Here is a 114,058-nt window from a genome sequence, read left to right as displayed (position 1 = left end):
AGATTCCGGGGGTCTCTCGCGAGCCCGACTCCACTCGGAGCCGCTCGCTGCCGTCTCGCATCGGCTCCTCGCGTCCTGGCACCGAAGCCAGCGGTACGGGGTGTCGCTCGACGAGGTTGCTCCGGTCTTCTCGGGAACCTACGACGACGAGTCCCTGTTCTACCGATGCGGCCGCGAGGTGCTCAACGGTTTGCGCGACACGTTGGCGAACGAACCGGTGTCGATGATGCTCACCGACGCCGACGGTCTCGTGTTGGACCGAGTCAGCGCCGATCGCGATCTGCTGGCCGCGCTCGACCGTGTGCATCTGGCGCCCGGCTTCTCGTATGCGGAGGACCAGGCCGGTACCAACGGCCTGGCGCTGGCGCTGGCGGATCAGGTGCCCGCAGTGGTGAGGGCGGACGAACACTACTCGCTCTCGCTCGCCGGCTACACGTGCGCGGCTGCGCCGGTCCTCGATCCCCTCACCGGCAGGGTGGAGGGCTGCGTCAATCTGACCACCTGGTCGGAGTCGTCGTCGGATCTGCTTCTGGCCCTTGCGCAGTCGGCGGCAGGCAACACCTCGGCGATGATGCTCGCGCGGGCACAGGGTCAGCATCCACGGCCTGCTCCGCGTGGTGAGGTGTTCCGGGTCGAGACCGCTCACAGCGGGCCGAGATCGGGCATACTCGACGACCTTTCAACTGGCTGGCGTAGTGCACTGGGGTCTGCGGAAGCTGCTCTGGCCGAACATGGTTCGGTTCTCATGGTCGGTGAGCCGGGATCGGGCCGGGCCACCGTGCTCGCTCGCGCACTGCGCGCGGCACGCCCGCGCGGCCGCATCCTCAGCGCCGGAGCACCAGCAGCCCGCGACGTCGACGCCTGGCTCGACCTCTGGACGCCCGAGCTGCCGAAACCCGATACGGCAGTGATCATCCGCGATGTCGACAGGCTTCCCGCGCGTGCAGCCGACGCCCTCGCCGAACTGATCCGCCGCGCCGGCCACGGCGTACCCGTCACCGTCACGGCGTCGAATTACGACGACGTGGCCCCGGCACTCGCGGGACTGCTGCGCACCGTGGTCGAGGTACCGCCGCTGCGAAACAGGCCCGACGACATCGCCCCGCTCGCCCTCCATCTGGCCGGTCGAGTACGCGGCCGCCAGGTCACGCTCACCCCCGCTGCCGAGCGAGCGCTGCGCGAACATCCATGGCCGGGCAACGTCGGTGAGCTGGCCACGGTGATGCACAAGGCAGCCGTCCGCGCCGACGTCATCGGAGTCCACCATCTACCGCCGGAGGTGCTCTCGCGCACCACTCATCGGCTCACCCGCATCGAGACGTTCGAGCGCGACGAGATGATCCGCGTGCTCTCTCGCCCCGGCATCACCATGAACGACGCGGTCGAGGAACTCGGGATGAGTCGAGCGACCATCTATCGCAAACGCGACCGATACGGCATCACGCTTCGTTCTTGATCGCCTACCCTCGACCTCATGGCCAGTAGCTCTCCGTCGATCGAGTTACCGGTCGGTGACCGCATCGTCCGCATCTCCAACCCCGAGCGTGTGTACTTCCCCGAAAGCGGAGCCACCAAGCTGGATTTGGTGAACTACTACCTGAGCGTGGGCGACGGCATCGTGCGGGCGCTTCGGGAGCGCCCGTGCATGATGCATCGCTTTCCCAAGGGACTGGCCGGTGACAAGGTGCACCAGAAGCGGGTGCCGAACGGCGCGCCGCCGTGGCTCGAGACCGTGCAGGTGACGTTTCCCCGCTACAACCGCACCGCGGACGAGCTGTGCGTGACCGAACTGGCGCACGTGGCCTGGGCGGTGCAGATGTCGACCGTGGAGTTCCATCCGTGGAACAGCCGCCGCGCCGACGTCGAGATGCCCGACGAGTGGCGCATCGACCTCGATCCGATGCCCGACTGTTCCTTCGACCGGGTCCGACGTGTCGCCGGGGTCGTTCAGGAGGTGCTGGGAGATCTGGGGGCCGTCGGCTGGCCCAAGACCTCCGGTGGGCACGGTCTGCACATCTACGTTCGGATCGACCCGGCTCATGGATTCAAGGACTTGCGAAGGGCTGCACTGGCTTTCGCGCGTGAGGTCGAGCGCCGCGCACCCGAGGACGTGACGACGACGTGGTGGCGCAAGGACCGCGACCCGTCGAAACTGTTCGTCGACTACAACCAGAACGCCCGCGATCACACCATCGCCAGCGCGTATTCGGTGCGCGGGAATCAGCAGGCGACGGTGTCGACGCCGATTTCGTGGGACGAGGTTGCCGACGTCGATCCGCGCGAGTTCACGATGTTCACGGTGCCGGCCAGATTCGCCGAGTTGGGGGACCTGCACGCGGGCATCGACGATGCGGTGTTCGCGATCGACGAGCTACTCGAATGGGCGGAGCGCGACGAGCACGAGGGTTTGACGGAGCCCGAGGAGTAGCCGAACTCGAAGTTGTGGACGGAAATCGGCGGAAATCCGTCCATAACTTCGAGTTCGGCGAGGCAGGAGCAGCTAGTCGGTACCGGACTCGATGGCGGCGTGGTCGAGTGCCGAGGAGTCCACGGAGCCGTCGGGGCCGCTGGCGGCGATGGCGTCGGCTCCGCCTGCGGGCAGTTCGCCGATCAGTTCGCCCCAGGCCGTGAGCTGGTTCTGCGCGGCGTACTGCTCGAGCTTGCTGCGTGAATCGGCGATGTCGAGGTTGCGCATCGTGAGCTGACCGATGCGGTCGCCGGGGAAGAACGCCTGGCCCTGGCTGCGTTCCATGGACAGCTTCTCGGGGTGGTAGCTGAAGTTGCTGCCCTGGGTGTCGACGATCGTGAAGTCCTGGCCGCGGCGCAGTCGCAGTGTCACGCTGCCGCTGACGACGTTGCCGACCCACCGCTGCAGGCCCTCGCGCAGCATCAGTGCCTGCGGATCGAACCAGCGTCCCTCGTACAGCAGACGGCCGAGTCGACGGCCTTCGTTGTGGTACGAGGCGACGGTGTCCTCGTTGTGGATGGCGTTGACGAGGCGCTCGTAGGTGATGTGCAGAAGTGCCATTCCGGGAGCCTCGTAGATGCCGCGGCTCTTGGCTTCGATGATGCGGTTCTCGATCTGATCGCTCATGCCGAGGCCGTGGCGCCCACCGATCGCGTTGGCTTCCATGACGAGGTCGACGGGGCTGTCGAAGCTCTTGCCGTTGATCCGGACCGGTCGACCCCTCTCGAACTCGACGGTGACCTCCTCGGGCGCGATGTCCACCTCGGGGTCCCAGAACCGAACGCCCATGATGGGGCTGACGATCTCGAGTGACGTGTCGAGGTATTCGAGCTTCTTCGCCTCGTGGGTGGCGCCCCAGATGTTGGCGTCGGTGGAGTAGGCCTTCTCTGCCGAGTCACGGTAGGGGAGCGTGCGCTGGGTGAGCCACTGCGACATCTCGTGCCGACCGCCGAGCTCGGCGACGAACGCCTCGTCGAGCCAGGGCTTGTAGATCCGCAGCTGCGGGTTGGCGAGCAGGCCGTAACGGTAGAACCGCTCGATGTCGTTGCCCTTGTACGTCGATCCGTCGCCCCAGATCGAGACGCCGTCCTCGGCCATCGCGCGCACCAGCATGGTTCCGGTGACTGCGCGGCCGAGCGGGGTGGTGTTGAAGTACGTCTGCAGTGACGAGCGAATGTGGAACGCGCCGCAGGTCAGTGCCGCCAAACCCTCCTCGACGAGCGGCTCACGGCAGTCGATGAGCCGCGCCTGCTCGGCCCCGTAGGCCAGGCCGCGCTCGGGCACATCGGACAGGTCCGGCTCGTCGTACTGGCCGATGTCGGCCGTGTACGCGTAGGGGATCGCCCCGTGCTCGCGCATCCACGCGACAGCCACCGAGGTGTCGAGACCGCCGGAGAATGCAATGCCGATTCGTTCGCCGACCGGGAGAGAGTTCAATACCTTCGTCACGGCAAGCAGCCTAGTAGTACTACCGATCGGCCCGATCGGCGAGCGACTCCACGGCACCCCGGACGGCATCGAGATGCGCGGTCATGGCGCGGGCTGCGGCGTCGTACTCGCCCGATCGGATGCCGTCGACGATGGCGTCGTGTTCGACGTTGGACTGTTGCTGCCGATGTGCGACGAGGTTGAGGGTCTCCGATTGCCGCGTCAGGGCATCCCGGATGTCGACGATGATCGCCTCGAACACGCGATTCTTGCTCGCCCGCGCGATCGCGGTGTGGAACTGCGCGTCCAGCAGAACCCAGGCCTCGTGGTCGTCCTCCGAACGCATTTCGTCCGCCAGGCCGGCGAGCACCGCCAACTCTTCGTCGGTGCGTCGCTCTGCGGCCCAGCCGGCGGCGGGAATCTCCACGTGCGGGCGGGCCTCCATGAGTTCGCGGGCCGCGTAGTTGCCGATGTCGAGGTCGTTGCCGACGCGGTCGCGAATCACGAACGTGCCGAGACCGGTCTTGGTCTCGGTGAGGCCGAGGGCATGGCAGGAGCGCAGTGCCTCGCGGATAACGGAGCGGCTGACGCTGTGCCGAGCGGCAAGGGCCGCCTCGGACGGCAACTTCTGGCCGACGGGGAGCTCGCCCGACGCGATGGCCGCGCGCAGGTCTGCGAACACCGCCTCGGCCGCGCTCATCCGGGCATTCGTGGGCGCACTGACTGCCCAGCTGTCCGACAGGTTCATGACGTGATCCTAGCGTGGGGTTGACCGATGAGGTGTTCTGCGCCACACTTTACCTGTCAGACAGCCGGACAGCTGGACACCCTCACCTAGGAGCGCACCGTGGCCGATACCCGCATCGAGAAGGATCTTCTCGGGGAACGCGAAATCCCGAACAGCGTGTATTGGGGAATCCACACCCTGCGCGCCCTCGAGAACTTCCCCATCACCGGGCGTCCGATCTCCACCAATGCGCACCTCGTTCGCGGTCTCGCGGCAGTGAAGTGGGCCGCCGCGTCGGCCAATCAGGATCTCGGAATTCTCGACGCCACCCGCGGGGAAGCGATCCGTACGGCGTGTCAGGAAATTCTCGACGGTCAGTGGCACGAGGAGTTCGTCGTCGACGTCATCCAGGGTGGCGCGGGCACCTCGACCAACATGAACGCCAACGAGGTCATCGCCAACCGCGCCCTGGAAATTCTCGGGCACCCGCACGGCGACTACAGCATGCTGCACCCCAACGAGCACGTGAACGCGTCGCAGTCCACCAACGACGTGTACCCGACGTCGGTCAACATCGCGACCGTCTTCGCCGTCCACGAGCTGATCGCCTCGATGAAGGTGTTGCGAGACTCGTTCGGCCGCAAGGCAACCGAGTTCGCCACCGTCGTCAAGATGGGCCGCACGCAGCTGCAGGATGCAGTGCCGATGACCCTCGGCCAGGAGTTCGGTACCTACGCGGTCATGATCGACGAGGACTGCTCGCGACTCGAGGAAGCGGCACTGCTGGTGCACGAGATCAACCTCGGAGCCACCGCCATCGGCACCGGACTGAACGCTCCCGCCGGATACACCGAATCGGCCGTCGCACATCTGCGGACCATCACCGGCCTGCCTCTGGTGACCGCGACGGATCTGATCGAGGCAACGCAGGACGTCGGTCAGTTCGTGCACCTGTCCGGCGTTCTCAAGCGCGTCGCGGTGAAGCTGTCGAAGATCTGCAACGACCTCCGGCTGTTGTCCTCCGGGCCGCGGGCGGGCTTCAACGAGATCAATCTGCCTCCGATGCAGGCGGGTTCGTCGATCATGCCCGGCAAGGTCAACCCCGTCATCCCCGAGGTACTCAACCAGGTTGCCTACGAGGTGATCGGTCACGACGTCACCATCACCATGGCGGCAGAGGCGGGACAGTTGCAGCTCAACGCATTCGAGCCGATCATCGTCAAGTCCCTGTCCGACGGTATGGCGCACCTGAGCGCCGCATGCCGAACCGTCGCGCATCGGTGTGTCGACGGCATCACCGCCAACGTCGACCTGCTGCGTGAGCGCGTGGAGAACTCCATCGGCCTGATCACCGCGCTGAGCCCGTATCTCGGATACGTGGAATCGACCGCTATTGCGCAGGAGGCGTTGGTCAGTGGTCGAAACGTGGTCGACCTCGTTCTCGAGAAGGGTCTGTTGGCCCGGGACGAACTGGATCGACTCCTGAGCCCCGAGCACCTCGCGAATCTGCGGGTGGCTCCCACCGAGCATTCCGTTGCTCCCGAGACGTCGACGAGGTAACGCGATGAGTACAGAGAACCGGAGTGTCGACACCGCCAAGGCCTTCAGTGAAGAAGACCTGGGCTACCGAAAAGAGCTGGCCCCTCGCCAGATCCAGATGATCGCCATCGGCGGCGCGATCGGCACCGGACTGTTCATGGGCGCGGGCGGGCGACTGCGCGACGCCGGACCTGCCCTGGTTCTGGTGTACGCGCTGTGCGGATTCTTCGCCTTCCTGATTCTGCGCGCACTGGGTGAGCTGGTGATGCACCGCCCGTCGTCGGGATCCTTCGTCTCGTATTCGCGCGAGTTCTTCGGCGAGAAAGTCGCTTTCGCGGCCGGCTGGCTGTACTGGATGAACTGGGCGATGACAGCGGTGGTCGACGTGACGGCCGTGGCGCTCTACATGAACTTCTTCAAGAAATACTGGGCTCCGCTCGGCAACGTCGATCAATGGGTCTTCGCGCTCGCAGGCCTGGTGCTCGTGCTCGGGCTGAACCTGGTGTCGGTCAAGGTGTTCGGTGAGCTGGAGTTCTGGTTCGCGCTCATCAAAGTCGTCGCACTGGTGACTTTCTTGGCCATCGGCACCTATTACGTCATCTTCGGCACTCCCATCGACGGACAGGAACCGGGTCTGAGCGTGCTCACCGACAACGGCGGGCTGATTCCCAACGGACTGCTGCCTGCCATCGTGGTGATCCAGGGAGTGGTGTTCGCCTACGCCTCGATCGAGCTGGTCGGCACGGCGGCCGGTGAGACGCAGAATCCCGAGAAGGTGATACCGAAGGCGATCAACACCGTCATCATCCGTATCGTCGTGTTCTACGTCGGCTCGGTGCTGCTGCTGTCACTGCTGTTGCCGTACACCGCCTATCGGGCCGGTGAGAGTCCGTTCGTGACGTTCTTCGGAGCGATCGACGTCGACGGCGCGGACGCGATCATGAACCTCGTCGTCCTCACCGCAGCGTTGTCCTCCCTCAATGCCGGGCTGTACTCGACCGGACGCATCCTGCATTCGATGGCGGTCGCCGGCTCGGCCCCCTCGTTCGCCGCGCGGATGAACAAGTCGGGCGTGCCGTACGGCGGCATCGCACTGACGTCGGTGGTGACGCTTCTCGGCGTCGTGCTCAACGCCGTGGTTCCGGCGCAGGCCTTCGAGATCGTGCTGAACCTTGCCGCTCTGGGCATCATCAGCGCCTGGGCCGTCATCGTGGCGTGTCAGTTGAAGTTCTGGTCACTGTCGAGAACCGGTGCGGTCACCCGACCTGCGTTCAAGCTCTTCGGTGCCCCGTACACCGGATACGCAACGCTAGGCTTCCTGGCGTGTGTACTCGTGCTGATGGCCTTCGACAAACCGGTCGGTACCTGGACGGTGGCGTCGATCCTGCTCATCGCGCCGATGCTCGTCGGAGGATGGTTTCTGTGCCGCAAGCGAATTCGAGAGGTGGCGGCGCGCAGTGACTGAGGAGTGGAGCCTGCAGGAACGACCGGAGAGCGCCGAGCATGTCGCCTTGTTGACCACAGGCGGCACGATTGCCAGCAGTCGCGACGAGCACGGTGTCTCTCGTCCGGTCGCCGGCATCGGGGTCGATGTCGACGGTGTTCGGGTGCACGAGGTGATGTCGAAGGACAGCTCGGCGTTGGACTTCGCCGATCTCGACACCATTCGCACTGCGGTCGCGGACGCGCTGGCCGAGGACGGATGCGCCGGAGTGGTGGTGTTGCACGGCACCGACACGATGGAGGAGTCGGCGCTCTATGTCGATCTGTTCCACGACGACGAACGTCCGGTGGTCTTCACCGGTGCGCAGCGCACGGCCGATCATCCAGATCCGGACGGCCCGAGCAACATCGCCGCGGCGGTGGCGGCCGCGCAGTCCGAGCCCGGTGTTCTGATCGCGTTCGGCGGTCGTTTGCTGCCGGCGCGCGGCGCGATCAAGAAGCACACCACCGAACTCGATGCCTTTCGGTCGGCGGCGCTGCCTCGGCCGAAACCCCTGCAGTGGAAGCCCATTGCCGGGATTCGCGTCGACATCGTCGCCCTCTATCCCGGGGCCGACGGACTGCAGATCGACACGTGCCGCGAGGCCGGGGCGTCGGGCATCGTGCTCGAGGCGACGGGTTCGGGCAACACCAACGCCCGCGTCGTGCATGCGGTGAAGGAGGCAGTGGCCGCCGGGGTGCACGTGGTGGTCACGACGCGGGTTCCGTTCGGCGAGACCTCGCCGACGTACGGCGGCGGTGGGGGTGGCCACGATCTTCTCGATGCTGGTGCGGTGTTCTCCCGCGAACTGCGGGCGGGGCAGGCGCGGATCCAGTTGGCGGCGCTGATTGCCACCGGAGCGAGTGACGTGGTTGTCCACAATTCCTTCGCGTGAGCGGAAACCTGCCCGCGGAACCGAAAAGTGGACACTCAGCGCACCACAGCCGAGCTACAGCTCCGACTCGCCCCAACTCGCGACGTGTAGTTCGTCCCCGACGGTCACCGTGCCGTCCTGCACCACCGAGAACTTCGAACCGAAAGCGACGCCCTTCTGCCGACCGCGGCGGTAGTCGCCGAGCGTGCGCAGCGGTTCCGGACCGGTGCGCACACCGGTGGACTGCTCGACCGTGGTGACGGCGCAGCGGATGGCGAGTTTGGTGTAGGCCAATCGCGCCCCGCCGATGGTCACGTCCCGCACCTCGTCTTCCCGGTGCGGGGAGTCCCAGCCGTCGACGACGATGTTGGGGCGGAAGCGATCCATCGGCAGCGGGACGTCGAGGCGGGAATTGAGCCCGGCCAAGGTGGCGGTCGAGAGGATGTGCACCGCAGAGCTGTCGGCGAATTGTGCTGATCCTGGCCGGATTCCGTCGGTGACGCGGTCGAGGTCGCGCGGTGCGGCGACGAGGCGTGACGGTTCTCCGATGACGTCGGTGAGCCAGTCGGCGACGTCGTCGCCCTGATCGATCCCGCGCATCGGGCTGCGGAACATCGTGATGTCTCGCGCCGCGGAATCGCGGTCCACCGACACGGTCACCGAGCCGGACGTGTCGTGCTCGAGCGTCAACGTTCCGTCGCCCACCGAACAGCGGACGACCGCGAGCACGGGGTCGGTGCGTTGACTGCGGAATGCGCCGTCCGCATCGACGATCATGAACGATCGATCGTGTTCGAGGCCGGTGGCACTCACCTGGGCGGCATCGAGCACGGCACCGGCACATCCTTTGACGGGGTAGGTCACCAGAGACGACACGCGCACCCGTCGAGGATACTGGGATCCATGACTCGTGCTCTGTTGGTAGTGGATGTGCAGAACGACTTCACCGAAGGCGGCGCGCTTGCGGTGACCGGCGGCGCGGAGGTCGCGCGCAGGATCAGCGCGTACCTCGCGCGCCACGGGGACGAGTACGACCTCGTGGTCTCCTCGCGAGATTGGCACGACGCCGAGGGCGACAACGGCGGGCACTTCGCCACCGACGCCGCCCCGGACTTCGTCACCACGTGGCCGGTGCACTGCGTCGCGGGCACCGTCGGAGCCGAGTATCACCCCGATTACGCGACCGGTTCGGTGGACGTCCACGTCTACAAGGGGCAGGGCAAACCGTCGTACTCGGCATTCGAAGGTGTCACCGACGACGGGACGTCCCTCGCCGAGATACTCACCGCCAACGAGGTCACCGACATCGACGTCGTCGGGCTTGCGACCGACTACTGCGTTCTGGCTTCGGCGAAAGACGCTGTGGCCGAGAAGCTCGACGTCCGTGTTCTCACCGACCTCGTCGCGGGAGTTGCGCCGGAGTCGTCGGCCGCTGCCCTCGACGATCTGCGGGCGTCCGGCGCCGTGGTGGTCTAACTGTCGATCGTCGTGGTGATGGATGTGACCGACGGTGCCGCCGGGGTGCTGCCGAATCCGAAGGTCACCGGGGGAGTGACCGGGGTCAGTGATCCGAGATCCTCGCCCTGCCACGAGGCCTGCACGTCGGTGACGCGGTGTTGGTGCCTGGCACCGTAGTACTCACGTCGGCCCCCGCCCGCGCTGCCGCGGGTGCGGACTCCGCGCAGTATCACTCGGGCGATGGGATCGCTGATCGCGCAGAACCACGGTGCTGTCGACACCGCGTCGGGGACGAGGCTCAGTGCGCGGCCGAGCACGGTGGGTCCGGCAACGCGGATTCTCACGGACAGGTCACCCGCTGTCACCGACCGCCAACCATCCTGCTGAGCGGTGAATGTCACCGGTACGAGTTCGGTGGCGTCGAAGGTGTATGTGGCGGTGACGAATTCCCGAACGTCCTCGTCGGGCGCGACGAGCAGGCGTCTGCCGTCCGCGAATTGGATCATGACGTCGGTGAATTCGCCCAGCGGCGATCGCGTCCAATGCCCGACGACGATGCGCACGCCGGACGTTGTGCCTACCCCGTAGATCTCACCGTGAAACCGTGATCTGGTCATCATGCACTCTCACTCGTCGGCACTGTGCGCGCCCAAACTGTGCGGTGCATAGTGGAGGTCATGGCGTCCTCGCAACCCACTGTATTCGTCCTTTTCGGCGCAACCGGAGACCTCGCGAAGCGAATGGTCCTGCCGTCGTTCTACCAACTCCATCTCGAGGGCCTGCTCCCGGAGAAATGGGTCCTGATCGGCAACGGCCGTAAGGACACCTCCGACGACGAGTTCCGCGATCACGTACGCAGCGTTCTCGACGAATTCGCCGAGAACGTGGCCGAGGACGATTGGACGACGTTCTCCGAGCGAATCCGCTTCGCGGGCAACGGCTTCACCGTCGACGATCCCGGTAAGTTGCCCGAGGTCGTCGCGGACGCGAAGAAAGACGTCGGCGACGACGCCCAGCTGGTGCACTACATCGCTCTGCCGCCGAGCACCTTCGTCGACTACACGAAGGCCTTGGGAGCACACGATCTGGCCGACGGCTCCCGGGTGGTCTACGAAAAGCCCTTCGGTACCTCGCAGAGCAACTTCGAGGAACTCGACAAGGCCGTGCACGAGGTGGTCGAGGAAAACCAGGTCTATCGCATCGATCACTTCCTCGGCAAGGAGGCGACGCAGAACCTCCATGTGCTGCGGTTCGCGAACGGCATGATCAGCGGAATCTGGAACTCCGAACACGTCGCGCAGGTACAGATCGACGTCCCCGAGACGCTCGACATCGACGACCGCGCCGAGTTCTACGACGCCACCGGTGCCGTGTTGGACATGCTCGTCACCCATCTGTTCCAGGTTGCCGCGGAGGTCGCGATGGAGCCGCCCGCATCGCTGAAGGCCGAGGATCTGCAATCGGCGCGTGAGACCGTGATCGGGCAGTTCCGGCCGCTGGACACCGGCGAGGTGGTTCTCGGTCAGTACGACGGCTACCGCGATGTCGAGGGCGTCGCCGACGATTCGAAGGTCGACACGTTCGTCGCGGCGAAGTTGTGGGTCGACACCGACCGGTGGCGCGGAGTCCCGTTTCTGCTCCGCACCGGAAAGATGTTGGGCGTGAGCCAGCAGCGCGTGTCGTTGGTGTTCGGTAAACCGGCCGACAGTCCGCTCACCGAACTGCCCGAGGACGGCACTGTGCTCTCGTTCGACCTCTCGGGTGACGGCAGCATCGACATCGCCATGACGGTCAAGGAACCGGGCCCGGATTTCGATCTGTCGGTGGGGCATCTGGCGCTGCCGCTGAAGTCGGTGCCCGACGCCGAGCCGCTGAGCCCGTACGCGCGCTTGATCCTCGATGTGCTCAGTGGAGACCGGTCGTTGTTCACCAGGCCGGACGGTCTGGCGCACGTCTGGGACGTCGCCGCCCCGTTGCTGAGCAACCCGCCCGAGGTGAAGAGCTACGCGCCCGGATCGATGGGACCCGCCGAGGCCGACGAGCTCGCCGGACCGTGCGGCTGGTTGATCACCGGGCAGGAGTAGTTCGCGCGCAACCGCGCGGAAGTTTTTTCCGGCAACAAACGGGGAGCGAGACTTTTTCGGGCAAACGGCGGATCGGACAGAACGGGCGCGTTATATTTCTGCCGCCCGGTCCAATCTTCAACCAGGCCTCGTCGTTTCTCCGAAAGGTGCTCACCCCATGCTTCTCGATCTCATCACCGGTCTGCTCGGCGGCGGCACCGAAGGCGGCGGCCTCGGCGGAATCATCACCGACGGCATCGCTGCAGGCATCTCCGACGCGATCACCGAGCTCTTCACCGGAAGCGCCGAAGGACTCTCCAGCGTCGCCGAGTAGTCGGTCGCGGGGCCCCGGACCTGTTGTCGAGGTCCGGGGCTTCGTCGCGTTCGGGCTTCATCGGAGCGGCATCAACATCAACGCCGCGAGGTAGATCAGCACGACGGTGCCGCCGGTCAGGACTGCGCCGGCAACGGTCGCGAGTCGGACGATGTTGACGTCCCAGCCGAAATATTCGGCAATTCCGCCGCATACACCTCCCATCATCTTCTGCGAACTCGACCTGGTGAACTCTCTGGGGGAACCGCTCTCGAATGTCATGCTGAAAAGTCTGCATCAGCAACACCTTTCGGCGCATCGGGGATTTCACCCATATCGACCCCGACAAACGAACGGTCCGAAATCGGCGCTCGAACAAGATCGTCGACTTTTCCGGGCAGACCCCTGGACCTACCGCTGTGACGGCCGATACGGTCGCACGAGATCGGCGAGTTCACGAGCAGGCACTACCCGGTCCGTCCCCCTTGCGGACCGGGTGGTGCCTGCGGTGAAACCGGATGCATCGGGTGTTCACCGAACCGACATGGATCGGTCACCGATGAGCACTAACTTTCGGCCCATGACCGACAACGATCTCCGCAACGGCACGGCTGCGCGCACCAACCTGAGCGACCTGCTCGACATCACGACAGCCGTGGATCTTGCCGACACGTCGGGCTTCACCGTCGACGACTCCGATGACGACGATCCGGTACTGCTGACCGTCCCCGACGGCCACGTCGTCGACACCTGGCGCGAGAACTACCCGTACGACGAGCGTATGACGCGTGCCGAGTACGAACTGGAGAAGCGTCTTCTGCAGATCGAACTCCTCAAGTTGCAGATGTGGACCAAGGAGACCGGGCGACGGCACGTCATCATCTTCGAGGGCCGAGATGCCGCCGGTAAGGGCGGCACGATCAAGCGATTCATGGAACACCTCAACCCGCGCGGTGCCAGCGTGGTCGCGCTGGAGAAGCCGTCGGCTCGTGAGTCGACCGAGTGGTACTTTCAGCGCTACATCGCACATCTGCCCGCGGCCGGGGAGATCGTCATGTTCGACAGGTCCTGGTACAACCGGGCGGGCGTCGAGCGGGTCATGGGGTTCTGCACCGACGAGCAGCACGCTCAGTTCGTTCGGCAGGCACCGCTGTTCGAGCAGATGCTCGTCGACGAGGGCATCAGCTTGACCAAGTTCTGGTTCTCGGTGTCGCAGCACGAGCAGCGCACCCGCTTCGCCATCCGGCAGGTCGACCCGGTGCGGCAATGGAAGCTCTCGCCCATGGACCTTGCCTCGCTGGACAAGTGGGATGCCTACACCGCGGCGAAGGAGGAGAACTTCCGTGCCACCGACACCGATGTCGCGCCGTGGACGGTCGTCAAGAGCAACGACAAGAAGCGGGCTCGCATCAACGCCATGCGCTTCGTGCTCAACAAATTCGACTACGCGAACAAGGATTCCGAAATAGTCGGTGAAACAGACCCTCTGCTCGTGGGGCGCGCGAAAGACGTGATCGGCGAGTAGTTTTGCCGCGTAATATGGTGCAATCTCCGGTAAGTCGTTGCGGTAGTGGATCTTCGATGTCTCGAGTTGGTACCGGGCTATGCACCGTCATCGTCGGTGCGGTAGGAACGAACGAGGTCGTATTGCCTACGGCTGTCCTTGCACACGAGTAACAGGAGTTCTCATGGGTTCAGCAGCGCAGTTCATCTCCGACATCGCCACCGGCGTCTACGACGGCATCGTCGACGCGATCGTCGATCAGATCGTCGGCGTGCTGACGTCGGGTAGCGCGGCGTAGTTCGTCCGTGTCGACCGTGGCCGTGACCGTTCGTCGGGGGCGGCCACGGTCGGTACCGTCACCGTTTTGTGACACCGCACCAAGATTTTCGACTTTTACTGTTGTTTCCGTGTACAAACCGAGACCGACTGCGGTACAAATCTTCTTGCAGAGATCATCGCGTGACATCCGTCACAGGCGATCTGCACACCCCCCTCGAAGAAGGAGTATTTCGCATGTCCGCTGAACTCGGTGACCTCCTCGCAATTTTCCTCCAGCTCTTCTCGGGAATCAGCTCCTCCTCGGACTGACCGACCGCCGCGCCGTTGGGCCTGCGGCCCAACGGCTGCACGGATCTCTACGTCCGATGAACTCGTGACGGTTCGCGATGCTGTCCAGGCATCGAATCCCCCTCTCTCGAAGGAGTTTTCATGGAGTTGCTCGCAATCCTGCTGCAGTTGCTCGCTCTCGGTAGCTCGGAAGGTAGCGGCTCGGCCGTCGAAATCCCCGGCCTGCCCTCCTGACTCATGACTTCCTGATTCACGGCTTCGAGCCGGGTCCGCATCGTCGGGCCCGGCTCTTGTCGTTCGACGTGCATTCGTTGGAGATGTCATTCGTTCGACCGAAAAGATCTGCACCACTCGATGATTGGCCGGCGATCCGGTGAACACGAGCCCTGGGGGGATGCATGGTTGCACCCGTCATAGGGTGAGCCGATGCAGACGGTTCCGATTCAGATGCCCGACGGTTCGACCGTGCCGGTGTCACTGTTCCCCGGTGAGGGCCGTGACGATGCACCCGTGATCGTCGTTCTTCCCGGCCTCGGCATTCCCGGTGGCTACTACCGGCTGTTCGCCGAGGCTCTCGTCGCGCGCGGTTTCCATGCTGCGATCGGCGATCTCCGGGGTCAGGGGGACAGCGTGCCGAAGCCGAGTTCGGCGAGTCGCTACGGCTACCAGGAACTGGTTTCGATCGACTTCCCGGCGATATTCGAGGTGGTTCGCGAGCAGTTCCCGGAAGCGACGCCGTTCCTGCTCGGCCACAGCATGGGCGGCCAGCTCGGTGCGATGTACGCCGCCCGCATCAGGGGCAGGCTCGGCGGACTGATCCTGGTGGCGTCGGGTTCGCCCTACCACCGCGGATTCGGCACCACCCGCGGCGTCCCGCTGTACGTGGGTGCCGCAGCGATGGCGATCACCAGCAGCATCGCCGGGTTCTGGCCGGGAGATCGGATCGGTATCGGCGGGTTCGGCCGTCAGTCGAGGGTTCTGATCGACGACTGGTCCCGGTTCGCGCGGACCGGGACGATCGAACCGGCGGGAGCGGACATGGACTACGAGGAACGGATGGGCCGTCTGACGCTTCCGGTGCTCGCAGTCACCATCGAAGGCGACGACCTCGCACCCCGTGGCTCGATGGACAATCTCGTACGCAAGCTTGCCCGTGCCGAAGTCACCTCGGTGCACGTCGACGAGCCACTCGGACACAACGGGTGGATCCGTAGCCCCACGGCGGTCGCCGACCTCGTGGCGGAGTGGATGCATCGCTGACGGGTTCGGATCCGAACTGGGTAATCCACAGGTTTTCGTACGTTTGCACATGCTTCTGGTTCGTTTTGGTGTACAAAGTCTTTGAACCAACAATTGTGTGAACGACGATAGCGAGCACGACTATGAGCGGCCTGGGGGATTCTGTTCGTCGAATCGGTGGTGGGGAGCAGTTTCTCCGATCGAGGGCGCTACGCAGAGTGGTCGTCGTATGCGTGGTGGCCTGCGCCGCGGCGGTGGCGCACCCGCTCGCCTCCGCGACCCCGGCCGAGGAGACGTCCGGTCCGACGGAGTCGTACGTGGTGCGCACCGAGGTGACCGACGACGCCGCCATGACGGCATTCGTTCACTCGGCCGCGATGGACCGGACGATCCCACTGAAGATTCTGCGATCTCCCGATCGGCCGGCTCCGAGCCCCACGCTGTATCTGCTCAACGGCGCGGGCGGCGGACTCGACGGAATGGACTGGTACACCCAGACCGATGTCGTGTCGTTCTTCGCCGACAAGAACGTCAATGTGGTGACCCCGGTCGGAGGGGCCTACTCCTACTACACCGACTGGCAGCAGGACGATCCGAGGCTCGGGCGCAACAAGTGGGAGACCTTCCTGACCGCCGAACTCCCACCGCTCGTGGACGATCTGCTCGATACCAACGGCCGCAACGCAATTGCAGGTATCTCGATGGCCGCGACCTCGGTCCTGAACCTGGCCGCTCACCACCAGGGGCTCTACCGTGCCGTCGGTTCCTACAGTGGATGCGCGTCGACCACCGACGCGTTGGGCCGGGCATACGTCAAGACGGTCGTGTCCATGGCGCTCGGCGCGAACGTCACGAACATGTGGGGGCCGGACGATCATCAGGACTGGGTACGCAACGATGCGGTGATCAATGCCGAAAAGTTGCGTGGCACAGCGCTGTACATCTCGAACGGCAGCGGGCTGGCGGGGGCATCGGACACCCTCGACGGTACGAACCTCAACGGAACCGGCTTCGTGTTGCTCAACCAGATGGTCGTGGGCGGTGTCATCGAGGTGGCGACCGGTGACTGCACTCGCAGGTTGAAGACGGCCCTCGAGCAGCTCGACATTCCGGCCCATTTCGAGTTGCGTGACCGCGGGACTCACTCGTGGGGTTACTGGCAGGACGACCTGCACGATTCCTGGCCGATGTTCGAGGACGCTCTCGCTGCCTGACCGTCAGCTACGAGCGAGGTGTCGCCACAGAAACTCGTAGGTCAACGCGGTCTTGAACGCCAACTGCGCGTTGTCCGACGCCCCGCCGTGCCCACCTTCGATGTTCTCGTAGTAGCTGACGTCGTGGCCGAGTTCGGCCAATCGAGCCGCCATCTTGCGTGCATGTCCGGGATGGACGCGATCGTCGCGGGTCGACGTGGCGATCAGAATCGGCGGATACCGACGTTCGGATGCGGCGACGACGTTCTGGTAGGGGGAGTACTGCGAGATGAACTCCCACTCGTCCGCGTCGTCGGGGTTGCCGTACTCGGCCACCCAGGACGCCCCCGCGAGCAACAGGTGGTACCGCTTCATGTCCAGCAGCGGGACCTGACATACCAACGCGCCGAACAGTTCCGGGTACTTCGTCACCATGATGCCCATCAACAGACCGCCGTTGCTCCCGCCTTGCGCGGCCAACTGCTCGGTGGTGGTGATGCCGCGGGTGACGAGGTCGCGCGCGACGGCGGCGAAGTCCTCGTGCACCAGATGGCGTCCGGCGCGCAGGACCTGGGTGTGCCAGGACGGCCCGTACTCTCCGCCGCCGCGGATGTTCGCGACGACGTAGGTGCCGCCACGTTCGAGCCACGCCCGTCCGGTCGCACCGCTGTAGCCGGGCGTCATCGAGATCTCGAAGCCGCCGTAACCGTAGAGCAGTGTCGGTCCGGGACCGGAATCGGCGCGTCGGACGACGAAGTAGGGGATGTCGGTACCGTCGTCGGACCGTGCGAAGAACTGTTCCACCGTCAGGCCGTCGGCGTCGAAGAACGCCGGAGCCTGCTTGAGAACTTCGAGTTCACCGCCCACGGTGCCCACCAGTAATGTCGCCGGAGTGAGATAGCCGGACGAGGAGAGGAAGAACTCGTCACCGTTCTCCTCGGCGTCGGTTCCGATGATCTCGGTGGAGGTCAGATCCGACAACCCGTCGATCGTGCCGGTTGCCCACTCCTTCTCGCCGGGGGTGAGGACGTGCAACTGCGTCCGTACGTCCTGCAAGGTCACCAGCAGCAGGTGATTCTCGGTCCAGGCGTACTGGTGCAGGGAGGTGTGCGCATCGGGAGCGAAGAGAACGGTGAGAGCGATCGTGCCGGAGACGAACTCGTCGAAATCCGCAGCGAGCAGTGCGCCGGCCGGATAGGTTTCGTCGCCCACCGTCCACGGCGTCATCGTGCGAACCAGCAACCAGTTCTCGTGCACCGAGGTCGACGCGTCGGTGGGCGTCGGGATCCGGGTCAACGTGGACCCGTCGAGCACGTAGGTCTCGGAGTTGTAGAAGTCGGTGGCGCGCTGGACGAAGTCGCGTTCGAAGCCGGGGGTGCGATCGTGCCAGGCGGAGATCGAGATGTCCTGTGCCGCACCCTCGTACACGGTCTCGGCCTCGTCGACCGAGGTACCGCGATGCCACCGCTTCGTGATGCGCGGATAGCCCGACTCGGTGAGCGAGCCCGGTCCGAAATCCGTTCCGACGAAGACGGTGTCAGCGTCGATCCACCCGATGTCCGTCTTTGCCTCGGGTAGGGCGAATCCGCCGTTCTCCGGGGCGCGGAAGGTGCGGGAGTCCAGATCGAACTCGCGGACCACCGTTGCATCGGCGCCGCCGCGAGAGAGCGTCACCAGAGCCAGCCGTTGATCGGGGCGCAGCACCTGAGCGCCACCCCACACCCAGTTCTCGTCCTCGCTCGCGGCCAGCGCATCGAGATCGAGCAGCACGTCCCACGCCGGATTCTCGGTTCGGTACTCGTCCATCGTGGTTCGACGCCACAGGCCGCGGACGTGTTCGGCGTCGCGCCAGAAGTTGTACAGAAATCGTCCGCGCCGACGGGCGTACGGAATGCGCGCGTCGGTGTCGAGAATTTCTCGGATGCTCGCCTCGGTGGCCTCGAACGCCGTCCCGCTCAGCGCCTCGACCGTCACCTCGTTCTTCTCGCGCACCCACGCGAGCGCAGCGTCGCCGGTGACGTCTTCGAGCCAGAGGTACGGGTCGTCCGAGATTGCCATTCCACAGTTCTAGCAGCACTCGGGCCGTCGGGGTGGTCGGCGCTCGCGTGGCTACCGGCTGGTAACGAAGACCAGGTCGAGACAGCGTCGGACGGCACGACTACGCTGGGGACTCGTGACCTCACACTATGACGTCGTTGTCCTCGGAGCCGGTCCCGGTGGGTACGTCGCTGCTATCCGCGCGGCACAACTCGGACTCAGCACTGCCATCATCGAGAAGAAGTACTGGGGCGGTGTGTGCCTGAATGTCGGCTGCATCCCCTCGAAGGCCCTTCTCCGTAACGCCGAGCTGGCGCACCTCTTCACCAAAGAGGCCAAGCTGTTCGGCATCTCGGGTGAAGCCTCCTTCGACTTCGGCGCAGCCTTCGATCGGAGCCGCAAGGTTGCCGACGGCCGCGTCAAGGGCATCCACTTCCTGATGAAGAAGAACAAGATCCCCGAGTACGACGGCAAGGGCACGTTCACCGATGCCAACACCATCGAGGTCGAGCTGACAAAGGGTGGTACCGAGACGATCACGTTCGACAACGCGATCATCGCGACGGGCAGCACCACCAAGCTGCTTCCCGGCACGGAACTGAGCGAGAACGTCGTCACGTACGAAGAGCAGATCATGACGAAGGATCTGCCGGGTTCGATCCTCATCGTCGGTGCCGGCGCGATCGGCATGGAGTTCGGCTACGTCCTCAAGAACTACGGAGTCGACGTCACCATCGTCGAGTTCCTCGATCGCGCGCTCCCCAACGAGGACAAGGACGTCTCGAAGGAAATCGAGAAGCAGTACAAGAAGCTCGGCGTCAAGGTCATCACCGGCGCAGGCGTGCAGAGCATCGACGACGACGGCTCCAAGGTCACCGTCGCGATCAAGCACAACAAGTCCGGCGAGAGCGAGACCTTCACCGTCGACAAGGTGATGCAGTCCGTCGGCTTCGCGCCTCGCGTCGAAGGATTCGGCCTGGAGAAGACCGGCGTCGAGCTCACCGATCGCGGTGCCATCGGCATCACGAACACGATGCAGACCAACGTGCCGCACATCTACGCCATCGGCGACGTCACCGCCAAGCTGCAGCTCGCCCACGTGGCCGAGGCCCAGGCCGTCGTGGCTGCCGAAACCATCGGCGGCGCAGAGACATTGCCGATCGACGACTACCGCATGATGCCGCGTGCGACGTTCTGCCAGCCGCAGGTCGCCAGCTTCGGTCTCACCGAGGACCAGGCCCGCGAGGAGGCTCAGGCCCGCGGGTCCGACATCAAGGTCGCGAACTTCCCGTTCGCCGCCAACGGCAAGGCACACGGACTGGGCGACGCCACCGGCTTCGTCAAGCTCATCGCCGACACCGAGCACGGCGAACTGCTCGGCGGACACCTCATCGGACCGGACGTTTCCGAGCTGCTGCCGGAGCTGACCCTCGCCCAGAAATGGGACCTCACGGTCAACGAACTGGCACGCAACGTGCACACGCACCCGACGCTGTCGGAGGCACTGCAGGAGGCCATCCACGGCCTCGCGGGGCACATGATCAACTTCTGATCCCAGCCGAACGACGACGAGGGCGGCGACCACTTCGGTGGTCGCCGCCCTCGTCGTTCTTGGGTCCTGCTCCGGCGCTACGACTTTCGCCAGTGATCGAAGCGTCCCTTGATGTCCGACGCCACGTCGCCGATTCCGTTGCCGACGGCGTCGACGGCTCCGGTGAAGCCACTTCCGATGTCTCGCACCGTCTTGATCAGCGGGTCCTCGGAGGTGTCGAAGTTGTTCTTGTACGTGCGCGCTGCGTTACGGAACTCCTCCGAGACCTTGGCCTCGTGGTCGGTGGACCTGCGTGGGTAGTCGCCGCGAAGTACGGCCGCGTACTCGCCGTCGTCGACCCACTTCTTCAACTCTGCGGCGCGGAGCACCGAGAACGGGTGCGAGAGGAGTTCGAGATTGAGCAGCTTGAGTACGCCGTCGCGCAGATCTCCGCTGGCCTCGTACTCGGCGGCCTGAGCGAGGAAGGCATCGACGTCGATTTCGCTGATGCGTGCGCCGCCGGCCAGCTTCAATTGCACGCGGATCGCGGTGTGCACGTCCTGTCCGCACAGCAAACCTGCTCTGTCACCGGATAGTTCGGACTTTCGCTGCCATTCCATCAATCCTGCGATGACCGCGCGTAGGGCCCAGCCGCCCACCGGAACCCAGCCGACCGTGCCGGCGAGCCGCATCAGATGCATGAGCACGGTGCGATACACCGCGTGCCCGGACAGCGCGTGGCCCAGCTCGTGACCGACGACGAAACGCTGCTCCTCGTAGGTCATGATGTCGAGCATGCCCGTGGTCAGCACGATGAACGGGCGGTCCATTCCGATGGTGAACGCGTTGACCATCGGTGACTGCACGACGAACAACTCGGGTGTCTCCTCGGCACCGAGAATGTTCACGCAGTCGGTGCGCAGGTCGTTGAGGTCCTTGAACTGGCGCTCGTCGACGCGTACCGCTGTGGCGAGGTACATCAGGCGATGCTGCCGTTCGCGTAGCAGCCCGGACAGCGTGCGCAGAACGGTGTCGAAACCTTTGAGGGTGCGCAGGGTGACCAGCGCAGCTCGATCCGACGGGTGTTCCCACGTGCGAGAAGAGATGTCGGGGAATTCGATGCGGGTGCGATCCGGAGCGCTTGTCAATCTTTTCTCCCAGCGTCGATGAGAATCCAAAGTATCAGTAAAGCGGGGCGAGCGGTCCGTACTGGAGGCGCGCGACGCCCGTACGACGCTGCGCGCACCCGAGCGCTCGGTCGCAACGGAACCTCAGGCAGCCCGGCCGAAGTCTGTGATTTCTCATAGGTCGGTAAGTGAGGAAAACGTCACTTGGTCGACTGCCGGCTGGTACTTTTCGTTTTCGGCGCGGGGGAGTCGCCATGAACACGAGTGTGGGGGGTGGGGAATTGTCGTCGCCGGTATCGACGCTCGCACGCGTCAGCGACGGGGTTTCCGGTGGATTCAGGACGTTCGGCCAGACGTTGGAGCTGGGCGTGCTGGCCTTCGTTCACCTCGTACGTGACATCGCCACGTTGCGGCATCCGTGGCGTGACACCGTCGACCAGGCCTGGTTCGTCGTCACCGTCACGGTCGTCCCCGCGGTACTGGTGTCGATTCCGTTCGGCGTCATCGTCTCCGTGCAGGTCGGCAGTCTCACCGATCAGATCGGCGCGACGTCCATCGCAGGTGCTGCAGGTGGTCTCGGGGTGATCCGCCAAGGGGCACCGATCGTCGCGGCTCTGTTGTTGGGCGGTGCCGCAGGGTCGGCGGTCGCAGCCGATCTGGGGGCGCGCACCATTCGCGACGAGATCGATGCTTTGTCGACGATGGGAATCGACCCGGTGCGCAGGCTCGTCGCGCCACGGCTGGCAGCCATCCTCCTGGTGGCACCGTTTCTGTGCATTCTGATCATCTTCATGGGTCTGGCCGCCGGCTACGCGATCAACGTCGGTTTCCAGAGTGGCACGCCCGGCAGTTACATCAGCTCGTTCGCGAGCTTCGCCTCGGTTGCGGACCTCGTCGTCGCCCTGGTGAAGACCGAGATATTCGGGGTCATCGTCATCGTTGTTGCGTGCCACCGCGGTTTGTCCGCCTCGCACGGTCCTCGCGGGGTGGCCAACGCGGTCAATGCGTCCGTGGTGCTCGGTGTGGTGTCGGCGTTCGCGGTCAACGTCGTGATCACCCAGCTGGTCGCCATGTTCATGCCGCAGAGATTGGGCTGACGTGGCCACTCCTTCTCGATACACAGTGCACGGCACCGCTCATCTGACCCGCGGTGCCAGATATCTCGGACGTAAGCCGTTCGAGGTACTCGAGATGCTGGGCCATCAGCTGACGTTCTGCGTCAAGGTGCTCGTGGCGATACCTCACACGGTTCGTGCCTACCGACGTCAGATGCTGCTGATCCTCAGTGACATCACCTGGGGCAGTGGACGACTGATCGTCGGTGGCGGAACGGTGTCGGTTCTCGTCGTCCTGGGTGTCGCGGTGGGTGCATCCGTGGGAATCGAAGGGTTCAATTCACTGGGCATGGTGGGGATGGAGCCGCTGACGGGCTTCATCTCCGCGTACGCCAGCACTCGTGAGCTCGCCCCGATGATCGCGGCCATCGGGTTCGCGACGCAAGCAGGATGTCGGATGACGGCCGAGATCGGCGCAATGCGGATCTCCGAGGAGATCGACGCCCTCGAAGCTCAGGGAATCCAGTCGATGCCGTTCGTGGTGACCACCCGGGTGATCGCGGGAATCGTCACGATCGTGCCGCTCTATCTCCTGACGCTGATCCTGAGCTACCTGTCGTGCGCGTTCGTGGTCCGGGTCGTCGGTGGACAGTCCTCCGGCACCTACGACCACTACTTCAGTGCCTTTCTGCAACCGATCGACGTGCTGTTCTCCCTGCTCAAGGCTGCTGTGTTCGTCGTGACGATCATTCTGATCCACGGCTACCAGGGGTACTACGCCTCGGGCGGTCCGGAAGGTGTGGGGCGAGCGTCGGGCCGCGCCATCAGAGCCAGCCTCGTCGCGGTGGTGGTGCTGGACATGATCATGACCTTGGTTCTGTGGGGATTCGACTCGGGGATAAGGATTTCGGGGTAGAGATGGCAGTGTTCGATGATCTGACCGGTCGATCGGCCGGTCCTGCAACCCTTCGCATGCGCGGACTGGCGGTTGCTGTCGCCGCTGCCGTTCTCGCCTGCGGCCTCACCGCGTACGCGCGGGGTACCTTCGAGTCGCCCTTCGAACTCACGCTGGACGCGGCGTCGGTCGGCGACGGTCTCACCCCCGGCTCGGAGGTGAAGTTCCGGGGCCTGTCGATCGGCACGGTGGACCACATCGAGACCGTCGGCTTCGGCCATCAGAGGCTGGAACTGGAGATCGACCCGAGCCAGGCGGGCGAGCTGACCGACACCATGCAGGCCCAGTTCTCCTCGTCCAACGTATTCGGTTCCACTGCAATCGAATTGGTATCCGACGGTACCGGCAATCCACTCGCCTCGAATTCGACCCTGGCAGTGTCGAGCGAACTGCGCGGTGCAACGGTGACCGGAGTGTTCCGGCGAGTCGCCGAACTGACCGAGGTGCTCGACTCCGAACAAGTGCAGAACCTTCTCGATCTCATCGCGAACACGTCCGTCGAGGTGAGTCGAAACCTGAAGCCGTACTTCGATACTGCGCAAATGATGGCGAACAATCAGATCGATCCGCTCGCCTGGAAGCTGCACCGAGGGGCGGAACTCGGTGACGGTATCGCCAACTTGATTCCACCTCTTCTCGATCTGGTGGTGGGAGTGGTGGACAAGAGTGCGTACGTCGAAGCGCCCGCCGACAGGGCCAGGACCATCGCGGCCAACGACGGTCTGAGCGATCAGCTGATGGTTCCGGTGGGCGACCTGCTGAAGAAGAACAATCCGAACCTGACTCCGCTTCTGTCGACCGTGCTCGATCTGCTGGTGCCGATCACGGCATCGATCGGCACGTTCGCGCCCAGCTACAACAGGGTCCCGCAGGTGATCGACGGCATTTCCGATGCATTCCCCATCGTCGACGGCAAGCCTCAACTCCAGCTCGACCTGATAGTTCGGACCATGCCCAATCTGGCCGGAGCCGTTGCCGCGCACGAGGAGGCGAACGGGTGAAGAAGGTAACCGGACCTGTGCTCAAATTGCTCGTCTTCTTCACGGTGACCGCGGTGTGCGCCGTGATCATCGTGGCTGCACTCCGTACCCCGGTCGGTGGTCCGCTGTCGTCGTACGGCGCGGAGTTCGACGACGTATCGGGTCTGTACGTGGGCGACGATGTGCGCATGTCCGGGGTACAGATCGGCAAGGTCTCCTCGGTCGACCTCGACGGAGGCATTGCGCGCGTCGGATTCGAAATCGAGGACAGGCGACCGATTTTCGCGAACACTCAGGCAGCTGTCCGCTACCAGAACCTTCTCGGCCAGCGTTACGTCGAGTTGATCCAGAAGGATGCGGCTACCGGTGCTCCCCTGGCGTCGGGTGAGACGATCCCGGTGGATCGCACGATCCCGTCGTTCGATATTTCCACGCTGTTCAACGGATTCAAACCGATCTTCGACACGCTCGACACCGCACAGCTCAATCAGTTCACCGAGAACATTCTGCGCATGGTGCAGGGCGACGGGTCCGGCCTGGGTCCGGTGCTCCGCGACGTGGACCGCATCACCCAGTTCGCGGTTCAACGGGAGTCGATCATCGGCCTGCTCATCGACAATCTCGGCCAGATCTCGGATTCGATCGGCGGCCAGTCCTCCTCCGTAGCCGACCTGCTCGAACAACTACACGGTCTCGTGTCCAAGCTCAGTACACAGATGGACGGGGTCTTGGCCTCGTTGGATCAGGCGAACTACGGGCTCACACCGTTGGTCGGTTTGATGGAGGGACTGGAAAGCGCGTACGACAACAGTTATGCGCCGGTCGACGGAGCGCTGCGGCGAATGCTTCCGCAGACGGAACAGGTGACCGAGATGCTCGCCCTTGCCCCCGCATTGTTGACCGGCCTCAACGCGAGTATTCCCGCGCCGGGTGCCAAGACCTACACGTGTAGTCAGGGCCAACAAGATATCCCGGGGATCGGGCAGATCGTGCTCGGCGGACAGAATTTGGTGGTGTGTCGATGAAACGCGTGCTGCGCCGGGGCGTTCGTGACGAGCAGTCGGAGAACAAGACACATTTCTTCTGGGGTGCAGTCGGTGTCGCCTTCTCCTTGGTACTCCTCCTCGTCGCGGCCGTTCTGTACACGGTTCCGTTCGGCGATCGCACCTACACCGCCGAGTTCGGCTCGGCCGCAGGGGTGAAGCCCGGTGACGAAATCAGGATCGCCGGAATTCCCGTCGGCTCCGTGCGCTCGGTCGAGCTCGCGGGCGATCACGTCGATGTCGAATTCAGTGTTCGATCGGACGTTTTCGTGGGGGACGCATCGACGCTGACGGTCAAGTTGCTCACGCCGATCGGCGGTCATTACGTGATGCTCAGCTCTCATGGCGACGGCGCGCTCGACTCGGCACCGATTCCGTCGGAGCGGGTCGCGCTTCCGTACGAGCTGTCCGACGCGATCCAGCAGGCAACTCCGTTGGTCCGCGATATCGACGGACCGACGTTGCGACAGACCGTGGCAGAACTGGACCGGGCAGTGAGTACGCAGCCGCAGTCGACCCGTGCCATCGTGGACAATCTGTCTTCGCTCACCGACGTCATCGCGACCCGCTCCGAACAGCTCGAACGTGGGCTCGTGGTGTCGGACGAGTACGTCGGCGCGTTGGCAGCCGATCGAGTGATGCTCGTGGAGCTGGTTCACGAACTCGGCACCTTGACAAAGGGATTCGGAGACAAGCGCGCAGAAGTGGTCAATGCCTTCGACCTGCTCGGGCGGATGTTCAAGCTCTTCCATCGGCCTGTGGTCGCATTCGAGAAGGGGCTAGAGCCGTCGATCGTCCAGCTCGAGGAGATCACACAGAAGCTCTTCGCGCAGTTGGGTGATTTCGACGGGGCGATCACGACCATGAAGCAGAGTACGGACGGTCTCGCCGCACTGATCGGGGGCGGTCAAGGTCCGGTGATCGATCAGTCGCAGGACACGGTCGTCGGTGTCGGTGTCTGCATTCCGCTGCCGGGGAAGGCGTGCTGATGAGGCGCAGAATCGTGAAGGTCGCTGTGGCAGCGGCTGTGGTGATCACTCTCGTCGGTTCCGTCGCGTCGGCGACCGCCGTCATCGATTCCGGGGCGAGCAGCTCGTCGGTGTGCGCCGAGTTCACCGATACGGTCGGGTTGTACGAGGGCAATTCGGTCATGATGTTGGGTGTGGTCGTCGGGACGGTGACGCACATCGAGAACACCGACGCCTCCGTGATGGTCACGATGGATGTCGACGACAGCCTCGTGTTGCCTGCGGAAGTCGGTGCCGTGACACTGTCCAGTTCGATCGTCACCGACCGGCACGTGGAATTCACCGAGCCCTACACCGGCGGCGCCGAATTCGATCGCGCGCAGTGCATTCCGTTGGAGCGCACCAGAACTCCGTTGGGAATCAGCGATACTCTCGATGCCGTATCGGGCCTCACTGCTGATCTGCTGGGCCCGGCCGACGCCGACGGCAAGCACGACGAAGTCCTGGGTGACACACTTCGTTCGGTCGACGGTTCGCTCCGTGGGTCCGGTGCCCAGCTGAACGAGAGCCTCCAGCAGTTGGCCCAGCTGGTCGGCGATCCGGCCGACCGAGACACCACCGTGCGACGCCTGATCGACAATCTCGACGGCCTGATCGACACGTTCGTGGTGAGCTGGCCCGAGGTGGCGAAGCTACTCGACAACCTGAAGCGGGGAATGATCACGCTGTCGGAGTTCACCCAGTCGTTCGGGACCACGGTCGCTTTGACCACCGAATTCATGCCGCCACTCGCGCGCAACGTCGCGAAGTACGACGACAAGGTCTACGCATTTCTCGACCAGGCGGCCCCTGTGGTCGACGTCCTGCTCGGGCGAGTGGGCGATATCAAGGACATTCTCGAGCAGGTGCCGACCGTAGGGCAGAACCTGATGACGATGTACGACAACGATTCCAAGAGCGGGCGCCTGATCTATCACCCGCCACAGTTCGAGATCGACACCAACTCGCCGAACGAGGTCTGCGCTCTGCTCAACAAGTACCGCCCGACGTGTTCGGCCGATCAGCAACGAGGCGATGTCATCGACGTGGGATTGGTGCAGCTGGTACTCGGTTCGGCGGGATGGCGATGAGGCGCGCGGTGATCGGGCTGTGCTGTGTCGCAGCCCTGTCGGCGTGCAGCGTCGACCCAGCGGAGCTGCCGATTCCGGGAAGTTATGTGTCGGGTGACAAATACACTCTGCGAATCGAGTTCGCGAGTGTCCTGAATCTGCCGGAGAAGGCCAAGGTCATCGTCGAGGGTGTCGATGCGGGCGTTCTCGACCGAGTAGACCTCGTCGGTTCGACCGCTGTCGCGACCGTCGATCTGTCGGCCGATGTTCAGCTGCCGACCGATACCGTCGCCGAGCTTCGACAGTCGTCGATCCTGGGCGAGATCTACATCTCGCTGCAACCGCCGTCCGACGTGAACGCGAGTGCGGGTTCGAGTTCGAGCGGGCCTTATCTTCGCGACGGTGACGTTATTCCCATGGAGCGGACGGTACCGGCAGACAACGTCGAGGACGTGCTGCGAGGATTGTCGAACATCGTGACCGGCGGTCACTATGTGGAACTGCAGGAGGCGGTGAACAACGTCAATGCGGCCATTCCTCCGGACCCTGCCCAGGTCGACAAGATCAATTCCGCCGCTCGGGCTGCGCTGACCGACATCGGCGACAACACCGGCGAGATCGATCGGATACTCGCGGCGGCGGAGAGTGTGTCGAATACCGTTGTGACGCAACGTGACGGCGTCGAGCGTGTTCTCGAGCTGGGCCCGAGACGATCGGACGGGTTGTCCGAGGTCCTGTTCAGCGTCGTACACATGATCTTCATGCTGGGATACATGTCGCAGAACGTCGGTGACGTTCTCGCCGGCCCGTATCCGGAACTCAGAGGTGCCATCGACATCATCGCGCCTGCATTGATCACGATCTCGAACGCAGACACCACGGTGCCCATGAACATGGAGAAAGCGAACACCCTCTTGCGCGAGCGCCTCATCCCGTACTTCGAGTCCACTCCGAACATTGCGGTGCGGTCGGTGTCGACCGATCAGGGGGCCGGCGCATTGGCCGACGACATGATCGGGATCCTGCGCGGCATCGGTATCGTCCGATGAAGCGGGGAACACTCGTCTCCCTCGTGGCACTGACGGCCATGACCGTTGCGAGCATCGGGTACCTGGTCGTTGGCGTGCTCGACGTGAACCCGACCAGAACGATCGATCGTGTCGTGGTGCACATGGAATCCTCCGGCGGGCTGATGGATACCTCGCAGGTCACCTCGAGAGGCATCAAGGTGGGCCGGGTCGAGTCCATCGCGGTGGTGCCGGGCGGCCTCGACGTCACACTCGCGCTCGACGCCGCGAACCGTATACCGACCGACTCCGAGGTCGTGGTGGCGAACCTGTCCGCAGCAGGCGAGCAGTTCCTCGACCTTCGGCCTCGAAGCGTCGGAGGGCCGTATCTCACGGACGGAGATGTCCTCGGCAGCGATCACGTACGCCCGTCGGTCACCGTCAGCGAGGCCCTCAGCCTGGGTGATTCGCTCGCCTCGCAACTCGATACGAATGCCTTGAGGGGTTTGACCGATACCGCGTCGGCAGCCGTCGAAGGCCGTGGTTCGGATATCGATCGTCTCGTGGAGGCATTCCGATTCCTCGCAGCGACGTTGCGGGACAAGAGCGGAGAGATTCGTCGCCTGTACGACAATGCGCAACAAGGTGGGCGCCTCGCCTACGGATACGGTCCGGTGATGACCGACGCGGCACCGTGGGTCGGCGCGACGGGTTCGGGTGTGGCAAACCTGCTCGAGGGCTTCAACGACTACTCGTACGTCGGCGCGGACGTCTGGGACGATCCGCTCGGCAAGATCGGGCCGAAGATCGATCAGTACCTCACACCGCTGTCGCCCGACCTCGCACTGATAGCGACACTGCTCAAGCCGTACACCGCACCGATCAAGCCGATGCGGATCGACGCAGGCTCGATCGTCGACGTGATGCAGACCGTCTTCCCTCCCGGCGGGCCGGCGAGGCTTTCCGTAGAAATTCCGAATTGATTGGAGTGACCCCCTCATGGTCGAAGTAGAAGAATCCCGGACCGAGGAAGCACCGGTGTCCGCCGAGACCCCCCGACGTCGCCGCATTCGGTGGTCCGTGGTCGCTGCCGCGGTACCGGGCATCGCGCTCGCGGCGGTGTTCGGAGTGCTGTGGCATTCCGCAGCAGGCGATCTGGCCGACGAGCGTGCGCACGATCAGGATCGACAGATGGCGTTGAACACCGCCACCGACTACACGGCGCGGTCGCTGACCTACGACTACCGCAACCTCGACGCGTTCTTCGACGGCGTCGACCAGGGCGCATCGCAGTCCCTGCAGGATCGCTACAGCGGAGTTCGTGAGGCCCTCACTGCCATCATGAACGAGTCCCAGGTGGTCGCCAACGGCGAGGTACTCTCTGCCGCAATCGATTCCGAGTCCGGAGGCGAGTACAAAGTGGCGGTGTTCGCGCAGCAGACCACGCAGAACGTGCAGCAACCGGACCCCGGCAAGGTGCCCAACCTCCTGCTCGTGACGGTCACCGAGCAGGACGGTCAGTGGATCGTCAGCGACTACGGCCCCAAGACCTGACCCGGGGTCAGGAAGCGTTCGTGGCGCTGACGAACTGGGCGAGCCCGCGCACCTCCTGTTCGATTTCGGTCATCCCACATGCCTCGAAGATCGACGTGAACTGCTCCTTCTCGAACATGCGGACCCCGATACGCCCCGACGCTGCACCCACCACCGACCGCACCGGAGCGGTCTCACGGCCGTAGCTCGTCATGATCGCGATTCGACCACCCGGCCGGAGCACCCGGACGAGTTCGTCGACCACGGTCAGCGGGTTCGGGATCAGGTACAGGGCGGCGAAGCAGCACACGGCGTCGAAGGTGTTGTCGGCGAACGGTAGTGACTGCGCATCACCGCGCATGTACGCGGCGTGGGGCCCGCGGTTGTCTCGAACGGCGCGGCGAATCATCTGCCCCGAGATGTCGAATCCGATGGCGATGCCGTCTCCGCTCAGGTGCTCCGACAGGTTCCTGGTGAAGTTTCCCGGTCCCGATGCCACGTCCAGCACCGTCATGTCGCCGGTCAGTCGCAGGTCCGAGGCGGCCTTGGCACGTTCGGCGGACATGGACAGGCCACCGACCCCCATCATGGCGATACCGGCGGGCCGCCAGAGCTTTTCGTAGATCGAGGCAACCAGGCGATTGTTCATCGCCTTGCTCGCGGTGGTCGGTGACGGCGCAGGCGTACCGCCGAGCAGTTCCACGTAGCCCTCGGTCGTGTCCGCGCTCGCGCGGAATTCGGGTTCGAGCAGTGCCGCAGCTCGGCCGAGCGCTCGGTCTTCGGCAGAGGGTGTGATTGCAGTGGGTGTGATTGCGGTCGGTGTGTCGTCCGGATCGTCATCCGGTTCGAGCGGGTAGGGCGGATTTCCCTTGCCCTGCAGCCGGTATCGACCCCAGAAGTCCACGTCGCCCACCGTGACGGACGCAGTGCCGCTGTCGGTGCTCAGCAGGCCCTTGCGGCTACTGGCCGCGGCCTCCATGAACTCCTGCAGTTCTTCGTGTGGGCGGACGCGTCCGTACCAACGGAATATGCCGTCGATGGGTTGGGAATGTCCGCGCAGATCGATTTCGACGTCGAATTCGGCCGGAGGAGCTTCGAAGGCAAGAGTCGCCGGGCCGCGGTAATCGGGCTTACCGGATAGGTCACTCACAGGTCAGTTCCTCCTCGTCGCGAACGAACGCGACGTGCATGGGTTGATCGGATTCGATACGAACTCCGAGGAGTGCGCACGCGGACTCGACGAGTCCGCGCACGATGGCGGCCAGATGGGCGGTGAATTGGTCGATCGTCATGGCGGGTTCGTGATCGTCGGAGCTGCCGAGCCACCAGTCCGTCGCGGTCGCCACCGCGCCGAACGTCGAATAGGAAACCATCTCGACGGTCGAATCGTCCACTGCTGGTTCCTGTATGGCGTTGGCCAACAATTGCGCAACGGTGTTCGATGCGGCACGAGCCGAATCCAGGGCCGGGTCGCCCGCAGAGCCGCCCGTGGTCCGACGGTCGCCGGTCCGAGCCAAGAAGTGGCCGTGCACGAGAAACCGAAACAGATTGGGGTGTTCGGTGACCACTGCCGCGTAACCGGCAATGCCGTGATCGATCAGATCGGCGACCGAATCCTCGAAGAGGTTGACGGTGCTCATGATTCGATCCCACAGCATGTCCTGGACGTGCTGGACTATCGCCGCATGCAGATCGGATCGGTCGGCGAAATGCCGATACAGCTTGGGCTTGGCCGTGCCGGCGGCTTTCGCGATATCGCCCATGCTCACGTTGGGACCGTGTACGTCGATCGCGATCAGCGCAGCGGCGACCAAGTCTCGTCGCACCTGAAGTCGGTGCTCGCGCCACCGTTCGGTGCGTGCATCGATCTTCTTGCAATGGGACGAGGGTCGACCATCTTCGGGGTTGACACGTCCGGTGACTCGAACCACACTGAATACATTACCTACTACCGCCGGTACTGGCTACCGCGAGTTCGGTTCGAGAAGTCGCGGGGGCGTCATCGATCGCGAGGGGGATCGGTTGTGAAGCGTGCAATTGTCGATGAACGGGGGAGTGGCGTGGGGGCGTCGGGACGCACGGTGCTGGCCACCGAAGACTTGGCCGCCACTCGGGCCCGGACGGTCGGGCCTCGTGACAAGACGGCCCGTCGTCTGCTGAAGTCGACAGCCAACAAGTTCTACGACGGCGAGGTCGACATCGATTGGGATGCGCCGATGGTCGACGGTATGCGCTGGATGCCCGAGCACCGAATCTCGCTGTACCGAACCAAGTTGTGGGACAAACTGACCGAAGAACAGCGTCGCGAACTGGGACGGCACGAGATCGTCAGCATTCTGTCGTTCGGGATCTACGCCGAGGGCATTCTCAGTGCGAACCTGCTCCGGGTGTTCGGCAAGGGCACGTTCTCCGATCATTCGATGTACTCGATAGCCGAGGTCGGCGAGGAATCACGGCACTCGATCATGTTCGGCAAGCTCATCGAGAAGACCGGCTTGAAGCCGTACACGATGCCCAAAGCGGGTCTGCTGGTCTCGAAGATCGCGCAGTTCCTTCCGCTCGGTCCTGCCTCCTACGGCGGGACGCTCCTCATCGAGGAGGTTCTCGATCGTGCGCAGCGAGAGGCGCAGAACGATCCGGAGATGCAGCCTCACCTGCGCCAGATGATGCGAATCCACGTAATCGAGGAATCTCGGCACATCACGTACGCCCGCGAGGAAATGGTGCGGTCGATGCAGGCGACGAACCGGATCAATCGCGCGATCCATCGGGTGATCCTGGCGACCGTTGCCAACTTCACGTACATCGCACTGATCAATCCCCGGGTGTACCGATCGGTCGGAATCAATCCGATTCGTGGGATCGTGACCGCGATGGCGAGTCCCACCTACAAGACCAACATGCAGTTCTTCTCCGAACCGATGATCCGTTTCTTCGCCGAGGCCGGCATGTGCGAGGGCGTGGTGACCAGTCGCCTGTGGAAGATGACCCGTGCCATGCCGGACGATCTGGCATGACCGCACGCTCATCCGCTGTACAGTACGATCCGCATGTCGACATAGATTGGGAATCGTCCTGGGGCAGCGATGAATTCGCGCTTCCCCTCGAATCCGTGACCCTGTACGGAACACGCCGGTGGGAGAGGCTGTCCGACGAGAGTCGTCGCACCCTTGCTCTACACGAGGCAGTGAGCAGATGGAGCACCGTCGCGTACCTGACCGCGATGTTGACCGGGAATCAGCTCAGGCGCGTAGCGGAGGACGGTCTCAACACCGAGGCATGTCGCAATGCTCTCGAGGAGGTGGCCGGAAGTTCGCGCACCACGATCACCTTCGGGCGACTCGTTCGTGCCACGGCTCTCCCACCGTACAGGCCCCCGAGGGGAACGACGACGGCCGTCAAACTGCTGGGATTCCTGCCTCTGGGTGCGGCGTCGCATGCGTCGATCCTGCTGGTCGAAGAGACCTTCGCGCGGTCGATGCAGGGCGCGGTGACCGACCCGGGTATCGAAACCCATGTTCGCCAGGCCGTGAAATTGCATCGACTCGAGAGTGTCGGCCGTTTCGCTTCCGCTCGATCGGAAGTGCTTGCGGCCCAGCAGGGATCGAATAGAATCGTCCGTGCGTACAACCGATTTCTGCTGGCTATTCTTGCGAACGCGATTCTCCGTCTCGGTGTCTCGTTCGAGGTGTACCGAGCCGTCGGGATGAGTCCGCTTCGTGGTGCGCTCGCGTCCCGTCACCGGCGGGCCGCGCTCAGACGGCGGGATGCCGCCAGTGCCGTCGCGTTCTTCGAGTCGGCCGGGTTGCTCGAGGGGACGATCACCGCTGTGTTGTGGAGGATGACCGGCGTCGTGCCCTCGGAGGATCGGCGATGACGGTCCATCACACCGGGGTTCTGGTCATCGGCAGTGGCTTCTCCGGGTTGGGGATGGCGATCTCGCTCCGCACCCGCGGTCGCGACGACTTCCTCGTTCTGGAGAAGGCACAGTCCGTCGGGGGCACCTGGCGAGACAACACCTATCCGGGTTGCGCGTGCGACGTCCCCTCGCACATGTATTCGTACTCGTTCGAGCCCAACCCCGAGTGGTCGCAGATGTGGTCTGCCCAACCGGAGATCCTGAGCTATCTACAACAGCTCTCGGTCAAGTATCGCCTGGACGACAACATTCGATTCGGTGTCGAGTGCGACGGTGGCTTCTGGGACGAGAACGAGCACCGATGGCACATCACGACGACGAACGGTGACGAATACGTCGCTCAGTTCATCGTCTCCGGCATCGGAGCGCTGCACGTTCCCAACACTCCGGAGCTGCCGGGCATCGAGTCGTTCACGGGCACGGCCTTTCACTCGGCGCGGTGGGATCACGAGGTGGATCTGACCGACAAGAAAGTGGCGGTCATCGGAACCGGTGCGAGCGCAGTGCAGTTCGTCCCGCAGATCGCAGAGACCGTCGGCGAACTGCACCTGTATCAACGATCTCCCGCGTGGGTACTCCCGAGGCGGAATTTCGACATCCCGACCGGTCTCCGACGGCTCTTTCGTCGATCGGCGCTGGCGCGCAAGGTGTTCCGAAATTCGATCTACTGGTCTGCGGAGTCTCTCGCGATAGGCCTCAACGGGCATTCCAATCTCCTGCGTCCGGTCGAGGCAGCTGCACGCAGGTTCATCGAGCGAGAGGTATCGGATCCGGAGCTGCGCAAGAAATTGACCCCGAACTATCGCATCGGGTGCAAGCGATTGCTCGGATCCAACACGTATTACCGGGCGTTGACTCGGCCCGACACGGACGTGATCACCGACTCGATCGCGGAGGTACGCGAACGGTCGATCGTCGCCGCAGACGGGACCGAACGCGAGGTGGACGTCATCATCTACGCCACCGGTTTCCATGTCACCGACGGGTTCGACGGTCTGAACGTGGCCGGTATCGGTGGCCGGAAGCTGGTGCAGCACTGGCAAGAACACGGAATCGAGACTCATCTGGGAATCGTGGCCGCGGGATACCCCAACGCATTCTTCCTGCTCGGTCCCAACACCGGGCTCGGGCACAACTCCGTGGTGTTCATGATCGAACAACAGATCCGGTACGCCCTCTCGGTGATGGACTTCGTCCGGTCCAGTGCCGCCGACGCGGTGACGGTTCGGCAGCAGACACAGGATCGCTTCAACGCCGAGATCCAGGCGAAGCTGAACAAGGGCGTATGGAGCACGGGCGGCTGCACCAGTTGGTACCTCGATTCGCACGGTGCCAACCGGACGGTGTGGCCCGGATTCACCTGGCAGTACTGGCTTCGCACAAGGAAATTCGATCCGGCACAGTACGAATTCCTGCTCCCGACCGGAGCAGGAACCGACAGCGAGAATGTGGAAGAAGTGCGTATATGAAGAATTTCGAGAACAAGGTCGCCGTCGTGTCCGGTGCCGGTTCGGGGATCGGTCGCGCCCTCGCGCTCGATCTGGCGGAGCGTGGAGCGCAGCTTGCGCTGTCCGATATCGACGGCGAAGGACTCGGCGAAACCCTCGTTCTGTGCGAGAAGGTCGGAGCCCGCACGGTGACGTACGAGCTGGACGTGTCGGACCGGTCCGCCGTCCACACGCACGCGGATGCAGTGCTGAGCGAATTCGGACGCGTCAATTTCGTCGCCAACAATGCCGGCGTCGCGTTGGGTGCCGATGTGGTCGACATGACCTGGGACGATTTCGAGTGGGTCATGAACATCGACTTCTGGGGAGTTGCCAACGGTACCAAGGCTTTTCTGCCTGCCCTGATCGAGTCGGGTGAGGGTCACCTCGTCAACGTCTCCAGCGTGTTCGGCCTGATGGGCATTCCAGGTCAGAGTGCCTACAATTCCGCGAAATTTGCCGTTCGGGGATTCACCGAGGCATTGCGTCAGGAAATGAAGATCGCTCGACACCCCGTCGGAGTGACGTGCGTGCATCCGGGCGGCATCAAGACCAACATCGTGGCCAACGCCCGCGGAATGGACGACCTCGGCACACCCGACGAAGCCTCGCGTCGATTCCAACAGATCGCGCTGACCACACCGACGAGGGCCGCCAAGGTGATCCTCGCGGGAGTGGAGAAGAACAAGCCGCGAGTTCTGATCGGCCCCGACGCCCGCGTTTTCGATCTGATTCCGCGACTCGTCGGTCCGCGGTATCAAGACATTCTGGCCCCGCTCGGTCGGCTCGGCCGGTCGGCGGGAAACAAGCGCGCCGGGGTGACGAAGTAGCTGCGCAGCGTCAGCGGTTCTGCTCGCCCCGCCACCGCAACTCGGCAACACCGAGTTCGGTGACCGGGGCGTCGCCGTAGATCCATTCGCGAGCGATTCCGTGCCAGTTGGCCGTCGCCTCGAGCTGCCCCAGAACGCCGAATGTCATGAAATCGGCTCGACGGGAGAACAGGTGCTCGGCAGGAAGGTTCTGCCGCTTCATTCCGGTGAACTGTCCACCGCGTGGGTCGATCGCGAGCATCAGCCCACTCGACGCCAACGACGGTGTCACCGTCATGACCCGATCGACGAGATTCCATTCCGACGCCGCGAAGACGTACTCCAGGCATTCGTCCGCGGTGACGCCGGCGGTGGCGTCGACGATACCCCGGGCGATCATCGCGGCGAGCAGGTCCTCGCCGCGTTCTTCCGACGCCATCCTCAGACAGTCGAGCTCGAACTCGACGTGCTCTCGTCGCATGCGGTTGAAGAGGCCGAAGTCGATGAACCCGACGCGACCGTCGTTGCCGAGCAACATGTTTCCCGGATGCGGATCACCGCAGAATTCGTCGTACCGATAGAGCGAACCGATGTAGAAGCGGTAGACGATCTCGCCGATGCGATCGCGTTCGGCGGCGGGTAGTGACCGAATTCGATCGAACGCGATGCCGTCGAAGAACTCGGTGACGAGAACTCGGCGGGTACACATGCCCTCGATCGCGTCGGGCACAGCGAGAAACGGGTGGTTGCGGAATCGATCGGCCAGGATCGATTGGGTGCGCGCCTCTTCCAGGTAGTCGAGTTCGCGTTCGAAATTCAGACGCAATTCCTCGACGAGCTCCGGCTCGGCCACCGCGGGAAGAGCGCTGCGCCAGAACTTCAGAAACAGTGCGAGGTTCTTCATGTCGGCGCGCACCGCGTCGTCGACTCCTGGGTACTGGACCTTGACGGCGACGACTCGGCCGTCGTGCAGGCGAGCACGGTAGACCTGGCCGATCGAGGCGGCGGCGATCGGATCTCGGTCGAATTCGGCGAAGAGGTTGGCGACGGTGTCGCCCAGATCCGTTTCGACGACGGCGCGCATCGCATCGAAGTCGACTTCCGGGGCTCGGTCGCGAAGTGCGGCGAGCTTGTCCTGGAACCGTTGTCGATGGTGCTCGGGGACCAGGGCGGGATCGAGTACCGAGAACATCTGGCCCAGCTTCATCGCTGCGCCCTTCATACTGCCGAGCACGGTCACCAGCTGATCGGCTGCCTGCATCGAGGCTTTCTCCGAGATCCGATCGCGCACCGCCTCGGACCGTCCGACCATCGACATGCGGGCTCCCGCGGTGCGGACCGCCTGGCCGGCCGCTGCGCGTCCCAGCGCGGCACCCCGTGCGGTACGCGAGGTGGGGATCGGGCGGTCGGCGGACACCTTCTACCGTTCGGTGTAGTCGCGTTCGACGCGCAGGGTCGCGAGAGTGGTTGCCAGCCCGTCGTATTGGGTGACCAGCAGGACGAATTCGATGAGCCTGCGCTCGTCGAACTGGGTGGCGAGTTCGTTCCAGGTCGCGTCGGAGAGGATCTTCGTGGCGACCAGTTCGTCGACTGCGGTCAGAATGGTCCGATACCGCGTCGACAGGCCTGGTGCGTCGGGTCCGGTCTTGATCAGCTCGAGCAGATCGCGGTCGATGCCCGCCCGCTTGCCCAGCCGGATGTGATGGTCCATCTCGTAGGCGGACTCTCGTAGGTGAGCCACGCGCAGGATCACCATCTCGGTTTCCTTGCGGGAGATCTTGCCGCCCGGCATCAGGTGCCCGCTGTAGAACAGCCAGGCCCGATAGAGTCCGCCGGTGCGCCCGAGGGTGGTGAACAGATGAGGATTGGGCACCCCCGCACCTTTGGCGATCACCTTGCAGATGACCCAGTTGACGGGCCCGAGGGTTCTGGCGGTACCGGACGGAATGCGTGGTGTGGTCACAGCCACACCGTACCCACTGGACGGCCGGGCGTCACCGGGTCGACAAAGGATAGGCTAGCCTCTTTGTGATTCCAGACAATGCAGCCACGGAGGACCCTTGACCAAGTCTCACAACCGCATCATGACCCTCGCTCTGGCCGTCGCCCTCGGTGCGGCTGCGACGGCGTGTTCGTCCACCGAGGCCACCTCCGACGCCGACGGCGGCGCGACGCGCTCGGTCGAGACCGTCCGGGGAACGGTCGAGGTTCCCGAGAACCCGCTGCGCATCGTCACGCTCGAGCCGGTCGAACTCGACACCACCGTCGCCCTCGGCGTCGTACCCGTCGGGACCGCGGTGCTCAGCGAGGCGAGCGGCGTGCCGTCGTACCTCGGTACCGAAGCCGCGAACATCGCCACCGTCGGCACCGTTGCCGAACCGACCATCGAGGACATCGCGGCTCTGCAACCGGATCTCATCCTGGGCACGGAGACTCGGCATGCCGAGTACTACGACCAACTCGCCGCCGTGGCGCCGACGGTGTTCATGGCCTCCCAATCCGATCCGTGGCGCGACAACGTCCGGTTCGTCGGACGCACTCTCGGCAAGGAGGACACTGCGGAGCAACTGCTCGCCGCGTACGACGATCGGTGTGCCGAGATCGCCGAGAAACACGACACCGCTGGGAAAACGGCACAGTTGATCCGCCCCCGCGCGGGCGAACTGACCCTCTACGGGCCGACGTCGTTCGCCGGGAGCACGCTCGAGTGCGCAGGCTTCACCACCCCGCCGAGGCCGGAATGGGCCGACGAGATCTCGGTCGACCTCTCGCCCGAGCTGGCAGCTCAGGCGGCCGCGGATCTGATCGTCGTCACCGCCTCGGACCCGTCGGACCCCGCAGCGATACCGGAGTCGATCACCGCCAACGCGGCCGTACTGCCGAATCCACACGCGGTGGACCTGTCGTACTGGATCACCGGCGTCGGACCCAAGGGCGGACAGACCGTGCTCGACGACATCGATCGGATTCTCTCGGAGAATTGATCCGAGTCACATCCGGACTGCACCCGCCAGCGCCGCAGCTTGCTCGGCCCGCTCGACCACCAGGTCGCGTGAGGAATCGATATGTGCCAGTAGCAGTTCCAGTGCCGAGTCCAAGGTCCCGGCGAGGACACGTTCGACGATGTCGATGTGTTGATCGATCGCCGAGACGACGGCTGCGGCGGTGAGTCCGCCGAGTATCCGAACCGGACGCACCTTGGCATTCACGGTGCACAGTGCCTCGGTCAGAGCAGGGTTGCCCGAGGCAGCCAACAAGGTGACGTGGAAGTTCTCGTCGAGCGAGACCAGATCGTCGGTGGTGTCGGGTGGGTCGGCCCGCAAACCGATCCAGGTGTCCAACAGGTGCGACAACGACGACCGATCGACCGGGTGCGACATCGATCGGGTGATGCCCCGGGCTTCGAGAGTCGACCGGAGCTCGTAGAGATCGGGGAGATCGCCGATCCGGGGGCGATAGGCGTGCAGGCCGGCCTCGTCGCGGGTGACGAGGCCGTCGGCCTGCAGCCGCGCCAGCGCCTCGCGCACCGGTGTGCGTGAGACACCGTACAGCTCGGCGAGACGCTCCTCGCCGAGCCGTTCGGTGGAGCTGATGGCACCGGAGATCAGATCCCGGCGCAGTGACGAATAGACCTTCTCGCGAAGGTCCTTGCGCGGCACGATGGGTCCGGTCAGATCGCCATGGCTGCGCGGACGTCCGCCTCGGACTCGCTCCCGCCCACGCCGGTGGACGTGATGCGGCCGGCCTCGAGGATGTAGTAGTTCTGCGCCGACTCGAGGGCGAAGCCGATGTGCTGCTCCACCAACAACACTCCCAATCCTCCGCGTCGAGTGAGTTCGATGACGGTGCGTTCGATCTCGGCGACGACCGACGGCTGAATGCCCTCGGTCGGCTCGTCCAGAATCAACATCCGCGGTTCGGTGATCAGTGCTCGTGCGATCGCGAGCTGTTGGCGCTGACCACCCGATAGCAATCCCGCTCTGCGACCGAGCAACTCCTTCAACGCCGGAAACAGATCGAGTGCCTCGTCGACGAGTGCCTTGCCACGCTTGCGACCGTCGGCGACGACCTGCAGATTCTCGGCCGTCGTCAACTGGCCGAAAGACTGCTGACCCTGCGGCACATACGCGAGTCCGCGGGCGACACGGGCGCTGGGACGCAACGCGCTCACGTCCTCGCCGTCGAACATGACCTTGCCGGAGTTGACCTTGAGCAACCCCACCGCAGCCCGCAGCAGAGTGGTCTTGCCTGCGCCGTTGTGTCCCATGACCGCGGCGACACCGTCGGCCGGAACCGTCAGCGACGCACCGTGAATCACTTCGCTGCGTCCGTAGCCGGTACGCACATCCACCAGTTCAAGCATGGTCGGCTCCTTCCTCTGCGATCTGGTCGAGTTCCTCGCCCGCCGCTGCGGTGCCGAGATAGACCTCTTGGACTTTCGGATCTGCCTGTACCTCGGCCACCGTGCCCTCGGCCAGAACACGTCCGGCAGCCAACACCGTCACCGAGGTGGCGAACATACGCATGAAGTCCATGTCGTGCTCGACGACGACGACGGTCCGCTCACCACCGATGCGCTGCAGCAGTTGGCCGGTTTCCTCGCGCTCCTCGTGACTCATGCCTGCGACCGGCTCGTCGAGCAGGAGCACGTCGGCGTTCTGCACCAACAGCATTCCGATCTCGAGCCACTGCTTCTGCCCGTGCGCGAGAATTCCCGCAGGCTTGTCGCGCTCGGCCGTCAGGCCGGTGGTCTCGAGGGCCTCCTCGATCTGGGGGAGTACCGATCCTCGACGACGCAGCATCGTCAGCACGGACCGACCGGAACCCGCGGCGATATCCAGGTTCTGCAATACCGTCAGATTCTCGAAGATGCTGGCGGTCTGGAAGGTTCGGCCGATGCCGAGGCGGGCGATCTGATGCACCTTCTTGCCGAGCAGTTCGACCCCGGACTTGGTGACCGAGCCGGTGGCCGGGACGAGGCCGGTGATGGCATCGATCAGCGTGGTCTTGCCTGCACCGTTGGGCCCGATGAGGAAGCGCAGATCGCCCTGCATCAGCGTCAGGTCGACGTTGGTGTTGGCTTTGAAACCGTCGAAACTGACTGTCAGATCTCGTACTTCGAGATACTGACTCGACATGCCGGCGTTGCCGCCGAACGTGGGTTGCGGACCTTCGACATGAATCATCGCGTCAGTTCCTTCTCTGGCTCTTCGCTCGGTTCGGGAACCGGTTCGGATTCCTGCTTTCGTTTGCGCAGCGCGAACAGTCCCGCGATACCGGCGGGGAAGAACCCGACAACCACCACGAACAGCAGACCCTGCGCGTACGTCCAGCCCGACGGGAACTGCTCGGACAGTGTGGTCTGAGCCCAGGCGACGCCGAGCGCGCCGAGGACCGGGCCGAGCAGGGTGGTGCGACCGCCGATCGCCACACCGATGAGGAACGCGATGGACGGGACGATGCCGACGTCGTTGGGGGAGATGATGCCGACGATCGGAACGAACAGTGCGCCTGCGAGACCCGCGAAGAACGCCGCGGCCACGTAGGCCACGATCTTGACGTTGGCGGGGTCGTATCCGAGGAACCGCACGCGCTCCTCCTGATCCCGCACCGCGACCAGCAGTTCGCCGTAGCGCGAGTACATGAGCTGGCGGGTGATGGCGACGACCACGAGCAGTACGCCTGCGGCGATGAAGAACAGCATCTGCTTGTTCGCGGGGTCGTTGAGATTGAACCCGAAGAACGTGCGGAACCTGTTGAGGCCGTTGGAGCCGCCCGTGGTCTGCTGACCGATGAGCAGAATCGCGAACGCGGCGGCGAGTGCCTGGCTGAGGATCGCGAAGTACGCGCCCTTGACCCGACGCTTGAACACGCCGAGACCGAGTACCAGTGCCACCAGGGCCGGCAGGAACAGGATGCCCAGGATCGTGGTGATCGGTGAGGTGAACGGCACCCAGTACGACGGCAGTTCACGGATGCCTGCGATCGACATGAAGTCCGGTACGTCGTCGCCGCGGAGATCGGCGTCCGAGATCTTCAGATGCATGGCCATGATGTAGGCCCCGATGCCGAAGAAGACGCCCTGACCGAGAGTGAGCATTCCGCCTCGGCCCCAGGCCAATCCGATACCGACGGCCACGATCGCGTAGCAGATGAACTTGCCCAGCAGGTTCAGCCGGAAGTCGCTGAGAACGGCCGGAGCGACGGCGAACAGCAGGATCGCGGCGAGCGCGAATCCCAGTAGGGCACCGCGCTTGGCGATGAACTCGCTCATACCAGGCTCCTTGTCTTGACGGCGAACAAGCCTTGCGGGCGGGCCTGCAGGAAGATCACGATGAGCACGAACACGATGACCTTGGCGATCGAGGCCGTGGTGCTGTACTCGATGAACGAGTTGAGAATCCCGAGGGCGAAGGCCGCGATGACCGCACCCTTGATCTGGCCGAGTCCGCCGACCACTACCACCAGGAAGGCGTCGATCAGATAGCTCTGTCCCACAGTGGAACTGGTGGAACCGATCAGGGTGAGCGCGACGCCCGCGACACCGGCGAGACCGGAACCGAGGAAGAACGTCGAGATATCCGTCCTACGGCTCGAGATACCCGAGGTCTCCGCGAGATCACGGTTCTGCACCACCGCACGGATGCGTCGACCCATTGCGGTCTTCTTCAGTGCCACCGACAGTGCGAGAACGGCGACGATCGCGAGCACGAGGATGAAGATTCTGGTCTTGGGAACCACGGCACCGAAAATGTCGACGCCGCCGCTGAGCCATCCCGGGGAGACGACGTTGACCGCGGGTGCTCCGAAGATGTCGCGAGCGAGCTGCTGCAGGATGAGCCCGACGCCGAACGTGACGAGCAGGGTGTCGAGTGGTCGGTGGTACATGCGCTGAATCAGCGTGACCTCCAACAAGACTCCCATTGCACCGCCGACGAGGAAGCCGACGATCAGAGAGATGAACAGTGATGCACCGCCGGTGGAGACGATCTGCTGCACCACGTAGGCCGTGTACGAGCCGGCCATGATGAACTCGCCGTGCGCCATGTTGATGACGCCCATCTGACCGAATGTCAGTGAGAGCCCGAGGGCGGCGAGGAGAAGAATGGATCCGATCGACAGGCCGGTGAACAACTGTCCGATCACGACGTCCATAGGGGAGCTCCTTCGGAGCATGTGAGTGGAACTTCGTAGCAGGCTACGAAGTTCCACTCACATGGGTGGTGGTCAGTTGAGGTCGGCGGCCCAGTCGTAGGTCTCCAGGAACGGGTCGGGTGCGATCGCTTCGGGGGATTCCCACACCGTGTAGATCAGTCCGTCGGGGCGGATCTCACCGATGCGAGCGGTCTTGGAGATGTGGTGGTTGTCCCCGTCGATGACGACCTCGCCCTCGGGAGCGGCGAAGCTGACGCCGTCGGCCGCAGCCTGAATGTCGGCCACGGCAAAGGAATCGGCCTTCTCGACGGTGTTCTTCCACAGGTAGACCGAGGTGTACGCGGCTTCCATGGGGTCCGAGGTCGGCTTGTCGGCACCGTACTTCGCCTTGTAGTCGGCGACGAACTTGTTGTTCTCCGGGGTGTCGACGGTCTGGTAGTAGTTCCAGGCGGTCAGCTGACCCTCGATGTTGGCCGCACCGATACCGGCGACTTCCTCTTCGGCGATGGAGACCGAGATGACCGGCATGTCAGCAGCTTTGAGGCCGGCGTTGGTGTACTCGCGGAAGAACGCGACGTTCGAATCGCCGTTGAGGGTGTTGAACACCGCATCGGCGTCGGCGGAGCGCACCTTGTTGACGATGGTGGAGAAATCCGTCGAACCGAGCGGGGTGTAGTCCTCACCCTTGATCGCGATACCGTTCGCGGCAGCGTATGCCTTGATCTCGCGGTTGGCGGTCTGCGGGAAGACGTAGTCGCTGCCCACCAGGTAGAGGGACTTGACGCCCTTCTCCTTCAGGTAGTCCAGCGCCGGAATGATCTGCTGGTTGGTGGTGGCACCGGTGTAGAAGATGTTCTTCGACGCCTCGAGTCCCTCGTACTGCACCGGGTAGTAGAGGAGAGCGTCGTTGTCCTCGAACACGGGCAGCATGGCCTTACGGCTCGACGAGGTCCAGCCGCCGAATACCGCTGCGACACAGTCGCTGCTGATCAGCTTCTCCGCCTTCTCGGCGAACACCGTCGGCTCGGATGCGCCGTCCTCGGCGACGATCTCGATCTGCTTGCCGTTGACTCCGCCGGCCGCGTTGATCTGTTCGACGGCCAGTGCGATCGAATCGCGAACGGTCACTTCGCTGATAGCCATGGTGCCGGACAGGGAGTTGAGCGAGCCGACCTTGATGGTGTCACCGGAGGTGTCGACACACGAGGTGGCAGAACCGCCGCCGCCGTCGGCAGAGGTGGTGTCGCTGGCCTTGCTCCCGCATGCGGTGGCGACCAGGCTCAATGCAGCCAGCGCTGCGGGAACGACCATGACGCGCTTGACGGACATGCGCTTCGAGACAGCAGGCATCTACGGCCCTTTCGGAAGTTTTGTATACGGAGTTGTATTCGCGATTGCGAACAGTAAAGGCCGCGTATTGCGTTGGTATTTTCTGCGGTGACGAGTCTGTTTCCCGCGTTACGCAGACGTAAATGCCTTCAAATGACAAGCAGGCTTGACAAAAAATGATAAGCAGAGTTGACTTTCATGTATGTCCGGAACGAACAACGTTCGTGCACATCGCAAACAGGCACGCATCACCCAAGCCGAACTCGGCAGCATCTGCGGCGTGAGCCGTCAGAGCATCGTCTCCGTTGAAGGCGGCGACTATGCGCCGAGCGTCTACCTGGCGCTGCGATTGGCCCGCGCACTCGATACGACAGTGGAGACACTGTTCGGAGACGAAGGAGAGGAAGAATCATGAGCGCATTCGTCAGAGCCGCTCGATTCGTCGGCGACCTCGATGACGAGTTCTACACCGACGAACTCCAACGCGACGCCTGGAACGAGGCCTCGGCCGTCGGATTCCAGTCGCTGCTGTGGATCGGACTCGTCGCCGCGGCGATCCTGCCCTACGCGGCGGGAGTCACCGGGGCGTGGATTGCGATCGGGATCATCGTCGCGCTCCTCACTGTCGCCTTCGTGGTCATCGGGTATGCCCGGGCTCGGGGGGTCGACATGTACACGGTGCAGAAGCTTCGGCGGCCGCGGATGGCGATCGTCGGCGTTCTGTATCTCGTGGGCTTCGGTGGTGTGCTGGTGCGATTGCTCGTTCAGGGCGGTGACGTCGGTGTGTCGACCTGGATCGGCGTGGCCGCCGGAGCGGCTCTGGGAGCAACGGCCGCTGCGCTCGGTGTCAAAGGGCACCAGCGTCGGAAGCACAACGCCGAGCTCGCCGCCGAGAAGGCCGAACTGCTCGGCTTCGAGGAAACGGACAGACCTCACTAGCCGGACGGCGCGTACGCGGATTACAGGGTGCAAAGATACGTAAAGATATCGGTTCGATCAGTCCGCTCGCAGATCCGCGGTCCGGGGGGTATGTTCTGACCGGTGACATCGAGATTCCCTGGATGTGCGCGGCTGTGGGTGGGCTGGTCGGAGGCGGGTTCGTAACGCGGACGGTTCGGCCCTCGATGTAAAGAGAGGCTCGGGGCGAGGCCGATGACGGCGTGTGAAACCAATCCGTCTTCAACCGCGCCACGAACTACCGTTGAGACCACGTCGGGCGTTCACCTCAGGGTGGAGTACACAAACAGGGAAGTCGAGGCCGTGCGCAGAGACAAGAGTTACCTCAGACTCGTCGGATCGAGCACGCCGGAGCCCACCATCGAGGTTGTCGGCGGACCGAAGGCCATCACCGTTCACGTCGAGAACGTTCTGCCGGGTCAGATGTGCGAAGTTCTTCACAACGGGATGCTGTCGCTGAGCCAGCGCGTGATCGTGGGCGAGAACGCCACCGGCATCACCATCACCACGTTCAACCTCAAGCAGGGTGAATACAACGTCTCCCTGCGTCTCGACGGACGCCTGGATTGCGTGACCGAAGCGCACACCGTCACCGTCGGCGAGCAGCTCGAGGTTCGTCGCAGCTCGTAGGACCCGACTGTCAGCCGAGATTCCTCGCCGAAGGCTGGTGTTGGGTGATGCAGTGGATCCCACCGCCTCGCTCGAACAGTGGCCTCGCGTCCACGGTCACCACGTCCCGGCCCGGGTACGCCTCGCGCAGGATCGCTGCCGCGTCGGCGTCGGACGGGTCGTCGTAACTGCAGGCGATCACGCCGCCGTTGACCACCAGATGATTGATGTAGCTGTAGTCGACGAAGCCGTCGGCATCACGCAGTGTCCGCGGAGCAGGCACCTCCACGATGTTCCAATCCTCACCCGAGCCGTCGTGGGTGGCACGCAAGGCGTCGACGATCAGTGAACTGACCTCGTAGTCGGGGTGAGCCCTGTCGTGTTGCCGATGCACCAGCACCGTTCCCGGCGACGGGACGGCCGCGACGATGTCGACATGCCCGCGAGTACCGAAACGCATGGAATCGCGCGTCAGTCCGCGCGGCAGCCAGATGACGTGCCGCGCACCGATGGTTCGTGCGAGTTCCGCTTCGACGTCGGCTTTCGACAGTCCGGGGTTGCGGCCCGGATCGAGTTGCACGGTTTCGGTCACCAGCACCGTGCCCGCGCCGTCGACCGCGATGCCGCCGCCCTCGTTGACCATCGGCGACGTGATTCGCTGTACTGCAGCCTGATTCGCCACGAACTCGCCGATACGGCTGTCCTTGTCCCACTGCGCCCAGTCCTGTGCACCCCAGCCGTTGAAGACCCAGTCGACGGCGGCCACCGAACCGTCCTGTGCATGAACGAATGTCGGACCGATATCGCGCATCCAGGCGTCGTTCAACGGTGCTTCGACGATGTCGATATCACGCGAGAGGTACGTCGATGCGACCGCGCGTTCGGCCGGATCGACGACGACGGTCACCGGCTCGAATTCGGCAACAGCGTGGGCGACGGCAGCCCATGTGGAGCGGGCCTCGTGCTTGGCCTCCGGATCGTCGCCGAGTGAGTATCCCTCGCAGGGGAACGCCATCCACACCTTGTCCTGCGGCGCGGTCTCCGACGGCATCGTGAACGTCGTTGCGGCGGTGTTCATTTGATCACCGGTGTCGCGGCGTGTCCGTCACCGTACGGTGCGTCGGCGTTCACCGGCTCGGTGAGGCGGCCGTACGTGTCGGGTCTGCGTGTCAGGAGGAAGGGGAACAGCTCCAACCATTCTCGACGCTGATCGAGGTCGAGATCCGCGACGAGGACGGCCGATTCGTCGCGGGGTGCCTGAACCAGGATGCGGCCGTAGGGATCGGAGATGAACGACGAACCGTAGAAGGTGATCTCGCCTTCGTCGCCGCAGCGGTTGGGTACCACCATGAACAGGCCGTTCGAGATGCCGTGGCCGACGATGACGTGTTGCCACAGCGGTTGGGTGTCGAAGGCCGGGAACGAGGGCTCGGACCCGATGGCCGTCGGATACGCGAGAATCTCCGCGCCGCCGAGTGCGTAACTGCGCGCGACCTCGGGGAACCACTCGTCCCAGCAGGTGGGCAGGCCCACTCTGGCACCGCCGAGTTCCGCCGGGGAGTACACGGGATACGGGTCCTCGGCCGGGCCGGCCCGGAAGTAGGTGTCCTCGTAGTACCCGGCCGAGATGGGGATGTGCAGCTTTCTGGTTCGCGCCAGCAGTTCGCCCGTCGGGGAGACCATGATGGCGGAATTGAAGCCCAATCCGTCCGCTGCTTCGGACTTCTCGTACAGCGAAGCATGGACCACGATGCCGTTCGCGGCTGCGGCCTCGGCAGCGAGTGTGAACGTGGGTCCGGTCAGCAGATCCTCGGCTTCTTTGCCCGGGTCGGCTCCGGCGCGGGTGTCGGCAGGGTAGCGCAGCAGGGTGATCTCGGGCAGGAAGACGACCTTCGCCCCGAGGTTCGCGGCGGCGGAGATGGCCTCGAGCAATTCGGCTTTCAACGCCGCGGCATCGGGGTTCCAGCGATGCTGAACCAACCCCACGCGGAGCGGTGCCCGATCGGTCGGGGTGGTGCGGGTCAGGGCCTCGGGCGCGGTGAGTGCGGTGATCGTCAGCATGGGACCTCCGATAAAACGAATGTGATTCGTTAAGTATTGTCGACTGCGATCGGAACCGCAAGAGGAAGAAGGGTGCGCACCGTGGGGAGACCGTCCGTGTCACTGTTGGACACCGCACGAATCACCACTGCAGCCCTCGCGCTGGTGGCCGATACCGGTGGCTTCACCATCCCGCTCCTCGCCAAGAAACTCGGCGTCAGCCCGTCGTCGCTGTACAACCATGTGTCGGGACGCGAAGAGATAGTCGAGTTGTTGCGCGAACGCGCGATGTCCGAGGTCGCGCTACCGGGACACGGGCTCGATTGGCGTGAAACCGTCGCGCAGATCGCCCGCGCGTACCGCGACAGCTACGCCCGCTATCCACGTCTGATTCCGTTGCTCACCGAGCATGCCGTCAACAGTGCTCACGCCTTCGGCATGTACAACGCGCTGGCAGATGCCCTCACAGCGGCGGAATTCGGACCCGCCGACGTGCTGAACATCATCACTGTTCTCGACAGCTTCGTCCTCGGCTCGGCACTCGACCTGGCGGCACCGGAGGCCCCGTGGCGACCGAGTGTCGAAGTCGGTCACGCACTGCGCGCAGCCCTCGACACCGCGTCCTCCAAGTCCTCCCGCTCCGACGAGGCCTTCGAGTACGGACTCCGCGCGCTGCTGGCCGGATTCGATCCGGCGCCCGCGAACATGCTCGACGGCTGATCGCCGGAAGCGACATCGTGGCCCCGGGCATCGGTGAAGTCCAGGTGGGTCGTCAGTCCTCGACGATCAGTGACGGAGTGTCGCGGCGGAGAATGTTGCCCTTGAAGAATTCCGGCTTGCGCAGCGCCACCACCGCCATGATGACGAGGCCGAGAACGATGATGCCGACGCCGATGAGGAACACCATGCCGATACCGAACAGTGATGAGCCGCTGCCGAATTCGGGGTCCCAGGCGTCGACCGAGGTCTGCACGAACACCACTGCCATCCCGACGCCACCGAGTAGCGGGGCCAGGAACTTGAAGAAGACGTTTCGGGTGCTGGTGAACAGTTCCTCGCGGAAATACCAGACGCAGGCGAATGCGGTGATGCCGTAGTAGAAGCAGATCATCAGGCCCAGAGCAGCGATGGTATCGGTGAGAACGTTGTCGCTCACCACCCGCATCACGGCATAGAACCCGGCCGACGCCCCGCCTGCGACGAGTGTCGCGAAGCCCGGGGTGCTGAATCTCGGTGTGATGGAGGCGAACCGCTTGGGTAGTGCCTGGTAGTGGCCCATCGCGAGCAGAGTACGGGCCGGTGAGATGAACGTGGCCTGCAGCGAACTGGCGGAGCTGCTCAACACGGCCAGGGACAGTAGGATCGCGAAGGGGCCCATCACCGGCCCGGCGAGGGCGGCGAACACGTTGTCGGTGGTGTCGGGATTCTGCAGTCCGTTTCCGGTGTCGCCGGTGCCGGCGAACAGCAGGGTTGCCACTGCCGTGAGCAAGTAGAGCACGATGATGAAGAACACCGTGACCAGCGCTGCGCGGCCGGGAATCTTTGCGCTGCCCGAGGTTTCCTCGTTGACCGTCAGGCAGACGTCCCAGCCCCAGTACATGAAGATCGACAGCGACAGGCCGGCCGTGAACGCCGAGAAGCTCGGGATGCCGAACGGGTCGAACCAGTCCAGGCTGAACGAGATGTCCTCGGCCCCATCGCCGGAACCGACCTTGACGAACGCGGCAACGATGAACCACGCCATCACCAGCAGCTGGAAGCCGAGCATCGTGTACTGAACGCGCTTGGTCTCCTGCATGCCGCGATAGCAGAGCCACGCCGCCAACGCCATGAACACCAGGCACGTGACGATGTTGACGAGCTTGTTGCCGGTCAGGTCGGCCAAGGAGTCGTTGCTGGTGACCTGGGCGAGAAAGAGATAGAAGAAGTCGACGGCCACTCCGGCCAGGTTCGAGAGCACGATGATGGTGGCCGCGATCAGGCCCCAGCCACCCATCCATCCGACGTACGGGCCGAAGGCCTTCGACGCCCACGTGAACGACGTGCCGCTGTCGGGCTCCGCCGCGTTGAGCTCTCGGTAGCCCAAGGCCACCAGCAACATCGGGATGAAGCCGACGATGAAGATCGCGGGCAGATGTACTCCGACTTCGGTGACGGTCGGCCCGAGCGACGCAGTGAGTGCATACGCGGGTGCGATGGTCGAGATGCCCAGCACCACACTGGCGAGCAACCCGAGCTGGCCGGCGGACAGGCCCTTGGACTCGACGTCGACTACCTTGTGCTCATTCATCGTCGGCCTCTCTCGGAACAACGATCATCGGAACGGGAACGACCCGAAGCATCTTGGCGGCAACCGATCCCAGGAAGAGCCGGTGAGGCTGGGCGAGTCGAGACGACCCCACCATCAACACGTCGCCGTCGTGCCAGTCGAGCGACGAGGCGGCCTTCTCGATGCCGGAGCCCTCCGCCACCGTCAACTGCACGTCCGACCCTGCGGGCAGTTCCGCTTGCACGGTCCGCAGCACCTCCTCGGCCTTGGCGAGACCGTCCGGACCCCGTGCCGATTGCTCTTCTGCGGACACGAGGGAGAGCAGCCGCAGCGGCAACTCGGCGGTGACGGACAGGTCGGTGGCTGCCCGCACGAGTTCGGCTGCCCCCGGCCGATTTCCGATGGCACAGGTGATTTCCCGGATGCGCTGCGGCGGCGAGTGCCGATACCCCCGCGGAGCCAGCGCGAGCGGCACATGCGACACATGCAGAAGATCGCTGGTGACGGTACCGATCGAATGGCGTCCGAGCAGACCGTCACCGGCCGCACCGACCACGATCATGTAGGCCTCACACTCGTCCACACAGTCGAGCAGGCCCTGCGCGAAGGACTCGTCGAACAACAGGTGTGCGCGTGCCTGTACGTCCTCGGGTACCAGGGTGAGTGCCTCGTCGAGCCAGCCGGTGGCCCGATCGATCAGGATGTCGTCGTATCCGGCCTCCACCGGCGCTTTGGACGGCACCGGCCGCTCCTGGGGCAAGACCAGGCAGATGTCCAGCGATGCCTGCAGCGAACGCGCGAGCGTTGCCCCCAGAGCGATTCCGTCTGCTCCACTCGGTGTTGCCTGGTACCCCACGATCAGACGCATGGGCGGACCTTCCCTGAGGTTGGGCGAGCTAATGGCAGGTGCTACCGGGATCGGTGTGGCACGACTTCGGTTCCGACGGTGTGACGTCGAGCGATGGATTTCGATCGAAGAACCCGAACGGCTTGAGCCAGAACGAGACCGTGTCCGCGGGCATCACCGGCCAGTCCTCCGGTCGCGTGATGTGGTGGATGCCGAAGGTGTACCAGACGACGACGTCGGTGTTCTCGATGCTGCGATCCTTCTCGGTCCACTCCGGTAGCCCGTGGTCGATGCCGCTCTGGTTCACGAACTCGCCGCTGGGCCAACGCTCGTCGGGTGAGTTGGGGGTGACCCAGACGGTGTGGCCGATCACCTGGGCTCGCTGGAAGATCGGCGATGCGGGATCGAACATCGACGGGATGGCCGCTCCCGGAACCAACTTGTAGGCGGGCCGGGTGCCGAGGCCGTTGGTGACGTTGTCGTTGACGACTTTCCACGCCTTCTGGGTGTTCCAGTCGTAATCCTGCTTGCCTTCGGACTCGGTGGTCAGCGGAGTGTTGACCTGAGTCAGCGCGAGACCGTAAGGGTTGTCCGGTCCCATCGGAACACGTTGGGTTTCACTGGAATACACGGTGTTCTCGGTGCCGTCGATGTCCAGATCCAGCCGGGCGACCAGGAAGTGCTGGTGGTAGGGCGCATACGTGCGGTTGTCGACCAGCGTTCCGGACGGATGGGTGCCGCCCTCGTCGAAGTGGGTGACGACCATGATGCCCGTCGCGCGGACCTCGCACTCGATGTTGCCGTCCTGATAGAACCGCCAGTAGACGAGGTATTCGTAGTTGGCAACCGTTGCATGGAAGCTGACCGTGAGCCGACGCATCCGTCGCACCTCGGCTCCGGCGTCGTGATCGACGTGCTTCCACAGCACGGCGTTGTCTTCCTCGTGAATGCAGATCGCGTTGGTGATCGTGTACGGCTCACCCTTGCTGTTGTGCAGCACTGCATCGAGGTACCGGATCTCGCCGAGGCAATCGCAGCCGAGCTCGAGCGAGGTGGTCATGAAGCCCAGGCCCCATTCGCCGATGTCGAACGCGGTGCGTCGGTAGTGGTCCTCGGTGTGATCGCGATACGGAACGACCATCTCCGCGAACGACATTCGATTGGCAACGGACCGCACGTTCCCGTTGTCGTTGTAGCTGACGGCGTGCAGAGTCATGCCCTCGCGATAGTTGAACCCCACGCGAAGCGACCAGTTCTGCCACGTCAGCTTGTTGCCGTCGAGCTCGAACGACGGCCCGTCGGTCTGAGTGATCTCGAGGGGCTTCAGGGGTGGGCGGGTGCTCGCGTTCCTGATTCGCTCCGGGATGTGGCGGGGCACGTACTCACCCATGATCTCCGGTCGCTCGACGCGATACGTGTCCTCGATCTCGAGCAGTTCCATCGTGTTCACGTCGATGACGCAGTGGAAACCGCCGACCGGCCCGGCATAGGGATTGGCACCCTCCGAGGCCTTGACCCACGTGTCGGACCAGCCCAGGCGTCGACCCTTGTACTTCTCGGGCGTCACTGCCTCGCCGTAGGTCCAGGTGTCCATGAACACCAGATCCAGATCGGTGATACCGCGATCGGCAAGGGCGGCAATCACATCGGGGTGGGCACGCAGGGCCGCGTCGGCCTCCTCCCACTCGTCGACGGTGAAGTTGGGCTGCACATCCGGAATGTGCGTCCACGATTCGGTGGTGCGATCGTCGAGTGACACCACGGCCTTGAACGTCGTGTTCTCGTTGCGGTTCAACACCACCGAGACTGCTCGACGCGCAGGCACGGTACCGTCCGCGTCGAATGCGGCGATCTCGGACTTGGCCGGTTCGATCATCTCGATCGAGGCGTAGCGCCAGCCGTCGCCGACTCCGTGGTCGCGACCGAGAACCTCGGCTACGGTGGCGAATTCGTCGCTGGACAGGGGATCGAGGGGGTGAAAGGTCATCGAAGAGTCTCCGTCGAGCTCATGACGTGCTTGATGCGGGTGTAGTCCTCGACCCCGTAGGCCGAGAGATCCTTGCCGTAGCCGGAGTACTTGAATCCTCCGTGCGGCATTTCGGCCACCAACGGGATGTGGCAGTTGACCCATACGGCTCCGAAGTCCAGAGCTGCCGAGATGCGCAGTGTGCGTGCGTGATCGGAAGTCCAGACGCTCGATGCGAGACCGAAGTCGACGTCGTTGGCCAGCGCGATCGCCTCCGCCTCGTCGCCGAATTTCTGCACCGTGAGCACCGGGCCGAAGGTCTCCTCCTGCACGATGGGATCGGACTGCTGCACGCCGGTGATGATGGTCGGCTCGAAGAAGAAGCCCGTATCGCCGATGCGCTTGCCACCGGTGACGATGGTGGCGTGTTCGCCGATACCCGCGACCTTGGCGCTCACCTGACCGAAGTGGTTGACGTTGTTCAGTGGCCCGAGGAAGGTATCGGGGTCGTCGGGCAGGCCGACTTTCAGCGTCTTCGCCTTGGCGACAAGGGCATCGACGAGTCCGTCGTGCGCCGACTCGTGGACCAGGACGCGGGTGACAGCGGTGCAGTCCTGGCCGGCGTTGAAGAACGCGGCCTCGGCGATACCGTCGGCGGCTTTGGCGATGTCGACGTCGTCGAACACGATTGCCGGTGCCTTGCCGCCGAGTTCGAGGTGCGCCCGCTTGAGTTGCTTGGCGGCGGCCACGGCAACAGCGATGCCGGCGCGAACGGATCCGGTGATCGAGACCAGGCCGGGAGTCTTGTGTTCCACGATCGCCGCACCGGTGCCGCCGTTCCCGAGCACGACGTTGAACACCCCGTCGGGCACGATGCCCTTCGAGAGCTTCGCGAGCACCAGCGTGCTCTCGGGGGTGGTGTCACTCGGCTTGAGCACGATGGTGTTTCCCGCGGCCAGCGCGGGACCGATCTTCCAGATCGCCATCATGAACGGGTAGTTCCATGGGGTCACCTGCCCGACGACGCCGATCGGTTCGCGGCGCACGTACGAGGTGAAGCCGTCCATGTACTCGCCCGCAGATTTGCCCTCGAGCATCCGTGCCGCGCCTGCGAAGAATCGGATCTGATCGGCACCGACAGTGACTTCCTCGGCCGCGATGGTGGCCTTGGGCTGACCGGTGTTGCGGCTCTGCGCCTCGACGATCTCGTCGCTGTGCGCTTCGATGGCGTCGGCGAGCTTCAACAGCACCTTCTGCCGTTCGGTCGGCGTCGTCTTGCCCCAGGTCTCGAATGCTCTGGCAGCGGCCGACATCGCGGCATCGACATCGGCGGCGTCGGAGATGGGGGAGTGGGCGACGATCGACTCGTCCACCGGATTCACCACATCGAGCATCTCGGTGCCCGACGGCGTCACGAACGCCCCGTCGATGTAGTTCTGCAGGACAGGCACCGTCATCACTGAACCCCTAGCGTCGACTGTTTCGGTTCTGCAAAGCCTGCACCTACGGACGAGACTTCGCCACCCGACAAGATGTCCAACTCCCCCGCATCGATCAGGACCGAATGTCGGTCCAACTCGAGCCCGCAGGAGCTGCTCACCGGCTAGCCTGTGGCGGTGGCAGACACAGAGGTGGGGTATCGACAGATCGCCGACGACACCTGGGCATTCATGCGACCGCCCGGCAGCTGGGGGCAGACCAACACCGGACTGATCGTGGCACCGGGTTCGGCGTCGATGCTGATCGACACCGTGTGGGATGTGAACTGGGCGCAGCGAGTCGTCGCCGACACCGCCGAACTGGTCGCCGACGCACCGATCACCGAGGTACTCAACACCCACTCCGACGGCGATCACTGGTGGGGAAACGACACCGTCCCTGCCACCGCCCGCATCACCACCAGTACCGCGTCGCTGCACGCGATGAAAGAGGAAACACCGCCGAAAGGGGTGGACGCGTTCGCATCTGTCGGCGCGAAGATCGGTTGGGTGCCGGGGCCGGTCGGGGCAATAGGCTCCTACATGGACCGAGTTCGCGGCGACGCCACCTTCCCCACGAGTCTGCCGAGACTGCCCGACCACACCTTCGACACCACCGAGACCATCGACGTGGCGGGGCGGCCGGTCCACCTGCGGTACCTGGGCCCGGCACACACCGAAGGCGACCTCATCGCCCATCTCCCCGACGTCGGAGTCGTGTTCGCCGGCGACCTGCTCTTCATCGACGCCACCCCGGTGCTCTGGCACGGACCTCTGCAGAACTGGATCGACGCGCTCGAACACCTTCTCGACCTCGATGCCGACGTCTACGTTCCCGGCCACGGACCCCTGTGCGGCACCGACGAGATCCGGGCGCTCCACAACTATTGGACCTGGGTATCCGAGGCCGGACGCAGCTGCTTCGACGCCGGGCTCGGTCCAACCGAAGCCGCCCTCAACCTGCTGAAATCTCCTGAATTCGGGCAGTACTCACACTGGGACTCACCGGAACGACTCATCCTGAGCATGAGCACCCTGTACCGCCTGTGGCGAGGTGAGAAGCCCGCCCCACCCACACTCACGCGTCGAGCACGCGCGTTCGCCGACGCGGGACGCTACCTCCGGCAGCATCGGCACCGAAAGCCCTAGCCTTCGAATCACGGCGAGCGCAACTGTGGCGCGTCGGCGTCGTTCGGAGGAGCGTGGGACACGTGACCTCCCTTTCGGCCTCGTGGGTTCAGCAGCGCTACCGCGATCCTGCTCTGACGGCATTGGCGTACACGAACGAGACGATCGACGTTCTGCTGTCGCATCACTCGGTGCGGACGTTCACAGACGATCCGATCGACACCGAGACGATCGAGACCATCGTCGCCGCAGCCCAATCCGCGCCGACGTCATCGAACCTGCAGGCCTGGAGCGTGATCGCGGTACGAGACCCGGCGCGCAAGAAGCGCCTGGCGGCGCTGGCCGGCAACCAGGCGTTCATCGCCGAGGCTGCGGTGTTCCTGGTGTTCGTGGCCGATCTCGGGCGGGCCCGACGGCTCGCCGCAGCGCACGACGCCGAACTCGGCGGTGCCGACTACTTCGACAGTACGATTCTCGGTGCCATCGATGCAGCGCTGGCCGCGCAGAACGCCGTCGTCGCTGCGGAGTCGCTGGGATGGGGGACGGTGTATGTCGGGGCGGTGCGCAACGCACCCGACGAGATTGCTGCCGAGCTGGCATTGGCCGAACAATCGGTTCCGGTGGTGGGCTTGGCGCTGGGCCGAGCGGGCGAGGATACGGCCGGGGTGAAGCCGCGATTGCCCATCTCCTCGGTGCTCCATCATGAAAACTACGACGCCGTGGTGGCCGACGCTGCGGTGCCTGTCTACGAGCAACGATTATCGGAATACTATGTGACACAGGGGCGTACGTCATCGTGGATCTCGTCGGTACTGTCGCGCCTGCGCAGCGGTGAGGCGATCGGTTCGCGTGTGACGCTCAGGCAATCGTTCGAGTCCCTCGGCTGGAAGTCCCGGTAGAACTATGCGCTTTCAGGTTCTCGACATCGTCTTCAACCCGCCGCACCCGGTCACCGGTGCAGTCGTGCACCCGGCCGACCGATTCGACCGGTTGATCGAACTCGCCGTTCTTGCAGAAGAACTGGGCATCGATTCGTTCTCTGTCGGAGAACGGCACGCGGGAGACGTGCTCTCGTCCGCTCCCACGGTGCTTCTCGGCGCGCTCGCGCAGGCGACACATCGCATTCTGTTGTCCACCGGCGTCACCGTCCTGTCGGTGTTGGACCCGATTCGCGTCGCCGAAGACCTCGGCACCGTCGATCAACTGAGTCGAGGCCGCCTCGAAGTCGTCATCGGCAAAGGCAACGAAGTACTGCAGTACCCACTGTTCGGACTCGACATCGCGCGCCAGTACGAGTACCTCACCGAGAACTACGAACTGCTCCGCAGGCTGATCCGTGAGGAGCACGTGGATTGGACCGGGCGCCACCGACATCCGTTGTCCGACGCCACCACACTGCCCAGGCCCTTCGACGGGCCGTTTCGAATCTGGCACGGTTCGGCCACGTCGATCGAGGCGGTCGATCTGGCGGCCGAGTGGGGAGACCCCATCGTGACAGCCAACGCACTGCAGCCGAGGGAGAACTACAAGGAACTCATCGACCGCTACCGCGAGCAGTATCGCAATCACGGTCATGACCCGGACAGGGCGTACGTGGGTTCTGGCTCCGGGGGGTTGTTCCTCGGTACGACGACCGAGGCTGCCGTTGCCGAGTATCGGCCGATCTACGAGGGCATCGTCGCGCAGCAGGACAAGCGCAAACACGATCCGGCGGCCAAGGGCAAGGTGACGAGCTTTCGGACCATCGACGACGCGGTAGCGCGGGGGCCCGCACTGGTGGGCTCGTCCGAACGCGTCGCGGCGAAGATACTCGACTACCACGACGCGTACGGCCATGATCTGCAATCGGTTTCGATCAACCACGTATTGGACTTCGAGCGTCAGAAGGACACGTTACGACAGTTCGCCGAAGAGGTGATTCCATTGGTGCGGGCCGAGGTGACGACCACACTGTGGACGACCGAGGACAAAGATCGTGCCAGGGGATTCACGGCGAGCTGACCTGTGCCGTCAATGCCGCGGCGTGGGTGAACAACGTGGTCGGATCCGCTCGGTCCGCAGGGGGTTCGAGTACGACGGTGGTGGCACCGGCATCGATCCAGCGTTGCAGGTTGCTCAGCGCGACATCGGAATCGGTCACGGCGGCAATGTAGACGACGATCTCGTGGTCCGGCCCACCATCGATGTGCTCGATGGCCGTTCGCACCTGATCCGGTGACGTCTCGCTCGTGAGGATGGTTCCCACACCGGTGCGTCCGCTCAGGGCCAGAGTCTTCGGCCCCGTCGCACCGACGAGCAGCGGCGGCGGTTGCAGCGGAGGCCAATTCAGCTGCACGTTGTCGAGCGAGACGTACCGGCCCTGGACGGTGACGCTCTCGCCCGCCAACAGTGCGGTGAGCGCTGTCATCTGTTCGGTCAGCAATGTCAGAGGCGACTGCACTCGCGCCCCGATCTGCCCCATCCACGATTGAACTCCGTGTCCGAGCCCCACGCGGAGCCGCCCCGGATGGACACGGGCCACGGTAGCGATCTCCATGGCTGTGGCTGCCACGTTCCGCATCGGAGTCGGTAGCACCCCGATGCCGACGCTCACGTGTTCGGTGTTCGCGAGAACCAGTGCAGCAGCCGACAATCCACCGGAGTAGAAGCAGTCCTCCCACAACCACACCTCGTCGACGCCTGCGCGGTCGGCCGCACATGCCGCGTCGACGAGATCCTCCGGCGCAAGTTCGGGTCGCAGTACAACGCCGATACGAGTCATTCCAGTCTTCCTTTCTTCTCAGCGAACGAGATACGGCGACACCGAACTTCGGTGCTCGTCGATGTCGAGGTCCTTACCCAGTGGCGGAAACGCGCGTTGCGGGCAGTTGGAACGCTCGCACACCCGGCAGCCCGCTCCGATCGGTGTCGCCGCCGCCGAGCCCTGTACGTCCAGACCGTCGGCGTACACCAGCCGACCGGCGTGGCGCAGTTCGCATCCGAGGCCGATGGCGAAGGTCTTGCCGGGCTGTCCGTATCGCGCGGCACGTCGCTCCACGGTGCGTGCGATCCACAGGTAACTGCGGCCGTCGGGCATCTCGGCGATCTGCGTCATGATCTTGCCCGGATAGGCGAAGGTCTCGTACACATTCCACAGTGGGCACGTGCCACCACTGGACGAGAAGTGAAAGCCTGTGGCGGACTGGCGCTTCGACATGTTCCCGGCGCGATCGACGCGCACGAACGAGAACGGAACACCCCGCAGCTCGGGTCTCTGCAAGGTGGACAGGCGATGGCAGATGGTCTCGTAGCTGACCGAGAAGAAGGCCGAGAGCCGCTCGATGTCGTACCGGAAATCCTCGGCGACGTCGTGGAACTGGTGGTACGGCAACACCGTCGCGGCCGCGAAGTAGTTCGCGAAACCGAGCACCGCCAACTTCTTCGACGACTCACTGGTGAAGTTGCCCTCGTCGGCCATCTTCTTCAGCAGATCCCCGCATTCGAGATAGGCGAGTTCGGCGGCGTACCTGAACACCTTCTGCCCGCCGGACAGATGCGGTGAGATCTCCAGCACTCGCGTCTGCGGATCGAACCGATGCAGCACGTTCTCGCCGAGGTCGATGCGATTGACGATCTGCACGTCGTGAACCGTCCGCAGCCGCTTGGCGATCTCGCCACCGACGTCGGCGCGATGGAACCGGATTCTCGAGGTCAGAGCCTCTGCCGCAGTGTCCAATTCGTGCAGATAATTCTGCCGCTGATAGAAGTAGTCACGCACTTCCTCGTGCGGCTTGCTGATCGAACCACTGCCACTGCCGTCGGAGAACCGCTCCTCGGTAGCGGCCAACAGCTGAGCCGTCGTATTGCGGTATCGGCGGTGCATGTTGACCATCGCCCGCGCCAACTGCGGGTGAGAGCTGACCATCTGCGCGATCTCGTGGGCATCGGCATCGATCCCCATATCCTGATCGAGCGCCACTTCGCGGAGTTCGGCAACCAGCCTGGTGTCGTCCTCGGAGGAGAAGAACGACGTGTCGACGCCGAACACCTCGGAGATCCGCAGCAACACCGGCACCGTCAGTGGACGCACGTCGTGCTCGATCTGGTTGAGATAACTGGCGGAGATCCCGAGCTTCTGCGCCAGTGACACCTGGCTCATGCTGCGTTCGCTGCGGAGCTGCCGAAGCCGCACGCCGACGAAGGTTTTCGACATATCGCCAGGCTACGCCTGCGAAGAATCGGGTTAACACCGTTCGCAATCGGCTACTGGGTCACAATTCGACAGCCAACGGGAACATTAGCCGAAGTACGGGCGTATACCGGTGTACGAGCTATTCACCACGCACCACGAGGAGCGGTCATGTCCAATCGTCAACGCACATCGGAAATCGTCAGGGACGTCGTCGTCTTCGTCACCGGAGCCGTGCTCGTCGCATCGACCGTCTGGCTTCCCGTCCAGGGAGACCAGGAAGTCACCGGTGCCATCCTCGTGCTCGGCATCCTTGCGGCGTCGTCTGCACTCTGGGCCATCGGATCCTCGTCGAGACAGAGTCATTGGACCCACGTCGGCCTCGGGTTGCTGCTTGCTGTCTCGCCCGCGCTGATGGTGTTCCCGTCCGGATTGCTCGCCGCCGACCTGTTCGCGATCGTCGGAGGACTCGTCATCGCCGCGATGGGCGGCCTCGGCGTGCTGGCCTCGCGTCGGACGCCGATCACGTCGCAGGTGATTGCACGCAGCGACGACCGAACCGGCGTTCGCATCTGATCTCGGCAACCGGTGCTCCACTCCCGGGGCCGCGTGCGAAAAATGTCGTACGCGGCCCCGGGAGTGGAGCATTTTCTGCTCTGTGGGTTCATCGCGGCGCCTGATGCAATGGGTGCTCCACTCGGCGCGGTGGATCCGGTAAATCCCTCGTGCGGACCGGCGAGTGGAGCATTGTGTGCTCTCATCGCCGCGATTCCCGACGCCGCCTGACAACCGACGCGATTTCGGCAGCCACCACATCCGGCGCGGCAAGCACATCGAACGCCGAGTAGCGCAGCACCAACCAGCCACCCAGTACCAGGGCGTTCTGTCTACGTCGATCCTTGCTGAACACCTCTGCTGCACTGTGGAATTCGCGTCCGTCCACCTCGATGATCGTTCGGCTGCGACGGTCGACGAGGTCGCAGACGAACGAGCCGACTGTCGCATTCATCTCCAGATACAGGCCGATCCGATGCAATGCCCGGCCGAGGGCCCGCTCCGGTTCCGAGGCGAACCTCGTCACTGCCAACCGGACCTGACGGGCCAACTCTGCGTTGCCGCGTCGACCCGGGAATCGCTCGAGTAGGCAGATGAGCGACGCAGGGTCGAGTCCGAACTTCAGACGCTCGTCGATCAGCAACTCGGCCTCTTCGCGAGGGAGTACCGCCAGGCAATCGAGCATCGTCTGCGCAGGAGTGGTGCAAGGCAGTGACTCGACCTCGTCGACGAGCCGGGAATCGAGTGCGCGACGGTGCAGTCGGAGCCATGGCGGTGGTCGCAACCGGGCCGAGCGGGGGACGGTTGCATCGAGAGTGGACGGCTCGGTCGTCCAGCCGCGTAGGTATGCGGCCGAACGGTGACTGAGTACGGCATCGGGTCGCCACAGGGCGATGGCCCGACACCGATCCATCGTCGACGGCTCCCCGCGCATATGGACCGTCGGCAGAACGCGGGTGAAGCGTCGCGAGACGGTGCTGGGATGGAGTCCGGAGGAGACGAGCTGTCGGAATGTGGCGGGGCCGGGAGTGGAGCCTGCGGAATGACCGGGTTGGGCGGGAGTGGAGTCTGCGGAATGACCGGGTTGGGCGGGAGTGGAGTCGGCTGTCATGGGTGCAGCGTCGGCGATGGCGTGGGTGGTCTTCGATGCTCGACCTGGGGAAATCGAAAGCCCTGTGGACAGGTGCCAGCCTGTGGATGAGTGCAACTTCTGCTCCACTCGGTGGCGTCGGTCGGGGGATCCCCGCGAAAGTGGTGTCGAGGGGAGCAACCCGTGCCATGCTCACATCGTGGGATGAGGCAGCTGTGATGTCGATCACATAGTGCTCGGTTTCTGACTCGATTCAGACGCCCTCGTCAAACCGTACAAGCGTCCGGTAAAGAATTTTGTTCATTCCGTTCATCAACTGGGGATTCATCGCTACTGGCGAGTAACCACGCTGTCCGATCGGAGAGGTTTGTGTCGACCAAAAATTTGCAACATTAGCAACGACGCCCGTAAAGCTAGCCAAGATTGGCACTAACAACTGGTAGACGCATGTTTTCGGGTGTGCCATTGTTCTGGAGTACACCAGAAGGGCCTGGCAACGATGTGAAGATTCGTCTCGAGGCAGGCCGAGAAGCAGAAGAGACTGGAGCTGAAGATGTCGACCACCGGCACCCCGAAGACCACCGCCGAGATCCAGCAGGATTGGGACACCAACCCCCGCTGGAAGGGCGTCACCCGTAACTTCACCGCACAGCAGGTCTCCGACCTCCAGGGCACCGTCGTCGAAGAAGCGACCCTCGCTCGCCGCGGCAGCGAGATCCTGTGGGACCTCGTCAACAACGAGGACTACATCAACTCGCTCGGTGCCCTCACCGGCAACCAGGCCGTGCAGCAGATTCGCGCCGGCCTCCAGGCGATCTACCTCTCCGGCTGGCAGGTCGCAGGCGACGCCAACCTCTCGGGTCACACCTACCCGGACCAGAGCCTCTACCCGGCCAACTCGGTGCCGTCCGTCGTCCGTCGCATCAACAACGCACTCCTGCGCGCCGACGAGATCGCCAAGATCGAGGGCGATACCTCCGTCAAGAACTGGGTCGCACCGATCGTCGCCGACGCCGAAGCCGGCTTCGGTGGCGCACTGAACGCCTACGAGCTGCAGAAGGCCATGATCGTGGCCGGCGCCGCAGGCGTGCACTGGGAGGACCAGCTCGCATCGGAGAAGAAGTGCGGCCACCTCGGCGGCAAGGTGCTCATCCCCACCCAGCAGCACATCCGAACCCTGACCTCGGCACGCCTCGCGTCCGACGTCGCCGACGTCCCGTCGGTCATCATCGCCCGCACCGACGCCGAGGCAGCCACGCTGATCACCTCCGACGTCGACGAGCGTGACCGTGAATTCCTCGACGGAACCCGCACCGCAGAAGGCTTCTTCGGCGTCAAGAACGGCATCGAGCCCTGCATCGCCCGTGCGAAGGCCTACGCCCCGTACGCCGACCTCATCTGGATGGAGACCGGCGTGCCGGATCTCGAGGTCGCCAAGAAGTTCTCCGAGTCGGTTCGCAGCGAGTTCCCGGACCAGCTGCTCGCCTACAACTGCTCGCCTTCGTTCAACTGGAAGGCGCACCTGGACGACGCGACCATCGCGAAGTTCCAGAAGGAACTCGGTGCCATGGGCTTCAAGTTCCAGTTCATCACTCTGGCAGGCTTCCACTCGCTCAACTACGGCATGTTCGACCTGGCACACGGCTACGCCCGCGAAGGCATGACCGCGTTCGTCGACCTGCAGGAGCGCGAGTTCAAGGCTGCCGAAGAGCGCGGCTTCACCGCCATCAAGCACCAGCGTGAGGTCGGTGCAGGCTACTTCGACCGCATCGCCACCACCGTCGACCCCAACACCTCGACGGCAGCACTGAAGGGCTCCACCGAAGAAGGCCAGTTCCACTGAGCTAGCCCGCCTCCCCGGAGCTAGTCCGCCTCCCCGGATCTTCAGCGCACTAGTCAGGCGGTCCGCAACTTTCGTTGCGGGCCGCCTGTTCTGTATCACGATGGTCTTGGGCGTACCCGGCAAGAGTTACCCCCATCTCACGAGAGATGTTGTAGCGCAACGTTTGTTGAAGGAGTGTCACTGTGACGGTCGAGAGGGTGGGGATCGTCGGAGCGGGGCAGATGGGTGCAGGAATCGCGGAGGTCTGCGCCCGTGCGCACGTCGACGTGTTGGTCCACGAACAGACCCGCGAACTGGCGACGGCCGGTCGCAGCCGCATCCTGCAATCGCTGGACCGCGGCGTCAGCAGCGGCAAGATCACCGAACGTGAGCGTGAGCAAGCGGCATGCAGGCTGCGATTCACCGCCGACCTCGCCGACTTCGGTGATCGCCAACTGGTCGTCGAAGCAGTGCTCGAAGACGAGAAGATCAAGACCGACATCTTCGCCGAACTCGACTCGGTGGTGACCGACCCAAACGCTGTCATCGCCTCCAACACCTCCTCCATTCCCATCGTGAGCCTGGGAGCCGCCACGACGGCACCCGGCCGAGTCGTGGGTCTGCACTTCTTCAACCCGGTCCCGGTACTGCCACTCGTCGAGCTCGTCACCACCGACCTGACGTCACCGGCAGTGGCAGACCGCGCCGAGCGCTTCGCGGGCGATGTTCTCGGCAAACAGGTCGTGCGCTCGGCAGATCGCTCGGGCTTCGTCGTCAACGCGTTGCTCGTGCCGTATCTGCTCTCCGCGATTCGCATGGTCGAATCCGGATTCGCCACCAAGGAGGACGTCGACAAGGCGACAGTGCTGGGTCTGGCGCACCCCATGGGGCCGCTCGCACTCGCCGATCTGATCGGCCTCGACACGGTCAAAGCCATTGCCGATTCCATGTACTCGGAGTTCGAGGAACCTCTCTTCCTGGCACCGCCGCTGCTGCTGCGAATGGTCGAATCGGGGCACATGGGCAAGAAGGCCGGAGCCGGTTTCTACCGCTACGAGAACGGCCGAATCGCAAAGTAGACACCGCCGCGGGCGGGTTGCCCCGCGACGGTCACCGGACCGCTATTGTCGGTCTGCGAATGCAGTCACTTCGATCACAGGAGCATGTCAGTGAGCAAGTCCACGAAGTCGAACAGTGTGGTTCCCAAGGCATTCGGGATCGGGTTGGCGGCCACCGGCGCCGCCCACTTCGTGGTGCCCGAGGCGTTCGAGGGAATCACCAAGCTTCCGTTCCCCAAGGACACTCGGACCTGGATCAGTCGCAACGGAGCCACCGAACTGGCGGTCGGTGCCGCGATCGCATACCCCAAGACTCGCAAGATCGGACTGATCGGTCTGGGCGCATACGTTCTGTGGCTCGGCGGCAACATCGCCAAGAACAGCTGACGTTACTGTTGCGAACGACTCGTTTAGAGTAGGAATAGCCTGGTCGAGGCGGTAGCTGCCTTGCGCTTGCACCGATGCGTAGGTAGCAATGTACTTATGACTTCAGCTACCGCTTACCAGGCCACCGCTCCTGACGCCCCGCTCGAGAAGGCGACGATCGAGCGACGCGCTGTCGGACCCCATGACATCCTCATCGACGTCAAGTTCGCCGGCATCTGTCACTCCGATATCCACACCGCCCGTAACGAGTGGGGTGGCACCACGTACCCCGTCGTTCCCGGGCACGAGATCGCAGGCATCGTGGCCGAGGTCGGCTCCGAGGTGACCAGCCGCAAGGTGGGCGACCGCGTCGGCGTCGGCTGCTTCGTGGACTCCTGTGGCGAGTGCGAGGCGTGCAAGGACGGCGACGAGCAGTACTGCACCAAGGGCGTCGTCCAGACGTACAACTCGAAGACCTACGAGGGCGAGTTCACCCACGGCGGCTACTCCACCCAGATCGTCGTGACGGAGAAGTTCGTTCTCGGAATCCCGGAGGGCGTCGAGCTCGACGTCGCCGCACCTCTGCTGTGCGCAGGCATCACCCTGTACTCGCCGCTCAAGCACTGGGGCGCAGGACCGGGCAAGAAGGTCGCCATCATCGGCATGGGCGGCCTCGGCCACATCGGCGTCAAGATCGCGCACGCACTCGGAGCACACGTCACCGTGCTGAGCCAGACCGACGCCAAGGAAGCCGACGGCAAGGCCTACGGTGCCGACGAGTACTACGCCACCAAGGACACCACCGCCCTCAAGGATCTGCAGGGCAAGTTCGACCTGATCCTCAACACGGTCTCCGCGAACCTGCCGATGGGCAAGTACCTCGGACTGCTCGCCCGTAACGGCACCCTCGTCGAGCTCGGTGTTCCCGAGAAGCCCCTCGAGGTGCCCGCGTTCAACCTGCTGGCCAACCGTCGCTCCTTCGCCGGTTCGATGGTCGGTGGCATCGCCGAGACCCAGGAAATGCTCGACTTCTGCGCCGAGCACCACATCGGTGCCGAGATCGAGGTCATCCCGGCCGAGAAGATCAACGAGGCATACGACCGCGTCGTCAAGTCCGACGTGCGCTACCGCTTCGTGATCGACGCAGCCACGCTGTAAATCTTCACCCAGCTGTACCCAGCATGAGAGAAGGGCCCGCGACGCAGTGTCGCGGGCCCTTCTCGTTCAGCTCTCGGCGAGACGCTTCTTCTCGTGTTCGACGTCGAAATCGGCTGCGGGCCAATCGAGATCGAGTTTCTCCAACGTGTCGATCAGGATCTCCGTGACAGCCAGGCGGCTGTACCACTTCCGATCGGCCGGGACGACGTACCACGGTGCATGATCGACGTCGGTCCGATCCAGCACCCGCTGATACGCCGCCCGGTACTGCGGTAGGAAGCCACGCTCGGTGACGTCGCCCGGGTTGTACTTCCAATGCTTGTCGGGCCGATCGAGCCGCTCCTGCAACCGCTTCTTCTGCTCGTCTGCCGAGACGAACAACGCGACCTTCACCACGACGGTTCCCTGTTCGGTCAACTCCTTTTCGAAGGCGTTGATCTCGTCGAATCGCTTCTCCCACACTTGCCGTGGCACCAAGTCGTGGACCGCGACGACGAGGACGTCCTCGTAGTGGGAGCGATCGAACACCCCGATGCGGCCGGCCCGCGGAAGTGCTTTGCGGATTCGCCACAGGTAGTGGTGTTGTTTCTCTTCCTGAGTCGGCACCCCGAACGACGCCAGGTCCACGCCCTGCGGATCGACCATGCCGATGACGTGCTTGACCATTCCGCCCTTGCCTGCGGTGTCCATGCCCTGGAGTACCAGCAGAACCGACCTGGTTCCACCCGCGCGCCCATGGGCGTAGAGCTTCTCCTGCAGCGCGGCCAGCACTGCACCCCGCTGTTCGAGGACGTCGTTGCCGTGGGCTTTCTTGCCGTCGAATCCCGGAGTTGCGGTGAAATCGATGTCCTCCACACGTGGAGACGCGCCGGCGCGCAGCACCTCGACGGGAGAGAGCGTCCACAATTTCGAGTTGTCGGCCATGACCGATGACACTACTTCTCTACCATGGGAATCATGGCCCCTACCATCGCAAAAGCCGAGACCGTGTCGCGTGAGGAATTGCTCGAATTCGTCTCTCCGCGGCACCACCACACCCTGATCACCCGCAAGCGCGACGACGGCCTGCAGGTCTCCCCGGTTTCGGCCGGGGTCGACTCGGAAGGCCGCATCGTCATCGCCACGTACCCCGAGCGCGCGAAGGTGCACAACATTCGCCGCAACTCCGCCGTCACGGTGTTGGTGCACAGTGACGATTGGAACGGCGACTACGTCCAGGTCGACGGTACCGCCGAAATCATCGATCTTCCCGACGCGGTCGAGCCTCTGGTGGAGTACTTCCGCAGCATCGCCGGCGAGCACTCGGACTGGGACGAGTACCGCGCGGCGATGGTGAAGCAGGGAAAGTCGTTGATACGCATCGTGATCGACACCTGGGGACCGATCGCCGCGGGTGGCTTCCCTCCAGGGAGGGTGTGACAAGCCCCCCGGGGAGGGTGTGATCTAGCCCTTCAGTGGTGCCGCGAAGAGCGGCACTGCGTTCTCCAGTGCGTATCGGGTGCCTGCGACCGAGGCTGCCGAGAATGCGTTGGAGAGGTTCTGATCTCCGAGCACCACGAGGCGTCCGTCGCGTGCCGACGGCAGGCCCTGGATCGACGGGTTGTCGGTGATCACCTCGGGTCCGGTGCCGATGGGGAACATGACGGTGAGGTCGGCATCGAGCGCGGAGATGTTCTCCTCGGACAGTTCGATGCTGAATGCTCCCGGCTGCGCGAGGTTCTGGACGGCCGGGGTGTTCTCCATGCCCAACGACTCGAGGAAGTCGACGCGGGTGTCGCCGCGGACGTAGGCACCGACCTGTCCGCTGTAGAGCGTGCCGACGGCGACGGTCTTGCCGGCGAATTCGGGGTTGGCGGCGATGGTGTCGTCGACCAGTGCCTGGGTGTCGTCGACGAGCTTCTTGCCCTCGTCGACCTTTCCGAGCGCTTGGGCAACGATCTCGGTCTGGCCATCCCACGTGGTGCCGTAGGCGACGTCGGTTCCCGGCGGCGCGGCGACAGTCGGGGCGATCTCGGACAGGTCGTCGTAGACGGCTTTGTCGTTGGTGCTGCGAGTCCACAGGATCAGATCCGGTGCCAGCGCCGCGATCGACTCCATGTCGACGTCGAAGGTGCCGACGATCGTGGGGTCGGTGTCGTAGGTTTCGTCGACCCACGGGCCGAGGCCGTTTCCGCCGACTCCGAGCCAGTCACTCGCTCCGACGGGTTGGACGCCGAGCGCCAGTGCGGTCTCGGCGTCCGACCAGCCGAGTGCAACCACTCGCTGCGGATTCGCCGGGACCTCGACGTCGCCGAACATGTCGGTGACGACGACACCACCGGCCTCCGAGGGGTCGGTGGTGTCGCCGTTGTCGGAGCTGCATGCGGTCAGAGTGAGGGCGAGGGCGAGGGCTGCCGCAGGCAGAGCCAACGAACGAGAAATGTGCATAGGGCACGCTAACCTATCAAGCGCTGAAATGCTCCACGATCTTCGCGCAGAAGGCCGGCAGGTCGTCCGGATTGCGGCTCGACACCAGGTTGCCGTCGACGACCACTTCCTCGTCGACGACGGTTCCTCCCGCGTTGCGAATGTCGGTTCGGATACTCGGGTAGGACGTCAACGTCCGGCCCTTCACGACGTCCGCCTCGACGAGAGTCCAGGCACCGTGGCAGATGACGCCGACCGGTTTGCGGGCTTGTACGAATGCGCGCACGAACGCCACCGCGTCCGCGTCGACGCGAAGTTGGTCGGGGTTGGTGGTGCCGCCGGGCAGGATCAGCGCATCGAAGTCGTCCGCGGAGACATCGGCGACGACGCGGTCGACCGTGAAGGTGTCGGCGGCATTGACGTCGCTCTCCATCGCTTGGATGTCACCATGGTCGAGTGCCACCAATGTGACTGTGGCTCCGGCATTTTCGACGGCTTCACGAGGCTGAACCAGTTCGACCTGCTCGACGCCGTCTGTAGCGAGAATGGCGATGCGGCGTCCGGTCAATGTATCGGTAGTCATACCTGTTCGAATGTCCGACCGGACCGGATCTCAAACTGACGAGTGATGGTACGAATGGAGACATGAGCGAATCACCCATCGAAACGCCCACCGAGGATCGGGTCGAGCAGAGTCTGCCGATCGTCGACGAGTCCGGCGAGCCGAGTACGAGTGATCTGCCCGTCGAGGCCGACGTCCGGGACGTGCTGGATCAACGAGCCGAGGTCCCGCTCGACGACGACGGGTACGACGAGCGCTAGGGCGTGCCGGGTTCGACGACGAGAGGGTGCGGCTGCGACTTGAACTTCGCGGGGGAGCCGTCGGCCATGGCGACTCCGTGGATACCGCCCCACATCATCATGCAGAGATAGTCGATCAGATCGTCCGCGGACATGGACTTGTTGGAGATCCACCAGTGCGTGGCCAACTGAACCGCGCCGACGATCGCGAAGGCCCACGGAACCGAACCGCCCGAGTCCATCTCGCGTTGCCGTAGGCGCTCACCCAACACGGTGGAGAGCAACTCGGCGATCATGCGCTCGGACTCGGCGACGACGTCGCGATTGTTGCCGGCGTTGTTCGCCATGACGTACAGGTACACCTCGGGATCGGTGGCCACCGTCTCGACATAGGCGGTCACGACGACGCGGGTGAGCTCGTACTCGTCGAGCTCGTGCGAGATCGCCGCGTAGATGCGAGGGGCGAGGGTCGTCTCGACGTACCGCGACATGGTCGCGCTCGTCAGGTCGTTCTTGTCGGTGAAGTAGCGGTAGAGCACCGTCTTGGAGATACCGATCTCCGACGCGATCTCGTCCATTCCGATCTCGCGGCCTCGCAGCCGGATCGCAGCCAGCGTGCCGTCGACCAGCTCCTCGCGTCGCGCGATCTTGTGCTCACGCCACCGACGTTTGCGGCCGTCCGGCTTCTCGGCCTTGGGCTTGTCCTCGCTCGGCTCGGACTCGTCCAGCTTTGCCTCCGTCGTATTTCTTGCCACGACCACCACCCTATGCGCCTGCTCGGACACCGTCGCAGGGTGCGTCCGGTTGGTCCGAGGTATTTCTGGGCACAATGTCGGTTGTGCAGCTGATGAACTTCGACGACGACACCAAACGCCGCGACCTCCGCAAGATGAAGACGGTCGCGACGGGCTTTCTCGTCTTCGCATCGATCGTCTACATCTTCTGCCGCTGGCAGGAGTCGACGGGCGCAGGTGCCTGGGTGGGCTACGTGCGCGCGGCATCGGAAGCGGGAATGGTGGGCGCACTCGCGGACTGGTTCGCGGTGACGGCCCTGTTCAAGCACCCGCTCGGCATCCCGATTCCGCACACGGCCTTGATCAAGAAGAAGAAGGACCAGCTGGGTGCGAGCCTGAGTTCGTTCGTCGGCAGCAACTTCCTCGCGCCCGAGGTCGTGTCGGAGAAGGTCGCGTCCGCGCAGGTTCCCCTGCGGTTGGGGACCTGGCTCGCTCAGCCGGACAACGCCGAACGGGTCGCGGCCGAGGCGGCGACCGTGTTGCACGGCGTCGTCGACGTCCTCAACGACGAGGACATCACCGCCGTCATCGACAGCACCATCGTGCGTCGACTCGCCGACCCGCAGTGGGGACCGCCGATCGGCCGCATCCTCGACGAACTGCTCCGCGAGAATCGCCAGCTGCCGTTGATCGACATGCTCGCCGAGCGCGCTCACCAGTGGGCGCTCGGCAGCCAGGAGATGATCGATCGCGTCGTCGCGCGGGACTCCCCGAACTGGTCGCCGAAGTTCGTCGACACCCTGTTGGGCGAGAAGGTCTACAAGGAGCTCGTCGAGTTCACCTGGAAGATTCGCTCCAACCCCGAACACGACGTACGCCTGGCCGCCAACAAGTTCCTCGTCGATTACGCCAACGACCTGCAGCACGACCCGGTCACCATCGAGAAGGCCGAGAAGCTCAAGGCGCAGATCATGGGGCGTGAGGAGATCACCGGCCTCGCCGCGGCGACGTGGAAGGTGGCCAAGCGGCTGATCACCGAGTCGGTGGACGATCCGACGAGCACGCTGCGCACCAAGATCAAGGAGAACACCGCCAACCTCGGGGTGCGCTTGCGCGACGACGAGGAATTGCGCGGCAAGGTCGACGGCTGGCTCCTCGGTGGGGCGAGTTACATCGCCGCGAACTACGCGGACGAGATCACCACGATCATCGGGGACACCGTCGCGCGGTGGGATGCCGAGGAGGCGAGCAAGAAGATCGAACTGCAGGTCGGACGCGATCTCCAGTTCATTCGCATCAACGGAACCGTCGTCGGTTCCATCGCCGGTCTCGCCATCTACACGATCTCGGATCTGATCTTCGGGCACTAGTGCTAGCAGAGTGCTTGCAATAGTTAGCACCCTTCGGTACCGTCCAGTAGGACACCGAAACAGGAGGCCGATATGGCCGAGAACGAGGGGGATCTGGTCGCCAAAGCGACCGAGGCGACGCAGGTCGTCGCCGAGGCGGGGGATCTGGTCGCTGCAGTGGTCACCACTGCGGCCCAGGACATCGGCAGCTACATCCGGTCCCAACGGGAAGCCGCGCAGGTATCCATGCGGCAACTCGCCAGCCGGGCCGGAGTGAGCAACCCCTACCTGAGCCAGATCGAACGCGGACTGCGCAACCCGTCCGCAGAAGTGCTAGCGCAGATAGCCAAGGGTCTGCGCGTCTCCTCCGAGGTGCTGTACGTCCGGGCCGGGATCTTGGAAGCGCGTCCCCACGGTCCGGTGCGCGAAGCTCTGCTCGGCGATGAGCACATCACCGAACGGCAGAAGCAAGTGCTGATCGAGATCTACGACTCGTTCTGTCGTGAGAACGAGTCGACGCAGGAGCCCGAACCCGACGAACAGGAGACACCCGATGTCTGATTCCAAGAACTTCGAGAACGTCAAGACCCCGATCTTCGCAGCCGTCGGTGCAGGCGACGCCGTCGTCCAGGCCGTGGCCGACGTCGTCGCTCAGGTGCGCTCGCGCGCCGAGAGCCGCACCAGCGAGGTCAACGCCCGCATCGCCGACATCTCCGAAGATGTCACCGAGGGCGTCGAGAGCCTGCGCGAGCGGCTGGCGAACCTGCCCGCAGAGCTCCCCGACGAGATCGCCGAGCTGCGCGAGCGCTTCACCCCCGAAGAGCTGCGCAAGGTTGCCGAGGCATACCTGAAGGTGGCATCCGACCTCTACACCTCGCTCGCCGAGCGCGGCGAAGAGACCGTCGAGCGCATCCGCCGCACGCCCGCCGTCGAAGAACGCCTCGAACGCGCCAATGCCGCCGCCAACGACGTCGTCGACCTCACCGAGCAGGCCCTCGGAACCGTCGCCTCGCAGACCCGCGCAGTGGGTGAGCGTGCCGCTGCACTGGCCGGTCTCGCATCGGACAAGGTTCGTGAGGGTGCCGAGGAGATCTCCGACGCCGCCGACGAGCTCGCCGAGAACATCGACGAAGCAGGCGACGAGGCCAAGGACAAGGCCATCAAGGCGTCCGACAAGGTGAGCGGCGCGGCGGGCACGGTCGAGGCCAAGACCCGCAGCAACGCCAACTCGCCGATCAAGAAGACTCCGGCACCGGCCAAGAAGACCGCACCGGCACCGGCGGCCAAGAAGTCCACCCCGGCTCCGGCCAAGAAGGCTCCGGCGAAGAAGACCACTCGCTAAAGCACTCGTAAAGAAAACGACCCCTGCGCCGAGCGGCGCGGGGGTCGTTTCTCGTACACTGACCGCGTGAGCATCGCCGGCAGCTTCAGCTACTACATCCTGACCTTTCTGCAGATCCTCGGAGTGGTAGGTGCAGGATTCGCGATCTTCCACGCATTGCGTCAGCGCGCCGACGCCTTTCCTGCCGTGGACAAGCTCACCAAGAACGCGTGGCTGGCCATCCTGTTCGTCGGCCTGCTCCTCATCCTCGTCTCCGGAGTGATCGGATTCCTGGGCATCATCGGCGTCGTCGCCGTGTGCGTGTACCTCGTCGACGTACGGCCCAAGATCGACAGCATCCAGCGCGGACCTCGCTGGTAACCAGCCGCGTCGACGCCCGTTCGGTTCTGGGCGTAGCCTCTACCGCACCCGCTCGGGGGATACAGGTGGAGGGGAATCAGTGGTTTCACGCAAGGTAATCGAACGCGCGCTGTTCGGAGTCGGCAGTGCGGCCGTCGCGGCAGGCATCGGTACGTTCGTCGTTCGGCGGCGTCGCCTGCACTCGTTCACCAAGACGACCGACGTCCAGCCCGACGAGCTGCTGCAGTACCCCACCTTCGAGCCGCACATCACCGAGGTGGTCACCGACGACGGTGCCCACCTGCACGTCCGTAGCTACGGTGACTCCGATGCCGCGCCGATCGTCTTCAGCCACGGCTGGACCTGCTCGGCCGACTACTGGTACCCGCAGATCAACGCCCTCGCCGGCCGCTACCGCGTCATCGCGTACGACCAGCGCGGCCACGGCCGCAGCGACGTGGGAACGCGACCACTGAGCCCCGACGTGCTGGCCGACGACCTCGCTGCGGTCCTCACCGCCACCGTCGACGAGGACAACAAAGCTGTGCTGGTGGGTCACAGCATGGGCGGCATGTCGATCATGGCCTGGGCCGGAAACTATCCCGAACAGGTCGATCGCCTGGTCAGTGCCGTCCTGCTCGCCAGCACCGCGACCGACTCACTCGTCCGCGAAACCACCGTCATCCCACTGCCGCAGCGCTTCCCGCGCCTCCCGACCCCCGTGGGCAAAGCCGTGCTCAGCTCGGCGCTTCCGCTGCGGCCGTCGCCGGTGACCCGCCAGGCCATCAAGTACATCTCCATGGCACCAGGAGCGACACCGGCCGAGGTGGCGTTCTGCGAGAAGATCGTGCTCGAATGCGCCCCGCGCACCCGCGGCATCTGGGGTGCCGCGCTCAGCGACCTCGACATCCACGAAGCGCTCGAGAACATGTCCGTTCCCACCAGCGTGCTCGTCGGATCGGCCGACCGACTGACCCCACCCGTGCACGCCCGCAAACTCGCCCGCGCCCTCGACGATCACGACCACCTGAGCAGACTGATCGTGATCCCCGGCATCGGACACATGAGCTCCGTCGAGGCAATCGACGAATTCAACACCGAAGTGGTTCGGCTCCGGAACTTGTGATTTAGCTGAACACCACGGTCTTGCGGCCGTGCACCAGGACACGATCCTCCAGGTGCCACCGCAGGCCACGGGAGAGCACCAGCTTCTCGATGTCGCGGCCCTGACGCACCATGTCGGCCACCTCGTCGGAATGGTCGACGCGGATGACGTCCTGCTCGATGATCGGACCCGCGTCGAGCTCGGCCGTCACGTAGTGGCACGTCGCGCCGATCAGCTTCACGCCCCGCGCGAACGCCTGGTGGTACGGCCGCGCGCCGACGAACGACGGCAGGAAGCTGTGGTGGATGTTGATCGCCCGGCCCGCCCAGTGTGCGCACAGCGACTCGGGCAGAACCTGCATGAAGCGTGCCAGCACAACCGCGTGCGGGTCGTAGGAATCGACCAGCGACCGCACCTCCTCGAAGGCGGGCCCGCGCTCGGCCGGATCCTTGGCGAACTCGACGTGATGGAACGGGGTGCCGTGCGCCGCGGCGATCGGCTCGAGCGACTTGTGGTTGCCGATCACCGCGGAGATCTGAGCGGGCAGTTCGCCGCCCGCAGCGCGCCCGAGGAGGTCGTGCAAGCAGTGCGCCTCCTTGCTGACGAGTAGGACCACGCGCTTGGGCTCACCCGAATCGTGAAGTGTCCATTCGGTTTCCGGGCCGAGCTCGGCAGCCACCACCGCGAAGCGCGTCCTCAGCTCCTCGATGCTCATGTCCACCGACGACGCGCGCACCGCCTGCCGGGTGAAGAACCAACCGGTGTCGGGATCGGCGTGATAGGCGGCCTCGACGATCCATCCACCGACCTCGGCGAGGAAGGTCGAGATGCGGGCGACGATGCCCGTCTTGTCGGGGCAACCGAGCGACAGAACGTAACGGCGATCCTCGGATACGGAAGAACTCATACCGCCGATTGTCTCAGGGCGTCCGCACCCCGGTTGCCACCAGTGTCCCCAGATCGATCGAATCGATTCCGCGCTCGGTGAGCAGCTCCGAGAACTCGGCACGGATCTGCGTCCGGGTCGCATCGTCGAACGGTGTCAGCGCTCCCCGCATGGCGCTGCCCAGCACGAGATCCCACACGAACGACTCCGTCGCGGGAACGTGATTGGACAGCTCCACGACCTCGACATCGGTGGTGCCGGCCGCGGCGAGCCATGCCGACAGAAGATCCGCCGTCTCCATCCGCCGGATCGGGTGCTTGTCGTAACCGTCCTGCGTGAGTGGCGCGTCGTGTTCGCTCGGCGGCGAATGCGCACCGATCACCTCGAAGAACGTGCCCGCGAACGCCTCGAACGCACCCTTGCGCCACACCGTCACCCCGACGCGACCGCCCGGACGAACCAACGACACCAGACGAGCGAAGTCCCCCTCGGGATCGGGCAGAAAGAAGATGCCGTACGAACAGGCCAACGCGTCGTATCCGGCATCGGGAACCGTCGATGGCGGCTCCCATTCGGTGGCGTCGGCGAGCACGAAGTCGATGTTGCGCAGGGCCCGTTCGGTGGCTTTCACCCGCCCGACCTCGAGCAGGTCGTCGGCGAGATCGATGGCGTGCACGAGGCCGTCCGGGCCGACGGCGGCCGCCGCGGGGATCGCCGATGCCCCGGTGCCGGAGCACACGTCCAGAACGGTGTCCCCGGTCGCCAACCCGAGCGCGAAGGCGAGCGACTGCCCGGCCGGCCCCCAGACCTGTGGCGTCACCGCGTCGAACTCCCTGCTGGTGGCGTTGAAGGTGGCGGCGAGCGAGGCTGCTGTCATGAACGAAAATCGTAGACCGACACGGCTACGAAAGGGCGTGCTGTGAAAAGCTGGACCGCATGACACTCACCCGCTCCGCCCTCGCCGGAATGGTCGACCACACGCTGCTCAAGCCCGAAGCCACGACGGCCGACGTGGCCGCTCTCATCGAGGAAGGCCGCGAACTCGGAGTGCTCGCGGTGTGCGTATCGCCGTCGATGCTGCCGATTCAGGCCGAGGGAATGCTCACTGCCGTCGTCGCCGGGTTCCCGTCGGGCAAGCATCACTCGCTGATCAAGGGTTCCGAGGCCAGGCTCGCGGTGCAGCAAGGTGCCGACGAGGTCGACATGGTGATCGACGTCGGCGCGGCCATCGCGGGGGACTACAACGCGGTACTGGCCGACATCGTCACCGTCCGCGAGGGGATCGCCGGAACCGCGGTCCTGAAGGTCATCATCGAATCGGCCGCACTGTCCGACGACGCGATCGTCGAGGTGTGCCGCGCCGCCGAGAAAGCCGGTGCCGACTTCGTCAAGACATCCACCGGATTCCACCCCGCAGGCGGCGCGAGCGTCGAAGCGGTGCGCTTGATGGCGGAGACCGTCGGCGGACGACTGGGCGTCAAGGCCAGTGGCGGCATCCGCACCACGGAGGCCGCCCTGGCCATGATCGACGCGGGCGCAACACGATTGGGGCTTTCGGGAACGCGCGCGGTGCTCGACGGGCTGAACTAGAGCGACTGCGTCGCACGTGCACGGTAATTCGTAGCCAGCTACGAATTACCGCTCACGTGGGTTACGCGACCAGCGAGCAACCCTCGGGTGTCGGCTGATTCTGATCCTGCTGAGTCACCGGAATCGTGTACTGCCCGCCTTCGAGGGTGAGCTCGATGCCGCTGTCGGTGACGGTCAGCGACGTCGGAGCCATGTCCAGCGGGTAGGCCTGCAGACTGTCGGTCAGCACACCGACGACGGAGTCGACCAGATCGGTGGGGATGCCGAGACCCAGAATCGATGCGTCGACGGTCTGGAAGTCGACCCTGCCGTCTGCAACCTGCGGCTTGACGGTCAGATTCGCCAGTGCTCCGACGGCGAAGTCGAGGGTGCCCGCCGACGCGTCCGAGGTGACGCCCGAGACGATCGCGCCGATGCCTTGGCTCTGCAGGGTGCGGGTGATGCCGTCGGTCGACCACGAGATGTCGGCACTGGAGCTGCCGATGGTGCCGCCGGAGTCGGCGGTCTGCGTCAGGTTCAGGTCACGTGCCTCGGCGTGCACGACCATGCCCTCGGCGGGACCGAAGCGCGCGTCGTCGCTGTCGACGGTGACCGAGGAGACCTTCTTGTCCACCAGTGACAGCAGGACCGGCTTCAGGCCGAGACCGACCTCGACCTGGCTGCCGAGCTCGGACTCGAGCTGGCCGGCGAGGCAGGATTTGATCTGCTGACGGACGAACAACTCGCCACCGATGACGGCGACGAGGAGAACGACGACGACGGAGACTGCGATCAGCGGTGCGGTGCTCCGCCTGGCTGTGGATGACATTCCTGGCAGTCTTCCCGATGATTCTGAGCAAGCTCTGTGAAACTCGCCGAACCTGCGGTCTCGATCGAAACTTTGTGACCTGTAACACATTGTGACGTAGGCTTGCGTCATGAGTACGACAGGACCGAGCGTGCACGAACTGCACTCGCTGGCCACTCGCCAGGACGGTTACTTCACGGCCGAGCAGGCCGGCGAGCTCGGCTTCGATTCTGCGATGGCGCGCGTCAATCTGGCCACCAACACGTGGACTCGCGTCGAGCGCAACCTGTTCCGACTCGGCCAGTGGCCACACAGCGAACTCGAAGTGTTCGCCATGTGGTGTGCCTGGTTCGGCGGCGAGGCCGTGATCTCGCACCAGAGCGCGGCGGAGCTACACGGATTCGGGCACCTGCACCCGCAATTCGTGCACGTCTGCGCATTCGGCGACCTACGACTGACCGACACCAGACTGGCGGTTCATCGCCTACGACTCGAGCCCCGGGACGTCGAATCGGCAGGCACCTTCAACCTCACCACTCCGGTGCGGACGGTGCTCGACCTCGCCGCGGGCGGCATCTCCCAGATCACCCTCGACGAGGTGGTGTGCGACGCCGTGGCGATCGGTCGCGTCGACCCGCAGGCGCTGTACTCCGAGGCCGGAAACAGCACGGATCGAGTGGCCGAACGCGTCGAACTGGCACTGTCCGCCTGCACCTAGTCGATTCGCGTTGCCGGTGCGACCGTCGACCACGGGACCGTGAGTACGTTGTCTCGCATCCGTCGGCGCGGGAGTGTGATCGGAAGACCCTGTTCGGCAAGCACTTTCATGGCTGCGCGCCATCGGATTCGAGGTCCGAACGGGGCCAGCGGGGCCGAGACCGACCACGCTCTGTCGGCCCGTCGAAGCAGATCGTGGATCAGCTCGCCCTCGATGTTGCGATGTATCAACACCTTCGGAAGCCGCTCCGCGATATCCGACGGCATCTCGACGTCGAACGGATCCCATGCCAGCGTCAGGGAACGGGGGCCCTCGGCGTCGAGCAACACCCAGGCGCACCGTCGGCCGAGCTCGTCGCAGGTGCCGTCCATCAGCAGGCCACCGGGTGCCAGGCCCGACAGAATGCGTTGCCAGGCAGCGGGTACCGCATCCTCGGGATACTGGCGCAGTACGTTGAACGCCCGCACCAGGTCGGGGCGCAGGCCCGCCAGCTCGAAACCGCCGCGGGCGAACTGCACGCCGTCACTTCCGGGGACGACGCGAGCGGGGTCGATCTCGAGACCGGTGACTCGGAGGTCGGGCCGGACGGTGCGCAATCGACCGGCCAGCTCGAGCGTCGTGTTCGGCATCGCCCCGTACCCGAGGTCCACGACGAGGGGATTCGCCGAGCTCTGCAGAACGCGTCGAACATCGGGGTGGTGCATCAGCCACCGGTCGCTACGACGCAACCGATTGATGCCGGTGGTGCCGCGAGTGATGACACCTTCGGGGCCGGGAGCGGAGCCTGTGGAACGACCCAGATGGGGAGTGGAGCCTGCGGAACGACCTCTATGGACCGGGCTCAGGGCTAGGCGTTCTTCTCGAGCCAGTCGGCGGTCACTTCGCCTTCACCGCGCCACAGGTCGATGAGGTTGACGAGCATCAGCTGCTCGAGCTTGCCGCCGATGAACGGCAGGAAGACCTTGGCCTCGGAGGAGGTGCGCAGGGTCGATCCGCCGTTGGTGGGGAAGAGCGAGGTGGTGCCCTTGAGCGAGCCCGGTCCGGCCGGAATCGACGCGTCGTAGTGGCCCGCGGTGACTTCCTCGAAGGCATCGAAGTGCACGTTGCGGGTGATGATCATGTCCTTCTTCATCACCGTCTGCGCGATGTCGGGCAGTTCGGTGCGCGGGATGACGTGGTACATCACGATGTCGATTCCGGCGTCGGACACCTCGAAGCTCTTCAGCTCGTTCTCCGAGTACTTACGCATCTCCTCGATGCGCGCATCCCAGTGATCGCGACTGGAGAGCGCTGCATAGACCTGCTGCGTCGAGTGGGTGAACCGGGCGGAGTAGTTCATTCGGCGAGCCATAGTGCGCCAGGTTAGCCGTTCGGGTTCGCGGCGATCCAGTTACCGGTGAAGTCCTGTTCGTTGTCGATGAGGGAGAGCACCTGCTCGCTGATCATCGCTTCGATCTTGCCGCCGAAGATCGGGACCTTGACCTCGGTGGTGCCTGCCAACGCGATGGTGGTCGTCTCGCCGCCGGCGTCGAGCGTGGTGGTGCCGGTGATGCGAGCGGGTGCGCCTTCGACGGTGGCTCCGAACGTGCCGTCGGCGTGGGTGCCGTCGAACGGTCCCCAGCTCTCGGTGCGTTCGATGATGAGGTCGCCCTTCTTGAAGGCGGTCACTGCGGACGGCAACTCCTCTTCGGGAACGGACTGGGTCATGACGACGTCGATGGTTCCGTTGCCGACCGTGACGCTCTTCAGGCTGGCACCCGGTCCGCCGATCTGCTCGATGCGGTCCTTCCAGTACTGCTCGGACGTCAGCGCGGCGTGGACCTTGTCGGCGGAGGCGGGCACAGTCGAGCTGTGCTCAATGGGGCGAGGCATCCCCGCAGGTTACCGGGTGACCGAAGACCAGGTGCGCGACCGGTAGCGTGAGAGTCCGTGCCTACTGCAATTTCGGAGCTCACCACCATCCGGGTGGGCGGCCCGGCCCGTGAATTCACTGTCGCGACGAACGCCGACGAGTTGGTCTCGCTGGTGCGTGACGCGGACCGCTCGGGGACGGATGTGCTGGTCATCGGCGGCGGATCCAACCTGGTCGTCGGCGACGACGGCTTCGACGGCCGGGTGGTTCGGGTGACCGGGTCCCGGCTGGACATCGACGGCGAAATCGTGACGGTCGATGCGGGTGTCGAGTGGGATGCCGTCGTGCAGGCGACGATCGACGCGGGACTGTCGGGCATGGAAGCACTCTCGGGTATCCCCGGAACCACCGGCGCGACGCCCATCCAGAACGTCGGCGCGTACGGCGCATCGACGTCGGAGCTGCTGCACAGCCTCACCGTCTACGACCGCGAGACCGATCGGACGGCGGTGTGGACGCCGGAGCAGTGCGGTTTCGGAACGCATCGGTCGTCGGTGTTCAAGCGATCCTCGCGCTACGTGATTCTGGACGTGACGTTCGCACTGAACAAGACGACCGAGTCGCTTCCGGTGCGCTACGCGGCATTGTCGGAGCGTCTCGACGTGCAGATCGGCGACGTCGTACCGGTGCCGGACGTGCGCGCTGCCGTGCTGGCTCTGCGCGGCGAACGCGGCATGGTGCTCGATGCCGACGACCACGACACGTGGAGCGTCGGATCGTTCTTCCTCAACCCGGTACTGCCCGAGGTGCCCGAGGCCGCCGCACACGCGCCCAACTTTCCCGACCCCGCGGGCACCAAGATCCCGGCCGCCTGGCTGATCCAGAACGCGGGCTTCCCACGCGGATACGGCACCGAATTCGGGCGCGGCACCGCGGCGCTCTCCTCGAAACACGTGCTGGCGATCACCAACAGAGGTGGGGCGGCCGCGTCGGACATCATGGCGCTGGCCGCGCACGTCCGCGACGGGGTTCAGGAGAAGTTCGGCATCACGCTCACGCCCGAGTGTGACCTCGTCAACTGCGCGCTGGGTTAGGGCCGGTCGAAACGGCGCATACGATGAAGCTTTGCAAGTGAAGGCTCCAGGGAGGTAAATCAGTGCAGGTCACCAGCGTGGGACATGCGGGATTCCATATTCGGACCGACGCCGGAAGCATCCTGTGCGACCCGTGGGTCAACCCGTCGTTCTACGCGTCGTGGTTCCCGTTCCCCGACAACTCGGGTCTGGACTGGGACGCCCTCGGTGATTGCGACTACCTCTACGTCTCGCACCTGCACAAGGACCATTTCGACCCGAAGAACCTGGCCGAGCACGTGAACAAGGACGCCACGGTCCTGCTGCCGGACTACCCGGTGCTCGATCTCAAGCACGAGCTGGAGAAGCTCGGCTTCCACAAGTTCTACGAGACGACGGACTCGGTCAAGCACACGATCTCCGGTCCCAAGGGCGATCTGGACATCATGATCATCGCGTTGCGTGCGCCCGCCGACGGGCCGATCGGCGACTCGGGTCTGGTCGTCTCGGACGGCAAGACCGTCGCGTTCAACATGAACGACGCGAGGCCGGTGGACCTGGACGTGATGACCGAGAATTTCGGTCCCGTGGACGTGCACATGCTGCAGTACTCGGGCGCGATCTGGTACCCGATGGTGTACGACATGGTCTCGCGCGCGAAGAAGAACTTCGGCATCCAGAAGCGTCAACGGCAGATGGATCGGGCGCGCCAGTACATCGAGCAGGTCGGCTCCACCTGGGTCGTCCCGTCGGCAGGCCCGCCGTGTTTCCTCGACGACGAACTGCGTTCGCTCAACGACGTCTACGGCGACCCGGCGAACGTGTTCCCGGACCAGATGGTGTTTCTCGAGCAGATGCGACTGCACGGGCACGACAAGGGCCTGCTGATGATGCCGGGCACCGCCGCCACGTTCGACGGCTCCGAGCTGATCTCCCACGAGCACCCGATTCCGACGGCCGAGGCCGAGGCCATCTTCACCACCGGTAAGGCCGAGTACATCGAGGCCTATGCCCAGCGTCAGGCATCGGTCATCGCAGCGGAGAAGGCGGCGTGGGCTCCGGCCGAGGGTGAGCCACTGCTCGAGCCGATGAGGGGCCTGTTCGAGCCGATCATGGCGCAGACGGACCTGATCTGCGACGGTATCGGCTATCCCGTCGGAATCACCATGGGCGACGAAACCGTCGTGCTGGACTTTCCGAAAAGGATTGTGCGCGAACCGATCTCGAACGAGAAGTTCCGCTACAGCTTCACCATCCCGCCGGAACTGGTGCGCACCGCGATACGCGACCGGGAGCCGGACTGGGTCAACTCGATCTTCCTGTCCACCCGCTTCCGTGCCCGACGCGTCGGCGGCTACAACGAATTCCTCTACACGTTCTTCAAGTGCCTCACCGACGAGCGCATCGCCTACGCCGACGGCTGGTTCGCCGAGGCGCACGACGACACCGCCACGATCACGATGGGCGGTTACGAGATCCAACGCCGCTGCCCGCACCTGAAAGCGGACCTGACGAAGTTCGGCATCGTCGAGGGCAACAAGCTCACCTGCAATCTGCACGGGTGGGACTGGAGTCTCGATTCCGGGCGCTGTCTGACGTCCAAGGGGCACGAACTGCGTACGCGCAAACTCTGAGTCATTCCGCGGGCTCCACTCCTGCCAGCTGTGAGACTGCCCCCAAAAATCGGGGTAGTTCGCCGACGCAGGTACGTTGGATAACGTGCATGAGCAGGTAGAACAGACAAAACGGACTCGCACGGTGTGGTTGATCGCCGTGCTGGTCGCCTTGGTGGCACTCGTGGCAGGCTGCACCGTCGGATCGGGCGATGCCGGCTCGGGCACGGCAGCCCCGACCACGGAAGCAGCGCCCGTCGCGCGGGTGACCGAGAACCCGGTCGCAGGTGCCGTCGACGTCAGTCCCGTCGCACCGATCTCGGTCTCCGTTGCCGACGGAACGCTCGCCCAGGTCGCGTTGACCAACCCCGACGGCAAGGTCGTCCAGGGCGCGCTCTCGCCCGACAAGACCTCGTACGCCATCACCGAGCCTCTCGGCTACGGCGTGCAGTACACGTGGTCCGGCTCGGCCGTGGGCAGCGACGACAAGGCCGTCGAGATCACCGGTGCCTTCACCACCGTCGAACCCGCCAGCCGCACGTCGGTGAGCACCAACATCGGCGACGGCCAGGAGGTCGGCATCGCCGCCCCGATCATCCTGCAGTTCGACTCGGCGATCGCCGACAAGGCCGCCGTCGAGAAGGCGTTGACGGTGACCACCAACCCGCCGACTCCCGGCGCGTGGGCATGGTTTCCGGACGACAACGGCTCGCGCATCCACTGGCGTCCCACCAACTACTGGGCTCCCGGCACGACCGTCTCGGTGGTGGCCAACCTGTACGGCGTGAACTACGGCGACGGTGCATACGGCGCCGACGATGTCACCCTGAACTTCAGCATCGGACGCAGTCAGGTCGTCGTCGCCGACGCCACCAGCCACCGCATGCAGGTGGTCCGCGACGGCGCGACGATCATGGACATACCGGTCAGCTACGGCGAGGGCAACGAGGACCGCAACGTCACCCGCAGCGGTATCCACGTCGTCACCGAGAAGCACGAGGACTTCCTGATGTCCAACCCGCCGTTCTACGAGAACGTCCGCGAACGCTGGGCGGTGCGCATCTCCAACAATGGCGAATTCATCCACGCCAATCCGCTGACCACCGGCGTGCAGGGCGCGTCGAACGTCACCAACGGGTGCATCAACCTCTCCGACGCCGATGCTCAGCAGTACTTCCAGACGGCGATGTACGGCGATCCCGTCGAGGTCACCGGCACGCGCATCGACCTCTCGGCAGCAGACGGCGACCTGTACGACTGGGCCATCGACTGGCCGACGTGGGAGTCGATGTCGGCGCTGTGAGCGCTACGCGCAGGTGAGCGAAACTTCGTAGCCCACTACGAAGTTCCGCTCACCTGCGGCGAAGCCGCTACTTGCGGGAGAAGCGCCCCGGACCGGCCTGATCCCGGGGCTTGATGATGATCTGGTCCAGGTTGACGTGCGACGGGCGCGATGCGACGAAGCCGATGACCTCGGCGATATCGCTCGCCACGAGTGGTGTGATGCCCTGGTAGACCGCGTCGGCCTTGGCGGCGTCGCCGTCGAACCGGACGAGCGAGAACTCGGTCTCCACGGCACCCGGAGCTACCTCGGTCAATCGCACCGGCTTGCCCAGCAGCTCGCCGCGCAACGTCCGATGCAGCACCGCCTGAGCGTGTTTGGCCGAGGTGTAGCCCGATCCGTTGTCGTAGGCCTCGAAGGCAGCCACGGACGTGATGGTGACGATCAGACCGTGCCCGGAGTCGATCAGCTTGGGCAGCAACGACTTCGTCACCCGCAATGTACCGAGCACGTTGGTCTCCCACATCCAGCGCCAGTCGTCGAGGTCGGCGTCGATCACCGGGGCCAAGCCCTTCGCGCCCCCGGCATTGTTGATCAACACATCGACACGGGGAACGACCGCGGTGAAGGCGGCGACCGAATCCTCGTCCGTCACATCGAGTTCCAGGGCAGTGCCACCGATCTCCGACGCCAACTCCTCGAGCCGGTCGAGTCGGCGGGCACCGATCACGACGTGGAAGCCGTCGGCGGCCAGTTGGCGGGCGGTGGCCGCGCCGATGCCGGAGCTCGCTCCGGTGACGACGGCGATTCGGGCATCGGGGGAAATGTGTTCGGACGAGGTCATGGCGAAATTCTATGCCCGGCGTGCCCCGTGCTGTCCGACGCCCGATTGGACATCGGACGCAAGGGTGCTAATTTTGATTCCATGTCCGCCAGTGAGACCACCGCGATGCGGGTCACCTATGTGACCGCGGCTCTCGGCTCTCGCTTGCCGCTTCCTCGGGAACTGTGTTGTCCCGGCCAAGGAATCCGTCTCTAGCTCTCCGTTTCGAGCTGCAGACAGTCGATTCGCGCGTCGTGGTTCCGTACGACCACCGCGCCCCTTCCTTGACCTGCATCACTTCGCACTTCCGTCGTTGTCCATGCACGACGGAAATCTGCCACTGCTGAGGACCACAACGGATGTCTGTATCAACCCTGCACCACCACTCCGGCCCTACCTCTCGGCGGTCTCTCCCGAGGCCTCGATCGCGCGTCCAACTCGTCGCACCGGATCTGCGGATCGCCGACAGTCCCGCCGCGTCGGTGCTTCGGGTGGCCTGCGTCGAGGGGCCCATCTCGCGCGAGCGTGCCGCTCGCGCAACCGGATCGAGCATCGCCACGGTCAATCGCCAGGTGTCGGCCCTGCTCACCGTCGGGCTGCTTCGTGAGCGCGCAGACCTGACGGCACCGGGGGCGATCGGCCGTCCGCGGGTGCCGTTCGAGGTCAATCACGAACCGTTCTCGACCATCGGCATCCACATCGGAGCCGTCGTCACCGGCATCATCGTCAGCGATCTGCGGGGACGCATCCTCGGTGCCATCGAGATACCAACGCCCGCCGGGTCTTCGGAGACAGCGTTGGCGTCGATCACCCGCAGTGCCGGTGCCTTCGCCGGACGCTGGCACCGCCGCACCCCACTGTGGGTGGGGGTGGCGATCGGTGGACGTGTCGACACCGCGACCGGCACCGTCGACCATCCGCGGCTGGGATGGGAGAACGGCCGCGTCGCCGGAATCATCGGTGGTGGACTCGGACTGCCGATCTCGGTCTCCGGGCACGTCGAGGCCATGGCGGCCTCGGAGCTGCTTCTCGCACCGCGCCTGTCGGACAGTGTTGCGTCGCAGAGCAACAGCGGAACTTCTCTGTACTTCTACGCACGCGAGACCGCAGGCATGGCGCTGACCATCGACGGCCGCGTGCACACCCCCACGAGCGGCCCGGGGTCCATCGCACACCTGCCCACCGGATCGTCGGCGCTGTGCAGCTGCGGCAATCGGGGATGCCTCGAGGCCTCCGTCAGCGATCGAGCGGTGGTCGCCGCCGCCGTCGATCGCAAAATAGTCGGACCGCAGCCTCACCCGAGTATCGGCGCGGTGTATCAGGCGGCGCAGGCAGGCTCCGAGGCCGCGCGGGAGTTGCTCGTCGAGCGAGCGCAGATTCTGGGGCGGACGGTGGCGCTGCTGCGCGACATGTTCAATCCGGACCGCGTGGTACTCGGAGGCCAGGCGTTCACCGCGTACCCGGCCGGAATTCCGCACGTGGGGGAGGCCTTCGCGACGCATTCGACGTTGGAGCGCAGGGATATTCGGGTGAGCGGTTTCGGCGACAAAGTGCAGGAGTACGCCGCAACCGTGGTCTCTCTGAGCGCCCTGTACTCCGATCCGCTCGCCTCGATGCGCAAGGCTGCCGCGTAGGTTGACCCACTATGAGCCAGCCCGATACGAGCACCCGTGCAGCAGGACCGATTCGCCAGGCCACCGGCATCGACGGAGCCAACATCGTCTACCGCGTCAGCGGTGACCCAGCGGCGCGGCCACTGATCCTGCTGCACGGGTGGGCGCAGAGCTCGGCCTGCTGGGGCGAGGGACTGCTGGCCGACCTGGCGGAGCGTTACCGCGTCGTCGCCGTCGATCTGCGCGGACACGGCTATTCCGACGCCCCGCCTGCCGGTTACGACGATCCCAGGACATGGGCAGGCGATGTCGACGCGGTACTCGCCGCCGAGGGCATCACATCCGACGCGGTGCTGCTGGGTTGGTCGTACGGCGGACTGGTGATCTGTGACTACCTCGCCGAACACGGCACGGGCGCGGTGGCGGGCATCGTGCTCGTCGGTGCGATCACCAGCATCGGCAGGAGAGAGGCAGGCGGCCGCGTCGGGACGGCCATGCGCGCTGCGATCCCCGGTGCGATGGCCGAGGAGCCCCGCGTCGCGATCAAAGCGCTCGGGAGTTTCGGGCACGCGCTGACCGGGCCGACAGAAGGCAAGGGCACGGAGGCGCAGGCGCTGTTCGGGTTGACACTGTCGACGAGGCCACGGGTTCGCGCAGCCCTGTTCGATCGAGCGGTCGGCCACGACGACCTGCTGCGCAGCCTCGACATCCCGGCGTTGGTGCTGCACGGGACCGAGGACACCGTCGTCGACGTCTCCGCCGGACGGCACGCTGCGGAGCTGATTCCCACGGCGGTCGCGTCGTACTGGGAGGGTGTGGACCACGGGCCGTTCGTCGCCGATCCGCAGCGCTTCTTCACCGAGGTGACCGAGTTCGTGGATGGTCCGAGTCTGCCCGGTCGTCGGAAGGGGTAGTTATCGAGACGTAATGTGGAGGCGTGCACACTGAAGAAGTGACTGGACGCCAGCTGAACAGGGTCGCTGTGTTGTCCTTGCATACCTCCCCGCTGGCGCAGCCGGGAACGGGCGATGCGGGCGGCATGAACGTCTACGTGCTGCAGAGCGCGAAAGAGCTGGCCAAGCGCGGCGTGGAGGTCGAGATCTTCACCCGTGCGACGGCGTCGACCGACGCGCCCGTCGTCGAGGCAGCTCCCGGAGTGCTGGTGCGCAACATCGTCGCCGGTCCGTTCGAGGGGTTGGACAAGCACGATCTACCCACTCAGCTGTGCGCATTCGCAGCCGGGGTGCTGCGAGAAGAAGCTCGCCACGAACCCGGTTACTACGATCTGGTGCACTCGCACTACTGGCTCTCGGGTCAGGTCGGTTGGCTGGCGCGCGATCGCTGGGGAGTGCCGCTGGTGCACACCGCGCACACTCTCGCCGCCGTCAAGAACGCGTCTCTGGCGCAGGGCGACTCGCCCGAACCCGCCGCGCGTCAGATCGGTGAGCAGCAGGTGGTGGCCGAGGCGGACCGGCTGATCGCCAACACCACCGAGGAAGCGAAGTCTCTCGTCGAGATATACGGGGCGTCGCAGGGTTCGATCGACGTCGTTGCGCCGGGAGCCGATCTGGCGCAATACAATCCGGGTGACAAGCGTGCGGCGCGCGCCGAGCTCGGATTGAATCCCGACGAGTCGATCGTCGCATTCGTCGGACGCATCCAACCGCTCAAGGCCCCCGACGTGCTGATCGCCGCGGCTGCCGAAGTGCTGCAACGCAATCCGACGACACCGCTGCGCGTCCTCATCGTCGGCGGCCCGTCCGGCAGCGGACTGGATCGACCGGACGCTCTCATCGATCTGGCCGAGAACCTGGGGATAACTGCCCGAGTGACGTTCATGCCGCCGCAACCGTCGGCGCGCCTGGCCCAGGTCTACCGCGCTGCGGACATCGTCGCCGTTCCGAGCTACAACGAATCGTTCGGCCTGGTCGCGATCGAAGCCCAGGCCTGCGGCACTCCGGTCCTGGCCGCGGACGTCGGCGGACTCGGCGTGGCGGTGCGATCGGGCGAGACCGGACGCCTGGTTCAGGGCCACCGCACCGAGGACTGGGCCGATGCGCTCTCGTCGATGCTGGCGGATCCAGTTGCCTTGGCAGACATGGCGACCGCGGCACCGCAGCACGCCCGCAACTTCTCGTGGGAGCACACCGCCGACGGACTCATCGAGAGCTACCGCAAGGCCAAGTTCCACTTCGACCGAGGCGAGGGACCGAGCGAGTTCTCTCCGCGACGCGTCCGAGGATTGTCGAAACTACGCAGATCAGGAGCTGTGACTGCATGAGCGAGACCGCCGAACTGATCGACCGGGCACTGAAGGACCGCGAGCTGGACTACACCCGGCGGGGCGAGGTGTTCACCGTGGAACTGCCAGGGGAACGCAAACTCAAGACCACGACGATGCTGACCGTCGGGCATCACGGGGTGCGGATCGAGGCGTTCGTCTGCCGCAAACCCGACGAGAACTTCGAGGGCGTCTACAAATACCTGCTCCGACGCAACCGTCGCCTGTACGGGGTTCACTACACGATCGACAAGGTCGGCGACATCTACCTCGTCGGCCGAATGTCGTTGCACGCCGTCAACGGTGACGAACTCGACCGCATTCTCGGCCAGACCCTCGAGGCCGCCGACGGTGACTTCAACGTGCTGCTCGAGCTGGGCTTCGCCGAATCCATCAAACGGGAATGGGCGTGGCGGGTATCGCGCGGCGAATCGTTGGCGAACCTGAAGGCGTTCGAGCATCTGGTGGAGGCCGGTAAGGCCGAGCAAGCGTAACTCGCCGGAAATGGGTGGGTGCCGCTGCCCGTAACGTCCGGTTCCTAGCCTGACATTCATGACCAGGCCCGAGGACGCTCGCCCACCGGTGCTGCAGATGTTCGGTTACGGTCTGCAACACATCCTCTCGATGTTCGGCGGCGTCATCGCCGTCCCGATCATCGTCGGCGGAGCGGCCGGACTCTCCGGAGCCGATCAGGCCCTGCTGATCTCCTGCGCGCTGTTCGTCAGTGGCGTGGCCACCGTGCTGCAAACGATCGGCATCCCGTTCTTCGGCTCGCAACTGCCGCTGGTACAGGGCATTTCGTTCGCATCGGTCTCGACGGTTCTGACGATCATCGCCGGCGCGGACGACGGGCGAACCGGACTGCGCACCGTGCTCGGAGCCGTTCTCGTGGCCGCGCTGATCGGATTGGCGATCGCCCCGTTCTTCTCCAAGATCGTTCGGTTCTTCCCGCCGCTGGTGACCGGCAGCATCATCACCGTCATCGGATTGTCGCTGATGCCGGTGGCCGCCCGCTGGATCACCGGCCAGGAACTGGTGGGCGGTGCCCCGAACCCGAACTACCTGGACCCCGGCAACATCGGGCTGGCGATGTTCACCCTCCTCGCCGTGCTGGTGATGACCAAGATCCCCGGACTGTCGCGGCTGTCGATCCTGCTCGGACTCGTCGTCGGCACCATCGCGGCACTGATCGTCGGCAAGACCGACTTCGACGGCGTCGCCGACGCGTCCGTCGTGGCCGTCCCGACACCCTTCGCCTTCGGCTCACCGATCTTCGCAATCGGCGCGATCGTGTCGATGACCATCGTGATCCTGGTGATCATGGTCGAGACCACCGCCGACATCCTCGCCGTCGGCGAAGTGGTCGGAACCGACGTCGACTCCAAGCGCGTCGGCGACGGCCTGCGCGCCGACATGGTCTCCTCAGCCGTCGCCCCGATCTTCAACACCTTCCCGGCCACGGCCTTCGCGCAGAACGTCGGCCTGGTGGCGATGACCGGCATCAAGAGCCGCTTCGTCGTGGCGACGGGCGGTGGCGTGCTTGCACTGCTGGGCCTTTCGCCGATTCTCGCAGCCGTCGTCGGGGTCGTCCCGCTTCCGGTTCTCGGCGGCGCAGGCATCGCGCTGTTCGGAACCGTCGCCGCGAGCGGTATCCGCACCCTCGGCAAGGTGAACTACGACAACAACTCCAACGTCGTCATCGTGGCGGTGACCTTGGCGTTCGGCCTCATACCTGTTGTCGCGAGCGACTTCTGGGACGAGTTCCCGGACTGGTTCGTCACGATCTTCCACTCCGGAATCAGTGCCGCCAGCATCGTCGCGGTGGTACTCAACGTATTCTTCAACGTGTTCAAGCCCGGAACTCCGCCGAACCCCTCGGTGGTGGCAGCGGGGCCGGCAGTGATGGTGCGTGAGGACGAAGCACGAATACTCCGTGAAGGCGGCAGCTTGCCCGACGATGTCTCCACCGCGAAGGCCGAGCCGCACAAGGCCGAGCCCGACAGGGATGCCTGACCGAAATCCTGCGCACCCTCGCCCGCGCGAGTAGCGTCCCGACCCAGACGAAGTACACCTAAATTGGAGGACATCTTGTCATTCGTTACCCGCACGAGTACGCGGAAGGCAGCACTCGGCGGCGTCGCGTCGCTCGGTGCCATCGCCCTGATCGCAGGCTGTGGATCCGCCCCCGAAGACGAAGGATCGGGCGGAGGCGGATCGAGTGACTTCCTGCCCTGCATGGTCTCCGACAGTGGCGGATTCGACGACAAGTCGTTCAACCAGCTCGGGTTCGAGGGCTTGACCGAAGCCTCCGAAGAACTCGGCGTCGAGCCACGCACCGTCGAGTCCGCATCGCCCACCGACTACGGCCCCAACATCAACAACCTCGTCGATCAGGGCTGCAACCTCATCGTCACCGTCGGATTCGATCTGGCCGACGCCACCAAGGTGGCCGCCGAGGCCAACTCCGACATCGACTTCGCGATCATCGACGACTCCACGATCGATCTGCCGAACGTCAAGCCGCTGACCTACGACGCGTCGCAGTCCGCATTCCTCGCCGGCTACGCGGCCGCGAGCTACAGCACCACCGGCGTGGTCGGTACGTTCGGTGGCTCCCAGCTGCCGACCGTCACCATCTTCATGGACGGCTTCGCAGACGGCGTGAACTACTTCAACGAGCAGAAGGGCGAAGCGGTCCGCGTCATCGGCTGGGACGTACCCTCGCAGAACGGCTCGTTCACCGGCGGATTCACCGCCAACGAGGTCGCGAAGAACACCGCCCAGGGTCTGATCGACCAGAACGCGGACGTCATCTTCCCGGTCGGCGGTCCCATCTATCAGAGTGCGGCACAGGCCATTCGCGACTCCTCGCGCCCGGTCGCCCTCATCGGTGCCGACGCCGACGTGTTCGAGTCCGACCCCTCGGTCGGTGACCTGCTGCTCACCTCGGTGACCAAGGGACTCAAGACCAGCGTCGACGAGGTCGTCGCCAACTCCGGTGCCGATGCGTTCGACAACACCCCGTACGTGGGCACTCTCGAGAACGACGGAGTCGGTATCGCACCGTTCCACGACTTCGAGTCCAAGGTCGACCCCGCGCTGCAGGGCGAGCTGGACACGATCAAGGCCGGCATCATCGACGGGTCCATCACCGTCGAGTCGCCGTCGGCACCCAAGTAGCACCAAACGGTCGTAAAGGGATATGAAGCTCGAACTTCGCGGTATCACCAAACGATTCGGCTCGTTGATCGCCAACGACCACATCGATCTGAGCGTCGAATCCGGCGAGATCCACTGTCTCCTCGGCGAGAACGGTGCAGGCAAGTCCACGTTGATGAACGTGCTCAGTGGCCTGTATCGCGCCGAGGAGGGCCAGATTCTGCTCGACGACGTCGAGCAGAACTTCGCCGGACCGGGCGAGGCGATGACCGCCGGAATCGGCATGGTGCATCAGCACTTCATGTTGATTCCGGTGTTCACCGTCGCCGAGAACATCGTGCTCGGCAACGAAACCACCTCGCTCGGTGGACGACTCGACCTCGTGGCAGCTCGGAAGCTGGTGCGGGAGATATCCGCGAGGTTCGGCTTCGACCTCGATCCCGATGCTCTCGTCGACGACCTTCCCGTCGGCGTGCAGCAGCGGGTCGAGATCGTCAAAGCACTCTCTCGTGAGGCGAAGGTACTCGTGTTCGACGAGCCGACAGCCGTCCTGACGCCGCAGGAGACCGACGATCTGATGCGGATCATGCGCGAACTCGCGGCGTCGGGCACCACGATCGTCTTCATCACCCACAAGCTGCGCGAAGTACGCGAAGTGGCCGACAAGATCACCGTCATCCGGCTCGGCAAGGTCGTCGGCGAAGCGAAGCCGACCGCCAGCAACACCGAGCTCGCGGCACTGATGGTGGGACGCGATGTGCAGCTGACCGTCTCGAAGGACCCGGCCACGCCCGGGGACGCGGCACTGGTGATCGAGAACCTGTCCGTGTTCGACGCCCAGGGCAACAAGACCGTCGACGACGTCAGCCTCGAAGTCGCGGCGGGAGAGATCCTCGCGATCGCCGGCGTGCAGGGCAACGGTCAGACCGAATTCGTCGAAGCCCTACTCGGGTTGCAGGACAACGTATCCGGCAAGATCAGCCTCGACGGCAACTCGCTCGTCGGGTCGACGGTGCAGGACGTGCTCGACGCAGGCGTCGGCTTCGTCCCCGAGGACCGCACCGTCGACGGACTGGTGGGCGAATTCTCCATCGCCGAGAACCTGATGCTCGATCGCTCCAACAGCATGCCGTTCGTGCGACGCGGCGCGGTGCAACGCGAGTATCTGGAGAAGTTCGCATCGGACAAGCTCAGCGAATTCGACGTTCGCGCACCGGGAATCGGCACCGCCGTCGGACGCCTCTCCGGTGGCAATCAGCAGAAGGTGGTGCTCGCGCGAGAACTGAGCCGCGATCTGCGACTGTTCGTCGCTGCGCAGCCGACTCGCGGAATCGACGTCGGATCCATCGAATTCGTGCACAAACGCATCGTCGCCACCCGGGATTCGGGGATCCCGGTCATCGTGGTGTCGAGCGAACTGGACGAGGTTGCCGCACTGGCCGACCGCATCGCCGTCATGTATCGAGGAGCAATCGTGGGAATCGTCCCCGGGGATACGTCCCGCGAAACACTCGGATTGATGATGGGTGGTGAACGCGGTGAGTGAGGCCGAGCGGCCGTCGGTATCTCAGGAGCCGTCGAAGTCGCATGTCGTGTTGCGGCAGATCTTCACCGGCAGCGCGATCATCTCGGTTCTCGCGGTGTTGCTCGCGTTGATCGTCGGGGCCGTGCTCATCGCCGCCACCAACTCGGCCGTGCAGGAATCGGCCGGGTACTTCTTCTCCCGTCCCTCGGACATGCTCGAGGCGGTCTGGGATTCCGTTGCCGGAGCGTACTCGTCGTTGTTCCAGGGCTCGGTGTACAACTTCCGGCGTCCAGGATTCGAGAACGGCATCCGTCCGCTGACCGAGACGCTGACCTTCGCCACTCCGCTGATCGTCGCGGGACTCGGTGTGGCACTGGCCTTCCGCGTCGGAATGTTCAACATCGGTGGCCGCGGCCAGATGCTCATCGCATCGGCGTGCGCAGGCTGGGTCGGCTTCGGAGTGAACCTGCCGGCCGGGATCCACCTCCTGGTGGCCGTCGTCGCCGGAGTCCTGGGCGGCGCAGTGTGGGGCGGTATCGCCGGATTCCTCAAGGCACGCACCGGCGCTCACGAAGTGATCGTCACCATCATGCTCAACTACATCGCGTTCTACCTCGTCGCGTATCTGCTGCGTACCCCCGGTGCTCTGCAGGCACCGGGATCGAACAACCCCAAGACCCCGCCCATCGCGTCGACTGCGGTGTTCCCCAAGCTCTTCGGCGACCGCTACAGTCTGCACCTCGGATTCGTGCTGGTGATCGTCGTGACCGTCGCGGTGTGGTGGCTGCTCGAACGGTCCAGTCTCGGATTCCGCTTCCGCGCCGTCGGCGAGAATCCGCACGCGTCGCGCGTCGCAGGCATGAACGTCAATCGGATCTACCTGTACGCGATGATCCTGTCGGGCGCCCTGGTCGGCTTGGCCGGAGTGGCGCAGGTGCTCGGCACCGTCACCACCGGCTTCAGCGCCGACATCGACGCCGGAATCGGGTTCGACGCCATCACCGTCGCACTGCTCGGCCGATCGAAACCCTGGGGCGTGTTCTTCGCGGGAATCCTGTTCGGCGCGTTCAAGGCCGGCGGGTTCGCCATGCAGGCAGCCGAGGGCGTACCGATCGACATCGTGCTGGTCGTGCAGTCGGTGATCGTGTTGTTCATCGCCGCGCCGCCACTGGTGCGAGCGGTGTTCCGATTGCCCAAACCAGGTGAAGAGAAACTCGCGAAAGCCGAGACCGCGAAGGTGAGTGCACTGTGACCACCTCTACCGACGCCGTCGGTGCCCCCGCCGAGGCGGTGCTGGGTCGCAGCTGGAAGGTGCCCACGATCCTCGGGGTGGTGACCCTGCTCGCTCTGGTGCTGTTCGTCGTCAAGAAGGGTTCGGGCACAAGCACATTCGCGTTGGCCTCGGAGGGTGACTTCTTCGCGTTGCCCGCCGTGGGCGTGCCGTCGTTCGGCACCGGTCTCGCGGTGGTCGTCGCGCTGGCCGTCATCACCGCATACGCGGCGTTCCTGGCCTCGCAGTACCGCTCGGCACCGCTGTGGCTGCTCGCAGTGTTCGCCGTGCTGTTCGTCTTCGGGTTCCTGGCCTGGGCCGCGGACGGTGAGACCATTCCCGTTCCCGGATTGCTCATCGGCGCGGTCGCTCTGAGTACCCCGCTGATCTTCGGTGCCATGGGCGGCGTGATCTCCGAACGCGTCGGCGTCATCAACATCGCCATCGAAGGACAGTTGCTGGCAGGTGCGTTCGTCAGCGCCGTCGTCGCGTCGATCACCGGCTCCACGTACGTCGCGCTACTCGCGGCACTGATCGCCGGAGCGTTGACCGCGTCCCTGTTGGCCGTGTTCTCCATTCGCTACTTCGTGAACCAGGTCATCGTGGGTGTGGTGCTCAACGTGCTGGTGGTCGGACTGACCAGCTTCCTGTACTCGGTGGTGCTCACCAAGAACGCCGAGACACTCAACTCACCACCGCGCTTCGCGCGCATCGACATTCCGGTGCTCTCGCAGATTCCGATCCTCGGCCCGGTGCTGTTCCGGCAGACGCTCATCGTGTACCTGATGTACGTCGCGGTAGCTCTGGTTTTCCTCGGGTTGTTCCACACCAAGTGGGGCCTGCGACTGCGCGCCGTGGGTGAACACCCGCAAGCTGCCGACACCGTCGGAATCAATGTCGCCCGCACCCGATTCTGGAACGTCTGCCTCGCCGGTGCCATCGCCGGCCTCGGTGGTGCGTACTTCACCCTGGGTTCGGTCGGAGCGTTCGGCAAGGAGATGACGGCCGGTGCCGGCTACATCGCTCTCGCCGCCGTGATCTTCGGGCGCTGGGATCCGGTACGCGCGACGCTGGCTGCACTGCTGTTCGGATTCGCGTCGAACCTGCAGAACGTACTGGGCATCATCGGCTCGCCGGTACCCAGTGAGTTCATGCTGATGCTGCCCTACGTGGTGACCATTTTCGCCGTCGCGGGCCTCGTGGGCCACGTCCGGGGACCGGCCGCAGCGGGCAAACCGTACGCGTCGCGAAGTTAGCCCTCCACTACCTGACTCGGCGGTAGGGTCGTACGTCCGTTGTGACCGCTTTCACTGTAGGGTTCGATCATTGTTGCCGCAGTTTTTCGAAGGAGAGCCATGAGCTTCCGCAGTCCCTTTCCCGATGTCGAGATTCCCGAACTCAGCGTCTACGACTTCCTGTTCGGATCGATCGCCGAGTCCGACCTCGACAAGCCTGCACTGATCGACGGAACGTCGGGTGCGGTCACCACCTACAAGACGCTGATCGGCCAGATCGACGCCATCGCAGGCGCTCTGGCCGCACGCGGACTCGAGGTCGGCGACGTCGTCGGACTCCACTCGCCGAACGTGCCCGCGTTCGCGTCGGTGCTGCACGGCATCCTGCGCGCGGGTGGAACTGCGACGACGATCAACGCGCTGTACACGGCCGAGGACATCGCCAAGCAACTCACCGGCTCGGGCGCGAAGTTCCTGTTCACCGTCTCCCCGCTGTACCCGCAGGCCAAGGCCGCCGCGGAGAAGGTCGGCCTCGACGCAGACCACGTCATCGTGCTCGACGGCGCAGAGGGCCACCCGAACCTGCGCGACCTGCTCACCCAGGGCGCACCCGCCCCCGAGGTCTCGTTCGATCCGGCCACCCACGTCGCGGTGCTGCCGTACTCCTCCGGCACGACGGGTGTGCCGAAGGGCGTCATCCTCACCCACCGCAACCTCGTCGCGAACGTGGCTCAGATGGAACCGCGCGTCGGGATCGACAGCGACGACGCGATCCTGGCGCTGCTGCCGTTCTTCCACATCTACGGCCTGACGGTGCTGCTCAACATCGCCCTCAAGCTGCGCGCCCACCTGGTGACGATGCCGAAGTTCGACCTCGTCGAATTCCTGAGGATCATCCAGGATCAGAAGCTCACGTATCTGTTCATCGCACCGCCGGTGGCCGTCGCGCTCGCCAAGCACCCGATGATCGATCAGTACGACCTCTCCAGCGTGCACACCATCTTCTCGGGCGCGGCACCGCTGGACGAGGAACTCGGCAAGGCCGTCGCGAAGCGTCTGAACACGCGGGTGCGTCAGGGCTACGGCATGAGCGAGCTCAGCCCCGTCAGCCACGCCATTCCGTTCGATCGCGACGACATGCCGCTCAGCTCGGTGGGCCAGCCGCTGGCGAACACCGAGAACAAGCTCGTCGACCCGGGCACCCTCGAGGAGATCGAGCTGCCCACTGAGGGATTGAGCAAGCCCGGTGAGCTGTGGGTCAAGGGACCGAACGTGATGGTCGGATACCTCAACAACCCCACCGCCACCGCAGAAACCCTCGATTCCGACGGTTACCTGCACACCGGCGACATCGCCGTCGTCGATCCCGAGGGTGTCGTCTACATCGTCGACCGCCTCAAGGAACTGATCAAGTACAAGGGCTACCAGGTGCCCCCGGCCGAGCTCGAGGCATTGCTGCTCACGCACGAGGAGATCGCCGACGCCGCCGTCATCGGAGTGCTCGACGACGAGGGCGAGGAAATTCCCAAGGCGTTCGTCGTCCGCCAGCAGGGTGCCACGATCGACGAAGAGGGCGTCATCGCCTTCGTCGCCGAGCGCGTGTCGCCGCACAAGAAGGTGCGACGCGTCGAGTTCATCGACATCGTCCCCAAGTCTGCGGCGGGCAAGATTCTGCGCAAGGACCTCCGTGCCGCGGAGACAGGCAAGTAGCTCGTTTCTCGAAAGCCCCAGCCGCGCCCTCCACCGTGCTCGACGGTGGAGGGCGCGGCTGGCTTCGTCTCACACCGGGGCGCTCACCGAGTTCCGGCGAGTGGCACGGAGGTAGTGGTCGACGGTGATCAGCGGGGGACGGTCGACAAGAGACAAGGGTGCCACGCTCATCGAGACCTGAGAGCCGGTGGTCGAGAATGTGGTGAACTCGGCTCCGGAATCGTTCAGGCCGAGGCGCGAGAACATCGTGGCGATGATCTGCCGACTCATGACCGCCAGCTCCGAGGTCGGTCGATTTCGATGCCGTCGGGTTCCCAGTCCGACCTGACCGATCGCGCCGATACCCAACCGGTCGCACGTATCGAGCAGGACACCGATCTCGACGCCGTAGCCGGGCGCGAACGGAAGTGCCTCCAAGAGGCGACGAGTCGCGGCGTATTCTCCGCCCAAGGGTTGGAAGACACCGGCGAGCTCGGGCCGAAGTGCCGTCAGCAGCGGCGGTACCGTCAGCTGCGTGACGCGGCCGCCGCCGTCCTCGTCGGTGGTGTCACCGATCGTCAGGGGTCGACGAAAGAAGCCTTTGACCAACTCGACGTCGTCGTCCATGACCAGCGGTCCGACGAGGGAGGGAACGAAGTGCGAACCGGGATCGACCAGATCGGAGTCGACGAACACCACGATGTCCCCCGAGGTCGCAGCCACGCCGCGCCACAGCGCTTCACCCTTGCCGCGGACCACGGGTGTGCCGGGTAGTGCGTCCTCCCTGGAGACGACGGTGGCACCGGCGCAGCGGGCCCGAGCGGCGGTGGCGTCGGTCGATCCCGAATCCAGCACCACCAGTTCGTCGATCAGGCTGCCCATATGAGGAGTCATCGAGGCGATGACGCCGGCAACCGTCTCCTCCTCGTCGAGAGCGGGTAGCACGACCGAGACGGTCCGGCCACGTTTGGCCCGAATGATGTCGGCGAGTGGCCACGGTGAGCGGGCCCAGGTGGCAGCCAGAGCCGGAGTGCCCGCAGCGTCGGTTCGGTTCATCGCTTTTCCTTCGTCATCGCTCGAGGAGTCACGGGTCAGGACGTGCCGGTCGGCAGCCCCAACGACGGTGCGATCACCGACCACGAGTCGTGCAGATCCTGTTGCCAATAGGCCCAGGAGTGGGTCCCGTTGGGTCGGAAGTTGTATGTGGCCTCGATGTCGAGCTCCTGCAAGCGTTTCTGCATCTGTTGCGAGCACACATCGGTCGTCGCCTCGATCACGGCACCGACGGCGAGTTGCTGGGCGAGCTTGCCGTAATCGCTGCCGATACCGGGACCACCCGGTACGTCGAATGCACCGGGCGCTCCCGTTCCGGACGAGATGTACACGTCGATGCCGCGCAACCCCTCGGCATTGACGTAGGGGTCGTTGGCAATCCAGTCGGCGCTTCCCTGGGGTCCCCACATGTTGGCGGTCGACCCACCGCCGCGGGCTTCGACCACCGACCTGACGTACATGGCACCCACCGGGTCGCTGGTACGCGCGCATCCGCTGAACGCCGCGACGGATCGATACACCGACGGGTGGGCGATCGCCAACTGCAGGACGGACGTGCCTGCCATCGAGATACCGGCGACCGAATTTGCCCCGTTGCCGTCGAGCAGAGCATCCATCAACGGAGGAAGTTCCCGACCGAGGAAGGTGGACCACATGTTTCGGCCCAGAACCGGATCGTCGTGCAGCCAGTCGGTGTAGTAGCTCGCTGCGCCGCCGCGCGGGACCACCACGTTGACGTTCTTGTTTCCGAAGAAGCCGGCGATGTCGGTCTGATCGAACCAGCTGCTTCCCCCGTCGCCGCCCGCCGCTCCGTTGAGTAGGTAGAGCGTCGGAGAACCGGGCTGTGCCGACCGAAATACGTCGACCTGGATATCGCGGTCCATGGCTGCCGAATGCACCCACACGATGTCTCGTCGGTCGGCAATGCCCTCGACGCCGACCACCGACGAGGTGGTTTCGGCGGTAGCCGGTGCCGCCGTGCTCGACAGGAGAACGACGGCGGTAGCGAGCGCGCTCAGAGCCGACGAGGTCGCCTGACCGAGGCGAAATCGACTGGGCATCAATGGTTCCTGACATCGTGGGAGCAATGCGCGACAGGCCTGTGTCCGACGCGGTACGACCTCAGACGGTAGATCGGAACACTGTCATCGACAACAATGCTGACGATTGTTCAGTTTTGACACAGATATCCCGCGGATCGTTGTCAATTTTCCAAAATGCTCGTCGGCGGGTTTCTCGGCCTCGGCCCGGATGATGCACTGGCTCCTCCGACGCACTTCTCCGCGTCGAATCGCTCTGTCTCCTTCGAAAGGTTGTGTCGTGGTCGCATTCGGACTCATCGACGAGTGGAAACCCGCTCCAGGACCGCTCACCACGTGGTCACCCACCGTCGCTTCACGAGCTGCTGCCGCGGCCGCACCCGTTCACCCGGCACCGCCCTCGCACATCCAGCAGGCGTATCTCGAAGCCGCGTACCGCAACCGGGGATCGTCGTTCCGATTCTCCCGGCTGTGCCTGGTGACGTTCGAGATCGAAGGCGCACTGGACCGCGCCGCGATGGGGCGCGCATTCAACACGTTCGTCACCCGGCACGATTCGTTCCGCAGCTGGTTTTCCACCACAGCAGAAGGTTCCACGCGCCACCTCGTCGACATCGCCGACATCGCGCTCGAACCGACCGATTTCGGAGTGCCGGCGGACTCCGAGGCCATCCGGCGTCACGTGCAGGACAGCACGCCCGGTCCCGAGAGCTGGGATTGCTTCTCGTTCGGAACGATCGAACACGACGATCACTTCGTGGTGTACGCGGCGGTCGATCACCTCGACACCGACGGCATCTCGCAGGCTCTGACCTACTACGAACTGCGCCAGCTCTACCGCAATGCGGTGACAGGGGAGTCCGACGGCCTGTTCACCCCGGGCAGCTACCTCGAATACTGCCAGCGTGAACGTCTCGAGAGCGACGCCACAACCCTGGACAGTCCTGCCGTTCGGACCTGGATCGATCTGGTCACCGACAACGGAGGTGATCTTCCGACGTTCCCACTTCCGTTGGGACGCAGCAGTGTCGACTACACACGGACCTCGCACAGCTCGTTCCCGTTGTTCGACGGTGCCACGGCGCGGGCAGTGGACGAGGCGTGTGCAGCCGTGGGAGTCAAGTTCATCGGCGGAATCTTCGCCGCCGCAGCCCTGGCGGAGTACGAGCTCGCCGGCCGGGACAGCTACCTCGGGCTGACACCCAAGAGCACTCGGTCGACGCCGGGTGAATTCGCGTCGATCGGGTGGTACTCGAGCCTGATTCCGGTGCAATTCGACCTCGGTGAGCAGCCGACGTTCCGTACTCTCGCGGTGCTCGCGCAAGAGGCATTCGACTCCGGAAAGCTGCTGGCGAACACCTCGTACCACCGGGTGCTGGAGCTGGCCTTACCGGAACACGGAATCACGACGCAGCCGGGATGGACCGCGCCGATGATCTCCTACGTCGACGTTCGCAAGCTACCGGGCGAAGCCGAATTGGACGCGGCGGGAGCCGGTCTCTACGGCAACCGCGGCAGCTCCGAGGAAGTCTTCATGTGGATCAACCGCTTCGAGGACCACACCGGCGTCGAGTTCCTGTACCCGGGCACGGACGAGGCCGATCGTTCGATCGACCTGTACTTCTCCAAGATCTCCGAAATCTACTCCGCCGTGGTCGACAAGGGTGACTACATTCCACAGCCGCCCGAGGCTCACGTGTTCGCCCACGAGCTTCCGGACGTCAGCCGGGTATGACGCACCCTCGCCGCGGCTCGTGGCTGACGCTGGGTGCCTGTCTGCTGGCCGTCACGATGCAGATGATCGACGTCACCGCCGTCACCGTGGCGTTGCCGACGATCGCGCGTGACCTCGACGCGTCGGGCACCGGGCAGGTCTGGATCCCGACGGCGTACCTGCTCGCGTTCGCCTGCGCGCTGCTCACGATGGCACGCGCCGGTGAGGTGTTCGGTCGCAGAACGGTATTCGTCGCCGGCACTGTGCTGTTCGCCGTGACATCGGTGCTCTGTGCGTACGCGCCGACAGTCGAACTGCTCGTCCTCGCTCGCGTGTTGCAAGGGCTCGCGGGAGCGGCGATGTCGGCCCAGACGGTGGCGATCGTGACAGCGGCCTACTCCGGCACCCGGCGCACCACCGCGTTCGCGCTGTACGGTGGCACCGCGGGGCTGACCGGACTCGCCGGGCCGTCGATCGGCGCAGCGCTGCTGCACCTCGACATCCTCGGAACCGGTTGGCGCGCAATGTTTCTGATCAACGTCCCGATCTCTGCGGCGGCAGTCGTTCTCGGTCGCAGGTTCGTCGCACCGGGTTCCGAGCAGGTCCCGGCAGGACACGGAGGACGGTTCGACGCGGTCGGTGCCGCCCTGTGGTCGATCGGGGCTCTGCTGATCGTCTGCCCCGTCATGATCAGCTCGAGTGCCCTCGCTGCCATGCCCGCGGTTGCGCTCGGTCTGACGACCCTGGCCGGGTTCGTGGTGTGGGAGCGTCGTCGACGTGCAGCGGGAGCGCACGTCATGGTGAACATCGGTGTCTTCGGTGCACGCGGATTCTCCGTGGGATGTGCGGTGTCGGCCCTCGTGTACGGCACTTTCACCGGATTCGTTCTGACGATGTCGGTGACACTGCAATCCGGACTGAGTGAGAGCGCGTCGACGGTGGCAGCGATCACCGTTCCCTTCGCGCTCGGAGCCGTGCTCGCCTCCGCGGCTGCGCCGATCTCGTTCCGCCACTGGGATTGTCGAGTCGTTGTGGCCGGTGCGGGGGCTATGGGACTGGCTCTGCTCGTTCTCGGCGTCACCACCGAGTATCTCGACAGTGCAGGCTTTCCCTGGTGGGCGGTCGTCCCGCTCGGTGTGCTCGGCGCGGGTCTCGGGTCGGTGATCGCGCCGTTGCAGAGCACCATCGTCGCCGGGGTGGCCCCGCACGCCATCGGCTCGGCGTCGGGGATCATGCCGACCGTCCAGCAAGTTGGATCTGCTGTGGGTACTGCGGTCACCGGTGCCGTGTACTTCAACCTGCTTCCCGCGGAGCCGGTCGCCGCGGACTACCTGACGTCGCAGCGGGCGGTGCTGTTCGGGCTGGCCGCGACCATGGGGTTGGCCACCGCAGTCGCGGCCGCGCTGCCCCGCGGCGATCGCGAGTCGGTCGACCGCAACTCGCCGATGGTCTCCCAGGGTGCGCCGTGACTGTCTCGAAGTCGATTGTCCGTCAACGGTATCCGAATATCTCTCACCCGAACCTTGCGTTCGGGCCGATCGAAATCGAGAAGAATTTCGCCATGCTTCGCACCCTCGTGACCCTCACACTCGTCGTCGGGCTGATGTCGCTGTTGTTCGCTTCGGCTCCCCACGCGTCGGCAGCGCCCGGTGATCCGGCCCCGGTACCAGGCACGTTGTACGCGGCGGCTGCCGACCTGAACGGAAAGAACAACGGTGATGTCGTTGCCAGTCGGCGGTTTTCGAGCCCCCTGTATCCCGGCGCCGACATCTGGCAGCTCCAGTACCGGTCGTCCGATTCCCGAGGCGACGCCATCGCCGCAGTGACAACCGTTCTGGCACCGATGAACCGCGCCTCGGGCGGACCATTGCTGTCCTATCAACCCTTCGTCAACGCGCTCGGGCTGCAGTGCGCTCCGTCGGAGTCTCTGTTCGGTGCCGACCCGACGACCGGCGTCCAGGAACGTGAATTTCTCAATCTCGCGCTGATGCGTGGATGGACCGTGGCGGTACCGGACCATCTCGGGCCGAAAAGTGCGTACGGCGCAGCCAAGTTGGGCGGACAGATCACGCTCGACGGCGTCCGCGCCGCACAGCGCGTGCCGGAACTCGGTTTGGCAGCGAGCCCGGTAGGTATGGCCGGCTACTCCGGTGGCGGAATGGCGACGGCGTGGGCCGCGGCGCTCGCTCCCAGCTACGCACCCGAGCTGAACATCGTCGGTGCCGCAGCCGGAGGTGTGCCCGCAGATCTGGACAACATCGCCCGCGCATTGGGTTTTCAGCCCCACCAGGCATTCGGTCTCGCGTTCGCCGCCGCCCTCGGACTCGAACGCGAGTACCCGGATCGCTTGCCGATCACCGCACAACTCAATTCCACCGGTCTGGCGTTGAAGGATCAGGTGTTGAATGCGTGCACGCCGGTGATCCTGGCGACCGGAGCGTTCAAGAGTGCGCTGGCCGTCTCGACCACCACCTCTTTGGTGGACAGCCCCGAGGCACAGCAGATCATCGACGAGAACAGTCTGGTCAAGTACGCAGGTGTGCCGACGGCACCCACACTTCTGTGGGGAAGCGACAACGATCCGCTGATTCCGATCGGTGCGCTGCGTGACACTGCTGCGCGGTACTGCGCGAGTGGGGCCACGTTGCAGTTCGACGTCGTCCATGCACCGCAGCACATCCAGGCGGCATTCGAGGGGCTTCCCGCCGCACTGACATTCCTGGACAACAGGTTTCGGGGCGTCGCGCCGCCGACCAACTGCCTCCGATGAGACGGTGGGCAACTGTCGTCGCTGCCGTGACGACAGCTCTGGTTACGGCGTCGGTGCCCGGATACGCAGCGGATCTTCCGGTCCTGGCACCGCAGACGCTCGGCGGCTTCTCGGTGCAGACTCGGTACTTCGACATCGCAGTGGGACCCGAACGCGATCAGCACTGCACCGTCGTCGGAGATATCTATGTTCCTGCCGGGCTCGGACCGGACCACCGAGCCCCGGCCATTCTGACCAGCAACGGTTTCGGTGGGTCCAAGGACGACCAGGCAGGTGCCGCTGCCAGATTCGCCACCCACGGCTACGTGGTGCTGTCCTACTCGGCCCTGGGTTTCGGCGGCTCGACGTGCAAGATCTACTTCGCCGATCCTGATTACGACGGGATGGCCGCGTCGGCTCTCGTCGGCTACCTCGCCGGCGAGAGCGGCGGAGTGTTCACCGACCCCGCACGGACGGTGGCCGCTCCGGCACTCGACGTGGTTCGACTCGACGGACCCGGTGACCCGCGCGTCGGCTACCTCGGCGGTTCCTACGCCGGCGCAACAGGATTGGCCACGGCATCGGTCGATCCACGATTGGACACCGTGGCGTCGATGATCACCTGGAACGATCTGGCGCGGTCGATGGCACCGGACGGGGCGGGCCGCAGATCCGTCGGACCGGTCAAGAGCGTGTTCGGGTCGGCGTTTCTGGCCGCGGGCGCAATTCTGACCGGCCCGGGCGGATACGCAGTCGATCCGGCACGGGCGCAGGGGTGCCCGAACTACGCCCAGTGGGTGTGCGACGCCGCGTCCGCCTTCGCTGCCAATCGCGAACCCGGCCCGGAAACTCTGGCGGCGATGCGTCACGTATCGCCGGTGGACTACCTCGATCGCGTCGATGTCCCGGTGTTGCTCACGCAGGGCCAGAAGGATTCACTGTTCAGCCTCGACGAGGCGGCCGCCACCTACGAGACCATGCGTTCGCGTGGCGTCGAGACGTCCATGATCTGGCACTCGTGGGGACACAACGATCGGAAGGGTTATCCGGGAGAGTTCGACATCAAGGCACCCGACCCGTTCACTCAGCACGAAGCGGCACTGGTGGGCAACTGGCTCGACCGACACCTCAAAGATCGCGACGTCGACCCGGGGCCGGCATTCACCTATTTCAGAGATTGGGTGCCCTACAGCGGCGTCGCGTCGCCCGCGTACGTCGAATCCGAGACATTTCCGGTAGGTGCCCGACGCACGTTCCAGTTGTCGAATGGATCGCTGTCCGAGGGTGATTCGACGAATGGTGTTTGGAAACAGACGATTCGGGGTGCAGGTGCGTCGATGCCCACCACGTTCGGACTGCCGAATCTCGCGGGCGAGTTGCCCGTGCCACGGGTCTCGTTACCCGGTTCTGCCGCGAATTGGACGACCCCGCCACTGACCGAACCCATCGATGTCGTCGGCGCACCGACGTTGTCCATCAGTCCCACGGTGTCCGGTCCCGCGACCGTCTTCGTCACCGTGCTCGACGTAGCACCCGACGGTGCGCGCAGTCCGATCCATGGACTGGTTGCACCTGCCGTACTCAGCGGATCCGGCGAGCCGGTGACCATCTCGCTACCGAGCATCGTCCATCGATTCGACCTCGGACACCGCATCGCCGTCGAGATCACCGCGTCGGATCCGTCCTTCGCGGGTGGGCCGGGCCCAGCGGACGTCGTCGTGTCCTCGACGGATCCGATCAACCAGTTCTCTCTTCCCGTCGTTCCGTGATCTTCGATCTTGCTCACTCCGAAAGGCGCACCGTGATCCGAAAGCTTTCGACCCTGGGGTCCATCCTGGTGGCACTCTGCGTGTACCTGTTCGCAACGGGCACAACAGCGTCGGCGGCTCCCGCGCCGACGGCCCCCGATCCGGACGTCTTCTATGCGGCACCGGCCGACATCGCCGATCACGCGCCGGGTGACATCCTGGCCAGCCGTCGAGCGGACGCCTGGATGTACCCCAACACCGACATCTGGCAACTGAAGTACCGGTCCACCAACTCCGCAGGTGCACCGGTTGCCGCAGTGACCACGGTGCTGATGCCCCGAGGTAGAGGCGCAGGAACCCCACTGGTGTCCTACCAGGCCGTCATCAATGCTCTGGGCGTCAAATGTGCCCCGTCGCACGGACTGTTCACCTACGAGATCGGTGAAGCGCCGAGCCTGTACCTCGGTATGGTCGCCCGCGGTTGGGCGGTTGCGGTGCCGGACTACCTCGGACCGACCGGTGCCTACGGCGCTGCCGAGTACGAAGGTCGGTTGACGCTCGACGGGGTTCGAGCCGTGCAGAACTTCGAGCAGTTGCCGCTGAAGGACAGCCCCGTCGCGTTACTGGGTTACTCCGGAGGCGCACTGGCGACATCGTGGGCCGGTGCGATGGCACCGACTTACGCCCCCGAGCTGAACATCGTGGCCAGCGTGCATGGCGGAACGCCCGCCGACCTGGGATTGATCGCAAAGAACCTGGGCTACAGTGCCATTCCGCATCCGGCCTTCGGAATGGCGCTGGCGGCATCCCTCGGACTCGAACGTGAATACCCGACGGAGTTCCCCGTCTCGGAGAACCTGAATGCGGCGGGTCTGGCCCTGCGAGATCGTGTGAGCAACGAATGCAGGCGTCCCATCATCATCGGCGGAGCGTTCAAGAGCGCCCGGGACCTGTCGAATGTCGACATTGCCTCGCTGCCTTCTGCGCAGGCGGTTCTGAAGAAGAACAGTCTCGTGGAGTACGAGGGCGTTCCCACCGCCCCGGTGTACATCTGGCATGGGATCAACGACTTCATCACTCCCTTCGCGCCGGTGAAAGAGACGGTCGACCGCTACTGCGCAGCGGGCGCAACGGTGCAGTTCCGGGCGTACCCACTCGCCGAACACTTCAGCGGATCGCTCGTCGGACTGCCCGAGGCCTACGCCTACGTGGACGCGCGATTCCGAGGGGAGCCGGCTCCGTCGAATTGCGGCTGACCTCTGCTCGATGGTGACCTCACACCTTTTCTGACGACTGCGCGCCCCCACTCTGAAGTGAGCGGTGGCGCGCACTCGTCAGTAGGTGTGTGAGGTCGTCGCGGAACCGAACCGACATTCGCCGCGTCCAACAAGAGGTGAGGGCAACGCGGTGGTGGGTGGCGGGTCTGGTCGGCGTGATGGTGTCGGTCTCCGGATGCGGCGGGGCGACGAAGAGCGCGCCGGTTGCAGAGCCGACGAGCTCGGCGGTCGCGACACCGGTGGAAGACGAGCCATGGGATCCCTGCACCATCCCGAACGACGCCATCGAGGCAGCGGGATTGGATGTGGACAGCAAGAGCACGAACCTGTTCGGAGACGCGCCGTTGTCCACCGACTGGAAGACATGTATCTGGACAGACCCCGATCCGGGGTCGTGGTATTTCCTGGGAGTGTTCTCCTCTTACCACGATCTGGCTTATCTGCAGTCGAACGAGCAGTTCGGTGACTTCACGGCACCCGATAGTGCTGGTGCTGTGCAGTTTCGGCGAACTGCGAGTTACGACGAGGTCAGCTGCGGTGTCGCGTACGAAGTGGTCGGAGGAATCGTGTACTTCATTCTCGACGGTAGGGCCGGGCGCGAGGCGAAGGGCGAACCTTGTTCGGAAATCGGTCGAGTCACGGAATCCTTGCTGGCAAACCTACCGGCGCGGGCACGGTAGATCGAAAGATAGAGGTTCGATGACATCTGGAAACGGAGACCTGTTCGAGTCGATGCAGTATTGGCAGAACCTTTCGGAACGTGCCGAGGCGGGGTTGATGGAAATCCCGGAGGGCGTTGCTGCCCAGTGCGACCGGGTCTGCGCCGACTACATCGACCATCTTGCCGAAATGCTGGTGAAGACCAAGTTCCTCGTCGACTTCGACGCATTCGGCACGCTTCCTTCGGCTCAGCAGCTGGGGCGCAAGTTCAAGCGACTTGCCGATGGGGAAGAGCGGTCGGCGGCTGTTGCGATCAGGCAACATATCGAAGTCATCGAATTGATGCGCTCGGTGTTTCGTCGCTATTTCGTCGAGACCGAGGAGCTCGATGAGAGTGTGGGAGCTCGAATCGGCGCGATCGGGGCGGACCTGGGTGAGTGAGCCGGTAACCTCACACCCTTTCTGTCGACCTCACACACCAGCCAGGACTCGAACCCCAGCGCGCAGTCGGGAAAAGGGGTGTGAGGTGCCGACACTACCCACGCCGAAGCGTCGAACAATGTCCGAAATGTCCGCAATATCAACCCTCGCAACACAATCGAGACAACGCTCACGAATGGGATGACCTAGTCTGCGATCGTGAACCCTTCCGCTGCCCGTTTGGTGCCGATGCGACCTCGTGATCCGTACGAGCCGCATCGCTCCGCGAGCCCACTCGAATTGTTCTTCGACCTGGTGTTCGTGGTGGCCGTCAGCATTGCGTCGGTTCAACTCCATCACGACCTCACCGAGAACCACATCGCCGACGGTTTGCTCGGCTATGCGCTCGTGTTCTTCGCGATCTGGTGGGCGTGGATGAACTTCACGTGGTTCGCGACGTCCTTCGACACCGACGACTGGCTGTATCGGACGCTGACCGTCGTACAGATGGCCGGGGTGTTGGTGCTCTCCGCAGGAATCGAATCGGCGTTCGTGGACCAGGATTTCACCATCGTGGTGATCGGGTACGTGGTGATGCGCGTGGCGATGGTGACTCAGTGGCTGCGGGCATCGCGAAGCCCCGAACATCGACAGACCGCGCTGACCTATGCGATAGGCATTGCGGGAGTGCAGGTTCTGTGGATTCTCTGGGTACTGCTGCTCGACGGCACCGCCGCGATCGTCGTGTTCGTCGTACTCGCGGGCGTCGAGATGTCGGTACCGCTGATCGCCGAGCGGCAGGGCACGACACCGTGGCATCCGCACCACATCACCGAACGCTACGGACTGTTCACACTGATTCTGCTCGGCGAATCCCTACTCGCGTCGGCCAACGCGATCATCGAGGCAATTCACGACGAGACCGCCCTCGCACCATTGATCTCGATCTCCGTCCTCACTCTCGTCGTCACCGCGAGCCTGTGGTGGATCTACTTCTGGCCCCCGCATCACCGAGCGATCGGAAAATTCGGCAACTCGGTGATCTACGGCTACGCCCACTACTTCATCTTCGCGGCAGCAGGCGCGTTCTCGGCCGGCATCGAGGTCGAGATCGACGTACTGACCGAGCAGAGCAAGCTCGGCGACACCGCCGCGTCGTTCACGGTCACGATCCCGATCGCGGTGTTCGTGTTCGGGGTCTGGCTCATCGCTATTCGTGCCCACGCCGATCGAGTGGTCAACGTCGTCGTCCCCACCGGTGCTGTGCTCGTGCTGTTCGACCCCGTCATTCCCATCCCGATCACCCTGACCGCCGTCGTGATGATCGTCGTCGTCGGCGTGCTCGTCGTACGCGGGCCGGCGCAGCCGGAGCATGAGAAACTGACCACATGAGTATCGGAACCTTGATTCTGCTTCGTCACGGCGAGAGCGAATGGAACGCGTCCAACCAGTTCACCGGTTGGGTGGACGTGCGACTGACCGAGAAGGGTGAGGCCGAGGGCAAGCGCGCAGGCCAGCTCCTCGCCGAGGCGGGCACCCTGCCCGACCTGCTGTACACCTCGCTGCTGCGTCGCGCGATCAGCACCGCCAACCTCGCACTCGACGCGGCCGACCGGCACTGGATACCCGTCGTCCGCGACTGGCGTCTGAACGAACGGCACTACGGCGCACTACAGGGACTGAACAAGGCCGAGACCAAGGACAAGTACGGCAACGAGCAGTTCATGCTGTGGCGTCGTAGCTACGACACCCCGCCGCCGCCCATCGAGATCGGCAGCGAGCACAGCCAGGACGCCGATCCGCGCTACGCCCATCTGGACAGCGTTCCGCTGACCGAATGCCTCGCCGACGTCGTCGAGCGCCTGATCCCGTACTTCGAGGAGACGATCGTCGCCGACCTCAAGGCAGGCAAGAACGTCCTCGTCGCCGCGCACGGCAACTCGCTGCGCGCTCTCGTGAAGTACCTCGACGAGATCTCCGACGCGGACATCGCCGAACTGAACATCCCCACCGGCATTCCGCTGCAGTACGACCTCGAGGAGGTCGACGGAAAGCTCAAGCCCACCAACCCGGGCGGCACCTACCTCGATCCGGAAGCAGCGGCCGCAGGCGCAGCTGCCGTGGCAAACCAGGGCGGCAAGTAGCGCCACCTCCCGCAAACCGACGTTTTGTCGTAACTGCAGGTGAACGATCGAAGAACACTGCCGACGGGGACTATGACGACCAGGGAAATGCCTGCACCCTGCGTATGTGAGCTGTCCATCGAACGTACGATTCCGGTGTGAGTGTCGCATCGGCCGTACTACTGGCTATCGCCGCGGCCTTCGTGGGATACCTCGTCGGCGGTGTTCTGATCCCGTACCTCAACACTCGACACTCGGAGCGTCGCCGAGCCAGCTCCGGCCTGACGATGTCGCAGGTACTGGACCTGATCGTCCTCGCATCGGAGAGCGGCATCGCCGTCGTCGACCAGTTTCACGACGTGGTGCTGTTCAACCCGCGCGCCGAGGAGCTGGGACTGGTGCGTAACCGTCTGATCGACGATCGTGCCTGGGAGACCGTTCTCAAGGTCCTGGCCGACGGAAACCCCGTCGAGGTCGACCTCAGCTCGAAGAACCCGAGAACCGGCCGCGACAAGATCGCCGTCCGCTGCGTCGCGCGCCTGCTGAGCAAGGAAGACAAGCGCTTCGTGGTTCTGTTCGCCGACGACGACTCGGAGCAGGTCCGGATGGAGGCGACGCGTCGGGACTTCGTCGCCAACGTCAGCCACGAACTGAAGACCCCCGTCGGCGCGATGAGCCTGCTGGCCGAGGCGCTGCTCGAATCGGCCGACGATCCGGACTCCGTCCGGCACTTCGGCGGCAAGGTCGTCGCCGAATCCAAACGGCTCGGCAACATGGTGACCGAACTGATCGCGCTCTCGCGACTCCAGGGAGCCGAGAAGCTACCCGACCTCGAGGTGGTCGACGTCGACACCGTCGTCAACGAGGCGATGGATCGATCCAAGCTCGCCGCCGAGAACGCCGGAATCTCCGTCACCACCGACCACCCGAGCGGCCTCGAGGTCCTCGGAGACCAAGCTCTGTTGGTGACGGCCCTGGCCAACCTCATCCAGAACGCCATCGCCTACTCCTCGGACGGCTCGCCCGTCTCGGTGAGCCGAGCTCTGCGCGGAGACAACGTGGCGTTCGCCGTCACCGACCGCGGCATCGGCATCGCCAAAGCAGACCAGGAACGCGTCTTCGAGAGATTCTTCCGCGTCGACAAAGCTCGGTCGCGGGCCACCGGCGGCACAGGCCTCGGCCTGGCTATCGCCAAACACGTCGCAGCCAACCACAACGGCAGCATCTCGCTGTGGAGCAAGCTGGGCACCGGATCCACCTTCACCCTCCAGATCCCTGCGTACTTCGAAGAAGAAGACGACGCTTCGGTTACAGAAAGAGAGAATCAGTGACCAACGTTCTGATCGTGGAAGACGAAGAGTCGTTGGCCGATCCACTGGCCTTCCTGCTCCGCAAGGAAGGCTTCGAGGCCACCGTCGTCGGAGACGGACCGTCGGCACTGGCGGAATTCGATCGCGCAGGAGCCGACATCGTGTTGCTCGACCTCATGCTCCCCGGCATGAGCGGAACCGACGTGTGCAAGCAATTGCGTTCGCGCTCAGGGGTTCCCGTCATCATGGTGACCGCACGCGACAGTGAGATCGACAAGGTCGTGGGGCTCGAACTCGGTGCCGACGACTATGTCACCAAGCCGTACTCGGCACGCGAACTCATCGCCCGCATCCGCGCAGTTCTTCGGCGCGGCTCCGACGCCGAGGTCGACGGTGGAGTCGACACCGGCGTGCTCGAAGCCGGACCGGTGCGCATGGACGTCGAACGCCACGTGGTGATGGTCGGATCCGAGCAGATCACGTTGCCGCTCAAGGAATTCGACCTACTCGAGTATCTGCTGCGCAACTCCGGTCGAGTGCTGACCCGCGGGCAGTTGATCGACCGCGTGTGGGGAGCCGACTACGTGGGCGACACCAAGACACTCGACGTGCACGTCAAGCGACTGCGCTCGAAGATCGAATCCGATCCGGCCAAGCCGGAACACCTGGTGACCGTGCGCGGACTGGGCTACAAGCTCGAGGGGTAGAGCCCGCGGCATGTGAGCGATGAGCCCGCGGTCGTTCCGCGGGCTCCACTCCGGTCTTCGTAGTGGGCTACGAAGTTTCGCTCACGTGCGGCGCAGCCGCTCCGCCTCACGAGTGGCCGGATGCACCGCGATCAGACCCAGACCGCGGCGACGCTTGCACAGCGACGCCAGTTCGTCGTACGCAGCCTTGCCGAGCAGCTCGGTCAACTCCGGCTTGTAGGACTCGAACACCTGCTTCGATCCGACGTGCGCGTCGGGCGAGCCCGAGCAGTACCAGTGCAGATCGAGACCACCCTCGCCCCAGCCGCGTCGGTCGTACTCACCGATCGTGGTCTTGAGAATCTCGGAGCCGTCCGGCCGCGTCACCCAGTCCTGAGTACGCCGGATCGGCAGCTGCCAGCACACGTCGGGTTTGACCTCGAGCGGTTCGATGCCCTTGCGCAGTGCCATCGAGTGCAGCGCGCACCCGATTCCGCCCTCGAACCCGGGTCGATTCTGGAAGATGCAGGCACCCTTGTAGCGCCGCGTACGCAGTGACTGCTCGTCGTCGAGATCGTCGTATTCGACGTACCCCTTCTTGCCGAGACCCTTGTCCATGAGCTGCCAGTCCTGGGGGGTGAGCAACTTCACCGACTCGTCGAGCTTGCGCTTGTCGTCGTCGTCGGACAGGAACGCGCCGTGAGAGCAGCACCCGTCGTCGGGCCTGCCCTCGACGGTTCCCTGACACGCCGGAGTCCCGAACACGCAGGTCCAGTTGGACAACAACCACGTCAGATCCGCGACGATGAGGTGTTCCGAATTGTCGGGGTCGGGGAACTCGACCCATTCTCGAGGGAAATCCATCTCGACCTCTGCAGCGAACGGCTGCTGCTCACGACCTGCTGTCACAAACGACGACGGTAGACCCAGTACCGTGGGCATGTGCGAATAGGGGTGCTCGACGTCGGTGCAGACGCGGCTCGAGTCAACTCCTCGAGGCAACTCGTAGCGTTCGTATCGCGGATCATGGCGGCCGACCGTGCAGAATCGGTAGGTGTCAGCGCCGACGGGTCGCCACAACTGGCGGCCGGGGCTCTGGTCGCGGAGGCGAGCATGCGGGCATCGACAACGGAGTCACTCGAGATATGCCCGTGGGCGCTGAAGGAAGGTTTGATGTTGAGGAAGCTGGACCCCGAAACCGACGGCGATCTGGTGGGGAGTTCGAGATGAGCGACACCAACCCGGAGGACACCGGACAGATCTCGGTTGCCGAGCTCTTGGCCCGAAACGGTCAGAAGACGAACCTGAGCGCGGGCGGTCGCCGTCGCCGTGGCGTCAAGGGCGGCATCTCCGTCGCCGAGCTGACCGGTGAGATCCCCGTCGTTCGTGACGAGCC

At 64.5% G+C, this 114,058-nt stretch carries 113 protein-coding genes and 1 pseudogene (2 of these 114 running past the window's edge); 74 read left to right on the top strand and 40 right to left on the bottom strand.

Translation table 11 applies throughout. From position 1 onward, the window contains the following. Both CH274_RS27670 and ligD read left to right on the top strand, forming a co-directional pair. On the top strand, positions 1 to 1,456 hold the 3' portion of the coding sequence (locus CH274_RS27670) for a GAF domain-containing protein (protein ID WP_094659617.1). It extends 5 nt beyond the left edge of the window; 1,456 of the gene's 1,461 nt are visible here — the last part of the coding sequence; its start codon lies off the left edge, out of view; the stop codon is at positions 1,454 to 1,456. An 18-nt stretch (positions 1,457 to 1,474) separates the two neighbouring features. After that, positions 1,475 to 2,428, top strand: coding sequence for a non-homologous end-joining DNA ligase (gene ligD / locus CH274_RS27665; protein ID WP_094659468.1), 954 nt, complete (start codon positions 1,475 to 1,477; stop codon positions 2,426 to 2,428). A 72-nt stretch (positions 2,429 to 2,500) separates the two neighbouring features. On the opposite strand, the gene argG is transcribed toward ligD, so the two are convergent. Together argG and CH274_RS27655 are read right to left on the bottom strand one after the other, a co-directional pair. After that, entirely contained in the window at positions 2,501 to 3,916 is a 1,416-nt protein-coding gene (gene argG / locus CH274_RS27660) for an argininosuccinate synthase (protein WP_045198790.1), read from the bottom strand. A 19-nt stretch (positions 3,917 to 3,935) separates the two neighbouring features. Then, positions 3,936 to 4,643, bottom strand: a complete 708-nt coding sequence (locus tag CH274_RS27655; protein WP_045198792.1) for a FadR/GntR family transcriptional regulator — start codon at positions 4,641 to 4,643, stop codon at positions 3,936 to 3,938. Positions 4,644 to 4,742: 99 nt separating this feature from the next. Here CH274_RS27655 and aspA point away from each other — a divergent pair, with 99 nt between their 5' ends. From aspA to CH274_RS27640, 3 genes are read left to right on the top strand one after another with little or no spacing between them, the layout of a single operon-like run. Then, positions 4,743 to 6,182 carry an aspartate ammonia-lyase gene (gene aspA, locus CH274_RS27650; protein WP_032393800.1) on the top strand — a complete coding sequence of 480 codons (1,440 nt, stop codon included), beginning with the start codon at positions 4,743 to 4,745 and terminating at the stop codon, positions 6,180 to 6,182. Positions 6,183 to 6,186: 4 nt separating this feature from the next. Further along, on the top strand, positions 6,187 to 7,626 hold the full coding sequence (locus CH274_RS27645; RefSeq protein ID WP_094659467.1) for an amino acid permease: 1,440 nt from the start codon (positions 6,187 to 6,189) through the stop codon (positions 7,624 to 7,626). Then, a complete protein-coding gene (locus CH274_RS27640) occupies positions 7,619 to 8,539 on the top strand; it encodes an asparaginase (protein ID WP_230596608.1) in 921 nt (306 codons plus the stop codon). The genes CH274_RS27645 and CH274_RS27640 overlap by 8 nt, the downstream gene beginning before the upstream one ends. Positions 8,540 to 8,593: 54 nt before the next feature. Here the strand turns inward: CH274_RS27640 and CH274_RS27635 are convergent, their stop codons facing one another. Continuing rightward, entirely contained in the window at positions 8,594 to 9,400 is an 807-nt protein-coding gene (locus CH274_RS27635) for an MOSC domain-containing protein (RefSeq protein ID WP_094629782.1), read from the bottom strand. Positions 9,401 to 9,421: 21 nt separating this feature from the next. Here CH274_RS27635 and CH274_RS27630 point away from each other — a divergent pair, with 21 nt between their 5' ends. Continuing rightward, complete coding sequence (locus tag CH274_RS27630) at positions 9,422 to 9,994, top strand: isochorismatase family protein (protein WP_045198798.1); 573 nt, start codon at positions 9,422 to 9,424, stop codon at positions 9,992 to 9,994. On the opposite strand, the gene CH274_RS27625 is transcribed toward CH274_RS27630, so the two are convergent. Then, entirely contained in the window at positions 9,991 to 10,593 is a 603-nt protein-coding gene (locus tag CH274_RS27625; protein ID WP_094629804.1) for a hypothetical protein, read from the bottom strand. The genes CH274_RS27630 and CH274_RS27625 overlap by 4 nt on opposite strands. A 60-nt stretch (positions 10,594 to 10,653) precedes the next feature. Here CH274_RS27625 and CH274_RS27620 point away from each other — a divergent pair, with 60 nt between their 5' ends. Continuing rightward, the gene (locus CH274_RS27620) at positions 10,654 to 12,060 is read left to right on the top strand and encodes a glucose-6-phosphate dehydrogenase (protein ID WP_094659616.1); all 1,407 of its coding nucleotides are present in this window, start codon (positions 10,654 to 10,656) and stop codon (positions 12,058 to 12,060) included. A 157-nt stretch (positions 12,061 to 12,217) separates the two neighbouring features. Beyond that, positions 12,218 to 12,373, top strand: a complete 156-nt coding sequence (locus CH274_RS29435; protein WP_155290781.1) for a hypothetical protein — start codon at positions 12,218 to 12,220, stop codon at positions 12,371 to 12,373. A 57-nt stretch (positions 12,374 to 12,430) separates the two neighbouring features. Here CH274_RS29435 and CH274_RS27615 read toward each other — a convergent pair whose 3' ends face one another. After that, on the bottom strand, positions 12,431 to 12,634 hold the full coding sequence (locus CH274_RS27615; protein ID WP_094659466.1) for a PspC domain-containing protein: 204 nt from the start codon (positions 12,632 to 12,634) through the stop codon (positions 12,431 to 12,433). A gap of 298 nt (positions 12,635 to 12,932) precedes the next feature. Between CH274_RS27615 and ppk2 the strand changes: the two genes are divergently transcribed. The 4 genes from ppk2 to CH274_RS27600 all read left to right on the top strand — a co-directional run bounded on the left by ppk2 (position 12,933) and on the right by CH274_RS27600 (position 16,876). Further along, entirely contained in the window at positions 12,933 to 13,877 is a 945-nt protein-coding gene (gene ppk2, locus CH274_RS27610; protein WP_032393805.1) for a polyphosphate kinase 2, read from the top strand. Positions 13,878 to 14,315: 438 nt separating this feature from the next. Beyond that, positions 14,316 to 14,444 carry a hypothetical protein gene (locus CH274_RS29860; protein WP_254924052.1) on the top strand — a complete coding sequence of 43 codons (129 nt, stop codon included), beginning with the start codon at positions 14,316 to 14,318 and terminating at the stop codon, positions 14,442 to 14,444. 405 nt (positions 14,445 to 14,849) lie between these two features. After that, positions 14,850 to 15,683 (top strand): alpha/beta hydrolase family protein, encoded by an 834-nt coding sequence (locus CH274_RS27605; RefSeq protein ID WP_094659465.1) that lies wholly within the window; start codon positions 14,850 to 14,852, stop codon positions 15,681 to 15,683. Between the two features lie 122 nt (positions 15,684 to 15,805). Further along, positions 15,806 to 16,876, top strand: a complete 1,071-nt coding sequence (locus CH274_RS27600) for an alpha/beta hydrolase (RefSeq protein ID WP_256993715.1) — start codon at positions 15,806 to 15,808, stop codon at positions 16,874 to 16,876. Positions 16,877 to 16,879: 3 nt separating this feature from the next. Here CH274_RS27600 and CH274_RS27595 read toward each other — a convergent pair whose 3' ends face one another. Next, positions 16,880 to 18,913: a prolyl oligopeptidase family serine peptidase gene (locus CH274_RS27595; protein WP_032393808.1), complete on the bottom strand. Its 2,034-nt coding sequence runs from the start codon at positions 18,911 to 18,913 to the stop codon at positions 16,880 to 16,882. A gap of 115 nt (positions 18,914 to 19,028) precedes the next feature. Between CH274_RS27595 and lpdA the strand changes: the two genes are divergently transcribed. Continuing rightward, a complete protein-coding gene (lpdA, locus tag CH274_RS27590) occupies positions 19,029 to 20,444 on the top strand; it encodes a dihydrolipoyl dehydrogenase (protein WP_032393809.1) in 1,416 nt (471 codons plus the stop codon). A 77-nt stretch (positions 20,445 to 20,521) separates the two neighbouring features. Here lpdA and CH274_RS27585 read toward each other — a convergent pair whose 3' ends face one another. Continuing rightward, positions 20,522 to 21,571: a M48 family metallopeptidase gene (locus CH274_RS27585; RefSeq protein ID WP_094659463.1), complete on the bottom strand. Its 1,050-nt coding sequence runs from the start codon at positions 21,569 to 21,571 to the stop codon at positions 20,522 to 20,524. 233 nt (positions 21,572 to 21,804) lie between these two features. Between CH274_RS27585 and CH274_RS27580 the strand changes: the two genes are divergently transcribed. The 9 genes from CH274_RS27580 to CH274_RS27540 all read left to right on the top strand — a co-directional run bounded on the left by CH274_RS27580 (position 21,805) and on the right by CH274_RS27540 (position 30,221). Continuing rightward, positions 21,805 to 22,647: an MlaE family ABC transporter permease gene (locus CH274_RS27580; RefSeq protein ID WP_094659462.1), complete on the top strand. Its 843-nt coding sequence runs from the start codon at positions 21,805 to 21,807 to the stop codon at positions 22,645 to 22,647. 94 nt (positions 22,648 to 22,741) lie between these two features. After that, entirely contained in the window at positions 22,742 to 23,521 is a 780-nt protein-coding gene (locus CH274_RS27575; protein ID WP_094629802.1) for an ABC transporter permease, read from the top strand. A 2-nt stretch (positions 23,522 to 23,523) separates the two neighbouring features. Continuing rightward, entirely contained in the window at positions 23,524 to 24,561 is a 1,038-nt protein-coding gene (locus CH274_RS27570) for an MlaD family protein (protein WP_032393812.1), read from the top strand. Further along, positions 24,558 to 25,565, top strand: coding sequence for an MlaD family protein (locus CH274_RS27565; protein ID WP_032393813.1), 1,008 nt, complete (start codon positions 24,558 to 24,560; stop codon positions 25,563 to 25,565). Before CH274_RS27570 ends, CH274_RS27565 begins: the two co-directional genes overlap by 4 nt. After that, the gene (locus CH274_RS27560) at positions 25,562 to 26,572 is read left to right on the top strand and encodes an MlaD family protein (RefSeq protein ID WP_045200954.1); all 1,011 of its coding nucleotides are present in this window, start codon (positions 25,562 to 25,564) and stop codon (positions 26,570 to 26,572) included. The genes CH274_RS27565 and CH274_RS27560 overlap by 4 nt, the downstream gene beginning before the upstream one ends. Beyond that, complete coding sequence (locus CH274_RS27555; protein ID WP_141214788.1) at positions 26,572 to 27,681, top strand: MCE family protein; 1,110 nt, start codon at positions 26,572 to 26,574, stop codon at positions 27,679 to 27,681. Before CH274_RS27560 ends, CH274_RS27555 begins: the two co-directional genes overlap by 1 nt. Next, entirely contained in the window at positions 27,672 to 28,709 is a 1,038-nt protein-coding gene (locus CH274_RS27550) for an MlaD family protein (RefSeq protein ID WP_094659461.1), read from the top strand. The genes CH274_RS27555 and CH274_RS27550 overlap by 10 nt, the downstream gene beginning before the upstream one ends. Continuing rightward, positions 28,706 to 29,650 (top strand): MlaD family protein, encoded by a 945-nt coding sequence (locus CH274_RS27545; RefSeq protein ID WP_094659460.1) that lies wholly within the window; start codon positions 28,706 to 28,708, stop codon positions 29,648 to 29,650. The genes CH274_RS27550 and CH274_RS27545 overlap by 4 nt, the downstream gene beginning before the upstream one ends. Positions 29,651 to 29,705: 55 nt before the next feature. After that, on the top strand, positions 29,706 to 30,221 hold the full coding sequence (locus CH274_RS27540; protein ID WP_141214787.1) for a hypothetical protein: 516 nt from the start codon (positions 29,706 to 29,708) through the stop codon (positions 30,219 to 30,221). Between the two features lie 7 nt (positions 30,222 to 30,228). Here the strand turns inward: CH274_RS27540 and CH274_RS27535 are convergent, their stop codons facing one another. Beyond that, the gene (locus tag CH274_RS27535; protein ID WP_094659459.1) at positions 30,229 to 31,350 is read right to left on the bottom strand and encodes a DUF4873 domain-containing protein; all 1,122 of its coding nucleotides are present in this window, start codon (positions 31,348 to 31,350) and stop codon (positions 30,229 to 30,231) included. After that, complete coding sequence (locus CH274_RS27530) at positions 31,343 to 32,026, bottom strand: TetR/AcrR family transcriptional regulator (RefSeq protein WP_256993714.1); 684 nt, start codon at positions 32,024 to 32,026, stop codon at positions 31,343 to 31,345. Before CH274_RS27530 ends, CH274_RS27535 begins: the two co-directional genes overlap by 8 nt. 234 nt (positions 32,027 to 32,260) lie before the next feature. Between CH274_RS27530 and CH274_RS27525 the strand changes: the two genes are divergently transcribed. Genes CH274_RS27525 through CH274_RS27510 form a run of 4 tightly spaced genes read left to right on the top strand, consistent with a single transcriptional unit; the run spans position 32,261 to position 36,436 of the window. After that, positions 32,261 to 33,217, top strand: coding sequence for an AurF N-oxygenase family protein (locus tag CH274_RS27525; RefSeq protein ID WP_373453955.1), 957 nt, complete (start codon positions 32,261 to 32,263; stop codon positions 33,215 to 33,217). Next, positions 33,214 to 34,077, top strand: a complete 864-nt coding sequence (locus tag CH274_RS27520; protein WP_045198816.1) for a diiron oxygenase — start codon at positions 33,214 to 33,216, stop codon at positions 34,075 to 34,077. The genes CH274_RS27525 and CH274_RS27520 overlap by 4 nt, the downstream gene beginning before the upstream one ends. Continuing rightward, complete coding sequence (locus tag CH274_RS27515) at positions 34,074 to 35,588, top strand: flavin-containing monooxygenase (protein WP_094659613.1); 1,515 nt, start codon at positions 34,074 to 34,076, stop codon at positions 35,586 to 35,588. The genes CH274_RS27520 and CH274_RS27515 overlap by 4 nt, the downstream gene beginning before the upstream one ends. Beyond that, positions 35,585 to 36,436, top strand: coding sequence for an SDR family NAD(P)-dependent oxidoreductase (locus CH274_RS27510; protein WP_094659458.1), 852 nt, complete (start codon positions 35,585 to 35,587; stop codon positions 36,434 to 36,436). Before CH274_RS27515 ends, CH274_RS27510 begins: the two co-directional genes overlap by 4 nt. Positions 36,437 to 36,446: 10 nt before the next feature. Here the strand turns inward: CH274_RS27510 and CH274_RS27505 are convergent, their stop codons facing one another. Both CH274_RS27505 and CH274_RS27500 read right to left on the bottom strand, forming a co-directional pair. Beyond that, a complete protein-coding gene (locus tag CH274_RS27505) occupies positions 36,447 to 37,832 on the bottom strand; it encodes an ABC1 kinase family protein (RefSeq protein ID WP_094659457.1) in 1,386 nt (461 codons plus the stop codon). Between the two features lie 3 nt (positions 37,833 to 37,835). Further along, positions 37,836 to 38,384, bottom strand: a complete 549-nt coding sequence (locus tag CH274_RS27500) for a carboxymuconolactone decarboxylase family protein (protein WP_094659456.1) — start codon at positions 38,382 to 38,384, stop codon at positions 37,836 to 37,838. A gap of 91 nt (positions 38,385 to 38,475) precedes the next feature. Between CH274_RS27500 and CH274_RS27495 the strand changes: the two genes are divergently transcribed. Then, positions 38,476 to 39,399 carry an ABC transporter substrate-binding protein gene (locus tag CH274_RS27495; RefSeq protein WP_373453949.1) on the top strand — a complete coding sequence of 308 codons (924 nt, stop codon included), beginning with the start codon at positions 38,476 to 38,478 and terminating at the stop codon, positions 39,397 to 39,399. A 6-nt stretch (positions 39,400 to 39,405) separates the two neighbouring features. Here CH274_RS27495 and CH274_RS27490 read toward each other — a convergent pair whose 3' ends face one another. From CH274_RS27490 to urtA, 6 genes are all read right to left on the bottom strand, one after another. Continuing rightward, positions 39,406 to 40,074: a GntR family transcriptional regulator gene (locus tag CH274_RS27490; protein WP_094629769.1), complete on the bottom strand. Its 669-nt coding sequence runs from the start codon at positions 40,072 to 40,074 to the stop codon at positions 39,406 to 39,408. 11 nt (positions 40,075 to 40,085) lie between these two features. Next, positions 40,086 to 40,778, bottom strand: coding sequence for an urea ABC transporter ATP-binding subunit UrtE (urtE, locus tag CH274_RS27485; protein WP_032393821.1), 693 nt, complete (start codon positions 40,776 to 40,778; stop codon positions 40,086 to 40,088). Continuing rightward, positions 40,771 to 41,601 (bottom strand): urea ABC transporter ATP-binding protein UrtD, encoded by an 831-nt coding sequence (gene urtD, locus CH274_RS27480; protein WP_032393822.1) that lies wholly within the window; start codon positions 41,599 to 41,601, stop codon positions 40,771 to 40,773. Before urtD ends, urtE begins: the two co-directional genes overlap by 8 nt. Next, positions 41,598 to 42,689 carry an urea ABC transporter permease subunit UrtC gene (gene urtC / locus CH274_RS27475; RefSeq protein WP_032393823.1) on the bottom strand — a complete coding sequence of 364 codons (1,092 nt, stop codon included), beginning with the start codon at positions 42,687 to 42,689 and terminating at the stop codon, positions 41,598 to 41,600. Before urtC ends, urtD begins: the two co-directional genes overlap by 4 nt. Continuing rightward, complete coding sequence (gene urtB / locus CH274_RS27470) at positions 42,686 to 43,570, bottom strand: urea ABC transporter permease subunit UrtB (protein WP_032393824.1); 885 nt, start codon at positions 43,568 to 43,570, stop codon at positions 42,686 to 42,688. The genes urtC and urtB overlap by 4 nt, the downstream gene beginning before the upstream one ends. A gap of 72 nt (positions 43,571 to 43,642) precedes the next feature. Then, on the bottom strand, positions 43,643 to 44,920 hold the full coding sequence (urtA, locus tag CH274_RS27465) for an urea ABC transporter substrate-binding protein (protein WP_094659454.1): 1,278 nt from the start codon (positions 44,918 to 44,920) through the stop codon (positions 43,643 to 43,645). A 181-nt stretch (positions 44,921 to 45,101) separates the two neighbouring features. Here urtA and CH274_RS27460 point away from each other — a divergent pair, with 181 nt between their 5' ends. The 3 genes from CH274_RS27460 to CH274_RS27450 all read left to right on the top strand — a co-directional run bounded on the left by CH274_RS27460 (position 45,102) and on the right by CH274_RS27450 (position 46,486). Continuing rightward, positions 45,102 to 45,314, top strand: coding sequence for a helix-turn-helix transcriptional regulator (locus tag CH274_RS27460; protein WP_032393826.1), 213 nt, complete (start codon positions 45,102 to 45,104; stop codon positions 45,312 to 45,314). Then, entirely contained in the window at positions 45,311 to 45,838 is a 528-nt protein-coding gene (locus CH274_RS27455) for a hypothetical protein (protein WP_094629766.1), read from the top strand. Before CH274_RS27460 ends, CH274_RS27455 begins: the two co-directional genes overlap by 4 nt. 321 nt (positions 45,839 to 46,159) lie before the next feature. Then, entirely contained in the window at positions 46,160 to 46,486 is a 327-nt protein-coding gene (locus CH274_RS27450) for a hypothetical protein (protein WP_045200962.1), read from the top strand. A gap of 10 nt (positions 46,487 to 46,496) precedes the next feature. On the opposite strand, the gene CH274_RS27445 is transcribed toward CH274_RS27450, so the two are convergent. Then, on the bottom strand, positions 46,497 to 47,543 hold the full coding sequence (locus tag CH274_RS27445; protein WP_045198839.1) for an agmatine deiminase family protein: 1,047 nt from the start codon (positions 47,541 to 47,543) through the stop codon (positions 46,497 to 46,499). Further along, the gene (locus CH274_RS27440) at positions 47,540 to 48,526 is read right to left on the bottom strand and encodes a nitrilase-related carbon-nitrogen hydrolase (protein WP_094629764.1); all 987 of its coding nucleotides are present in this window, start codon (positions 48,524 to 48,526) and stop codon (positions 47,540 to 47,542) included. Before CH274_RS27440 ends, CH274_RS27445 begins: the two co-directional genes overlap by 4 nt. Before the next feature lie 81 nt (positions 48,527 to 48,607). Between CH274_RS27440 and CH274_RS27435 the strand changes: the two genes are divergently transcribed. Continuing rightward, positions 48,608 to 49,225 carry a TetR/AcrR family transcriptional regulator gene (locus CH274_RS27435; RefSeq protein WP_179275881.1) on the top strand — a complete coding sequence of 206 codons (618 nt, stop codon included), beginning with the start codon at positions 48,608 to 48,610 and terminating at the stop codon, positions 49,223 to 49,225. Between the two features lie 52 nt (positions 49,226 to 49,277). Here CH274_RS27435 and CH274_RS27430 read toward each other — a convergent pair whose 3' ends face one another. The 4 genes from CH274_RS27430 to CH274_RS27415 are packed head-to-tail and all read right to left on the bottom strand — an operon-like array spanning position 49,278 to position 55,044. Continuing rightward, positions 49,278 to 50,795 (bottom strand): APC family permease, encoded by a 1,518-nt coding sequence (locus CH274_RS27430; protein WP_094659452.1) that lies wholly within the window; start codon positions 50,793 to 50,795, stop codon positions 49,278 to 49,280. After that, on the bottom strand, positions 50,788 to 51,642 hold the full coding sequence (locus CH274_RS27425; protein WP_094659451.1) for a universal stress protein: 855 nt from the start codon (positions 51,640 to 51,642) through the stop codon (positions 50,788 to 50,790). Before CH274_RS27425 ends, CH274_RS27430 begins: the two co-directional genes overlap by 8 nt. A 28-nt stretch (positions 51,643 to 51,670) precedes the next feature. Then, positions 51,671 to 53,608, bottom strand: coding sequence for a primary-amine oxidase (locus tag CH274_RS27420; RefSeq protein WP_094659450.1), 1,938 nt, complete (start codon positions 53,606 to 53,608; stop codon positions 51,671 to 51,673). After that, the gene (locus CH274_RS27415) at positions 53,605 to 55,044 is read right to left on the bottom strand and encodes a gamma-aminobutyraldehyde dehydrogenase (RefSeq protein WP_094659449.1); all 1,440 of its coding nucleotides are present in this window, start codon (positions 55,042 to 55,044) and stop codon (positions 53,605 to 53,607) included. The genes CH274_RS27420 and CH274_RS27415 overlap by 4 nt, the downstream gene beginning before the upstream one ends. A 159-nt stretch (positions 55,045 to 55,203) precedes the next feature. On the opposite strand from CH274_RS27415, the gene CH274_RS27410 reads away from it, so the two are divergent. From CH274_RS27410 to CH274_RS27400, 3 genes are all read left to right on the top strand, one after another. Next, the gene (locus tag CH274_RS27410) at positions 55,204 to 56,214 is read left to right on the top strand and encodes an MBL fold metallo-hydrolase (protein WP_256993711.1); all 1,011 of its coding nucleotides are present in this window, start codon (positions 55,204 to 55,206) and stop codon (positions 56,212 to 56,214) included. Between the two features lie 62 nt (positions 56,215 to 56,276). Beyond that, positions 56,277 to 57,092: an NADPH-dependent oxidoreductase gene (locus CH274_RS27405; RefSeq protein WP_094629759.1), complete on the top strand. Its 816-nt coding sequence runs from the start codon at positions 56,277 to 56,279 to the stop codon at positions 57,090 to 57,092. Positions 57,093 to 57,096: 4 nt separating this feature from the next. Continuing rightward, entirely contained in the window at positions 57,097 to 58,194 is a 1,098-nt protein-coding gene (locus CH274_RS27400; RefSeq protein ID WP_094659448.1) for an LLM class flavin-dependent oxidoreductase, read from the top strand. Here CH274_RS27400 and CH274_RS27395 read toward each other — a convergent pair. Beyond that, entirely contained in the window at positions 58,181 to 58,954 is a 774-nt protein-coding gene (locus CH274_RS27395) for an LLM class flavin-dependent oxidoreductase (RefSeq protein ID WP_094659447.1), read from the bottom strand. The genes CH274_RS27400 and CH274_RS27395 overlap by 14 nt on opposite strands. A gap of 18 nt (positions 58,955 to 58,972) precedes the next feature. Continuing rightward, positions 58,973 to 60,385 (bottom strand): acetate metabolism transcriptional regulator RamB, encoded by a 1,413-nt coding sequence (ramB, locus tag CH274_RS27390; protein ID WP_032393837.1) that lies wholly within the window; start codon positions 60,383 to 60,385, stop codon positions 58,973 to 58,975. Between the two features lie 147 nt (positions 60,386 to 60,532). Here ramB and CH274_RS27385 point away from each other — a divergent pair, with 147 nt between their 5' ends. After that, positions 60,533 to 60,937, top strand: a complete 405-nt coding sequence (locus CH274_RS27385) for an SPW repeat domain-containing protein (RefSeq protein ID WP_094659446.1) — start codon at positions 60,533 to 60,535, stop codon at positions 60,935 to 60,937. A gap of 181 nt (positions 60,938 to 61,118) precedes the next feature. Here the strand turns inward: CH274_RS27385 and CH274_RS27380 are convergent, their stop codons facing one another. Next, positions 61,119 to 62,027 carry a DUF559 domain-containing protein gene (locus CH274_RS27380; protein WP_094659445.1) on the bottom strand — a complete coding sequence of 303 codons (909 nt, stop codon included), beginning with the start codon at positions 62,025 to 62,027 and terminating at the stop codon, positions 61,119 to 61,121. Between the two features lie 532 nt (positions 62,028 to 62,559). Between CH274_RS27380 and aceA the strand changes: the two genes are divergently transcribed. The 4 genes from aceA to CH274_RS27360 all read left to right on the top strand — a co-directional run bounded on the left by aceA (position 62,560) and on the right by CH274_RS27360 (position 66,410). Next, complete coding sequence (gene aceA / locus CH274_RS27375) at positions 62,560 to 63,849, top strand: isocitrate lyase (RefSeq protein WP_027498404.1); 1,290 nt, start codon at positions 62,560 to 62,562, stop codon at positions 63,847 to 63,849. Between the two features lie 182 nt (positions 63,850 to 64,031). Then, positions 64,032 to 64,907, top strand: coding sequence for a 3-hydroxybutyryl-CoA dehydrogenase (locus CH274_RS27370; protein ID WP_032393839.1), 876 nt, complete (start codon positions 64,032 to 64,034; stop codon positions 64,905 to 64,907). Positions 64,908 to 64,997: 90 nt separating this feature from the next. Further along, entirely contained in the window at positions 64,998 to 65,273 is a 276-nt protein-coding gene (locus CH274_RS27365; protein ID WP_032393840.1) for a hypothetical protein, read from the top strand. 96 nt (positions 65,274 to 65,369) lie between these two features. Next, positions 65,370 to 66,410 carry an NAD(P)-dependent alcohol dehydrogenase gene (locus tag CH274_RS27360; RefSeq protein ID WP_032393841.1) on the top strand — a complete coding sequence of 347 codons (1,041 nt, stop codon included), beginning with the start codon at positions 65,370 to 65,372 and terminating at the stop codon, positions 66,408 to 66,410. Positions 66,411 to 66,476: 66 nt separating this feature from the next. Here CH274_RS27360 and CH274_RS27355 read toward each other — a convergent pair whose 3' ends face one another. Beyond that, entirely contained in the window at positions 66,477 to 67,334 is an 858-nt protein-coding gene (locus tag CH274_RS27355) for a polyphosphate kinase 2 family protein (RefSeq protein WP_094659444.1), read from the bottom strand. Between the two features lie 33 nt (positions 67,335 to 67,367). Here CH274_RS27355 and CH274_RS27350 point away from each other — a divergent pair, with 33 nt between their 5' ends. Continuing rightward, a complete protein-coding gene (locus tag CH274_RS27350; protein WP_032394153.1) occupies positions 67,368 to 67,829 on the top strand; it encodes a PPOX class F420-dependent oxidoreductase in 462 nt (153 codons plus the stop codon). 24 nt (positions 67,830 to 67,853) lie between these two features. Here CH274_RS27350 and CH274_RS27345 read toward each other — a convergent pair whose 3' ends face one another. Continuing rightward, the gene (locus CH274_RS27345; RefSeq protein ID WP_094646842.1) at positions 67,854 to 68,837 is read right to left on the bottom strand and encodes an iron-siderophore ABC transporter substrate-binding protein; all 984 of its coding nucleotides are present in this window, start codon (positions 68,835 to 68,837) and stop codon (positions 67,854 to 67,856) included. A 16-nt stretch (positions 68,838 to 68,853) separates the two neighbouring features. Continuing rightward, on the bottom strand, positions 68,854 to 69,399 hold the full coding sequence (locus CH274_RS27340; RefSeq protein ID WP_032393844.1) for a type 1 glutamine amidotransferase domain-containing protein: 546 nt from the start codon (positions 69,397 to 69,399) through the stop codon (positions 68,854 to 68,856). 62 nt (positions 69,400 to 69,461) lie between these two features. Here CH274_RS27340 and CH274_RS29430 point away from each other — a divergent pair, with 62 nt between their 5' ends. After that, complete coding sequence (locus CH274_RS29430; protein WP_155290782.1) at positions 69,462 to 69,638, top strand: hypothetical protein; 177 nt, start codon at positions 69,462 to 69,464, stop codon at positions 69,636 to 69,638. Here CH274_RS29430 and CH274_RS27335 read toward each other — a convergent pair. Beyond that, positions 69,635 to 70,372 (bottom strand): TetR/AcrR family transcriptional regulator, encoded by a 738-nt coding sequence (locus CH274_RS27335; protein WP_045200971.1) that lies wholly within the window; start codon positions 70,370 to 70,372, stop codon positions 69,635 to 69,637. The two genes, CH274_RS29430 and CH274_RS27335, sit on opposite strands and share 4 nt — an antisense overlap. Positions 70,373 to 70,446: 74 nt before the next feature. Between CH274_RS27335 and CH274_RS27330 the strand changes: the two genes are divergently transcribed. The 5 genes from CH274_RS27330 to CH274_RS27310 all read left to right on the top strand — a co-directional run bounded on the left by CH274_RS27330 (position 70,447) and on the right by CH274_RS27310 (position 74,507). Further along, the gene (locus tag CH274_RS27330; RefSeq protein ID WP_032393845.1) at positions 70,447 to 71,721 is read left to right on the top strand and encodes a DUF445 domain-containing protein; all 1,275 of its coding nucleotides are present in this window, start codon (positions 70,447 to 70,449) and stop codon (positions 71,719 to 71,721) included. A gap of 72 nt (positions 71,722 to 71,793) precedes the next feature. Then, positions 71,794 to 72,261, top strand: coding sequence for a helix-turn-helix domain-containing protein (locus tag CH274_RS27325; protein WP_045198858.1), 468 nt, complete (start codon positions 71,794 to 71,796; stop codon positions 72,259 to 72,261). Beyond that, complete coding sequence (locus CH274_RS27320) at positions 72,254 to 73,042, top strand: heparin-binding hemagglutinin (protein WP_045198860.1); 789 nt, start codon at positions 72,254 to 72,256, stop codon at positions 73,040 to 73,042. Before CH274_RS27325 ends, CH274_RS27320 begins: the two co-directional genes overlap by 8 nt. Positions 73,043 to 73,114: 72 nt before the next feature. Then, positions 73,115 to 73,402, top strand: a complete 288-nt coding sequence (locus CH274_RS27315; RefSeq protein ID WP_371828356.1) for a DUF2516 family protein — start codon at positions 73,115 to 73,117, stop codon at positions 73,400 to 73,402. A gap of 79 nt (positions 73,403 to 73,481) precedes the next feature. Beyond that, positions 73,482 to 74,507: an alpha/beta fold hydrolase gene (locus tag CH274_RS27310; RefSeq protein ID WP_032393847.1), complete on the top strand. Its 1,026-nt coding sequence runs from the start codon at positions 73,482 to 73,484 to the stop codon at positions 74,505 to 74,507. A 1-nt stretch (position 74,508) separates the two neighbouring features. On the opposite strand, the gene purU is transcribed toward CH274_RS27310, so the two are convergent. Then, positions 74,509 to 75,393, bottom strand: coding sequence for a formyltetrahydrofolate deformylase (gene purU, locus CH274_RS27305; RefSeq protein ID WP_032393848.1), 885 nt, complete (start codon positions 75,391 to 75,393; stop codon positions 74,509 to 74,511). Between the two features lie 13 nt (positions 75,394 to 75,406). Beyond that, positions 75,407 to 76,249, bottom strand: a complete 843-nt coding sequence (locus CH274_RS27300) for a class I SAM-dependent methyltransferase (RefSeq protein ID WP_094659443.1) — start codon at positions 76,247 to 76,249, stop codon at positions 75,407 to 75,409. A gap of 59 nt (positions 76,250 to 76,308) precedes the next feature. Here CH274_RS27300 and deoC point away from each other — a divergent pair, with 59 nt between their 5' ends. Then, positions 76,309 to 76,962 carry a deoxyribose-phosphate aldolase gene (gene deoC, locus CH274_RS27295; RefSeq protein WP_032393850.1) on the top strand — a complete coding sequence of 218 codons (654 nt, stop codon included), beginning with the start codon at positions 76,309 to 76,311 and terminating at the stop codon, positions 76,960 to 76,962. A 61-nt stretch (positions 76,963 to 77,023) separates the two neighbouring features. On the opposite strand, the gene CH274_RS27290 is transcribed toward deoC, so the two are convergent. Then, positions 77,024 to 77,770, bottom strand: a complete 747-nt coding sequence (locus tag CH274_RS27290; RefSeq protein WP_179272843.1) for an LmeA family phospholipid-binding protein — start codon at positions 77,768 to 77,770, stop codon at positions 77,024 to 77,026. Positions 77,771 to 77,879: 109 nt separating this feature from the next. On the opposite strand from CH274_RS27290, the gene CH274_RS27285 reads away from it, so the two are divergent. Continuing rightward, positions 77,880 to 78,467, top strand: a complete 588-nt coding sequence (locus CH274_RS27285) for a type IV toxin-antitoxin system AbiEi family antitoxin domain-containing protein (RefSeq protein ID WP_032393851.1) — start codon at positions 77,880 to 77,882, stop codon at positions 78,465 to 78,467. Here the strand turns inward: CH274_RS27285 and CH274_RS27280 are convergent. From CH274_RS27280 to CH274_RS27270, 3 genes are all read right to left on the bottom strand, one after another. After that, the gene (locus CH274_RS27280) at positions 78,464 to 79,171 is read right to left on the bottom strand and encodes a class I SAM-dependent methyltransferase (protein ID WP_256993710.1); all 708 of its coding nucleotides are present in this window, start codon (positions 79,169 to 79,171) and stop codon (positions 78,464 to 78,466) included. The genes CH274_RS27285 and CH274_RS27280 overlap by 4 nt on opposite strands. 143 nt (positions 79,172 to 79,314) lie before the next feature. Then, on the bottom strand, positions 79,315 to 79,818 hold the full coding sequence (locus CH274_RS27275; protein ID WP_094659441.1) for a DUF2505 domain-containing protein: 504 nt from the start codon (positions 79,816 to 79,818) through the stop codon (positions 79,315 to 79,317). A gap of 11 nt (positions 79,819 to 79,829) precedes the next feature. Continuing rightward, positions 79,830 to 80,339, bottom strand: a complete 510-nt coding sequence (locus CH274_RS27270) for a DUF2505 domain-containing protein (RefSeq protein ID WP_094629748.1) — start codon at positions 80,337 to 80,339, stop codon at positions 79,830 to 79,832. A 57-nt stretch (positions 80,340 to 80,396) separates the two neighbouring features. On the opposite strand from CH274_RS27270, the gene CH274_RS27265 reads away from it, so the two are divergent. From CH274_RS27265 to CH274_RS27255, 3 genes are all read left to right on the top strand, one after another. Continuing rightward, a complete protein-coding gene (locus CH274_RS27265; RefSeq protein ID WP_094659440.1) occupies positions 80,397 to 81,413 on the top strand; it encodes a UDP-N-acetylmuramate dehydrogenase in 1,017 nt (338 codons plus the stop codon). Positions 81,414 to 81,475: 62 nt separating this feature from the next. Further along, entirely contained in the window at positions 81,476 to 83,026 is a 1,551-nt protein-coding gene (locus tag CH274_RS27260; protein WP_032393856.1) for an MBL fold metallo-hydrolase, read from the top strand. 85 nt (positions 83,027 to 83,111) lie between these two features. Continuing rightward, positions 83,112 to 84,308: a L,D-transpeptidase gene (locus tag CH274_RS27255; protein WP_179275880.1), complete on the top strand. Its 1,197-nt coding sequence runs from the start codon at positions 83,112 to 83,114 to the stop codon at positions 84,306 to 84,308. 67 nt (positions 84,309 to 84,375) lie between these two features. On the opposite strand, the gene CH274_RS27250 is transcribed toward CH274_RS27255, so the two are convergent. After that, positions 84,376 to 85,131: an SDR family NAD(P)-dependent oxidoreductase gene (locus CH274_RS27250; protein ID WP_094659438.1), complete on the bottom strand. Its 756-nt coding sequence runs from the start codon at positions 85,129 to 85,131 to the stop codon at positions 84,376 to 84,378. 338 nt (positions 85,132 to 85,469) lie between these two features. Between CH274_RS27250 and CH274_RS27245 the strand changes: the two genes are divergently transcribed. From CH274_RS27245 to CH274_RS27200, 10 genes are all read left to right on the top strand, one after another. After that, a complete protein-coding gene (locus tag CH274_RS27245; RefSeq protein WP_179275879.1) occupies positions 85,470 to 86,744 on the top strand; it encodes an ROK family protein in 1,275 nt (424 codons plus the stop codon). An 11-nt stretch (positions 86,745 to 86,755) separates the two neighbouring features. Next, entirely contained in the window at positions 86,756 to 87,637 is an 882-nt protein-coding gene (locus CH274_RS27240) for an alpha/beta fold hydrolase (RefSeq protein WP_256993709.1), read from the top strand. A 38-nt stretch (positions 87,638 to 87,675) separates the two neighbouring features. After that, a complete protein-coding gene (gene mshA, locus CH274_RS27235; RefSeq protein ID WP_032393860.1) occupies positions 87,676 to 89,004 on the top strand; it encodes a D-inositol-3-phosphate glycosyltransferase in 1,329 nt (442 codons plus the stop codon). Then, positions 89,001 to 89,498, top strand: a complete 498-nt coding sequence (locus CH274_RS27230; protein WP_032393861.1) for a YbjN domain-containing protein — start codon at positions 89,001 to 89,003, stop codon at positions 89,496 to 89,498. Before mshA ends, CH274_RS27230 begins: the two co-directional genes overlap by 4 nt. Before the next feature lie 58 nt (positions 89,499 to 89,556). After that, positions 89,557 to 91,017, top strand: a complete 1,461-nt coding sequence (locus tag CH274_RS27225) for a nucleobase:cation symporter-2 family protein (RefSeq protein ID WP_032393862.1) — start codon at positions 89,557 to 89,559, stop codon at positions 91,015 to 91,017. Positions 91,018 to 91,092: 75 nt separating this feature from the next. Then, complete coding sequence (locus tag CH274_RS27220) at positions 91,093 to 92,184, top strand: BMP family lipoprotein (RefSeq protein ID WP_230596611.1); 1,092 nt, start codon at positions 91,093 to 91,095, stop codon at positions 92,182 to 92,184. A 22-nt stretch (positions 92,185 to 92,206) separates the two neighbouring features. After that, positions 92,207 to 93,709: an ABC transporter ATP-binding protein gene (locus CH274_RS27215; protein WP_094629742.1), complete on the top strand. Its 1,503-nt coding sequence runs from the start codon at positions 92,207 to 92,209 to the stop codon at positions 93,707 to 93,709. After that, a complete protein-coding gene (locus CH274_RS27210; protein WP_045200973.1) occupies positions 93,702 to 94,940 on the top strand; it encodes an ABC transporter permease in 1,239 nt (412 codons plus the stop codon). The genes CH274_RS27215 and CH274_RS27210 overlap by 8 nt, the downstream gene beginning before the upstream one ends. Next, positions 94,937 to 96,214: an ABC transporter permease gene (locus tag CH274_RS27205; protein WP_045198883.1), complete on the top strand. Its 1,278-nt coding sequence runs from the start codon at positions 94,937 to 94,939 to the stop codon at positions 96,212 to 96,214. Before CH274_RS27210 ends, CH274_RS27205 begins: the two co-directional genes overlap by 4 nt. Before the next feature lie 99 nt (positions 96,215 to 96,313). Next, positions 96,314 to 97,903: an AMP-binding protein gene (locus CH274_RS27200; protein WP_032393865.1), complete on the top strand. Its 1,590-nt coding sequence runs from the start codon at positions 96,314 to 96,316 to the stop codon at positions 97,901 to 97,903. Positions 97,904 to 97,972: 69 nt separating this feature from the next. On the opposite strand, the gene CH274_RS27195 is transcribed toward CH274_RS27200, so the two are convergent. Further along, the gene (locus CH274_RS27195) at positions 97,973 to 98,938 is read right to left on the bottom strand and encodes a glucosyl-3-phosphoglycerate synthase (protein ID WP_094659437.1); all 966 of its coding nucleotides are present in this window, start codon (positions 98,936 to 98,938) and stop codon (positions 97,973 to 97,975) included. Positions 98,939 to 98,973: 35 nt separating this feature from the next. Then, positions 98,974 to 99,996, bottom strand: coding sequence for an alpha/beta hydrolase (locus tag CH274_RS27190; protein ID WP_032393866.1), 1,023 nt, complete (start codon positions 99,994 to 99,996; stop codon positions 98,974 to 98,976). A 259-nt stretch (positions 99,997 to 100,255) separates the two neighbouring features. Here CH274_RS27190 and CH274_RS27185 point away from each other — a divergent pair, with 259 nt between their 5' ends. From CH274_RS27185 to CH274_RS27135, 11 genes are all read left to right on the top strand, one after another. Further along, the gene (locus CH274_RS27185) at positions 100,256 to 101,710 is read left to right on the top strand and encodes a condensation domain-containing protein (protein WP_032393867.1); all 1,455 of its coding nucleotides are present in this window, start codon (positions 100,256 to 100,258) and stop codon (positions 101,708 to 101,710) included. After that, entirely contained in the window at positions 101,707 to 103,158 is a 1,452-nt protein-coding gene (locus CH274_RS27180) for an MFS transporter (RefSeq protein WP_094659436.1), read from the top strand. The genes CH274_RS27185 and CH274_RS27180 overlap by 4 nt, the downstream gene beginning before the upstream one ends. Positions 103,159 to 103,250: 92 nt before the next feature. Continuing rightward, complete coding sequence (locus CH274_RS27175) at positions 103,251 to 104,459, top strand: lipase family protein (protein WP_094659609.1); 1,209 nt, start codon at positions 103,251 to 103,253, stop codon at positions 104,457 to 104,459. 26 nt (positions 104,460 to 104,485) lie between these two features. Continuing rightward, positions 104,486 to 106,207, top strand: coding sequence for a CocE/NonD family hydrolase (locus CH274_RS27170; protein ID WP_179275878.1), 1,722 nt, complete (start codon positions 104,486 to 104,488; stop codon positions 106,205 to 106,207). A 32-nt stretch (positions 106,208 to 106,239) separates the two neighbouring features. Next, entirely contained in the window at positions 106,240 to 107,442 is a 1,203-nt protein-coding gene (locus tag CH274_RS27165) for a lipase family protein (RefSeq protein WP_032394163.1), read from the top strand. 158 nt (positions 107,443 to 107,600) lie between these two features. Further along, complete coding sequence (locus CH274_RS27160; protein ID WP_143546652.1) at positions 107,601 to 108,143, top strand: DUF3558 domain-containing protein; 543 nt, start codon at positions 107,601 to 107,603, stop codon at positions 108,141 to 108,143. A gap of 19 nt (positions 108,144 to 108,162) precedes the next feature. After that, positions 108,163 to 108,564, top strand: a complete 402-nt coding sequence (locus CH274_RS27155) for a hypothetical protein (protein ID WP_094659433.1) — start codon at positions 108,163 to 108,165, stop codon at positions 108,562 to 108,564. Positions 108,565 to 108,792: 228 nt separating this feature from the next. Then, the gene (locus tag CH274_RS27150; protein WP_094659432.1) at positions 108,793 to 109,935 is read left to right on the top strand and encodes a low temperature requirement protein A; all 1,143 of its coding nucleotides are present in this window, start codon (positions 108,793 to 108,795) and stop codon (positions 109,933 to 109,935) included. Next, entirely contained in the window at positions 109,932 to 110,687 is a 756-nt protein-coding gene (locus CH274_RS27145; RefSeq protein WP_094646857.1) for a phosphoglyceromutase, read from the top strand. The genes CH274_RS27150 and CH274_RS27145 overlap by 4 nt, the downstream gene beginning before the upstream one ends. A gap of 137 nt (positions 110,688 to 110,824) precedes the next feature. Further along, positions 110,825 to 111,997, top strand: a complete 1,173-nt coding sequence (locus tag CH274_RS27140; RefSeq protein ID WP_032393873.1) for a sensor histidine kinase — start codon at positions 110,825 to 110,827, stop codon at positions 111,995 to 111,997. Continuing rightward, positions 111,994 to 112,683, top strand: coding sequence for a response regulator transcription factor (locus CH274_RS27135; RefSeq protein ID WP_032393874.1), 690 nt, complete (start codon positions 111,994 to 111,996; stop codon positions 112,681 to 112,683). The genes CH274_RS27140 and CH274_RS27135 overlap by 4 nt, the downstream gene beginning before the upstream one ends. Positions 112,684 to 112,764: 81 nt before the next feature. On the opposite strand, the gene CH274_RS27130 is transcribed toward CH274_RS27135, so the two are convergent. Beyond that, complete coding sequence (locus CH274_RS27130; protein ID WP_179272857.1) at positions 112,765 to 113,526, bottom strand: hypothetical protein; 762 nt, start codon at positions 113,524 to 113,526, stop codon at positions 112,765 to 112,767. Positions 113,527 to 113,637: 111 nt separating this feature from the next. On the opposite strand from CH274_RS27130, the pseudogene CH274_RS27125 reads away from it, so the two are divergent. Continuing rightward, a pseudogene (locus CH274_RS27125) lies at positions 113,638 to 113,892 on the top strand (Ppx/GppA phosphatase family protein); the annotation flags it as partial. Then, a protein-coding gene (locus CH274_RS27120) for a hypothetical protein (RefSeq protein WP_094646858.1) crosses the window boundary here: on the top strand, positions 113,889 to 114,058 show its beginning. It continues 985 nt past the right edge of the window; 170 of the gene's 1,155 nt are visible here — the first part of the coding sequence; its start codon is at positions 113,889 to 113,891; the stop codon falls past the right edge of the window. The pseudogene CH274_RS27125 and the gene CH274_RS27120, both read left to right, overlap by 4 nt.

Origin of the sequence: Rhodococcus sp. 06-418-5 (assembly GCF_002258285.1) — a bacterium.
Classification (GTDB): Bacteria; Actinomycetota; Actinomycetes; order Mycobacteriales; family Mycobacteriaceae; genus Rhodococcoides.
This window is presented reverse-complemented; position numbering and strand designations above follow the sequence as displayed.

Bases quoted from the DNA above. Each gene is read 5' to 3' on its own strand.
- CH274_RS27510 (WP_094659458.1), top strand. From the start codon at position 35,585: ATGAAGAATTTCGAGAACAAGGTCGCCGTCGTGTCCGGTGCCGGTTCG.
- CH274_RS27570 (WP_032393812.1), top strand. From the start codon at position 23,524: ATGGCAGTGTTCGATGATCTGACCGGTCGATCGGCCGGTCCTGCAACC.
- CH274_RS27430 (WP_094659452.1), bottom strand. From the start codon at position 50,795: ATGAATGAGCACAAGGTAGTCGACGTCGAGTCCAAGGGCCTGTCCGCC.
- CH274_RS27330 (WP_032393845.1), top strand. From the start codon at position 70,447: ATGTCGGTTGTGCAGCTGATGAACTTCGACGACGACACCAAACGCCGC.
- CH274_RS29435 (WP_155290781.1), top strand. From the start codon at position 12,218: ATGCTTCTCGATCTCATCACCGGTCTGCTCGGCGGCGGCACCGAAGGC.
- CH274_RS27515 (WP_094659613.1), top strand. From the start codon at position 34,074: ATGACGGTCCATCACACCGGGGTTCTGGTCATCGGCAGTGGCTTCTCC.
- CH274_RS27250 (WP_094659438.1), bottom strand. From the start codon at position 85,131: ATGACCTCGTCCGAACACATTTCCCCCGATGCCCGAATCGCCGTCGTC.
- CH274_RS27320 (WP_045198860.1), top strand. From the start codon at position 72,254: ATGTCTGATTCCAAGAACTTCGAGAACGTCAAGACCCCGATCTTCGCA.
- urtE (WP_032393821.1), bottom strand. From the start codon at position 40,778: ATGCTTGAACTGGTGGATGTGCGTACCGGCTACGGACGCAGCGAAGTG.
- CH274_RS27595 (WP_032393808.1), bottom strand. From the start codon at position 18,913: ATGGCAATCTCGGACGACCCGTACCTCTGGCTCGAAGACGTCACCGGC.
- CH274_RS27380 (WP_094659445.1), bottom strand. From the start codon at position 62,027: ATGACAGCCGACTCCACTCCCGCCCAACCCGGTCATTCCGCAGACTCC.
- deoC (WP_032393850.1), top strand. From the start codon at position 76,309: ATGACACTCACCCGCTCCGCCCTCGCCGGAATGGTCGACCACACGCTG.
- CH274_RS27445 (WP_045198839.1), bottom strand. From the start codon at position 47,543: ATGAACACCGCCGCAACGACGTTCACGATGCCGTCGGAGACCGCGCCG.
- CH274_RS27245 (WP_179275879.1), top strand. From the start codon at position 85,470: ATGTCTGTATCAACCCTGCACCACCACTCCGGCCCTACCTCTCGGCGG.
- CH274_RS27150 (WP_094659432.1), top strand. From the start codon at position 108,793: ATGCGACCTCGTGATCCGTACGAGCCGCATCGCTCCGCGAGCCCACTC.
- CH274_RS27560 (WP_045200954.1), top strand. From the start codon at position 25,562: ATGAAACGCGTGCTGCGCCGGGGCGTTCGTGACGAGCAGTCGGAGAAC.
- CH274_RS27615 (WP_094659466.1), bottom strand. From the start codon at position 12,634: ATGACATTCGAGAGCGGTTCCCCCAGAGAGTTCACCAGGTCGAGTTCG.
- CH274_RS27195 (WP_094659437.1), bottom strand. From the start codon at position 98,938: ATGAACCGAACCGACGCTGCGGGCACTCCGGCTCTGGCTGCCACCTGG.
- CH274_RS27395 (WP_094659447.1), bottom strand. From the start codon at position 58,954: ATGACTCGTATCGGCGTTGTACTGCGACCCGAACTTGCGCCGGAGGAT.
- CH274_RS27420 (WP_094659450.1), bottom strand. From the start codon at position 53,608: ATGACCTTTCACCCCCTCGATCCCCTGTCCAGCGACGAATTCGCCACC.
- CH274_RS27415 (WP_094659449.1), bottom strand. From the start codon at position 55,044: ATGACGGTGCCTGTCCTGCAGAACTACATCGACGGGGCGTTCGTGACG.
- CH274_RS27580 (WP_094659462.1), top strand. From the start codon at position 21,805: ATGAACACGAGTGTGGGGGGTGGGGAATTGTCGTCGCCGGTATCGACG.
- CH274_RS27355 (WP_094659444.1), bottom strand. From the start codon at position 67,334: ATGGCCGACAACTCGAAATTGTGGACGCTCTCTCCCGTCGAGGTGCTG.
- CH274_RS27270 (WP_094629748.1), bottom strand. From the start codon at position 80,339: ATGCCTCGCCCCATTGAGCACAGCTCGACTGTGCCCGCCTCCGCCGAC.
- ppk2 (WP_032393805.1), top strand. From the start codon at position 12,933: ATGACCGACAACGATCTCCGCAACGGCACGGCTGCGCGCACCAACCTG.
- CH274_RS27280 (WP_256993710.1), bottom strand. From the start codon at position 79,171: ATGCACCACCCCGATGTTCGACGCGTTCTGCAGAGCTCGGCGAATCCC.
- CH274_RS27155 (WP_094659433.1), top strand. From the start codon at position 108,163: ATGACATCTGGAAACGGAGACCTGTTCGAGTCGATGCAGTATTGGCAG.
- urtB (WP_032393824.1), bottom strand. From the start codon at position 43,570: ATGGACGTCGTGATCGGACAGTTGTTCACCGGCCTGTCGATCGGATCC.
- CH274_RS27385 (WP_094659446.1), top strand. From the start codon at position 60,533: ATGTCCAATCGTCAACGCACATCGGAAATCGTCAGGGACGTCGTCGTC.
- CH274_RS27400 (WP_094659448.1), top strand. From the start codon at position 57,097: ATGCGCTTTCAGGTTCTCGACATCGTCTTCAACCCGCCGCACCCGGTC.
- CH274_RS27345 (WP_094646842.1), bottom strand. From the start codon at position 68,837: ATGCACATTTCTCGTTCGTTGGCTCTGCCTGCGGCAGCCCTCGCCCTC.
- CH274_RS27620 (WP_094659616.1), top strand. From the start codon at position 10,654: ATGGCGTCCTCGCAACCCACTGTATTCGTCCTTTTCGGCGCAACCGGA.
- CH274_RS27215 (WP_094629742.1), top strand. From the start codon at position 92,207: ATGAAGCTCGAACTTCGCGGTATCACCAAACGATTCGGCTCGTTGATC.
- ligD (WP_094659468.1), top strand. From the start codon at position 1,475: ATGGCCAGTAGCTCTCCGTCGATCGAGTTACCGGTCGGTGACCGCATC.
- CH274_RS27655 (WP_045198792.1), bottom strand. From the start codon at position 4,643: ATGAACCTGTCGGACAGCTGGGCAGTCAGTGCGCCCACGAATGCCCGG.
- CH274_RS27360 (WP_032393841.1), top strand. From the start codon at position 65,370: ATGACTTCAGCTACCGCTTACCAGGCCACCGCTCCTGACGCCCCGCTC.
- CH274_RS27290 (WP_179272843.1), bottom strand. From the start codon at position 77,770: ATGTCATCCACAGCCAGGCGGAGCACCGCACCGCTGATCGCAGTCTCC.
- CH274_RS27460 (WP_032393826.1), top strand. From the start codon at position 45,102: ATGTCCGGAACGAACAACGTTCGTGCACATCGCAAACAGGCACGCATC.
- CH274_RS27645 (WP_094659467.1), top strand. From the start codon at position 6,187: ATGAGTACAGAGAACCGGAGTGTCGACACCGCCAAGGCCTTCAGTGAA.
- CH274_RS27225 (WP_032393862.1), top strand. From the start codon at position 89,557: ATGACCAGGCCCGAGGACGCTCGCCCACCGGTGCTGCAGATGTTCGGT.
- CH274_RS27275 (WP_094659441.1), bottom strand. From the start codon at position 79,818: ATGGCTCGCCGAATGAACTACTCCGCCCGGTTCACCCACTCGACGCAG.
- CH274_RS27575 (WP_094629802.1), top strand. From the start codon at position 22,742: ATGCTGGGCCATCAGCTGACGTTCTGCGTCAAGGTGCTCGTGGCGATA.
- CH274_RS27285 (WP_032393851.1), top strand. From the start codon at position 77,880: ATGAGTACGACAGGACCGAGCGTGCACGAACTGCACTCGCTGGCCACT.
- CH274_RS27425 (WP_094659451.1), bottom strand. From the start codon at position 51,642: ATGCGTCTGATCGTGGGGTACCAGGCAACACCGAGTGGAGCAGACGGA.
- CH274_RS27340 (WP_032393844.1), bottom strand. From the start codon at position 69,399: ATGACTACCGATACATTGACCGGACGCCGCATCGCCATTCTCGCTACA.
- CH274_RS27545 (WP_094659460.1), top strand. From the start codon at position 28,706: ATGAAGCGGGGAACACTCGTCTCCCTCGTGGCACTGACGGCCATGACC.
- CH274_RS27550 (WP_094659461.1), top strand. From the start codon at position 27,672: ATGGCGATGAGGCGCGCGGTGATCGGGCTGTGCTGTGTCGCAGCCCTG.
- CH274_RS27180 (WP_094659436.1), top strand. From the start codon at position 101,707: ATGACGCACCCTCGCCGCGGCTCGTGGCTGACGCTGGGTGCCTGTCTG.
- CH274_RS27350 (WP_032394153.1), top strand. From the start codon at position 67,368: ATGGCCCCTACCATCGCAAAAGCCGAGACCGTGTCGCGTGAGGAATTG.
- purU (WP_032393848.1), bottom strand. From the start codon at position 75,393: ATGAGTTCTTCCGTATCCGAGGATCGCCGTTACGTTCTGTCGCTCGGT.
- CH274_RS27520 (WP_045198816.1), top strand. From the start codon at position 33,214: ATGACCGCACGCTCATCCGCTGTACAGTACGATCCGCATGTCGACATA.
- CH274_RS27555 (WP_141214788.1), top strand. From the start codon at position 26,572: ATGAGGCGCAGAATCGTGAAGGTCGCTGTGGCAGCGGCTGTGGTGATC.
- CH274_RS27630 (WP_045198798.1), top strand. From the start codon at position 9,422: ATGACTCGTGCTCTGTTGGTAGTGGATGTGCAGAACGACTTCACCGAA.
- CH274_RS29430 (WP_155290782.1), top strand. From the start codon at position 69,462: ATGAGCGAATCACCCATCGAAACGCCCACCGAGGATCGGGTCGAGCAG.
- ramB (WP_032393837.1), bottom strand. From the start codon at position 60,385: ATGTCGAAAACCTTCGTCGGCGTGCGGCTTCGGCAGCTCCGCAGCGAA.
- urtA (WP_094659454.1), bottom strand. From the start codon at position 44,920: ATGCCTGCTGTCTCGAAGCGCATGTCCGTCAAGCGCGTCATGGTCGTT.
- CH274_RS27625 (WP_094629804.1), bottom strand. From the start codon at position 10,593: ATGACCAGATCACGGTTTCACGGTGAGATCTACGGGGTAGGCACAACG.
- CH274_RS27240 (WP_256993709.1), top strand. From the start codon at position 86,756: ATGAGCCAGCCCGATACGAGCACCCGTGCAGCAGGACCGATTCGCCAG.
- CH274_RS27190 (WP_032393866.1), bottom strand. From the start codon at position 99,996: ATGCCCAGTCGATTTCGCCTCGGTCAGGCGACCTCGTCGGCTCTGAGC.
- CH274_RS27200 (WP_032393865.1), top strand. From the start codon at position 96,314: ATGAGCTTCCGCAGTCCCTTTCCCGATGTCGAGATTCCCGAACTCAGC.
- urtC (WP_032393823.1), bottom strand. From the start codon at position 42,689: ATGAGCGAGTTCATCGCCAAGCGCGGTGCCCTACTGGGATTCGCGCTC.
- CH274_RS27440 (WP_094629764.1), bottom strand. From the start codon at position 48,526: ATGCTGACGATCACCGCACTCACCGCGCCCGAGGCCCTGACCCGCACC.
- CH274_RS27145 (WP_094646857.1), top strand. From the start codon at position 109,932: ATGAGTATCGGAACCTTGATTCTGCTTCGTCACGGCGAGAGCGAATGG.
- CH274_RS27300 (WP_094659443.1), bottom strand. From the start codon at position 76,249: ATGACAGCAGCCTCGCTCGCCGCCACCTTCAACGCCACCAGCAGGGAG.
- CH274_RS27605 (WP_094659465.1), top strand. From the start codon at position 14,850: ATGCAGACGGTTCCGATTCAGATGCCCGACGGTTCGACCGTGCCGGTG.
- CH274_RS27175 (WP_094659609.1), top strand. From the start codon at position 103,251: ATGCTTCGCACCCTCGTGACCCTCACACTCGTCGTCGGGCTGATGTCG.
- CH274_RS27455 (WP_094629766.1), top strand. From the start codon at position 45,311: ATGAGCGCATTCGTCAGAGCCGCTCGATTCGTCGGCGACCTCGATGAC.
- CH274_RS27600 (WP_256993715.1), top strand. From the start codon at position 15,806: ATGAGCGGCCTGGGGGATTCTGTTCGTCGAATCGGTGGTGGGGAGCAG.
- CH274_RS27130 (WP_179272857.1), bottom strand. From the start codon at position 113,526: ATGGATTTCCCTCGAGAATGGGTCGAGTTCCCCGACCCCGACAATTCG.
- CH274_RS27230 (WP_032393861.1), top strand. From the start codon at position 89,001: ATGAGCGAGACCGCCGAACTGATCGACCGGGCACTGAAGGACCGCGAG.
- urtD (WP_032393822.1), bottom strand. From the start codon at position 41,601: ATGATTCATGTCGAAGGTCCGCAACCCACGTTCGGCGGCAACGCCGGC.
- aceA (WP_027498404.1), top strand. From the start codon at position 62,560: ATGTCGACCACCGGCACCCCGAAGACCACCGCCGAGATCCAGCAGGAT.
- CH274_RS27325 (WP_045198858.1), top strand. From the start codon at position 71,794: ATGGCCGAGAACGAGGGGGATCTGGTCGCCAAAGCGACCGAGGCGACG.